The sequence below is a fragment of the Vulgatibacter sp. genome (genome assembly GCF_041687135.1).
Classification (GTDB): domain Bacteria; phylum Myxococcota; class Myxococcia; order Myxococcales; family Vulgatibacteraceae; genus JAWLCN01.
Genome location: NZ_JAWLCN010000001.1, coordinates 221,571 through 335,281 on the forward strand (window position 1 = coordinate 221,571; position 113,711 = coordinate 335,281).

Consider the following 113,711-nt stretch of genomic DNA (forward strand, 5'->3'; position numbering starts at 1 on the left):
TCGATCCTCTTCCACGAGGGCGAGCGCGACAACCTGCACATCTCGATCGTGGGGCAGCGGGTGATCCTCGTGGTCCTCTTCGACGCGCGCTCCTCGCTGGGCCTGGTGCGGCTGCGGGTGAAGAAGGCGAGCGAGGAGCTCGGCCGGATCTTCGAGGAGCTCCAGGCCCGGGCCGACGCGCCTGGCGCCAAGGCGCTCTTCGCCGAGATCACCGACGACGACATCGACAATCTTTTCAAAGAGTAGTTGCAGCCGGTCTCACCACTGGTCGGGGAAGACGAGACGTGTCCTTCATCAACTACCCGTTGCGCGAGATCACCTGCAAGATCGTCTATTACGGACCCGGCCTGTGCGGGAAGACGACCAACCTGCAGTACGTCTACGCCAAGACCAACCCCGCCGCCCGCGGCAACATGATCTCCCTCGCCACGGAGACCGAGCGTACGCTCTTCTTCGACTTCCTTCCGCTGGGCCTGGGCGAGATCCGCGGCTTCAAGACCCGCTTCCACCTCTACACGGTGCCGGGCCAGGTCTTCTACGACGCCTCCCGCAAACTCATTCTCAAGGGTGTGGACGGGGTGGTCTTCGTCGCCGACTCGCAGATGGATCGGATGGACGCCAACCTCGAGTCGGCGGAGAACCTCCGGACCAACCTGGCGGAGCAGGGCTACGACCTCGACAAGATCCCCTACGTGATCCAGTACAACAAGCGGGACCTGCCGGGGATCGTGCCGTCGGAGGAGCTTTCGCGGATGCTCAACCCGCGGCGGGTGCCGGAGTTCAACGCCATCGCCCCCACCGGCGTCGGCGTCTTCGACACCTTGAAGGCGGTGGCCAAGCAGGTGCTCGCGGAGATGAAGAAGGGCGGCTGACGGACCCGTCCCGCGCCTGCCAACGGAGAGCCGCTCCCCCTTGGACGGGGCGCGGCTCTTCGCCGTTTCGGGGCAGGGCTGTCGCGGCATTGGGTAGGCCGGTTCATGAATCCCCTGATCGCATTGGAACGGTGCTTCGTGATTTCGCCGAGTTGGCGCACGGCTCCGATGTCATGGCATGTGCGATGCAGAGAAAGCGGCGGCGCCAGCTTGCCTGCTGCCCGAATTGGGCGTAAACGAGAGAACGCTTGCGGCCTGGCGGGGGGCGTGAACCTTCACAAGGCCGCAACCCAGAAGATACTCGCTGTACCAGCTGTCCTGTGGTAGACGGAGTATCGGATAGGGCCGGGAAACCGTCTGGGGGGCGGGCGATACGGGGAATCCGTACATTCTGCGCCTTCCCTTCGACGTCCCGGTGGGTGTCGAGAGGGGCGGAGCCCATCGGGCTTCCGCTTCGGAACGAAGCTTTGGAGGAGCTGGCTGGTGCCTGACCCGCGTCTTCTGCGCGGATGGCCCAGCCAGGGGGCAAAGAGCCCAGAGGAAGATGCCGTGCTGAAGAAGCTGCTGACGACTGTTTCCGCTGGTGCGCTGCTCATGGCGCCCACCGTGGCCCTGGCTGCAGACGCACAGGAGGCCTACGGGGCCATCCAGACCGCGTCCGGTCGGGTCCAGACGATGCTGAACGCCGCCAAGTCGCAGAACGACGCGATCAAGTTCAGCTGCCTGAACGACAAGGCGACGATGCTCAAGCAGCTCCAGGGCGCAGCCGACGCCCAGCTGGCGCGGGGGACCTCCACCGCCGCCACCGAGCTGCAGCGCATGGCTTCCGAGGCGCAGCGGCTCCAGAACGAGGCCGGCAACTGCGTCGGCGCCGACGGCAAGAAGGCCGCCGAGGACGTCGAGGAGAGCGCGCAGGGCGACGAGAGCGGCAAGACCGGTGACGAGAAGCTCGCCGCCGAGCGTGGCGACGCGACCGATCCGGGGACGACCACCGGCGCCATCGGCAACGCAGTTCCCGGCCAGGGCAACGGCAACGGCAACGGTGATGGCCCGCCGACGGCGACGCCGCCCGGCAACCCGGACGTCGAGCTGCCGGCACCCGCCAGCCCCCGCGACTGAGCTTCCTCTCTTAGAATTTTCCGCCGGCGTCAGCGCCGGGGAGGCGGAAGACCGCCTCCAGGGAGTCGTAACGTGTTTTCCCCGATCAAGACTTTTCTGGCCGTGGCCGCCACGGTCGCCATCCCCGCGGGCGTCCTCGCCCAGGTACCGGGCGTCGTCGAGCAGCCCACCGGTTTCCGCATGGGCGCCGGCCGCCTCACCACCAGCTTCGAGCTCGAGAGCCGCTACGACTCGATGGCCGGCTACGTCGCCGACGACACCGTCGACGGCGGCCTCCGCGAGGCCGGCGACATGATCCTGCTGCTCAAGCCGGGCCTGCACTTCAAGGTGCCCTCGGACAGCCTCGAGATCGCCCTCAAGGCGAACTACGAGTACCAGGGCTACATGGGCGCCGAGGAGTCGACGCTCACCGAGCAGAGCAAGAGCGCGATGAACCTCGCCGGCGGCCTGCTCTTCAACCGCGACGGCAACGTCCGGGCCGAGCTCACCGACACCTTCGTTCGCAGCGATCGGACCAGCAACCTCGCGCTCGGCGCAGCGAGCATCTCGAACCGCAACGACGCGGCCCTCCGCGTCAGCGTGCTCGAGAAGGGCGCATGGAGCGTCACGCCGAGCTACACGCTGACCACCGAGAACTTCGAGTCGCTCTCGGGCCTCAGCGCTCACGACAGCGTGGTGGAGCAGTACGACTATCTCGCCCACAACGGCGGCCTCGACGTGCGCTACGGCGTTTTCGGCGAGAGCGCGCTCCTCCTCGACGTCGGCGTCGGTCACCGGACCTACACCGCCGACAAGCCCGTCGGTGAGGACGTCGGTCACGCCCGCGCCATGATCGGTCTGGGCGGCAAGGTGAGCCCCAAGCTCGGCTATACCCTCAAGGCCGGCTACGGCACCCAGTTCGGCCTGGAAGAAGCCGACGGCTTCGGCAGCGCGGTCGGCTCCGCCGAGCTCGCCTGGTTCGCGACCGAGCTCTCTGAAGTCCGCCTGGGCTACGCCCGGGGCTTCGAAGCCGATCCCACGTTCGCCTTCTACGGCAACAACCGCGTCTACGCGAACGCCGGCGCCCAGATGACCCAGGCGCTCAAGGTCCGCGGCGGCGTGTCGTACGACATGATCTCGTTCGGTGCAGACGGGAGCCGCGAGGACACCCTCGTCGGCTTCAACGTCAGCCCCGAGTACGCCTTCAACCGCTGGTTCAGCGCCGGCGTGCATTACGGCTTCACCACCCGCGATTCCGAGGGTAACGACGAAACCGTGGTGCCCGCCTACCTCGCCTTCGATCGCCACGAGTTCGGCGCCCGGGCGATGGTCGTCTACTAAGCCGCCCCTGGGATGAGCAGCAGCCGATCGTTGGTTGGCAGGTGCAAGATGTTGCGTTCTTCGATCGGTCTGTTGCTCGTCGCTTCCCTCGGCTTCTCCGCCGGCTGCGCCTCTCGCGAGGCACGCATGCAGGCGAACGCCGCCACCGCCGCTCCCGCGGCGGAGGTGGCTGCCCCCGCCGCCGCCCAGACCCTGGGCAGCGGCGACGTCTTCGAGGTTCGCGTGGTGGGCGAGGAGGATCTCTCCGGCGCCTACCGCGTGGCCAGCGACGGCTCGGTCTCCTTCCCCTTCTGCGGCAGGATCGAGGTCGGCGGCAAGACCGCCCCCGAGACCTCCGAGGCGCTCACCAGCTGCCTCGCCGCGGGCTACATCAAGAACCCGCAGGTCTCCGTCTTCATCAAGGAGCGCCACTCGAAGAAGGTCTTCGTCTTCGGCGAGGTCCAGAAGCCGGGAACGTTCCTCTTCGAGGACGGGATGAACGTGATCCAGGCGATCACCCTGGCCGAGGGCTTCGGCAAGCTCGCCGCGAGCAACTCGGTGGTGGTCACCCGGATCGTCGACGGGCAGGAGCAGCGCTACAAGGTCCGGGTCGACGACATCGGCACCGGCAAGTCGGCGAACTTCCTGCTGCAGCCCGGCGACATCGTCTACGTGCCGGAGAGCTTCTTCTAAGCCCGCTCCCAGCGCTGCTTCGCGAACAGGCCGGCCGCCCGCCGGCCTTTCGCGTTTCAGATGCCGGCGGTGCGGCAGATCACCAGGCGCCAGCCGTCCGGATCCTCGAAGGTGAGGCTCTTGTCCTTCCAGTAGGGATTCTCGGGCTCCACCGGCTCGTGGCCCCGGGAGCGCAGGCGCTCCACGAGACGATCGAAGCCGCCCTCGTCGGGCACGTAGAAGACGAGCAGGTTGTCGCGGCTCGGCGCCGGACCGGGGCTGCCGCCCTCGTGCTGCGTGAACTCGAGGTGGTAGGTGCGGCCCGGCAGGCCGAGCATCACCCCGTCGTAGCCTTCGTGCCCGGTGAAGCGGCCGATCTCCTGCAGGCCGAGCCCGTCGCGGTAGAAGGCGACCACCTCCTCGAGCCGATCGGTCGGACGCGCCACCCGGATCTGGGCGAGCGTGATCCCGGCGAGCTGCGGGGCTTCGATTCGTTCGTTCATCTCGTACTCCTGTGGGGCACGGCGCCTTCGAGCGGGCGGCGCTGCTGCCATGCTTGCAGCGTGGAGGCCCAGCAGGACGAGGGCGAGTGGCTCCGGGCCGTCGGGCTGCGATTCAGAGCGGCGAGAGGCCGAAGCCCTTCGTGCGGCGGACCAGTTCGTAGCCCACGATGCCCGCGGTCATCGCCACGTTGATCGAGTTGGCCATGCCGTAGACCGGCAGCTCCAGGGCGATGTCCGTCTCGGCGAGGATGGCGGGATCGACGCCGGTGCGCTCGTGACCGAGGACCAGGGTGACGGGCGCTGCGAGCGGCGCCTCGTGCAGCGGCAGGGCTCCCTCGGCCTGCTCGACCACGACGATGGTGTCGCCTGCAGCCTTGCGCTCGCGGACCACCTGCAGCGCGTCGGCGCGGTAGCTCCAGGGGACGTAGGGCACGGCCATCACCGCCGTGCGGCGGATTTCGCGATCGCAGCGGGCGGCGATCTCGGGATCGCGCGGATCGCCGGGATAGGGCGGGTGGCCGGTGATCCCGCAGAGCCAGAGGTGGCCCGCGCGCAGGTTGTCGCAGAGGCGGAAGACGAGCCCCACGTTGGCGAGGCCGCGCACGTCGGCGAGGACGAGGTGCAGCGGCGCGCGGGGCAGGGCGGCGAAATCTTCCGGCTCGGGCTTGCGGGCGACGAGCTCGTCGGTGCTCAGGGGGCGCGGCGTCTTCATCGCTCTCGTGTCTCGTCCACTCGGGCCCGCCGAGCGCTCTAGAAGTCGGTCCTGCCGTTCGCGAAGTCGGCGGCGAAGGTGCTCGCGATCCGCGCGACCGCCTCCTCGTCCGCGGTGACGAGGCCCACCTCGCGGTTCCGCGAGAGCGAGTGGTAGGTGAAGTTCACCGAGCCGATGTACGCGAAGCTGCCGTCGATGACCACGGCCTTCGCATGCAGATCCGGGTTCGGTAGCCAGCGCACGTCGACGCCTGCGGATGCGAGCTGGCTGGCTGTGGCGGCGTTGTCGTCGACGTCCGCGGGATCCTCGAGGAGCACGCGCACCGCGATTCCGTCCGCGGCGCGGGCCTTCACCAGCTCGATCATCTCCCGGTCGTTCATCACCTCCATCGCGATGTCGATGGTCTGGTCGGCGGCGCGCAGCAGCGCCTCGAGGCGGGCGCGGCTGTTGAGTGGCGAGACGACGAGGTCCGTATCCGCCGTGTAGGGCAGGTGCTGCCAGTCGGCGTCGAAGATGGAGGCGACGTCGCGGGCGGGCTGGCCGGTGATCACCGCGTCGTACTCGCGGTTCCGCTCGAAGCCCGACCAGCTCAGGTTCTGGTTGAGGACGAAGGCGAGCTCGTCGTCGACCACCACCGCCTTCTCGTGGGTGAGGGCGTAGCCCGGGTGGCCGTTGCGGACGCTGACGCCGCCGTTCTGGAGTTTGGTGCGCGCGTCGGCGTTGACCGACATGTCGCCCGGGACGATGGCGCGCACGGGGATGCCCCGGCCGGCGGTGGCGACGAGGGCGTCCTCGATCTGATCGTCGGTGAGGATGTAGGCCACGACGCGGACGGAGGTCTGGGCGCGCGCCAGCGCGTCGAGGAGGAAGGCCCTGCCGCCGCCGGGCTGGATCACCAGCTCCTCCAGCGCGACCGTGGGCAGCTCGGGGGCGGTGGTGGCGCCGCCGTTCCCTCCCGCGCCGCCGCCTCCTCCGGTGCCTGCCTGCCCGCCGCCTTGGATCGAGTGGGCGGGATCGCAGGCGAGCTGCAGGGCAAGGAGAGCGAGGAGTAGGAGCGGGAAGCGGCGCGGCATGGCGCGCACCTTACTCCGGTCCGGGCCGCCGTCACACGGGCAGCCGGGCAGGTCCCGACGCAGGCAGATCGGTCCACCGCTCGGGCCCCGGTCCGCCCCACATGCCGCCCCGGGCCACCGGCCCACCCGCCGCAAGCGCGTGGAATCAAAGGCGCGGCGCTTCCGCCGCGGTGCCGGCACCTCCGTTGCTCCGCAGGGAGCGCAACTCGGAGGCACGACCGTGAGCTCGACCATCGCCACCAGCCACACCGGCATCCTGCTCGGCGTCGAGGCCCTTCCCGTCGCGGTGGAGGCGGAGGTGGCCCTCGGCCTTCCCCACTTCCAGATCGTGGGCATGGGCGACCGCGCCGTCGCCGAATCGCGCCACCGGGTCCGCGCCGCGATCGCCGCAGCGGGCTTCGCCTTTCCGAACAAGAAGGTCACCGTCAACCTCGCGCCCGCGGGCCTGCGCAAGGACGGCAGCGCGTTCGACCTGCCGATCGCCGTGGGGATCCTCGCTGCCTCGGAGGCGATCCCCGCCGCGGGCCTTGCCGACTACCTCTTCGCCGGCGAGCTCGCCCTCGACGGCCAGATCCGCCCCATTCCCGGCGGGCTCTCCCTCGCGGCGAGCGCGCGGGATCTCGGCATCCCCAACGTCATCCTTCCCGCCGAGAGCGCGAGCGAGGCCTCGGTGATCGACGGCGTCACCGTCTACGCCTGCCGCTCGCTGCGCGACGTGGCCTTCCACCTCAAGGGCGAAGGGCCGCTGCCGGTGGCCGAGATGCCGTCGCCTGAGGCCTTCCAATCGGTCGATCCGCTCGATCTCGCCGAGGTGCGCGGCCAGGACGAGGCGCGCTACGCCCTCGAAGTTGCCGCAGCCGGCGGGCACAACCTGCTCCTCGTCGGCCCGCCCGGGACCGGCAAGACGATGCTCGCCAGGCGGCTGCCATCGATTCTCCCCGACCTCGGCTTCGACGAGGCGCTCGAATCCACGCGGGTCTGGAGCGCCGCCGGTCGGCTGCGGGGCAGGCCGATGATCACCCGGCCTCCCTTCTGCGCGCCGCACCACTCCGTCTCCGACGCCGGGCTCATCGGCGCCACCGCGCCGCCCACGCCGGGAGAAGCGACGCTCGCGCACCGGGGCGTGCTCTTCCTCGACGAGCTTCCCGAGTTCCGGCGCAACGCCCTCGAGTCCCTCCGCGAGCCCCTCGAGGAGGGCGAGATCCGGCTGCGCCGCGCCCATCTCTCCATCACCTACCCGGCCCGCTTCCAGCTCGTCGCCACCATGAATCCCTGCCCGTGCGGGCGCTACGCCACCGCGCGCCCGGGCTTGTGCACCTGCGAGGTGGAATCGGTCCGCAAATACCGCGCGCGGATCTCCGGGCCGCTCCTCGATCGGATCGACATGCACGTCGAAGTGCCGCCCCTCGAGCAGGCGGCGCTGGTGGGCCCCTCCGGCGAGTCGTCGGTCGACGTGCGCGAGCGGGTGGTGGCTGCACGGGAGCGGGCGGCGGCGCGGCTGCGCGGGGTGAAGGGCATCGGCCCGATGCTGGTCAACGCGGCGGTGCCGCCGGGCCTGGTGCGGGAGGTGTGCGGCGCGTCGAGCGAGGCGCAAGCCTACCTGGCCGAGCTGGTCTCCGGCTGGGAGCTCTCCGCCCGCGCCTTCGATCGGCTGCTGCGCGTGGCGCGCACCATCGCAGACCTCGCCGACCGCGCCACGTTGGAGGTCGAGGACGTGATCCGCGCGACCGGATTCCGGGTGCTCGACCAGGGACTCGAATGAGGGCGCGTGGGGCGTCCGGAGGAGGAGCGAGATGGGAAAGCTGGAACGGATGGTCGATCGGGTTGGTGACAAGGCCAAGGCGCTCGCGGCGGCGCTCTCGGGGATCAAGAAGCAATTCGGAGACGGAGCGATCATGGCCCTTGGCGAGGGGAAGCAGCAGCCGATCGAGGTGATCTCCACTGGCTCGATCGCGGTGGATCTGGCGCTCGGGATGGGCGGTCTGCCGCGGGGGCGGGTGGTCGAGATCTACGGCCCCGAGTCCTCCGGCAAGACGACCCTCACCCTCTCGGCGATCGCGCAATGCCAGGCGAAGGGCGGGGTGGCGGCGTTCATCGACGCGGAGCACGCGCTCGATCCTGCCTACGCGCGCAAGCTCGGCGTGAACCTCGAGGAGCTGCTGGTGTCGCAGCCCGACTCCGGCGAGCAGGCCCTCGAGATCGCCGACGCGCTGGTGCGCTCCAACTCGGTGGATCTCATCGTCATCGACTCGGTGGCAGCGCTCGTCCCCCGCGCGGAGATCGAGGGCGAGATGGGCGACTCCCACGTGGGACTGCAGGCCCGCCTGATGAGCCAGGCGCTGCGCAAGCTCACCGGCGTCGTCGCCAAGTCGAAGACCACCGTCGTCTTCATCAACCAGATTCGGATGAAGATCGGCGTGATGTTCGGCAACCCGGAGACGACCACCGGTGGGCATGCGCTGAAGTTCTACTCGTCGGTGCGCCTCGACATCCGCCGCTGCGGCCAGGTGAAGGACGGCGACAAGGTCATCGCCTCCAAGGCCCGGGTGAAGGTGGTGAAGAACAAGTGTGCGCCGCCCTTCGGCGAGGCCGAAATCGAGATCCGCTTCGGCGGCGGGGTGAACCGATCGGCGGAGGTGATCGAGCTCGCCTCGCGGGATGGCGTCGGGATCATCGAGCGCAACGGCGCCTGGTACCTCTACCGCGGCGAGCGGCTGGGGCAGGGGCGCGACCGTGCGGCGGCGGCGCTCGACGAGAAGGTGGAGCTGCGGGAGCAGATCGTCGCCGAGGTCATCGAGCACGCGAAGGGCGTGCGGGAGCCGGCGGCGCTGGCGAGCTGAAGGTCCTGGACGGTGAGGCAGCCGGCGGATGGCGAAGGCGTGGGCGGGCCGGCTGCCTGCGGGCGGCGTGGTTGGTTTGCGGCAGCGGTGCGGGAGCGGCGGAGGGGCAGGTCGAGGAAGCTCCCGCACCGCGTGTCCGCTTCTCGGATTCGGGGAGGCTGTGATGGCGACGACTGCAGAGCGGCAGGTGGTGGAGACGGCTTGCGAGAACGCGGCGGAGTTCGAGGCGCTGGAATTGTGGCTCGACGCACAGACGTGGCTCTCGCCGCTCACCGAGGCGGGCGAGCGGGAGGTGGCGGTCTTCGCCGGCGTGCTCGGCGATTCCTTGAGCGACGACGACGAAATCCTGGCGGCGCTGCTGGCGCTGGCGCACTCGTCCTGCGCCGCGGCACGGCGGGTACTCGAGGACTACGTGGCAACGCCGCATCCCGGCTTCGACTACGTGGCGAAGCTGGCGCTGGAGGAGTGGCTCTTCTGGGCGGAGCGCACGCCGGTGGAGCAGGTGGCGTAGCCAACCTGTCATAAGGATCCGATCGAGCCCGGTCGGCCCCGCGGGGACATCCGTGCTTGGTCGTAGGGGCGCTGGCTGGCTAACGGACCCAGCGCCAAGCCGTCGGGTCCCAGCGGGCTGCTCGCTCACCTCTGAGAATCGGATCGAGGAACGCCCTGGCCGCGTCCGTCACCTCGTCGAGCGTCGACCATGCGAGCCCGTCGGCCCTGGCCATGGCCACGTACGGCCTCTCCCACGCGGAGGGCGGGTCGGACAGCGACGCCGGCAGCGCATGGGTCTTGCGGAACGTGAAGGTCTGCTCGAGGGCCTCGCCGAGCCGGCTTGCCTCCAGCGCACCGATACTCGCCAACAGCGCGAGGTCCGGCAGGTCTTTGATTCGTGAGTTCGGCCGTAGCCGCGGCATGGTGTAGGCGTGCAGCTTCTCGGCGACGTGCGTCTCTACCGGATAGAGCCGGAGCGTGGGCGGCTGGATGCCGACGAAGTCGAGCACATCGTCGGCGGTGACGCTCTCGGGCTCCCCCACGATCGGATCGCCGAAGGCCACGTCCACCCCGAATCGCTGACCGTAGAGCTTGCCCGCAAGTCGGCACTCGGCACGGAAGCGCATGCCGTCGTACTGCATGCCGTCATGTTGGATCGCGGGGTGGTCGTCGTCGGGCGCGACCTCGAAGGTGAGGAAGTCGCCGAGGTCCGAGCGAGCTGCTACCGCCAGCCGCTCGAGCACGCGCTCGGGCGCTCCCGTGAACCGGAGATCGATGTCCTTCGTGGTGCGCGCCCGCGAGAGCCGCAGCTCCAGGACCAGGCCGCCCTTCAGCATGGCGGCGTCACCCAGCGTGTGAACGATGCGCGCCAGGAATCGATCGAAGACGAGAAGCTGCCGCCGCCGCGCCAGTTCTGGTCCCGACCCGGACGCCGCGCGCAGCCGCTGCTCGAGGGCCTGCTTGAACGCGGCCGGTGAGGTGTAGGTCCGCCTCGTCATGCGGCGAGTCCCCCGAAGGGCTCGAGGGCGTGCTCGACATCAGTGAGTTCGTCCCGCGTCGTCAGTCCGCGACGTAGCGCTTGCAGAGCCGCCTGCCGTAGCAGCTCGGGCGAGAGGCCGATCCGCGCGAGGTCGTTCAGGGTGCGGGACACCGAGGTGATCGGAACGGGGCCCGCCCAGGCCCGAGCCGTCGGCTCGACATCGGTGTGATGCAGCACCACGCCCTCCGGTACACGGAACCGCCGTCTCTTCCAGGCAGCGGGCAGCGTCAGATGAACCCGCGCCGGCAGCACATCCGACAATCCGTGGAGCCCGAGGGCCGTCTCGTGCGACAGCACGCCCGCTTGCTCGGACCAGAGCCAGACCATCACCAGCTCCTCGTGCTCGCCGGCGGGGAAGTGGACCAACCGGTAGATGCCCCGACGGACGCGCAGCATCCGTCCGCGCCGCACGTGATGGACCAGCAGCTGCGGCGAGTAACCCGCTTCTGCGGCCTGCTGGGTCGTGAAAAGCCCGTCCTGCGCCGCAGCGATCTCGTAGAGCCGGTCCCAGTTCGGGGGGGCGGAGGGGTCACCAAGCATCCACGAAAAGTAAGCCACGCTTTAGTTCTGTGCAAGGACGCGGGACCCGGGGCTTGGCGCGGCGCTCGACGAGGAGATTGGAAGTTGCCGGAGCAGTTCTTTGCCGATGTGCTCCGAGCACGCTGGCTGGCTTGCGCGAGCCGGCGAGCCGGAGGTGGCGGTCTTCGCCGGCGTGCTCGGCGACTCCTTGAGCGACGACGACGAGATCCTGGCGGCGCTGCTCGCGCTGGCCCACTCGTCCTGCGCTGCGGCGCGGCGGGTGCTCGAGGATACGTGGCAACGCCGCATCCCGGCTTCGACTACGCGGCGAAGCTGGCGCTGGAGGAGTGGCTCTTCTGGGCGGAGCGCACGCCGGTGGGGCAGGTGGCGTAGGCGAGCCGTCGACCAGCTCGAAGCAAACCAGGCCGGCGTCGCGCAACACGTCTTCGCAAATCCTTACGGTGCCACGCCGCTGGATCAGCCCTGGAGTCGGGCCTCGAGCTTCGCCTTCACGGTGGGCCACTCGCGGTCGAGGATCGAGTACATGACCGTGTCGCGGGAGTGGCCGTTCATGCGGACCTGGTAGCTGCGGAGGATGCCCTCGCGCACGGCGCCGAGCTTCTCGATTGCGCGCTGGCTCCGCAGGTTTTCGCTGCTCGTCTTGAGCTGCACGCGGCGCAGGCCCAGCGTCTCGAACGCGTGGCGGAGCAGGAGGTACTTCGCTTCCGGATTGACCGTCGTCCCCTGCGCGTCGCGGGCGTACCAGGTCGAGCCGATCTCCGCCCCGAGGTCCCCCGGGCGGATGTCGCAAAGGCTCGTCATGCCGACGAGCTCGCCGCTGGCGACGAGCTGTACGGCGAAGGGGAGCGAGGCGGGCCGGAACCAGCTCTCGAAGAAGCGCGCGAAGGCCTCCGCGCTGCCGTCGTCGGGCCAGTCGAGGTATTGCTCGAAGAGCGCGGGCTCCGCCTTGCGGTAGAGCGCAGGGGTGTGCTCCCGCCGCAGCGGAACGAGCTGTACGGTGCGACCGGTGAGCGTGACTTCCTCGAGCATCGGGTCCATTTCGCGCGACTCCATCGGGGGCCGGCGCGCGCGGTGTCTTCGCCGCACCGGGCGGCAACGAGGCCGCCCAGGGAGAGCGCCGCGCTCCGGCCGCGGTGGATCGGATATCACGAAACCCCGGCGTCGATTGGCTCGAGGAGCGGCGACGCTTCCGCCAAAGACGCGGGCGTCCGAACCCGGAGCCCGCCCCCTCCGCACCGACTCAGTGCACGCCGGGCTGCAGCTCCTGGGTGCTCGTGATCGCAGCGGCTGCGCGGCTGATGAGTCCGGCGACCTCACCTGGCTGGGAGACGGCGACGGCGTGCGAGGCGCCGTCGAGGGTCACGACCTCCCGCGCGCCAGCCCGCTCGGCCATGAAGCGCTGGGCGGCAGCGGGGATGTTCCGGTCGAGCTCCGGGATGAGGAACCAGGACGGGATCCGCCGCCAGGCAGGCTCTCCCGAGCGCTCGTTGAGGGCGACGTCGCGCAGGGGCCGCTGGGTGACTGCCATCACGGTCGCCTGCCACTCGGGAACGTCGGCGCAGAACTGGTCCCGGAAGCGGTCGTGGCGGATGTAGAGGTCGACCGAGCCATCGTCGAGCGGCACGGGCTCGACCGCGTCGCCGAGCGTGCTGCCGGGGAAGCGGCCCGCGAGCTCGGCGATGCTCTCGCCTGCGTCGGGTGCGAAGCCGGCGACGTAGACCAGGGCCTGCACGTTCTCCAGATCGCGGGCGGCGTTGGTGATCACGGCGCCGCCGTAGGAATGGCCGACGAGCACGACCGGTCCGCGCAGGGAACGGACGACGCTGGCCACGAGGGCCGCGTCGCCGCCCAGGCTGCGGATCGGATTGGGAACGGCGATGGCCTGGAAGCCCAAGGGTAGGAGCCGCTCGAGGACGCCGGCCCAGCTGGCCGATTCGGCGAAGGCGCCGTGGACGAGCACGAGCGTCGGCATCCCATTCGTCTGGCTGATCAGCATCTCTCCCCCCGGTCGCAGGCCGGTTTGCGACCTGCTGGTCGCGTGGCGCCGGGAACACCGGCGCTGCACGCGGCATCGATATGCACCCGGGAGGAGCGATGGCGGCTCGCCCATCGGGCGGCCAGCACGGGAAGTCAGCGCGTGAAGGTGAGCGCGACGTCGAGGGTGGCGTTGCTCGTATAGAAGGGGAAGCCGGTCAGCTGCACCTCGTCGTCGTCGATGGTTCCCTGGAAGGTGGGGCCGCCGAGGGCCTCGAAGGACGTGGACCCGCCCGTGCCGGGCTCGTAGTAGCCGCCGACCTGGACGACGTGTTCGAGCTCGTCGTGGTCGCGCTCCTCGATCCAAGTGTACTGGACCATCCAGGTGCCCTCGCCGTCGCCGTCGAAGTCGTCGAGGGTGAGCGCGCCATCGACCACGCGCTCGGGGTTCTCCCACTCTTCGCGCGGGAGGTCCTCGTACGGGAGGGACTGCCCCTCGAACTTCGCGAGCTCGTAGCGGCAGGGCTCGAGCGGATCGTTGCCGCCGCAGGGTGCCGGCTCGATGGTCACGTTGGCGACGAGGATCGCCTTCACGCCGTCCTCGAGGCCGGTGTATTCGGCGGAGACGGCGACCGGGTTCGAGGAGGGCACGGCGCCGGGTGCGGTGTAGCGAGCGGTGGAGTCGGCCTGCTTCGAAACGCTGCCGGCGGTGGCGTCGCCGCCGGGGACACCGTTCACGGACCAGTTGCCGACGAAGCGGGCGAGGATCTCGCTCTTCTGGCATTTGGCGACCAGCGAGGTGAGCAGGGTCTCGTCGTCGCTCACCCGCTCGCAGATCAGCACGGCGAGCTCGAGGTTCTGACCGACCTTCACCGTCGCCTGCTGCGGCGAGAGCACGGCACCTGCCACCAGCGACCAGTCGCTGAAGTGCTCGACGTCGACGGAGACGGTGCGGCTCGCCTCGTCGACCGCGCTCGCCTCGTAGGCGCGCCAGCTGCCCTCGGCCTCCTGGCTGGCGATCTGCAGGAGCGCCGGGGCGGTGCCCGCCACCTCATCGTCCTCCCAGGCGAGGGTGAAGCGCACCGGCTGGGCGAAGGTGACGCCTTCGGGCCGCAGCCGGAACGCGCCACCGATGGCGCCGGGCGCCTCGGCGGTGATCGGCTGGATCGAGACCTCTTCGTCGCTGCTGAGGGCGCCCGGCGGGATCTCGAGCCGGACGGCGCCGTCCGGCGTCTCGAGGGTGCCGCCTGCGGCGCCGATGGTGGCAGCCACCGCGTCGCCGGTCGGCGTGCCCACCGGCGTCCGCGCAGGCGTGTTCAGGGGGGCGGCGTCGGCCCCATCCCCGCCGTCGCTGCCGCAGGCTGCGAGGAGGAGTACGAGCGCCAGCAAGGGCGCGCGAAAAGCGAGACGACGGAAGTTGGATGCACGCATGAGGTCACCGGCAAGAACGCTCCCGGCACGGGAGGGGGCGGAACCTAGCAGCGACGGCGAGCGCCGGGAGGTGCGGGAATCCGCACTCCCATGCGCCACCGGCAACCGAGCCCCGGGGATGCGGCGTGTGGGCGGCTGCCTACGTGCTCTCACACTCCGTGCGAGCCTTCACGCACGGAAACTGGCTGACCGAAAACCGGGCGTGTTAGGGAACGCTCGCTGCGCCGTGCTGGAGAGCGCACGGCGAAGGGGGCTCACCGCACATGAAAACGCACGCGCTTCTGGGCGCGCTCCTGCTCGCGCTTCCCGCGACCGCAGGGGCGACCGACGTCATCGGCAACATCAACGTGGACACCACCTGGAGCCTGGCGAACTCGCCGTACCGGCTCACGGGTGACGTCACCGTCGCCTCGCACGCCACGCTCACCATCGAGCCCGGCGTCGTGGTGCAGGCCGCGTCTAGCGACGCGCTCGGTTCCGGCACCGACGCCGGCGAGGTGGAGCTGATCGTGCGCGGCACGCTCCTCGCCGACGGCACCGCTGCCTCGCCGATCGTGATCGAGGGCGTGAGCAGCAGCGCGGGCTCCTGGTACGGCATCGTCGTCGACATCGGCGCGGGCGCCTCGTCGATCACCCACGCGACGATCCGGCACGCGATCATCGGCCTCCAGTCGCGCAGCGTCGGTGGCCTCGCGCTGCAGGGCCTCGTGGTCGAAGACAACCTGGCCGGCATGGAGCTCCGCGACGACGGCAGCACCGGCGTGATTTACGCGGTGAGCGACTCGATCTTCCGCCGCAACCGCGGCACGGCGCTCACGCTGCACGACCGGGTGACGGGGACGATCTCGCGCTGCGAGCTCACCTCGAACCGCAGCAACGGGATCAAGCTGGAGAGCGGATCGACCGCCACGGTCGAGGCCACGCGGCTGATCTTCAACGGGGCCAACGGGATCGAGGCCTCGTCGGGCAGCGCGCTCACGCTGCAAAACAGCGTGCTCGCCGGCAATGCCAGCGCCGGCGCCGATCTCCACCAGGCGGCAGGCAGGAGCTTCAGCCTGCTCAACAACACCATCGATCGGAACCGCACGGATCCCTTCAACGTTCGCGGGACCGGGGCGGGCCTGCTCGTCCGCAACGTGGCGGACGCTCCCTCGTTCGTGGTGCGCAACAACCTGGTGACCAACAGCGCCACCGGCATCTCCGTGCTGGGCACGACCTGCCCGTCGATGGATCACAACAACGTGTGGGGCAACACGTCGAACTACGACAGCTGCTCCGCCGGGACCGGCTCGACCTCCGCCAATCCCCTCTACGTGCAGCCGCTGCAGCCGTCGGGCAGCTGGAGCGCGGTGAGCCACTCGATCTACTCCGGCTACAGTAGCGGAAGCTGGACCATCGATCAGCCCGGGGCCGCGGTGATCCGCGTCACCGGCGCCAACCTCTCGGCAACGAGCGGCTACAGCTACTCGCTGCGCCTCGTCGATCGCTACGGCGAGGCGGCCCGCTACACGTCCAACCGCACGGGCACCCTCGCCGAGGGCGTAGGCGATCGGCTCACCATCGACTTCACCCGCACCAGCAGCAGCTACAACTACTCCACGTATTCGTCGACCGGCTACGAGTGGCGCGGCCTCGCCTACAACTACCGGCTGCAGGCGAGCTCGCCTGCCCTCGACATGGGCAACGGGCTCTCGCTGCCGACGACCGATGCAGACGGCCAGCCCCGCCAGTACGACGGCAATCTCGACGGCACCGCCACGGTCGATCTGGGCGCCTACGAGTGGCACGAGAACCTCGCGCCCGTTGCCCGGGCGGGAAGCGATCGCGTCGTCCTGCCCAATACCACCGTGCAGCTGGACGGCTCGCTCTCCTACGACGCGGACGGTTCCATCGTCGCCTGGGATTGGGACTTCGGCGATGGTTCGGCTCACGCCACCACGGCCGCCACCAGCCACACCTTCACCACCGTGGGCACGTACACGGTGCAACTCACAGTCACCGACGATCAGGGCGTGACCGGTACCGACAGCCTCACCGTCACCGTCGCGAACAACCTGCCGCCGGTCGCGAGCGCCGGCACCGATCAGTACGTGGCGCCCGGCACGCAGATCACCCTCGACGCCAGCGGCTCGTCCGACGCGGACGGCAACATCGTCGGCTATCTCTGGAATTTCGGCGACGGCACGCCGAACGGGAGCGGCAGGGTGGTGACCCACACCTACGGCACGGCCGGTGTCTACCTCGCCACCGTCACCGTCACCGACGACCGCGGCGCCACCGACTCGGACCAGATCGCGGTGGTCGTGGGCGGATCGAGCGGCGGCAACCTGCCCCCGCAGGCGAACGCCGGTCCCGCGCGGACGGTGGGCGTGGGCACCGCAGCGACCCTCGACGGCAGCCTCTCCAGCGACCCCGACGGCAGCGTCGTCTCCTGGTCCTGGGACTTCGGCGACGGGCAGAGCAACACCAGCGGCAGCGCGACCGTGCAGCACACCTGGGCCGCCGCCGGGATCTACTCGGTGACGCTCACCGTCACCGACGACGATGGCGCCACGGGCAGCGCCAGCACCCTCGTCCTCGTGCAGGCCGCGGCGAACGAGGTGCCGGTGGCGGACGCAGGCGGTCCCTACACCGTCGCTGCCGGGACGGCGCTCTCCCTCGACGGCAGCGGCTCGACCGACCCGGACGGCACCATCACCAGCTGGAGCTGGCGCTTCGGCGACGGCACCACCGGCACCGGCGCGAGCCCCTCGCACACCTGGACCACAGCCGGCACCTATCTGCTCCAGCTCACCGTCACCGACGACGGCGGCGCCACCGACGAGGCGCAGGCCCTGGTCACCGTCACCGGCTCCACCTCGCCCGGCAACCTCCCGCCGGTGGCGGAGGCGGGCCTGCCCTCCACCGTGGGCCTCGGCCAGGCGGTGACCCTCGACGCCTCCGGCTCGAGCGACGCCGACGGCTCGATCGCCTCCTGGGCCTGGGATTTCGGTGACGGCCAGGCGGCGATGGGCAGCTCGGTGCAGCACACCTACGCCGCCGCGGGCTCCTACGTGGTGCGGCTGGTCGTCACCGACGACGACGGCGCCACCGACAGCGATCTCACCCTGGTGGTGGTGGAGCCGCCGCAGAACAACCGGCCGGTGGCACACGCGGGCGGTCCCTACGCGGCGCCGGTGGGCACGCAGATCCAGTTCGACGGCAGCGGCTCCACCGACGACGAGGGGCCGATCGCCAGCTGGCAGTGGGATCTCGGCGACGGCACCACCAGCGATCTGGAGCGCCCGCAGCACGTCTATGCAGCGACCGGTTCGTACCTGGTGCGGCTGCGCGTGACCGACGCGGACGGCGGCACCGACGAGGATGCGGTGCTGGTCACCATCTACGAGGAGGGCAACCTGCCGCCGGTGGCTCGTGCCGGCGGCGCCCGCTCGGCCTCGGTGGGCGAGGGCGTACTCTTCGACGCGGAGGCGTCGAGCGATCCGGACGGCAGCATCGTCTCCTTCGCCTGGGAGTTCGGCGACGGCTCCACCGGCACGGGCGCAAGCATCACCCACGCCTACTCGGCAGCCGGCACCTACCTGGTCAGGCTCACCGTCACCGACGACAAGGGCGCCATCGGCCAGGATGCGGCGGTGGTCACCGTGGGGGCCGTGGGCAACCAGGCCCCGGTGGCAGACGCGGGTGCGCACCGCCGCGCCTCGGTGGGCGAGGCCGTGCTCCTCGACGCCAGCGGTTCCTTCGACGTGGACGGCACCATCGCCGCGTACGAGTGGGACCTCGGCGACGGCACCACGGCGACCGGCGCCACCGTCGAGCACAGCTACGACGCTGCCGGCAGCTGGCTCGTCCGCCTCGTGGTCACCGACGACGCCGGGGCGATGGCGGAGGATTTCGTCCTGGTGCAGGTGGACGGCGAGGCGCTCTCCAACGAGGCCCCGGTCGCAGTGGTGGAGGGACCGGACGCGGGGATCACCGGCGTGGCGCTCGGCTTCGACGGTTCGGGCTCCACCGATGCCGACGGCGTGATCATCGCCTGGCAGTGGGATTTCGGTGATGGCGCGACGGCCAGCGGCCCCACCGCCAGCCATGCCTGGCAGCAGGGCGGCAGCCACCTCGTCACCCTCACCGTCATCGACGACCGCGGCGCGAGCACCACGGAGACGATCGCGGTGCGGATCAACGCCCGCCCGGTGGCGGATGCGGGCAAGCCGCGCCTCGCCGTCGTCGGCGAGAAGCTCACCTTCGACGCCGGTCGCTCGGTGGATCCCGACGGCGAGGTCGCCTCGTTCCGCTGGAGCTTCGGCGACGGCGAGGAGGCGGAGGGTGCCATCGTCACCCACGCCTTCGCCGCGCCGGGCTTCTACAACGTGCAGCTCGAGGCGACCGACGCCGGCGGGGCAACCGGCGAGGCGCTGGTGCAGGTGGTGGTCACCGCGAAGCAGGAGAAGCCGGCGCCGGCGGAGGAGGGCGGCTGCGCGAGCGGCGGGGCCTCGACCTCCGCGGCGGGCCTCGCCTTCGCTGCCCTGGCGCTGCTGCGCCGCCGCAGGTAGCGAGCGGCGTGCGGGGCGGGACCCAGGCGTCCCGCCCCGCGCCGCTGTGGACGAGAGCCGCGTCAGTCGTCGAGCACGTTCTTCGCCAGGAAGCGGTGGATCGCGGCGGCGATGACGTCGCCGTCCTCCTCGAGCGCGAAGTGGCCGGTGTCGAGGAGGTGGAAGTCGAGGTTGGTGAGGTCACGCTTGTAGGGATGCGCGCCCTCCGCCGGGAAGATGGTGTCGTTCTTGCCCCAGACGATCAGCGTGGGCGGCTGGTGGGTGCGGAAGTACGCCTGCCAGGCGGGGTAGAGGGGCACGTTGGTGCGGTAGTCGTAGAAGAGATCGAGCTGGATCTCCTGGTTGCCCGGCCGGTCGAGCCGCTGCTGGTCGATGGTCCAGGTGTCGGGGCTGATGCGCGTCGTGTCGCGCACGCCGTGGGTGTACTGCCAACGCGTGGCGTCGATGGTGAGCAGACCGCGCAGCGCGTCACGGTTCGCTGCGGTGGGCTCGTTCCAATAGGCCTTGATCGGATCCCAGAACGCGCGGAGCCCCTCCTCGTAGGCGTTGCCGTTCTGGATCACCAGCGCCTCCACGCGATCGGGGTGACGCGCGGCGATCCGGAAGCCGATCGGTGCGCCGTAGTCCATCAGGTAGAGGCTGAAGGAATCGAGCCCGAGCCGATCGGTGAACCGCTCGACCACGTGCGAGAGATTCTCGAAGGAGTAATCGAACGCATCACGCGCAGGCATGCTGCTCTGCCCGAAGCCCGGGTAGTCGGGGGCGACGACGTGGTAGCGCGTGGCGAGATCGGGGATCAGGTCGCGGAACATGTGCGAGGAGGTCGGGAAGCCGTGGAGCAGCAGCACGGTCGGCGCATCCACGGGGCCCGCCTCCCGGTAGAAGATCTCGAGACCGTCGACCTCCACGGTCTTGTACGCCACGGGCGGCGAAGCGAGGGGCGCCTGGCTGTGCTGCGGCGGCGTGGCACCAGCGGAAGCGCATGCGGATGTGAGGACGGAGACGGTGGCCAGTGCGAGGAGCTGCTTCTTCATTGCGATCCCTCTGTTCTCGGCCGCGGAAGGCGGCGGCGAGTGCGAGAGGCGAAGAGCAACCGTCGTGCCAGACGTGGATGTCTTTATTTTCGCTTGCCGGCGGGCTCGCTGCCTCGAGGGCGACGAAAGCTCGTGAAGATAGGCACGAGATCTCGTGTTCTCACGAGACCTCGTGCGCTCACGCCGCGATGCCGAGCGCCCGCAGGCGCGAGGCGAGGGTGGTGGGCTTGATCCCGAGCAGCGCCGCGGCGCCCTCCCTGCCGTAGACCTTGCCCCCTGCGGCCTCCAGCGCGGCGCGGAGGTTGGCCTTTTCCCTGCGTCGCCATTCGGCGTCGTCCACCCAGCTGGCTGGCGCTTCGGGCGGGACGGGCTCTGCCGCGCCCAGGTCGAGCTGCAGCTTCTCGCCTCGCGAGAGGATCACCGCGCGCTCGATCACGTTCTGCAGCTCGCGGATGTTGCCCGGCCAGTCGTAGCGCTCGAGAACCTCGGCCTGGCGCTGCGGCAGCGGTAGCGCCTGCATCCCCATCCGCGCGCAGGCGAGCTGGATGAAGTGCCGGGCGAGCGGCACGATGTCCTCCCGCCTTTCGCGGAGCGGCGGCACCACGATCGGGAAGACGCCCAGGCGGTAGTAGAGATCCGCGCGGAATCGACCGGCGGCGACCTCGGCCTTCAGATCGCGGTTGGTGGCTGCGACCACGCGCACGTCCACCCGCCGGGTCGCGTCGTCGCCCACCCGCTCGAACGTGCCCTCCTGCAGCACCCGCAGGAGTTTTCCCTGGAGCTCGAGCGGGATCTCGCCCACCTCGTCGAGGAAGAGCGTGCCGCCGTCGGCGAGCTGGAAGCGGCCCGCCCGATCGCGCAGGGCGCCGGTGAAGGCGCCCTTCACGTGCCCGAAGAACTCGCTCTCGAAGAGATCGCGCGGAATGGAGGCGCAGTTGACCCGAACCAGCGGCTTGTCGCGGCGCGGGCTGCTCTCGTGGATGGCCCTGGCGATGAGCTCCTTTCCGACGCCCGACTCGCCGAGCACGAGCACGGTCGCGGTGGTGGCGGCCACCGGCTCGATCTGCTCCAGCACCGCCCGCAAGGCACGGCCATCGCCGACGATCGAGCCGAACGAGCGTGCCTCCTCGACCTCCTGCCGCAGGTAGTCGCGCTCCTGCTCGAGCGCGTCGCGCAGCCGCGCCACCTCGTCGAAGGCGCGGGCGTTGGCGACGGCGACCGCCGCGTGGTCGGCGAAGGTGCGGAGCCAGCCGAACTCCTCGACGCCGATCGAGGCACGGCTGAAGACGGCGAGCACGCCCAGGGTCTCGCCGTGGAAGATCAGCGGCTGGCCGGCGAAGGCACGGATCCCTTCCGCTTCCGCCCAGCCGCGGTGGACGATCCAGTCGTCGCCTGCAGCCGCGTCGAGGAGCACCGACTCGCCCCGCCCGACCCTGCCGACCTTGCGGACGCCCAGGGGAAAGCGCCGGAAGCTGCCGTCGCTCGGGCGAACCGGCGCAGCCTGCGTGCCGGCGCTCGCGGCGAGGTGGAGGCAGCGCGTCTGGTCGGGGCACTCGGCGCGCATCGGGCACGTCGCGCATTCGTCGCCCGGGCCGACCATCCAGATGCGGGCCAGGGCGACGTCCGGCGCCGCCGCGAGGCCGCCGACGATCCGGTCGAGCACCGGTCCCGGCGCACGGTGCTCCGCGAGGCCGAGCGCGATCTGCTGCAGATCTTCGTACCGAATCATGCGTCACACGGCGGCCGGCTCCCGATCGCGGGCAGGGCGCGAGGCCCCGTTCGCGTGCGCGACGGCGCTGGAGGAGCCGGACACGCCCTGGGATGCGAGCGCGCTCCAGTCGTTGCGCACGATCCCGCCTACCCCGCGAGTGCGGCGCGGAGGAAATCATCCGCCGCGGCTGCCGAGCGGCTCGCGGCGTTGGCGTCGTATCGGATGCCGAGGTGAGGCAGGTTGGCGCCGGGGAAGCTGAAGGCGTGCATCGCGTGGCCGTGCACGTGGACCTGCCAGTCGGCACCGGCTGCGGTGAGCTCACGGGCCAGCGCGAGCACGTCCGCTGCCGGCGCGACGGGATCCTCGAAGCCGTGGAGCACGAGCACGCTCGCATCGATCGGCGGCTGGGCCCCGAGACGCGGCGGGGTGAGCACCGCGTGGAAGGTCACCACCGCCCGCAGGCCGGCGGGTGCCGCCCGGGCGAGGTCGAGGGCACAGAGCCCGCCGAAGCAATAGCCGAGGGCGGCGACGCGCCGCTCGTCCACCTGCTGGTGGCGCGCCGCGCAGTCCAGGCCCGCGAGCAGCGCGCGGCGCAGCGCCGCACGGTCGTCGAGCCAGGGCTGCATCAGACGCTCGTTGCCCTGCAGCGGATCGCCCCGGCGCCCCTTGCCGTAGACGTCGATCGCGAAGCCGACGTAGCCCAGGCGTGCCAGCTCCCGGGCCTTCTCGCGCTCGGTGTCGCCCTGTCCGCCCCAGGCGTGACAGACGATCACGCACGGGCGCTTCCCGGCCACGGGCTCCCAGGCGAAGAAGCCCTCGCAGATGCGATCGCCGTCCCGGTATTCGACCCATTCCTCGTGCATCGCTTCCTCCTCGTGGCGGGAGCGCTTGAACGTAGGTGAATGGTCGTTTACCAACAACGCCCATGGGCCGACCGAAAATGGCGAGCGATGCCGAGGTATTGGAGCGGGCCTTCCCCGTGATCGCGCGGGAGGGCTTCGACTCGTTCACCCTGGCGCAGGTCCGGCGGGCCACCGGGCTCTCCCCGGCGGCGCTGATCAAACGCTTCGGGACGAAGAAGCGCCTCGCGGTGCTGGCGCGCGACCAGGGATGGCGCAGGCTCCTCGCCGCCTTCGACACCGAGCGCACCGCGGCGCGTGGCCTCGCCGGCATCGACGCGCTGGTCCGCGCGATCGCACGGAGCGTCGATTCGCTGCGGCTCGACGAGCACCTGCGCCGGCTCTCCGAGGATGCGGCGCACCCGACGCTCCGTCGCTCCGCCGGGCGCTTCTTCGCGCGGACGCGGGAAGCGCTGCGGACCTTCGTTGCCGAGGCGGTGGAGAGCGGCGAGCTGGTGGGCGAGGTGGATGCGGCGGAGCTCGCCGGCCAGCTCGAGGCGATGATCCAGGGGGCGATCTTCCAATACGGCTTCGTGGAGACGGACGACGGCATCGAGACCTGGCTGCGGCGGCGGATCCACGGCCTGTTGGCGCCGCACCGAGGCCCCGTCGAGCGGTGGTGACGGCGGCGATGCGGTGGCTCCGGCCGAGTGGCCTCGAGCGCCGGGCCGCGGCGCGGTTGACCGCACGCGTCCCGGCTCCCTACGCTCCGCCCGTGGTTCCCCCGCTCGCATCCCTGGCGCGCTCCGAGAGCGAGCCGCGCATCGCCCTCGCTCGCCTCGTTCGCCTCCGCTGGGGCGCGGTCGCAGGACAGCTCGTCTCCCTCGGCGTCGCCGCAGGGCCCCTCGGCCTCCACCTGCCGTGGCTGCCGCTCCTGGCGCTGGTCGCCGCCACCGCCGGCACCAACTTCGGCGTGCTCGCCTGGCTGCGCACCCGCCGCTCCATCTCCACCCGGCAGGTGGGCGCGCTCCTCGCGCTCGACGTGCTCCTCCTCACCGGGCTCCTCTACTTCACCGGCGGATCGAGCAATCCCTTCGGCGTGCTCTACCTCGTGCACGTCACCCTCGCGGCGGTGGTGCTGCGACCGGCCTGGTCGATCTCGATCGCCGTCCTCTCCCTCGCCTGCTACGGCCTGCTCTTCTTCGCCCACGTGCCCATCCCCGAGCTCGAGCACGCCCACCACGGCGACGCCCGCGCCTTCTCGCTCCACCTCCAGGGCATGTGGGTGGCCAATGCGGTGGCGGCGGCGCTCATCGGCTGGTTCACCACCGAGCTGCGCAGGGCGCTGCGGGGCAGGGAGGCCGAGCTCGAGCAGAGCCGCGTGCGGAGCAGCCGCTACGAGCGCCTCGCCGCGGTGGGCACCCTCGCCGCCGGCGCCGCCCACGAGTTGGGCACGCCCCTCGGGACGATCGCGGTGGCGGCGCGGGAGATGGAGCGGGCCGCCGCGGACGAGGAGACCCGGGCCGACGCCCGGCTGATCCGCGAGCAGGTGGATCGCTGCCAGGCGATCCTGCGCCAGCTGCGCGAGCAGGCGGGGGCCCCCGGCGGTGAGGAGCTGCGTCCGGCGCCGCTGGCCACCATCGTCTCGGAGGTGGCGGCGGCGCTTCCGCCGGAGCGCCGGGCGCGGCTCCTCATCGACCTTCCGCCCGCGCTGGCGCCGGAGCCGCTGCCTGCAGGCGCGGTGGTCCGCACGGTGCGCGACCTCCTCGCCAACGCCTTCGACGCCTCGCCGCCGGCGGGCAGGGTGGAGCTGCAGGCCCGGCTCCTCGACGGCACGGTGGAGCTCGCGGTGATCGACACGGGAACGGGCATGGACGAGGCGACGCTGGGCCGGGCGGTGGAGCCCTTCTTCACCACCAAGGAGCCGGGGCGCGGCATGGGGCTCGGACTCCATCTCGCGCGCACCGCCGCGGAGCAGCTCGGGGGCGATCTCCTCCTCGAGTCGGAACCGGGTAGCGGCACCCGCGCCACCTTGCGCCTGCCGAGGAGAAGGCCATGAGCACCGACGATAGCAGCATCCTCGTGGTGGACGACGACGCGACCTTCCGCGAACGCCTGGTGCGCGCCTTCGCCGCGCGGGGCCTGCAGGCCCGGGGCGCCGGCGATGCCGAGGAGGCGGTCGCGCTCGCCCTGGCGGAGAGCCCGGAGCTGGCGGTGGTGGATCTGCGCATGCCCGGCCGCTCGGGGCTCGAGCTGGTGAAGGAGCTGCGGGCGATCGACGAGGCGACGCAGGTGCTGGTGCTCACCGGCTACGGCAGCATCGCCACCGCGGTGGAGGCGATGCGCCTCGGCGCCTGCAACTACCTGCCGAAGCCCGCCGACGCCGACGAGATCCTCGCGGCCTTCGCCAGGGAGCCCGGCACCGCGGCGCCCGCTGCGGAGGTGGCCTCCCTCGCCCGCGCGGAGTGGGAGCACATCAACCGCGTGCTCGCCGACTGCGGCGGGAACATCTCGCAGGCTGCCCGCCTCCTCGGCCTCCACCGCCGCTCGCTGCAGCGCAAGCTCGCCAAATACCCCGTGCCACGCTGATCCACACCGGTGGTGCTGCGACAACGTGCCGCACTCGCGAGCGAGCGCCGTGGGTCTATACGACCCGCATGAAGAAACTCCTCCTCTGCCTCCCCCTCCTCCTCGCCGCCTGCGGCGCGGACTCCGACGAAAAGACCGAGCCTCTCACCGGCGCGCTCCAGATCGAGACCCACGTCGATCCCGATCCGCCGGCGGTGGGCCAGAACACGCTGCACGTCCAGGTGAGTGACGCCGCCGGCGCGCCCGTCTCCGGCGCGGTGGTGCGGGTGGTGCCCTTCATGCCCGCCCACAACCACGGCTCCAGCGAGACGCCGGTGGTGACCGACAACGGCGACGGCAGCTACACCGCCACGCCGGTGACCCTCACCATGCCCGGGACCTGGGAGGTCACCATCACCGCCAAGGCCGGTGACGCGGACGGCCGGCTCGTCCTCACCTGGGACGCGCAGTGAGAGTTTGTGAAACAAACTCTCCAGCGAAGCCGAAGGCGAAGCGATCGCAAGAAGGAGCGTTTCTCGCGCGAAGCGCGAGCGAAGAAAGCGGGCCGGCGCTTGCCGGACCGATTTCTTCACACGCTCTGAGAGCCCTCGCGCCGGCCCTCCTGCTCCTCCTCGCCCCGGGCCTCGCCCATGCGGCGGCCTGCTGCCTCTCCACCAGCGCCTTCGGCGCGGGCAGGCTGGCGATCTGGGAGCAGGCTGCGGTCGGCGCGAACCTCTCCTACTCCAGCGCCGCCGGCCTCTTCGACGGCGACGGGGCCTACCGCGCCCACGACGGCTACAGCGAGCGGGAGGGGCGGGCCACGGCCTTCGCGCTCCTGCGCCTGGCCGAAACGCTGGAAGCAGGCGCCCGCTTTCCCTGGGTGGTGGGCAGCCGCGCCGCCGGCGGCCTCGAGGAGACGGGGCAGGGGCCCGGCGACCTCGCCCTCTCCCTGCGCTGGCAGGCGATCGATCTCGGCGCGTACGCCGAGCTCCCCGGCGTCGCCTTCACCCTGGCGGCGACGCTCCCCAGCGGCCGCGCCACCGCCGACAGCGACACGGTGCTCGGCGCCGACGTCACCGGCCGAGGCTTCGGCGTCTTGAGCGGCGGGATCAGTCTCGAGCGCGCCCACGATCCGATCTTCGTCCGCCTCGACGTGGCGGGGCTCGTGCCCCTGGCCCACGAGGTGGCGGGCGAGCCGTGGCGCAGCGGGCCCGGCGTCGAGATCCAGCTCGGCGGCGGTGCGGACGTGGGCAGGGGCGTGGTGCTGGTCCTCGCGCCCCGGCTGCGCTGGGAGGCGGAGACGATCCGCGACGGCGTGGCGCAGCCCGGCTCGTCGGGGCTCGAGGTGGCGGTGGGCCCTTCGGCCTCGTGGCAATTCGATCCGCACTGGACCCTGCAGGCCTCCTTCGACACCGGCCTGCCCATCGACGGCCTCGGGCGCAACCGCTCGCTCTTCACCTCCGCCAGCATCGGGATCCGCCATGGGATCTATTAGGCCGCTGCTCCTCGCACTCCTCCTCGGCGCCTGCGCCACCGTTCCGAAGGCGGACGCCGCCGACGTCGATCTGCGCGACCTCGACGGCGCGCCCGCCGCGCTGCACACCGAGGCCCACGAGGCCACGGTGCTCGTCTTCTGGTCCACGGGCTGCCCCTGCGTGGCGCGCTACCGGGAGCGGGTGGCGGCACTCGAAGCGGCGTGGCGGGAGCGCGGCGTGCAGGTGATCGCGATTTCGAGCAACGTGGACGACGACCCGGCGACCCTGCGGGAATTCCCCGCGCCGGTGCCCCTGCTCATCGACGAGGGCGGCAGGCTCGCCCAGGCGCTGGGCGCACACTCGACGCCGACCGCGGTGCTCCTCGATCGCGAGGGCGCGATCCGCTACCGCGGCTGGATCGACAACGAGCGCTTCCCCGGCGAACCCGGCCGCGAGCCCTGGCTCGAGGAGGCCCTCGACGATCTCGTCGCCGGACGCGAGGTGCGCCGCGCCGCTGCGCCGACCTGGGGCTGCGCGATCACCCGCTCCCTCGTCGAGGGCCTGCGCTGCCAGCCCCTCGACGAGCCCCGCTGAAACCGGCGCCTTCGATTCGCTTGCGGCTTCGTATGGTGACCGTAATGCAAAGGCGCATTTCGTGCCGATGGAGGCAGAAGATGCGGATCGAAGGGGCAGTCGCGCTGGTCACCGGCGCCAATCGTGGGTTGGGCAGGGCATTCGTCGAGGGGATGCTGGCAGCAGGCGCGCGCAAGGTCTACGCGGCGGTGCGGGAGCCGGATCGCATCGCGATCCCGGGCGTGGAGAAGGTGCGCCTCGACGTCACCAGGCCGGACGAGGTGGCGGCCGCAGCAGCCCGGTGCGGCGACGTGACCCTCCTCGTCAACAACGCGGGGATCCTCCAGCCGAGCGCGCTGCTCGCTGCAGGCGGCCTCGACGCAGCCCGCGCGCAGCTGGAGACCAACTTCTTCGGCACGCTGGCAATGTGCAGCGCCTTCGCGCCCGTGCTCGGCGCCAACGGCGGCGGCGCCGTGATCAACGTCCTCTCGGCGCTCACCTGGTTCTCGCTGCCGACCACGGGGACCTACGGCGCCTCGAAGGCGGCTGCGTGGGCGCTGACCAACGGCATCCGCAACGAGCTGCGCGGGCAGGGCACCCGCGTGCTCGCGCTCCACTCCGCCTTCATCGACACCGACATGGCGAAGTCGGTCGCGGCGCCAAAGTCGACGCCCGAGGACGTGGTCCGCCAGACGCTCGAGGCGCTCGCCGCCGGCAGCGACGAGGTCCTCACCGACGAGACCACGCGGCTGCTCAAGCGCGGCCTCAACGCCGAGCCGCCCGCCTACACGCGCGCGTCGCTCTCCTAGGCGCCGGCGCGGCTCGAGCGCAGCAGCACGACGGCGATCCAGGCGACAGCGCCGGCGCCGATCGCGAGGACGGCCCACAGGAGCGCGCTCTTCCAGTCGACCTCCCGCACCGGCGCTGCGAGCACGGCGTTGCCGCCGAGCTCCCGCCGCTCGCCGAGGGCGGCGAAGGGCGGCTCCCACTTCTCGCCGAGCTGATCGCGCAGGCCGGTGAGGGCGGCGCCGATCGGCGCGTCGGCGCGGCGGGCGGTGCTGCTCCCTGCTGCGAGGAGCCACGGGCCCTCGCCCTGGAGCAGCACCACGAAGCGATCGGGCTCATAGACGGCGGTGAGCCGCGGCGGCGCATCGAGCGCAGGCCGGGACTCGAGGAGCCAGCGCCGTGCCCGCGGTCCGGGGCCGACCGCCACCGCAGTGCGCGTGACCTGCGTGCCGTCCTGCTCGGCGCGCAGCAGGGTGAAGCTCGCGCGCTGCTGCGCATAACCGTCGGGCAGCAGCGCCTGTGCGTTCACCTGCGCGAGGGCGCGATCGGAGGCGGGCACCAGCTCGAGCCGCTCGACGTCGAAGGATCCGGGCAGCTCGTAGGTATAGCGCCCGGCGCCGTCCCGGATCTCCGCGGCGACGAGGCTGGCGTCGATCGAGCGGCGGATCGGGCGCTTCTCGGCGAGCGGCACCAGCGTCGCGCCGACGCGCAGCGCCGCGAGCGTCGCGGCGTCGAGGGTGCGCAGCCGCAGGTAGGGCGCCGCGGTGGGCGGCAGCGGGATGTGGCGGCGCTGCAGCTTCTCGTCGGCCTGCTCGAGCTGCAGCACCGTGGCCGACGCGACGACGACGCGCCAATGCTCCAAATCGTCGCTGGCCTCGACGGCGAAGCGCGCGCTGCCCGCGCCCGACCAGGCGAGGTCGAGCCGCTCGATCGGCCGCTCGAGGTGGCTCGCGTCGAGGAGGTAGTCGACGAAGCCGCCGTCCTGCGCCGTGCCCTGGGCGATCGCCACTTGCTGCAGGCTGCGGTCGGCGCCGCGCTGCACGAGCAGGCGCAGATCGATCTGCGGAGCGTCGACGGCGCGGTGCACGGGGAAGAGCGGCAGCTGCACCGCCTCGACCACCGCGGGCAGGAGCCCCGGCTCCCAGCGGGCGAGGGGCACGAGCTTGCCGGCTGCGTCGAAGGCGGCGATGTCGCCGAGCTCCGGATCGACCGACGCGGCGTAGACCTCCGGCGGCAGCTCGATCTGCCAGGCGCTGCCCTCCGCGGAGAGCACGAGGGGAAAACCCCAGGCGAAATCGTCCGGCGTCGAGGCCCTGGCGGGAAACGCTGCGAGGAGCACGGTGCAGAGGAGGGCGAGCTTCATGCGGATCCCCGTGGCGGCGCCACCGGCGCCGTGGCCTCCCGCCGCGGTGGCACCGGGGCGAGGTAGCCGACGACGGTGCAGAGCACGCCGTAGGCGAGGAAGGAGACGATGCCGGCGAGGTTGCCGAGGTGCTGCCGGTCGACGATGGCGAGCTTGGCCAGCACGAGCCCCATGAGCAGCGCGCCGGCGAGCCAGAGCGATCGGTTGCCCCGCCGCGAGCCGGCGACCCAGCCGATCACGCCGCCGATGCTCCACACCACCGAGAGGCTGGTCTGCGCGGAGGAATGCATCACCAGCGCCGTCTCCCACGGCACGTCGCCGAGGTGGTGGACGCCGCGCAGGGTGGCAGCGGTGACGAGGGCGAAGCCGAAGAGGGCGAGGAGCAGCAGGCGGTGGGCCCTCGTCTCCTCCCGATCGCCGAGCCAGACCGCGGTGAGGACGAGCCAGAGAATCGCGGCGAGATCGAGCGGGTTGAGGAGCGGCACGTACGGCAGCGGCGATGCGTCGCCCGCCTGCCAGAGGCCCAGCCAGAAGCCGAGGAAGAGCACGGCAGCCTGTCCCGCGAGGAGCGCGGTGCGGAACTCGCCCGCGCGGCTGCCCAGCCACGAGACGCGGAAGAGCGCCACCGCGTGCGCGGCGAGGAGCGGGAGCACGAAGAGCAGGTGATCCCAGCTCGCGCCGAGGCCGAAGCTGCCGGCGAGGGCGCGGAGCGAGAGGCTGGCGGCGATCGTGACCGACCAGAGGAAACCGAGGTGCGCGGCAGCCTGGGCGATCCGCCCCGCCTCCCGCACGCAGGCGAGGCTGCGCAGGCCGAAGGCCAGGAAGGCTGCGAGCGCCGGCGCACCCCAGCCGCGCAAGGGGCTGTGGTGGGCGAGTTCCATGACGAAGATCGCCGGCACGGCGAGCCAGAGCGCGAGGCCGGTGGTGAAGGCGAGGAGCGGCGCGCGCAGGCGGCGGTGCGCCTCTGCTGCGAGCCACGCGGTGAGGCCCGCGCAGAAGAGCCACGCGTCGGCGCGGTAGCGGCTCCCGACGAAGTCGTCGATCTCGAGGCCGAGGGTGATCGTCCAGAAGAAGAGCGCCCAGCAGAAGAGGAGCGAGGCGAGGAGCCGCCTTCCCGCTGCGTGGAGGAGCCGCGCGCTGGCGAGGCCGCCGGTGACGAGGAGCAGACCGCCGAGGAAGACGCCGTTGGCCACGGGGACGGTGGCCTGGGCGCCGTCGAGGAGGCCGATCACCCAGGCCACCGCGCCGGCGAGCTGCAGGGCCAGCCCGCCGAGCTTCGGCAGCAGCCGGTCCTGCCGCAGTCCCAGCCAGATGAGCGCCGCGCCCTCCACCGCGAAGACGCCGGCGGTGGCGGTGGCGTCGAGGGCCAGCGGCACGGTGATGGTGGCGAAGCAGACCGCCACCACCGCGAAGGAGTCGGCGAGGGTCTGCAATCCGTCGCGGCGCTTCAGCAGCACCGCGAGGGAGACGTAGGTGACGGCGAGGACGAGGGCGGAGAGCGCCAGGGCGAGCAGATCGTCGCCGAGGAGCAGCACCTGCAGCGCGAAGGCGGCGAGGGGGTTGCCGAAGACGAGGGTGCCGTCGACGAGGCCGTCGCCCCGCTCGATCCGCTTGCTGGCGAAGAGGATCGGGATGGCGAGGTAGAGCGCGAAAAAGAGGACGAGGAAGGGCTCGGTGCTGGCGAACTTCGCGCTCTCGTAGGAGAGCACGCCCCAGGCGCTGGCCACGGCGTAGGTGCAGAGGAAGCCGACGAGGTTGAGGAGGCGCCAGGCCTTCTTCCATGCCACGGCGAAGATCACCGCGTCGAGGATCGCGTACCAGCCGAAGAGCGCGACGTGGTTGCCGCTGCCGGTGGAGACGAGGATCGGCGCGAGGAAACCCGCGAGCACCGCGAGCACGCCCAGGGAGAGCGCGTCCTGCGCCACCGCGAGGATGCCGGCCCCTGCCACGAGGAGGACGAGGAGCGCGAAGGCGGGGCCCGCGGGGAGGAGATCGTAGAGGCGGAAGGCGGCGAAGACGGTGAGGGCGAGGATGCCGATGGCGCCGCCCTGCAGCGAGAGCGCGAAGGTGCGGCGCTCGTGGCGCTCCCGGAAGCCGAAGGCGAGGGCGGCGATGGCGGCGGCGGCGATGCCGGCGAGGCGGAGCTCGATCGGGAGGTGGAGCCAGCCTTCGTCGGAGGCGTATTTGAGCAGGGAGCCCACGCCGGCGAAGAGCACGAGCATGCCGACCTTCACCGGCACGTTCCCCTCGGTGAACCAGCGGCGGATCCGATCGGCGAGGTCGGGGCCTGTGGGGAGGGGGAGGGCGGCGGTGGCGCTCTCCGGCGCCGGTGGCTCCATCCCTTCCGCCGCGGCGATCGGCGCAGGCGGCGGGGCGAGGAGCACCGTTTCCACCGGGGCCTCCGGCTCCACCTCCGGCGCCGCCTCCGCTGGCGGCGGCGCCAGGGCAGCGGCCAGCTCGGCGGCGACGGACCGCGCCTCGAGGGCGGTGATGCGCGCCGCGAGCTGCCGCTGCCGCGCGATCGACCAGCCGGCGAAGAGGCCGAAGGCGAGGCCGATCCAGCCCGCGCCCTCGTCGAAGAGCGTCAGGCCCAGGAGCAGGCCGGCAATGGCGCAGAGGGCGGTGATCCAGAACATCGCGGTGCAACCCCTTGTTGGGCCGCACGCTACCCCGGCACGACGGCCGCCGGCGAGGGCGGAGGAGCGGACTTGACGAAGGAACGAAAACGGGGAGGAGCCTCGCAGCCCCTGCCCGTCGTTCATGCCTTGATCATTTCAACGTCAGTCGCGGTCGCCGCCACCGCCGAAGCGGGCGGCGCTCCAGCCCGCCCAGATCGCCGCGGAGGGAACCGCCTCGCCAGGCCGGCGCGGCTCCTCGGGCCGGTTGCTGCTCCGGCCGCGGTTGTTGTTGCGCCGGTTGCGATCCTCGCGGTTGCGATCGCGCTCGGGGGCCCGGCTGCGGGCCTCGCCGCCGCCGCGCTGGCCGCCGCGGTCGCGATCCCGATCCCGACCCCGGGCGTCCGGCTGCTGCCGGGCGGCCTGGGGCTGCGGGCGCTGCTGCTGCTGCTTCTCCCGCTGGCGGCCGTCCCGCTGCTGCTGCTCCCGGGGCTCGCGCTGCTCGCGCTGCGCCTCGGCGCGGGCGGCGACGGGGGCGGGCTGCTGCGGCACGGGCGCCGGTGCAGCCTGCACCACCTCGGGAGCCGCTTCGCCTTCGCCTTCGCCTTCGGCCTCTGTACCCGCTGCGGCGACGCCCTGCTTCCTTCTGCCCCTGCCGCCCCGGCGGCCGCGGCGACGCCTGCGGCTGCGGGCTGCATCACCCGAAGCCGTGCTCTCGTCGCCTTCTTCTCCGCCTGCTGCCTCGCTGCTACGCAGCCCGTTGTCCGTGGTCTCGTCGATGGACGGGTGGACGCCATGCTCGCCACCGAGGGTGGCGCTGGTAGTACGGTCCAAGGGAATCCTCAAAGAGCTGGGGGCTGGCTGCTCGCTGGCCGGCGCCTTCCCCGGTCGGGGGTGTACCTGCGCGCATTCCCTGCAGCGCTGGATCACCCGAAAATTCGTGTCCTCTCCCTGCTAACACGCTGACCCATGGGGGGCAATCCGCCAAAACGACGGCCTGGAACGGGAATGCGCTCATCGGCGAAGCCCCCGTGGCAGGTTGTCTTCTGGTACCGCGCCCTCTTCGGGACGCGGTGGCGGCCTTCCCGGGTCGTCGCCGATCGGCCAGCGATCGGCACCGCTCACGAGGACGAACCTTCCCGGCTGGTCCTCTTGCAGGAACTCCATCAGATCGGCCTGCGCCTGCCTCGAGAAGCGGGCGCGGTGATCGCTCTTTACCCGGCAATAGACGACGTCTTCCGCGGAGCGGGCGAGCGTGCGTGGGTCGAGCGTCTCCTCGCTCTCGTCGGAGAGGAGGAGGCGGAAGCCGTCTCTGCCTGCAGACAGCCGCTTCACGGTGTACGGGGCGTCGTCGACCGTGACGAAGGCCCAGTCCCGTCCGAAGCGGATCAGGTAACGGCCGTCTTCCGCCCGCTCGAGGCCCTTGTGCCACGAGCGAGCGATGGCCGGGTTCACGACGAGCTCCTCGTCGTGCCAGAACCGGCCGAAGGGGTCGAGGCGGATGCCGCTGTCGACCCGGGTATGAAGACGATCCGTCACCCCTCGATGCTACCGCGACGGCGGCCCGGTGGCATGTTTCCCGCTGTGATCCGGTCGGGCGCCGCACACTCGGGCGGGCCCCGGCCCGGGCCGACCATTCGCGAAGGCCTGCCCAAGCTGCCGGGATCGCTGGGCTATTCGCGCTCGAGCCCCAGGGCCCGGCGCCGGAGCAGCTCGAGGGCCATGTAGGCGGCGCCCCTACGCACCTGGTTGCGGTCGAACGGCATCCGCCGCTCCACCACCTTCGTCGGCAGGCCGCCGCCGGCGACGGCGGCGAAGACGGTCCCTGCGGGGCGGCCCTCCTCGCCGCCCTCCGGTCCCGCGTAGCCGGTGAGCGAGACGGCGACGTCCGCGCCGCTGGCGACGAGCGCCCCCTCCGCCATCGCCCTGGCGCAGGCCTCGCTCACCGCACCTTCCCGCTCGATCAGCTCGTGGGGTACCCCGAGCCAGCGCTCCTTGAGCCCGGTGGCGTAGGTGACCGAGGAGCCGAGGAGCACGTCGCTGGCGCCGGGGGCGTCGGCGAGGAGCGAGGCGGCGAGGCCTGCGGTGAGGGATTCGGCGAAGCAGACCCTCCAGCCCCTGCCCCGCAGCGCCTGGAGCGTGGCGCCGGCGAAGGTGTCCTCGGCGCCGCCGTAGACGGCGCGGCCCAGGGCCTTGCGGACCTCCACCTCCAGCGCCTCGCAGCGCGCCTGCGCCTCCTGCGGGGTGGCGCCCTCCGCCAGGAGCTTCACGTGGTTCTCGGGGAAGCTGGTGCGGGTGCCGTAGCGCACGTGGGGGTGGCGCTCGAGGAGCGGCCGCACCGCCTGGTCCATGTGCGACTCGGGGATGCCGTAGCATTTCACCGCCCGGTAGCAGCGGTGCACCCCGGCAGCAGCGGCCCGGGCCTTCAGCCGGGGGAAGAGGTGCTTCTCGCAGAGCCCTTTGAGCTCCCGCGGCACGCCGGGAAGGAAAAAGAGCTCGCACTGCCGCTCCCGCTCGTGGAGCACGAAGGCGGTGGCGGTGCCGAAGTCGTTGCCCAGCACCTCGGCCCCAGCGGGGACCCGGGCCTGCCGCTCGTTGTTGGGGGTGAGGGGGCGGTCGATCCGCGTGAAGATCGCGGCGATCCGTGCGAGCTGCGCCTCGTCGACCACGGGCTCGTGGCCGAAGGCCTTGCAGGCGGCGTCGACGGTCATGTCGTCGAGGGTGGGGCCGAGACCGCCGGAGACGATCACCAGATCCGCGCGGGAGGCCGCCTCCCGCAGGGCGGAGACGATGTCCTCGAACTCGTCGCCGATGGCGAGCTTGCGCCGGACCAGCTCGCCGGCGGCGAAGAGCCGGTCCATGAGCCAGGGGCTGTTGGTGTCGACGATCTGCCCGGAGACCAGCTCGTCGCCGGTGGTGATCAGCTCGATGTGCATCGGCGCCTCCCCTCGCGTAGCGAGACGCCGGAGACTACCGCCCGGTCAGAAGGTGAGCCACCCGATCCGGTAGAGCCCTTCCATCACGATGCGCGCGTAGACCGCCGCGGCCAGGTCGTCGACGGTGACGCCGAAGCCGTTCTTGACCTTCCGGTCGAAGAAGGAGGCGGGCCAGGGCTTGAGGATGTCGAAGAAGCGGAAGACGAAGAAGCCGGCCACCGCGGTCTGCCAGGTGAAGGGCAGGAAGGCGACGGTGAGGAAGAGCCCGGCGAACTCGTCGGAGACGATGTATTTGGCGTCGACGATCCCGTAGATCTGCCCGGCCCGGTGCGCGGTCTGCACGGTGATCGCGGTGAAGGCCACGAAGACCAGCGCCCACAGCCACCAGGGCTCGTAAAGGAAGGAGAGCGCGAAGGCGAAGGGGAGCGCCGCCAGCGTGCCGAAGGTGCCGGAGGCCACCGGGAAGTAGCCGGAGCCGAGCCCCGAGCTCCACACCAGGGAGAAGACGTCGAACCAGGAACGCGTCTGCCGCGGCATGCTCGTCGCAGACGCGGCAGGATCGGTTGCCTCGGCGGGCATCTGCTTATCGGTCGTCCTCGTCGTCGTCATCGTCGTCCGTGACCACCGCGGTTCGCCCGCCGATGGTGGCAGCTGCGCGGGCGGCGAGGCGCTCCTCGCGGCGGCGGCGGAAGAAGATGATCTCCTCTGCCAGACCGACGAAGACGTAGAGAGCGGCGAACGCGACCAGCGTGAAACTCGCCCGGTACTGTAGCGTGAGGGCGACACCGCTGGTGAGGAAGAATGCGAACATCGCCGCGGTGCGGCGGGAGAGCCGCATCCGCTTGAAGGTGCGGTAGCGCACCGACGAGACCATCAGGTAGCCGAGCAGGATCACCAGCACCGCCACCGGCAGCGCTGCGGGGACCTCGCCGGGGCCGTAGGTCTTGTAGTGGGCGACCACGAGCGAGACGATCACGCCGGCCGCCAGCGGGATGGGCAGGCCCACGAAGTGCGACGAGCTGCCCTTGGCGCCGCGCATCTCGAGCACGTTGAAGCGGGCGAGGCGCAGGGCGCCGCAGCCGGCGAACGCGAAAGCGATGAAGAGGCCCCAGAAGCCCAGCGGCGCCAGCGCCCACTTCCAGACGAGGAGGGCGGGAGCGGCGCCGAAGGTGATCACGTCGGCGAGCGAATCGAGCTGCATGCCGAAATCGCTCTGGGTCCTGGTCAGCCTGGCGACGCGGCCGTCGAGGCCGTCGCAGAGCATGCCGAAGAGGATCGCGAGGGCGGCGCCGTAGAGCTTCTCGGGCGTGGCATCGCCGGTGGCCAGGCTCATCGCGTAGAAGCCGCAGAAGATCGACGTCAGCGTGAAGAGGTTGGGCAGGATGTAGAGCCACTTCCGGGAACCGATCATCGACCTACCTCGCGGTGGACGCGCGCTGGGCTGTACGCGCCGCTGCGGAAGCGGAGATTCCACCGATCTCCGCCGGAGAAAGCAAGCCTCGTGCCCCTCACCCACATGGGCCTACGCCGCTGCGGGGAGAGGACGCTGGCCGCCATCGCAGGCGCAGCGTCGCCGTGCAAGTGGGAAAGCGTTTGCGCACCGTGCACCCGGCTTCGCCCCTTGCGTCGCCCGGAGAACCGAGGGGGAGAGCGGGCTATTCACCCCCAGTGGGGTGCGGGGCCGGGGCAGGCGGCAGGGGCCCGGTGGAGCGTCGATGAACCGGCGGCCCGCTCGCTGCGTGCTTGTGGTCGATCGCGACGGTGGGCATATCTGCCGACGATCGAGGAGGAGGAGCCGCCCTGGCCTGGTATCTCATCGCAGCACTGGTGGTGCTCGCCGTGCTGGCGCTCGGCTTCCTGACCTGGGCGCACGCGGCGTTCTGGCAGACCTTCTTCGCGCCGCAGGACGTGCCGGACGAGATCCACAACGTGAAGACGGCGGACGGCTGGCGGATCGGCCTGCGCCGCTACCGGCCCCGGGGCGACGGGCCCCGCTACGAGGAGCCGGTGATCCTCTGCCACGGCCTCGGGGCGAACCACTACAACCTCGACTGGGATCCGCCCTACGGCGTCGCGCAGGCCCTCGCGGAGCAGGGGCGCGACTGCTTCGTGATCAGCCTGCGCAGCCACCACGGCTCGAGCAGGCCGGGCCCCTTCAACCGGCTGCGCTGGGGTTTCTCCTTCGACGACTACCTCCACTACGACGTGCCCGCGGTGATCGAGCACGTGCTGGCGGTCACCGGCGCGCCGCGGGTGCAGTGGGTGGGCCACTCGATGGGCGGCATCCTCGCCTATGCGCTCGGAGGCACGCCCCTGGAGCAGAAGCTCGCCGGCGGCGTCGTCGCCGTGGGCTCGCCCTCCTCCTTCGCCCACCAGCGCTACCTCGTGCGACTCTCCAGGCTGGGCGCGCTCCTCGCCGGTAGGACGCGGGTCCGCAAGAGCTGGCTGCAGCGCCTCGTGGCCCCCTTCACCGGCTGGTTCGATCCGCCCTTCTCCGAGCTGGTGATCGCGCCGAAGAGCATGGAGGGTCGGGTGATCCGGCGCCTGCAGGCCTGGGCCTTCGACGACATCAGCGCCGGGGTGGCGCGGCAATTCGCCGACTGGGTCGCGAACGATCGCTTCCGCTCCCTCGACCATGCGGTGGACTACACCGCACGGGTCGGGGCGCTCACGGTGCCGGTGCTCCTCGTCGGCGGCTCGAAGGACATGATGGCGCCGCCCGCCTGCATGCGGGCGGCTGCGGAGCGGATCCGCAGCGAGGACAAGACGCTCCTCCTCTTCGGCAGGGAGCACGGATCGCGGGTCGACTACGGCCACGGCGATCTGCTGCTGGGCCGCGAGGCGCCGAACGAGGTCTATCCCGCCATCGCGGCATGGCTCGCCTCGCGGGCGACGCCGGTGGCGCGGGGCGCCGCTACGGCAACGCGCTGATCTGCAGCGAGCGCGCCTCGATCCAGTCGAGGGGATCCTCCGCCTCGCCGTCGCGCCAGAGCTCGAAGTGCAGGTGCGGTCCCGTGGAGCGGCCGGTGCTGCCGAGCAGGCCGATGGCGTCGCCGGCGAAGACCGCGTCGCCGCGGCGGACGAGGACTGCGGAGAGGTGGCTGTAGCCGGTGATCACGCCGTCGCCGTGATCGATCTCGACGCGCATGCCGTGGCCACCCGCCCAGCCCGCGGAGGCGATGGTGCCGCCCGCCGCTGCGACCACCGCGCAACCCGCGGGGCCGTCGAGATCGAGGCCGAAGTGGAAGCGCGATCTGCCGTCGAAGGGATCGCGGCGCAGGCCGAAGAAGCTGGTGACGATCAGCGGCTCGACCGGCGGCTGCAGCATGCGGAGCGGCGCGAGGGGGACGCCGGCGTCGACGGCGGGCGGCGGCTGGTCCTCGGCCTCGAGGAGCAGCGAGCGCAGGATCGCGGAGCGCTCGCCGAGCTGCTCGGCGAGGAGCGGGTCCTCGGTGCGGAGCGCGTCGAAGTGGACGTCGAACGCCGCCGCGGCCCGCACGATCTCGAGGCGCGGCTGGTCGTCGCGCAGGGCCTGGTCGAGGCCTGCGAGCCACGCCTCCCAGGCGGCCCGTGGCGCTTCGTCGCGCGTCGCCTCGAAGCGGCGCAGCAGCGCAGGCAGGGTGTCATTCTCGCCGGCGAAGACGATCCGCCCGTCGGCATGGACGCGCATCGGGGCGGGGCCGGCTCCCGCAGGCGCCGCTGGCGCGAGGGGGGCCTGCCGCTGCGCGAAGGCGTCGGCGGGAAAGGGGGCCCGGGCCTTCGGCGCGCAGGCTGCTGCGGCGAAGGCCAGGAGGAGAAGGTGGCGGTGCGGCGGCGACACGGCCGCAGAGGATAGCCGCCCCGGGGGCGGCGATCGAATCAGAGGCAGCCGGCGATGCGGCGGGCGGCCTCGTCACACGCCTCCGGCGCGACGTCGAAGTGGGTCACGAGGCGGATCTTGCGGGGGCCGTCGGAGCCTGCGAGGACGCCGGCCTCGCGGAGGCGGTGGAGGAGCGAGGCCGAGTCGAGGCCGTCGGCGAGCTCCACGTAGACGATGTTGGTCTCGACCGGGGCGACGGAGAGGCCGGGCACGTCGGCGAGGGCGGTGGCGATCCGGCGGGCCTTCTCGTGATCCTCGGCGAGGCGGGGCAGGTGGTGCTCCAGGGCGTAGAGTCCCGCTGCGGCGAGGTGGCCCACCTGGCGCAGGCCGCCGCCGAGGCGCTTGCGCAGACGGCGCAGCTTCGGGGCGAACTCGGCGCTGGTGGCGACCAGCGATCCCGCCGGGGCGCCGAGCCCCTTGGAGAGGCAGACGCTCACGGTGTCGGCGCAGGCGGCGTAGTCGGCCAGCGCGACCCCGGAGGCGGCGGAGGCGTTCCAGAGGCGGGCGCCGTCGAGGTGGACGGCGAGGCCGGCCCGGTGGGCGACGCCGCTCACCTCCTCGAGGAGGGCCAGCGGCCACACGGTGCCGCCGCCGCGGTTGGCGGTGTTCTCCACGCAGAGGAGGCGGGAGGCGGGGAAGTGGTCGTTGCCGGGGGGCTGGATCGCCGCCGCCACCTGCGCCGCGGAGAGGAGGCCCCGCTGGCCGGGGAGGGGGCGGGCCTGCGCGCCCCAGAGCGCGGAGAGGGCGCCGCCCTCGAAGGCGACCACGTGGGCGCCGGCCTCGCAGATCACCTCGTCGCCGGGCCCCGCCTGTGCGCCGATGGCGGCCTGGTTGGCCATGGTGCCGGTGGGGAAGAAGAGCGCCGCCTCCTTGCCGAGGAGCTCCGCCACCCGGCGCTCGAGCAGCGCGACGGTGGGGTCTTCGCCATAGACGTCGTCGCCGACTTCGGCGCGGGCCATCGCCTCGCGCATGGCGGCAGGGGCACGGGTCACGGTGTCGGAGCGGAGGTCGATGGGGAGGTGCATGGGTGGGAGCATAACGCAGATGCGGGCGAAGCGTTTCCTCGTGAACGAAACGCCCCCTGCAGCGGTTATGCTGCGAAGCCCATGGCCAGCTCCACCGTGACGAAGAAGACGACCGGACCTACACCGGCAGCGAAGGCGCCTGCAGCCCGGAAGGCGAAGGCAGCCCCGAAGCGCGCTGCCGCGAGCAAGAGCGCGGCGAAGAAGCCCGCCCCCAAGAAGGCGCCGGAAAAGAAGGCGCCGGCCAGGAAGGCCGCGGCGAAGGGCAGGGCGACGGCGAAGGCGAAGGGCCCCCGCATCCCCACCGAGGCCGAGCGCCTCCGCGCCGTGCAGGTGATCGATCACCTCGACGACGAGATGCCCGAAGCCCACATCGAGCTCGACTACACCACCGACCTCGAGCTCCTGGTGGCGGTGATGCTCTCGGCGCAGTGCACCGACGCGATGGTGAACCGCTGCACCCCGAGCCTCTTCGCCGCCTACCGCAGCGCCGCCGACTACGCGAAGGCGCAGCCCGAGGATCTCCACCCCCACATCTCGCGCTGCGGCCTCTACCGCAACAAGGCGAAGAACGTGGTGGCGGCGATGCAATCGATCGAGACGGAGTGGGGCGGCAAGCTCCCGCCCACCCGCGAGGCGCTCGAGAAGCTCCCCGGCGTGGGGCGCAAGACCGCCGGCGTCGTCGCCGTGCACGCCTTCGACGGCCAGGCCTTCCCCGTCGATACCCACGTCGGCCGCCTCGCCCGCCGCCTCGGCTTCACCGCCCACGAGGACCCCGACAAGGTGGAGCTCGATCTGCAGCAGCTCTTCCCGCCGCAGCGCTGGGGCAAGGGCCACCAGCTCCTCGTCTGGCACGGCCGCCGCACCTGCTACGCGCGCAAGCCGGCGTGCTCCCGCTGCGTGGTCGGCGATCTCTGCCCGCGGAAGGGCGTCACCGACGCGACGTGAGCCGCTCGCAGATCCCCGCCTCCGTGCAGGCGAGGCCCTCCGCACAGGCGATGCTGGTGCCCTCCACGCCCCAGGGACAGGCCTCGCCCTCCGCTGCCGGATCCACGCAGCGGCGCTGCACGCAGACCCGCCCGTCGGCGCACACCGCCGTGGTGCGGGTGCTGCAGCTGCCGCCCTCCACCACGCTGCCCGGCTCGGTGCAGAAGCGCCCCTCGCTCCTGCTGCCCGGGTTGCAGAGCGCCTCCTCGTCGGCGCAATCCCACGCCGAGTCGCAGGGCTGCCCGTAGCGGCCCGGCGGCATGCAGCGATCCGGCTTGTAGCCCAGGTTGCACCGCAGATCCGGGTGGCATTCGTCGACGCCGTCGTTGCAGCGGTCGCCCTCGCCCAGGTAGTCCCTGCACTCGGTGCCGCCGAAGAGGAAGGGATCGTGGCACCAGGCGTCCGGCCCGCAGTCGTCGTCGAAGGCGCACTCGTCTTCGTCGCCGCCGAAGTCGAGGCAGCCCGCGAGCAGCAGGCACGGCAAGAGCACGCGGATCGCAAAACGCATCGTTCCCCCGGGCGAAGAGCAGCCGACCCCAGGAACGAACGAAGGCGTGGCAACCGGCCACGCCTTCGCAAAGAGCGGCAGAAACGAACGCCCGATCAGGCCTCCGCGCCGCCGTGCTCCTTCTCGCTCTTCACCCGCTTCATCCGCTTGCGGATGAGCTCGCGCTTGAGCGCGGAGAGGTGGTCGACGAAGACCACGCCGTTCAGGTGATCGACCTCGTGCTGGATGCACACGGCGGTGAGGCCGGTCGCCTCCATCTCCACCGGGTTCCCGTCGCGATCGAGGAAGCGGACCTTCACGAAGGCGGCGCGCTTCACCTCCTCGGCCTCACCCGGCACCGAGAGGCAGCCCTCCTTGTACTTCATCGACCCCTCGGTCTCGAGGATCTCGGGGTTGATCATGGCGAAGGGCTTCACGTCCTCGTCGGCGCCGGAGGTGTCGACGGTGACCACCCGCTGCATCACGCCGATCTGCGTGGCCGCCAGGCCCACGCCGTCGGCGCGGTACATGGTCTCGAACATGTCGTCGATCAGGGCCCGGACGTTGGCGTCCACCGCTTCCACGGGGAGCGCCTTCTCCTTCAAGCGGGGATCGGGCCAGATGAGGATTTCGCGAACCATGATTTCGACCTTGCCTGGATGATGGGAGTCGCGCCGGCAACTCGCCGCAAAACTAACCGGACGCCCCCTCGTGGGCAACCGGCCCGCCCACTTCGGAGCACCTATTCAGAAACGTTGGGATGCATATGGCATTCCGCCGTTGCGGGCCCCTAGAGCATCGAAGCGGGGTCTACGTCCAGCGCCACCTTCACCCCGGGCGGCGCCTGGTCTGCCACCTCGGCGAGCCGCCGCGCTACGGTCTGGATCGAGCGCACGCCGTCTCCCAGCACGAGCACCTGGAAGCGCATCCGCCCACGCAACTTCGCGATCGGCGCCGGCGCAGGCCCCAGGACCTGCACCCCGCCGCCTTGCGTCCACTTGCGCGCCGCCTCCGCGAGCCTGCGGGCGAAGCGCTCGGTCGCCACCCCGTCCTCGCCCTCGAGGCGCAGCGCCAGCATGCGGCGGAAGGGCGGGTAGCCGAGCTCCCGCCTGCGCTCGAGTTCCGCCCCGGCGAAGGTCTCGAAGTCGTGGGTGCGGACGCAGGCGATCGCCTCGGCGCCCGGGTTGAAGGTCTGGACCACCACCCGCCCCGCGTCCCTGCCGCGCCCCGCGCGCCCCGCCACCTGGGCGAGGAGCTGGAAGGTCCGCTCCGAGGCCCGGAAGTCGGGCAGCCCGAGCCCCACGTCGGCGAGGATCACGCCGACCAGGGTGACGCCGGGGAAGTCGTGGCCCTTGGCCACCATCTGCGTGCCGACCAGCACGTCGGCCTCGCCGCGGGCGAAGGAGGCGAGGATCCGGGTGAGCTCCGCCGAGGTCCCCGCCGCGTCGCGATCGAGGCGCAAGGTGCGCGCGTCGGGGAAGCGCCGGGCCAGCTCCTGCTCGAGGCGCTCGGTGCCGATGCCCAGCACGAGCAGCTCGCCGTTGCACGACGGGCACGTATCCGGCTTGCGGACCCGGTAGTCGCAGTAGTGGCAGCGGAGCTCGTTGCGGTGGAGGTGGTGGGTGAGGGCGACGTCGCAGGCGTGGCAGCGTGCCCCCTCGCCGCAGGCGGCGCAGACCACCATCGACGCGTTCCCGCGCCGGTTGAGGAAGAGGATGGTCTGTTTGCCCGCTGCCAGCGTCTCCTCGATCGCCGCTGCCAACGTGGGCCCGACCAGCTCGGTCTCCGCCCGCTCCGCACCCGGTGGCGGCTCCGCGCGCCGGCCTTTTCGGGAGAGATCGACCAGCTCCACCTCGGGCAGGGGCCGCGAATCGACCCGCTGGCGCAGCTCCACCAGCCGGTACCTGCCGTCCCGTGCGTTCTTCAGCGTCTCGAGCGACGGCGTCGCCGAGCCGAGCACGCAGGGCACGCCGAGGAGCCGGGCCCGGTACACCGCCAGATCCCGGGCGTGGTAGCGGAGCTTCTCCTCCTGCTTGAAGGAGGGCTCGTGCTCCTCGTCGACGATGACGATCCCGAGGTCCCGGACCGGCGCGAAGACCGCCGAGCGCACCCCCACCGCGATCCTCGCCTCGCCGGAGAGGAGCCGCCGGAATTCCTGCGAGCGCTCCCGATCGGAGAGGCCGCTGTGGAGCACCGCCACGTCGGGGCCGAAGCGCGAGCGGAAGCGGCCGGCGAGCTGCGGCGTCAGCGCGATCTCCGGCACGAGCACCAGCGCGCCCTTTCCCTTCGCCCGGGCCTCCGCGATCACGCGCAGGTAGACCTCGGTCTTTCCCGAGCCGGTGACACCGTGGAGGAGGAAGGTCTCGAAGCGCCCCAGGGCCTCGCCGATCTCCTCGCACGCCCGGGCCTGCGCCGGCGTGGGGGGGTGGGCCTTCTCCTGGCGGAAGGCGGCGTCGTCGGCCTTGCGCTCCACGCGCACCAGCCGCACCAGCCCCCGCTCCTCGAGCTTCTTGAGCAGGGCAGGGGCCCCCTTCACCGCGAGCTTGAGCTCCTCTACCGGCGCGCTGCCGCCCCGGGCGGCGAGGTGCTCCACGATCGCCGCCTGGCTCCGGGAGCGCCCGAGTGCAGCCCGCGCCACCTCCGGCGACTCGATCAGCTCCACCGCCTCGATGGCGGGCGCCCGCTCCGAACGCTCCCTGCCCACCTCGCCGACCCGGCCCAGATCCGGCGGCAGCGCCCCGCGCAGCGCCTCGCCCAGCGGGTAGAGGTAGTAGTCGGCGGCGAAGCGGAGCAGGGCGAGCACGTCTTCGGGAAAGACCGGGCCGTCGTCGAGGACCTGCTCGACCGCCTTGACCTGCCCCTCCGGCGCAGCGGTGGCCGGGCCCAGGTAGAAGCCGATCGCCCGCCGCCTGCCGAAGGGCACGACGAGGCGCCGGCCCGGCTCCAGGGCGAGCGCATCGTCCGCTTCGTAGGTGAAGGTGCCGCGCACGGGGGCGCCGACTGCGACTTCGATCCGCACGGCGCGCACCCTACCACCAGCCACCGACATCCGTGCCCCGCCGAGCGTCCACGGACACGACAAACCCCATGGGCAAGCGGTTGTCGGGCCGCCCATCCGACGACTAAGGTGCCCCGAAAGCGGGGACGCGAGGGGGCACGTGGGCTCCGAACCCTGCACGAGGCAACGATGACCGACTCCCCGATGAAGGTTCGTAAGTGCGTGGTCCCTGCTGCTGGCCTGGGCACCCGCTTCCTCCCCGCCACCAAATCGGTGCCGAAGGAGCTGCTGCCGATCGTCGATACGCCGACCCTGCAGATCATCGTCGGCGAAGCGCAGGCCGCCGGGATCGAGGACGTGATCCTCATCACCTCCCGCGGCAAGACCTCGATGGTCGACCACTTCGACCTCTCGCCGGAGCTCGAGGAGACCCTGGGCAGCAGGGGCAAGACGAAGGAGCGCGACGCGATCCGGGCGATCAGCCGGATGGCCCGCCTCGTCTCGATCCGCCAGCACGAGCCCCTCGGCCTCGGCCACGCGGTGCTCCAGGCCGCAGGCGCCGTGGGTGACGAGCCCTTCGCCGTGATCCTCGGCGACGACATCATCGACTGCGACGCGCGCCCGGCGATCAAGCAGCTGGTCGAGTGCTACGAGCGCACCGGCAAGGGCGTGGTGGCGCTGATGGAGGTCCCGCCGGAGGAGACCTCGATGTACGGCATCGCCGCCGGCACGATGATCGACGAGCGCACCATGCAGATCGAGCGGATGGTCGAGAAGCCGAAGACCAACGCGCCCTCGAACCTGGCGGTGATCGGCCGCTACGTGCTGCCCGGCAAGATCTTCCGCTATCTGCGCGAGGTGAAGCCCGGCCACGGCGGCGAGATCCAGCTCACCGACGCCCTGGCGATGCTGGCGGCGGAGGGGCAGCTCGTCGGCTACAAATTCGAGGGCAAGCGCTACGACGCGGGCGATCGCCTCGGCTACGTGAAGGCGAACATCGCCTTCGCCCTGAAGCGCCCGGAGCTCCGCGAGGGGCTGGTCCCCTGGATCCGGACGATGCTCGCCGGGATCGAGTAGGAGACGGGCCAACCCCCCGCCCGGTCGGCCCTACCGCTGGCGGGGGGAGGCGCGAACGACCTTCCCACCCCGAAGCCTCCCTGGGCTAGGATGCGCGCGATGAAGCGCATCCCTTTCGCAGCGTTGGCCTGCGCCCTCCTCCTCGGTCTCGCCCTGCCCGCAGCGGCGCAGACCGCTCCCGCCAACGCCCCCGCCGCAGCAGCAGTGGAGACCGCCCCAGCGGTGCCCTCCGCGGCAGCAGCCGTAGAGGCCGCTCCGGCACCTGCGCCCGTGCGCAAGGTGGTGCGGCCCAACGGCCCGGTGCGGCGGCCGCCGCCGGCTCCCTCGATCTTCGATCTGAACGAGAAGGAGCAGGACTTCGTCCGCATCGCGGCGGCGCTCGCGGTGATCGGGCTGCTCCTCTGGAGCTGGCAGCTCGAGGAGAAGGGGCAGGGGAAGAAGTTCCGGGTGCCCCGCCGCGCCGCCATCGCCTTCCTCGGCCTGCTCGGCGTCTTCGGCTGGTTCAACTACGGCAAATTCCACAGCGGGACCTTCGTCCACGTCTGGGAGCACTACCACTACTACATCGGCGCGAAATACTTCCCCGAGCTCCGCTACGCGCGCCTCTACGAGTGCAGCGCGATCGCCGAGACGGAGATGGGCCGCACCGCGCAGGTCCGCGCCCGGATGATCCGCGACCTGGCGGATACCAACCTCATCGGCCCCACCACCGACGTGCTCGCCAACCCCGAGCGCTGCAAGCAGCACTTCACGGCGGCGCGCTGGGAGGAGTTCAAGACCGACATCCGCTTCTTCGTGAACCGCCTCGGCGGCCGCTGGGCGGAGTCGCAGAAGGATCACGGCTACAACGGCACGCCCTGGTGGAACATCTCCGGCCAGCTCCTCGCCAACGCCGTGGGCCCTGCCAGCGAGCGGAGCATGTTCCTCCTCGCGCTCCTCGATCCGCTCTTCATCTGCGTGGCCTTCGGCTTCATCTGGTGGGCCTTCGGCCTCGAGATCTTCGCGGTGGCCGCCACCTTCTTCGCGGTGAACTTCCCCTCCCGCTACTACTGGAACGGCGGCGCCTTCCTCCGCTACGACTACCTCGCCTACGCGATCATCGGCATCTGCCTGCTCAAGAAGCGCAAATCGGCGCTGGGCGGCGGCTTCCTCGCAGCCACCGCGGCCTTGCGGCTCTTCCCGCTCTTCTTCGCGGTGGGGCCCGCGGTGCAGGGCATCTGGCACCTGGTGAAGAAGAAGGCGATGCCCACCGAGCACAAGCGCATCCTCGTCGGCGCGCTGGTGGCGAGCGCCCTCCTCGTGCCCACCTCGCTGGTGGTGGCCAACGGCGGCACCGAGCTCTTCTCCGAGTTCAAGCACAACACCCAGAAGCACTCGGACACGCCGCTCACCAACCACATGGGCCTGCGCACCTTCGTCTCCTGGCGCCCCTGGGACAACGCCAAGAGCCTGAAGAACCCCAGGCTCGACGACCCCTTCCAGACCTGGAAGGAGGAGCGCCTGGCCAACTTCGATCAGCTCAAGCTGCTCTTCCTCGCGCTCAACCTCGCCTTCCTCTGGGCGGTGTGGCGCGCCTCTCGCGACGAGCCGGCCTGGTTCGCCGCCGCCCTCTCCGGCACGGTCCTCATCACCACCGCTGCGGAACTTACCTGCTACTACTATGCGTTCCTGATCCCCGGTGCGTTCCTCATGGAGAAACGCAAGGAGATCGGCCTCTGGCTGATCGTGCTGGGCATCGGCACCCACGCGATCACCCGGCTCGGGATCTGGGACGACGACAAATACGTGTGGATGAGCGTCGCTTCGGTGGCGTGGTGCGTGAGCACGCTCTATGTGCTGCTCTCGCCCGAGGCGAAGACCGAGGCCAGCGCCAGGGCCACCGTGGCGGTAGCGGGGAAATAGGACGGATGGAGAGCGATCGCGATCTGCTGGTGAAGGCCAAGGGCGGCGACCGCCGCGCCCTCGACACGCTGCTGCGCAAGCACGAGCCGAAGGTCTTCCGCTTCGGGCTGCGCATGTGCGGCGACGAGGAGGCGGCGCGGGAGGTGCTCCAGCGCACCCTGCTCACCGCCTTCGAGCAGCTCGGCACCTTCCGCGAGGACGCCCAGCTCTCCACCTGGCTCTATTCGATCGCCCGCTCCTTCTGCAGCCGCCACCACCGCCGCACCCGCTCCGCGCCGCTCCACGACGTGGCGCTGGACGCACCCGGCGGCGATCAGGCGCTTCCTCCCGCGGAGGATCTCGACCCCGAGAGCAAGGTCGCCCAGGCGGAGATCGCCGAGCTCCTCGGCGCAGCGATCGCCGCGCTGCCGGACGCCTACCGCGAGGTGGTGGTCCTCCGCGACGTGGAGGGGCTCTCCGCGGAGGAGGCCTCCGCGGTGATCGGCATCGGCGTGCCCGCCTTGAAGAGCCGCCTCCACCGGGGCCGGCAGATGCTCAAGGCCCACCTCGCCGCGCTCCTGCGCGAGGAGGGGCGGAGCGTGGGCGGCGTGCAGGCCTGCGGCGGGCTGGCGAAGGAGCTCGAGGGGCTGGCCGACCAGGAACTCGACCAGAACGCCTGCGCCGCCATCGAGGAGCACGTCCGAGGCTGCAGGCCCTGCGCCGCCACCCTGGGCAAGCTCCAGGAGACCGCCGCCCTCTGCAGCAGGCTGCCGAAGGGCGAGGTCCCCGAGCCGGTCCAGCGCGCGGTGCGCTCCGCCCTGCTGGACGCCCTCGGAGGGGGCTGAACCCTCTCGGCGTGCGGGCGGCTCGGACCCGGGATGGCGTTTCCAGACCCCCGGGAACTTAACGAGCGGCCCTGCGTGTCTCCATCGAACGAGCGGTCCGAAGGGGATCGCTCGTGACGATAGAGAGGACCTTGGACGCCCACCACTTCACCCGGCTGATCGAGCCGCACCTCGACGTGCTCCATCGCCTGGCCCGGCGCCTCGCTCCCACGCGGGCGGACGCCGAGGACCTGGCGCAGGAGGCGCTCGTCCGTGCCTTCGAGAAGCGGGACGCCTTGCGCGATCCCGGCAAGGTGCGGGGATGGGTCCTGGCCACGATGCGCAATCTCCACCTCAACCGGATCCGCGACGAGAAGCCGCACCTGCTCGTCCTCACCGGCGACAAGCCGGACGAGGCCGGGGCCGGCGAACCCCGCGGCGATCTCGAGCGGGAGCTGCTCGACCGGCACCTGCCGGACGAGCTCTTCCTCGCGATGCGGGCCCTGCCGGAAGAGCAGGCCTCGGCGATCTGGTTGCGCGAGGTGGAGGGGCTCTCCTACGAGGAGCTGGCCGAGGCGATGGGTACTCCGATCGGCACCGTTCGTTCCCGCCTCGCACGGGCCCGTGCCGCGCTGCTCGAAGAGATGCAGCCGGCGCGGTGTCGTGCCTCTGGAGCCTGAAGTCATGAGCTGCCTGAACGACGAGCTGCTGGGAGAGGTCATCGACGGCGTCGCCGCCGCGGCGACCCTCGCCCACCTCGAGAACTGCGACGCCTGCAGCGAGCGCGTCGAGGCGATGCAGGGGCTCGGGGCGCTGCTGCGCGCCGTCCCGCTGGCCCGCGAGCGGGCGCCTGCGGCGGTGGTGGGGACCCTGCGCGGCCTCGAGGCCGGCGCGAGCAGCGAGGGGCGGCGGCGGTGGCGCGCGTTCACCGGCTTCGTCGCAGCCGCTGCAGCCGCTGCGGTGCTCGTCGTCTCGCCCACCGGCGGCGGCGTCCCCGTGGCCCTCGCCGACGAGGCGGTCTCGCACCACCTGCGCTCCTTCGCCAACGGCACCGCGTGGGAGATGGAGAGCACCGATCCCGCGCAGGTCGCCTCGTGGCTGAGCACCGGCCTCGGGCAGGAGGTGCAGGTGCCGACGCGGCCCGGCCTCGAGCTGGTCGGCGCGCGGCGCTGCTCCCTCTTCGGCGAGCGGGCGGGCGCGGTGATCTACCGCGACGTCGCCGGCACCGCGGTGACGATGTTCGTGCCCGCCCCGGGCAGCGCCGCCGAGCGCGCCTGCGAGCGGGCGGTGGGCGAGTGCAGCCAGGCCCGCGACGGCCAGACGGTCTGCGTGGTCGAGGGCGAGGACGGCAGCCCCCGCGTCCTCGTCGGCGAACTTCCCGCCGCGCAGCTCTGCCAGGTGGCGCAGGGCTGAACGTGCGCGACCGGGAAAGAGAAGCCTCGTCGCTGCAGGCGGCGGGGCTTTTTTGCGCTCGCTCGCCGAGCGGCGGAACCACCTGGGAGCGAACCGTGTCCTCGTCTGCAAAGGAGATTCGCAGTCGATGACCTCCCTCACCTTGCCGGCAGCCTTCGCAGCGGGCGCCCTCTCGTTCCTCTCGCCGTGCGTCTTCCCGCTCGTGCCCGGCTACCTCTCCTTCCTCACCGGCAGCGCGGCGGGGGAGGGCGGGAGCCGGCGCCGCGCGGTGCTGCTCGCCTCCTTCTTCGCCCTCGGCTTCGGCCTCGTCTTCGTCGCCCTCGGCGCCACCGCCTCCGGCATCGGCCAGATCCTCGGCGAGCACCGCCGCTGGCTCGAGCTCGCAGGCGGCGCGGTGGTGCTCCTCTTCGGCCTCCACCTCCTCGGGCTCCTGCGCATCTCGCTCTTCTTCCGCGAAGCGCGCTTCCACAAGCTCCCGGCGCCGAAGGGGCCTGCGGGCGCGCTGCTGATCGGCGCCGCCTTCGGCTTCGGCTGGTCGCCCTGCGTGGGGCCGCTCCTCGGCGGCGTGCTCACCCTCGCCGCTGCGGAGTCGACCATCGGCCAGGGGATCTGGCTCCTCGTCGCCTACGCGCTGGGGCTCGCGCTCCCCTTCGTTGCGTCGGCAGCTGCCCTCGATCGCTTCCTGGTCGCCTCGAAGCGGATCCGGCCGATGCTCCCGTGGGTGGAGAGGACCGGCGGCGCGTTTCTCGCCGCTTTCGGCCTGCTGCTCCTCACCGGCAACGTCGGCGTCGTGGCCCAGTACCTCCCCGGCTTCGAGTCGCTGGCGTTGTAGGCGGTTCCGCTGCAGCCGCCCGGTAGCTCTGGCGCCGGCGCGCGGCGCTGCTAGGATGCGCCGCGATGACGCGCCCGAGCCTCCGCACCAGCCTCGCCTTCGCTGCCACGGCGCTCCTGCCCGCTGCTGCAGCGGCACAGGTCCCGCCCAACGCGCAGGACCTCTCCTCCACCCGCGCCCTCGCCATGGGCGACGCGTTCCGCGCGGTGGCCTCCTCCAACGAGGCGATCTACTTCAACCTGGCCGGCATGGCGCTGGCGCCGCGCTACGAGCTCGACCTCGCCTACGGCTTCAACAACGGCACCGACCTCGACCTCTACAACGGCTCGATCGTCGACGCGAAGTCGACCACGCTGGCCACCGGCCTCGCCTACAGCCGCCTCGTCGCCGACGGCCTCGACGGCCACGTCGCCAACCTCGGCTTCGCGCTGCCCATCGGCAATCGGGCAGCCGTCGGCTTCGGCCTCAAATACCTGAACTTCTCCTCCCCCGAGGACACCAACGCCATCACCGGCGACGTGGGCCTGCTCCTCAAGCCCATCGATCTGCTCTCGGTGGGCCTCGCGGCCTACAACCTCATCGACGTGAGCAGCGTCGAGGCGCCGCGACGGGCCGCCATCGGCGTGGCCCTGGGGAGCGACACCACCTTCCGCCTCGCCTCCGACGTCACCTTCGACTTCAGCGGCGACGAGACCGGCCTCACCTACCACGCTGGCGGCGAGTACCTGCTCGTCGGCGCCTTTCCGCTCCGGGCCGGCTTCAAGCGCCTCGCCGAGACCGATCGCAACTACGTCTCCGGCGGCATCGGCTTCATCGCCCCGGAGGCGGGGCTCGAAGTCGCCTACGTGCAGAACATCGGCGAGGGGCAGGGTGAGGATCGCACCTTCAGTTTCACGCTGAAGTTCTTCCTGTAGGCGGCGCCCCGGCGCGAAGGCCTACACTTCTCCCGGCAGCGGGCCGTGATAGGTTCGCGGCCGATGTCGTTGCTGCAGCCAATCCGGGGCACGATCCCCCTTCAACCGACCAGCGCCGCCGCGGTGGCCGAAGCGACCCGGCGCCTCTGCACCGAGCTGCTCGCCCACAACCGGCTGCGTCCTGGCGACGTGGTCGCTGCGCGCTTCGTCGGCGACGCCGGCATGGCCGTCCCGCCCCTCGACGCAGCGCGGGCGGTGGGCTGGACCGGCATCCCGATCTTCTTCACCCGCAGCCCCGCAGCCAGCGGCAGGCTCGAGGTGGAGGCGCACGTGCGGCTCGTGCGGCGCCGTCGCCTCAAAGTCCTGGAGCTCTCGTGAACGTCACCCCTCCCGAACCGCCCTATGGCGTGATCGGCCTCGGCCTCGTCGGTGGATCCCTCGCCAGGGCGCTGGCCCGCTCGCTTCCCGAGGCGCGCCTCGTGGTGGTGGAGCCGGACCCTTCCGCCCGGGCGGCGGCGCTCCGCGACCGGATCTCCAAGGACGCCCTCGAGGCGCCGGGGCCGCTCCTCTCCGAATGCAACCTGATCTTCCTCTGCGTGCCGACCACGGAGCTGCCCGGGCTGCTCCCGCAGCTTGCGCCCCATCTCCGTCCCGACGCGATCCTCGCCGACGTGCTGCCGGTGAAGGCCTCGGTGGAGCGGATGGTGGCAGAGGCGCTTCCCGACGCCCGCTTCGTCGGCTGCCATCCGCTGGTCGGCGGGCGCGATCCGACCGGCTGGTCCCGCTCCCGCCCCGATCTCTTCGTGGGAAGGCCGGTGGCGCTCTGCCCGCGGGACGGGCAGGAGTCGCTGGCTGCAGGCGTGGGCACGGTCTGGGCCGCGCTGGGCGCGAGGCCGGTCGTCCTTCCCGCCGAGGAGCACGATCGGATCGTGGCGGCGACCAACCACGCTCCCTACCTCACGGCCCTCGGCCTCGCCCGCGTCGCCGCCGCGACGCCGGGGGCGGAGCGGCTGGTGGGCCGCGGGCTCGAGGAGGCGCTGCGCCTGGCAGGCTCCGCTCCCGAGATCCTCGCCACCGCCGTGGCCGCCAATCCCTTCGCGCCTGCGGTGATCCGCGTGCTGGCCGACGAGCTCGTCCGCCTCGCCGATCTGGCGGAGAACGATCCGGCGGGCTTCGAGGCTGCCGCTGCCGAGGCCCGCGAGGCCCGCGCCCGCCTCGCGCCGGAATAGCCATGCCGCGGGTCTCCGTGCTGCTTCCTGCCCGCAACGCGGCAGGAACGCTGCTTCCTGCGCTCCGGTCGATCCTCCGGCAGACCTTGCGCGATCTGGAGCTGGTGGCGGTGGACGACGGCTCCACCGACGGCACCCCCGCGATCCTCGCCGAGGCCGCCGCAGCCGATGGGCGGGTCCGGGTGATCCGCGGGCCGGGGCAGGGGATCGTCGCCGCACTGGAGGCGGGTCGCGCCGTCTGCAGCGGCGCCTACGTCGCCCGCATGGACGCAGACGACGTCGCCCATCCCCTGCGCCTCGCCGAGCAGATCGCCCGTCTCGACGAGGACGCTTCCCTCGACGGCCTCGGCTGCAACGTCTCGATGTTTCCGGCGCAGCAGGTGGGCGAGGGGATGCGGCGCTACGTGGGCTGGATCAACTCGCTCCACGACGCCGACGACGTGGCCCGGGAGCGCTTCGTCGAGAGCCCGCTGGTCCATCCGGCGGTGGTGCTCCGCGCGCGCGCGCTCGAGGCGGTGGGCGGCTACGTGGAGCGGGGCTGGCCGGAGGACTACGACCTCTGGCTCACGCTGCTGGGCAGCGGCGCGCGGCTCGCGAACCTGCCGGCGGTGCGGCTCTTCTGGCGCGACCACGGCACGCGGCTCACCCGCACCGATCCCCGCTACGGCAAGGCGCAGCACCTCGCGTTGAAGGCCCGGCATCTCGCTGCGGGACCCCTTGCAGAGAGGCGCAGCTGCGCGATCTGGGGCGCCGGCAAGACCGGCCGCGCCCTGGCGCGGGCCCTCGAGGCCGAAGGGATCGCGGTCGAATATTGGGTGGACGTCGATCCTGCCAAGATCGGCAGGCTGCGCCGCGGCGTGCCGGTCCTCGGCGCCGGGGAACTGCCGCCGCCCGGTGGCCCGCTGCTGCTCTCGGCGGTCGCCGCCCGCGGCGCCCGGGCGGAGATCCGCGCCGATCTGCAGAAGAGCGGCTGGCGCGAGGGGCGCGACTACCTGCTCTGCTGGTGAGCCTGCCGCGTTCGCAGGAACGACGAAGCCCCCGCCGCATGGAACGGCGAGGGCTTCGCTTCTCGTGAGCCCGGGAGGCTTAGAGATCCTGCGGCTTGAGCGTCGCGCGCTTGTTGGCGCGGGCGCGCTCGATCGCCTTCTGCAGGGTCTCGTGCACGAACTCGTTCAGCGCGGTGAGGAACTCCTCGCTGGTACGCACTGCCTCGTCGCCAGCGCCGCCCTTGGCCTTGATCGCCTCGCGGACCTTGGACTGGACGAGAAGCATCTCGCGGTCATCGGCCATTTTTCATCCTCCTGGGTTTTCTCCGGCGGACGGAAGGGTCCGCCGCGGGACGCAAGGGATAGCTAGCCTGCAGGCGGGCTTTCAAGGGAAAAGATCCCCGCGGCTGCGGCGAAATCCGGGGGAAAGGGCGCTTCCAGACGGATCGTGCCCCCGGAGGGGTGGGGGAGCTCGAGAGCCCTGGCGTGGAGCAGGAAGCGCGGGGCCTCCACCGCGCCGGCCCGGGGCGGGCCGCCGTAGCGGCTGTCGCCGACGATCGGATGGCCGAGATGGGCGAGATGGACCCGGAGCTGGTGGGTGCGTCCCGTCTCGGGGAGGAGGCGCACCAGCGTGGCGTCGTCGCCGTGGTGGGCGAGCACCTCCCAGCGCGTGACGGCAGGGCTGCCGCTTGCCACCACCGCATGCGATCCCTTGCGCCCGGGCGCGGGACCGAGCGGCGCCTCGACGACGCCGCTGCCCTCGAGGCGGCCGACCACCACCGCCTGGTACTCCTTCTGCGCGGTGCCCTCGCGGAAGGCGGCGGCGAGGGCGCGGGTGGCGGTGGCGGTCTTGCCGAAGACCACCACGCCCGAGGTGTCGCGATCGAGCCGGTGCACCGTGGGCACCTCCGCCGCCTTGCGGCCGAGGTGTTTGCCGACGAGCCAGGGCAGGGTGCCCACGTCGCCGGTGAGGGTGGGCTGGGAGGCGACGCCTGCGGGCTTGGCCACCGCGAGGAGCTGCTCGTCCTCGTGGAGCACCACCAGCGGCGCTGCGGGGGCCTTCTCGACCCGGCCCGCCTCCTCGAGCACCGCCTCCACGCTCTGGCCGGCGCGCACCGCCTTCGAGGCCACCTTGCAGCGGCTGCCTTCGAGGTAGACGCCGCCGCGCTCCAGCGCCCGACGGGCTTCGCCACGGGAGATGCCGCCCCTGGCGGAGAGGTAGCGGTCGAGCCGCTCGCCCTCGTCCGCCGGGGCGACCGTCAGTTTGATGCGTCGGATCTCAGGCCTCTGCAGCGCCGCAGCCGCCGCCGGTGCCGCAGGCACCAGCGCCGCAGCCGCCCGCGTCGGATGACTTCTCGCTCGCAGCGGCGGAAGCGCCGTTCTTGCTTCCGTAACCGTCGGCGTACCAGCCGCCGCCCTTGAGCATGAAAGCCGTGTTGGAGATCAGCCGCCGCACCTCGCCGCCGCAGGTCTCGCAGGCGGTCCGCGCGGGCTCGGTGATCCGGTGGTTGACCTCGTAGACGCCGCAGCTCTTGCACTCGTACTCGTAGATGGGCATCAGTCGCCGTCCTGGGATCAGGTCCGGGCGCAACCTAAAGCACGGCCGGTCGCTGTCAAGAGTCCCTGCGTTCCCGGGGCTTTGGAGGAGATCGGACGTGGAAGAGCTGCAGCGCATCCGCCGGGAGCTGGCCGCCTTGCGGGCCGGCCGCACCGCGGCCCTCTGGCGCGCGCACCGCGGCCTCGATTTCGACCTGGTCGAGCCGTACCGCAGGCAGCCTGCAGCGACCCACGACGAGACGCCCCGGGTGATCGACGAGGCGCTCCGCAAGGCGGGCAGCGAGGCGGAGCGCGACGGCCTGCAGCGGCTGCGCGCCGCGGTGACGCTGGAGCGGGTCCGGGTCACCGCCCTGCGGCTCGAGCAGGGGCTCCGCGCCGGGGAGCTCGCCGCGGTGGTGGAGGGGCCGGAGGGGCGGCTTCCCCTCCGGGCAGCGCTGCGCTCGGTCGCCCTCGAGCCGCAGCGGGGCAGGCGGGAACGCCTCGCCGACGCCTGCGGGCGCGCGATCGCCGAGGACGGGAGCCGCCGCGCCGACTGGATCGCGCTGCAGCAGGAGGCCCTGGGGCGCGAGGGGACCAGCCCGGCGCTCCTCGCCGGCTTCGACCAGGGCCAGCTCCTCGAGGAGGCGCGGGCCGTCCTCGCCGCCACCGAGGACGCCTGGCGGGAGCTCCTGCCCTGGGCGCTGGGGCGCTGGGTGGCGGAGGGGCTGCAGCCCGTGCCCCGTGGCGACCTCGCCGCGCACGATCTCGCCTGGCTCCAGGCGGCCCCCTTCCTCGGTGCCGCCTTCCCCGCAGGCGCCCTGCGGCTCGCAGCCGCCGGCCTGGTGGAGGCGATGGGCTTCGACGGCCGCCGGGGCAACGTGCGGCTCGATCTCGATCGCAGGCCGCTCGCTGCTATCGGCGCCTTCGTCGCGCCCATCGAGATCCCGGGACGGATCGGCCTCTCCCTCGCGCCGCAGGGAACGCCTGCCGACTGGCGGGATCTCTTCGGCGGCATCGCCGCCGCGCTGCGCTTCGCCTCGCTGCCCTGCGGACCCGAGGAGACGTGGGCAGGCGAGGGCGCGGTGGAGGCCTGCTTCGTCGCGCTCTTCCGCTCCATCGTCCGGGAGCCGCTCTTCTACCGCCGGGTGGTGCAGGCGCCGCGGGCAGCCGCGGAGGAGGCGGTGCGGGCCTTCACCCTGCTCGAGCTCCTCGAGCTGCGCACGCTCTGCGGCAGGGCGATCTACGAGGCCGAGGTTTGGGTGCGGCCGCCCTCGCAGGCGGTGGCCCGGAGCTTCGGTGAGATCCTCGCGGCGGCGACTGGAGTCCGCTTCGACGAGCGGCTCTTCCTCGCCGCCGTCGATCCGGCGCTGCCGGCGTGCACCAGCTTGCGGGGCCACGCGATCCTCGGCGCGATCGCGCCCGCGCTCCTCGAGCGCCTCGACGAGGATTGGTGGCGGAACCCTCGGACGGGACCGCTGCTCCAGGGGATCTGGGCGCGGGGCGGGGCGCTGCGCGGCGCCGAGGTGCCGAAGCTGCTCGGCGCCGGCGCGCCGTCGCTGCAGGCCCGGGCGGAGCAACTCGTGGCTCACCTCTGAAAACGAAATCACCCCCTGTCGTACGACAGGGGGTGAAAGTCTCTGGCAATCGTTTCAGTCGTCGAGGCGGCGGAGGGCGCGGAGGATCCGCTCCTTCTCCGGCGAGGGGGCGGGCTGGGAGGCCCGCTGCTGCGCCGCGAGGTGGGCCTTGTACCGGCGGAGCAGCTCCATCTCCACCAGCACCAGCTCGTCGAGCACCTCGCCGGAGGCCTTCCGCTCCAGCGGGGCGTCGTCCCGCACCTGCGTCGTCCGCTGCTCCGTGACCCGGGTCCGATTCTTCCGCTCGCGCAAGGCCTGACCTCCACCGTGTGGACCGTTGCCCACAACCTATCGCGGGGGGGATCGCCGTCAATTTTTCACCCGGCGGCCGCCGTCACTCCTCGTCGGGCGCTGCCTTCTCGCCGCTCTTCTCGGCCTTCGCCTCCTCGGCGGCGGCCCGCTCGATGCCGTAGGCCTCGAGGGTCGCCACCACGCCGGGCGGGCGGGGCGCGTCCTCGATGTGCTCGGGGATCGCGATCTGCGGCGCCTTGCCGATCCCCTTCACGTCGAGCTTCATCGAGAGCTCGAGGCGCGACTCGCCCTGCTCGCCGGGGACGAGGAGCGCCGCCTTCAGATCCGCCTGCAGCGGCAGCGCGGTGGCCTCGTCGACCACGAGGGTCCCGGAGACGGCGGTGGGCTTGCCCTGCTCCAGCGCGGTGAGGCGCAGCTTCGTGTCCTCGTCGGGACCGCCCTTGGGGTAGGCGATCTCGGGCAGGTGCCCGCTGCCTGCCGGCGCGTGGGGCTCGCCGAGGGCCACGGTGTACTTCACCGCCTTGCGCCCATCGACGGTGGTGGAGCCTGCGGGGGTGAGCTTCATCGCCCCGTGGACCCAGTCGCGGAAGGTGACGAGCGAGGCGTAGGCGGAGGCGACCACGTGCTCGGAGGAGCCGCGGTCGCGGCGCCGCTCGCGGAACTTCGCGTAGCGGGCGCGGGCGTAGGAGATCCCGTCGACCTTGACCCACTCCATGCCCTGCTTCTGATCATTCGAGGTGCGGACGTGGAAATCGCTGCCCTTGCCGAGGGCGACCATCCGCTCCTCGGCGAGCCTCACCTCGCGATCCTTCGCCTTCCAGCGGAAGTCGACCTGCACCTCCTGCACGTGGGGGCCCACCCGGGCGGCGGCCTCCTGCGCGGAGATGGCGAGGACGCGGTCGAGGAGCACCGGGTCGCCTTCGAGCTCGCCGCTGTCGAGGGCCTCGGCTGCTGCCTGCAGGGACTTCGGCGGATCCTCGGGGGAGAAGATGCGGGCCTTGGCCGCCTGGTCCTCCTCGCTGGAGCAGGCGGTGCCTCCGAGGGCGACGGCGAGAACGAGGGCTGCGATCCGGATGGACAAGGCGACTCCTTGGGGGCTTTGGCCGGCGCCGAACCCTAACCACCCGGGATGTACGTGGGCAAGCACCTGTCGCCCGCTCGGTCGAACGCTACCGTCCCGGCGAAAAGGCGCTGTCGACGAGCAGGGCGAGGCCGGCCACGTCGCTGATGTCGCCCTCGAGCCGCGGGATCCCCACGAGCGGCGCCTTCCCCTCGGCGCGGAGGCGGTCGAGCATCTGCCGGTCCCGGTCGGCGCGGGCGCGCTCCCGCTCGTAGCTCGCCTCGAGGCGGCGGAGCAGCTTCGCCGCCTCGCCGGGCGGCAACTCCTCGGCGAGGGCCAGCCCCGCAGCCTGCACCTCGGCTGCGCTCGCCGCCGGTCGCTGGGGATGGAGCCGGTTGACCACGTAGCCGCCGAAGGGAAGGCCCAGCTCGTCGAGCCTGCTGCGGAAGTAGACGGCGTCGTCGAGGGAGGCGCTCTCCGGCGCCGTGACCAGGAGGAAGGTCGAGCCGGGAGAGGCGAGGAGCTGGCGGACCTCCTCGGCGTGCTGGCGCAGGGTGGTGGTCATCCCGCCCAGGGTGGCGAGGAAATCCTGCAGCTCCGAGGCGAAGCCCTCGCCGAAGATCCGCTCCAGCACCGAGCCCACGATCTTGCCGGTGCGCTGGAGGATGCCGAAGCCCCAGCGCTGCTGCTGCGGCAGGAACCACTTGAGCACGCGCTCGTCGAGGAAGCGGGTGAGCTTGCCCGGTGCCTCGAGGAAGTCGAGGGCGTTCCGCGTCGGGGGCGTGTCGATCACCACCACGTCGAAGCGGTCGTCCGCGGCGAGCTCGTGGAGCTTCTCCTCCGCCGTGTACTCCTGCATGCCGGCGAGGAGCTGCGAGATCTGCTGGTAGAGGCGGTTCTCGAGGATCCGCTTCGCCGCATCGGGCGGGTTGAGGCGCCGGACCAGCCCGTCGAAGGTCTGCTTCGGATCGAGCATCAGCGCGTGGAGCTCGCCTTCCGGCGGCACGCCGGCCCGATCGAGGAGCTCCCGCGGAACCGGCGCCGGCTCGCTGGGCAGCGAGGGCATGCCGAGGGCGTCGGCGAGGCGGCGGGCCGGATCGATGGTGAGGACCACCGCCCGGCGGCCCTGCCGCGCGGCAGCGAGGGCGATCGCCGCGGAGGTCGTGGTCTTGCCCACGCCACCTGCGCCGCTGCAGACCACCACGCGCTTGTTGTCGATCAGGGAGGAGAGCATGCGTCCGTCGTGCCGGGTCCTTGTCGCAGGCGAGAGCGGCAGCGTAGTCCTCCGACCGGAGGGCGGCAACGACGAAGGGCCCTGCCCGTCATCCGAACACGAGGCGGGTGACGGCGATGGCGGCAACGAAGCCCGCCAGGTCGGCGAGGAGCGCAGCGGGGATGGCGTGGCGGTATTTCGTCACCCCGGCGGCGCCGAAATAGACCGCCAGCACGTAGAAGGTGGTCTCGGTGGAGCCCGCCATCACCGCCGCCATCCGGGCGGCGAAGCTGTCGGGGCCCTCGCTGCGGATCAGATCGCCGAGCACGCCGTTGGCGCCGCTGCCGGAGAGCGGGCGCACCAGCATCATCGGCAGCACCGAGGCGGGGATCCCGAGGGGCTCGAGCACCGGCGCAAGCCACGTGGCGATGAGGTCCATCGCCCCGGCGCCGCGGAAGGCGCCCACCGCGGCGAGGATCGCCACGAGATAGGGGATGATCCGCACCGCCACCTCGAAGCCCTCCTTCGCCCCTTCGACGAAGGCCGTGTAGATCTTCACGCCCCGGGCGAGCCCGACGGCGGGGACACCGACGAGGAAGATCGGGATCGCCCACTTCGAGATCAGGTCGAGGACGCGGATCAGCGCTTCCATCAGATCGGCCCCTCCGGCTTGCCGGCGAGCCGGGTGCGGGCGAGGAGCTTGGCTACGGTGATGCCGATCACCGTGGAGATCAGCGTCGCGAGCAGCGTCGGCCCCACGATCGCGGTGGGATTCTCCGAGCCGCCGGCGGCGCGCATCGCCACCACCGTGGCGGGGATGAGCTGCACGGAGCTGGTGTTGATCACGAGGAAGAGAACCATCGCGTCGGTGGCCGTATCCCTGCGTGGATTGAGGGTTTGCAGCTCCTCCATCGCCTTGAGCCCCAGCGGCGTCGCCGCGTTCCCGAGGCCGAGCGCGTTGGCGGCGACGTTGAGCACCATCGCCGTCATCGCCGGGTGCTCGGGGGGCACGTCGGGGAAGAGCCGCTTCATCAACGGTCGCACCCCGCGGGCGAGCCACTCGGTGAGGCCTGCCTCCTCCGCCACCCGGAGCAGGCCGAGCCAGAGCGCCAGGGTGCCGACCAGGCCGATCGCCAGCGTCACCGCGCCGGTGGCGCCCTCGAGCGCACCGCGGGTGAAGCCGTCGAGGTTGTCGTTCACCACGGCGACGAGGGCGCCGGCGGCGAGGAGGAGGAACCAGAGGATGCCCACGGGGCGGAGGCTAGGGGGCCGATCGGCGCCCGTCGAATTCCCTGCCGGCGGTTGGGCGCGATGCCTGTGGACGGGCGGCGATCGCGGCTATGCTCGAAGGCGATGCGCCTGCACCTCCTCGTCCCGCTCCTCCTCGCCGCCTGTGCCACGGCGCCGGTGACCCCGCCACGCAGCCCGGCACCTCCGCCACGCCCCGAGGTGCTGCGGCTGCAGCGCCCCGCCGGCGGCGAGTGGCTCGGGCTCTTCCTCCTCGGGCAGAAGGCCGGCTGGCTCCACGCGGATACGGTCGAGGATTCCTTCGAGGGCCGCCCGGCGATCCGCGCCGAGATCTCCCTCGCCCTCGAGCTCCAGGTGGGCGGCAACGTCGCCCGCCGCACCTCCGTGGACCGCCGCTGGTACGAGCGGCGCGAAGGGGGCAGGCTCCTCGGCTTCGAGGCGATTCGCCGGGGCGACGGCGGCAACCGCCACGTCGCCGGCAGCTGCGACGAGGCCCGCTGCGCCATCGCCATCGCCGACGAGGGCGGCGTGGTCCACATCACCGTGCCGCTGCCCCCGGAGACCGCCGACGACGCCGACCCGGTGCGGCTCGCCGCAGCGCGCCGGGGCACGGTCGCCGCGGTCTGGCTCGATCTCGACGAGTTGGAGGAGAAGCGCGCCAGCCACCGCTTCGACGGCGAGGAGGGCGGCCTCGCCCGGGTGATCACCGAGGAAGGCGGGGAGACCTTCGTCACCCTCCTCGACGAGAAGGGCGCCACCCGCGAGGTCCAGCTCGGCCCCGGCCTGCTGGCGGTGGCGGCTTCAGAGGAAGAGGCCCGGGCGATCGGGACCCCAGCCGACGTCTTCGCCCTCACCAGCGTGCCGGTGCCCGATCCCCTCCCTGAGGCGCCGGCGGCGGTGGTCTTCGAGATCGAGGGGCTCCCCGAGCGCCTCTGGCGCGAGGATGGCAGGCAGCGCTTCGAAGCCCTCGGCGGCGGCGCGGTCCGGGTGCGCATCGTCGCCGAGCCAGCGGCGACGGCAGCGGCGGAGGACGACTTCGCCCTCTACAAGAGCTTCCTCCGCACCTCCCCCAGCGTCGATTGGGACACGCCGGCGGTCCGCGCCCTCGCCGATGCGATCCGGGCGGAGGCGGCGTCGCCCCGCGCGCTGGCGGAAGCGCTGGTCCTCCACGTCCACGAGCGGCTGGAGAAGGTCTACGGCGCCTCGTCCGACCGGGCGAGCCGCGTCCTCCGGGAGGGGAAGGGGGACTGCACCGAACACGCCCTCCTCTTCGTCGCCCTCGCCAGGGCCGCCGGGCTCCCGGCCCGGCAGGTCCACGGATTGGCGCTGGCGGACGGCGGGGCAGGGCGGGCGCTCTACTGGCACGAGTGGGCCGAGGTCCACCTCGAGGGCGGCTGGGTCGCGGTGGATCCGACCTTCGGCCAGTTCCCCGCCGACGCCACCCACCTCGCGCTGGGACAGGAGCGGGACGCGGGAGCGACCCGGGTCCTGGGGCAGCTGCGGATCCGCAAGGCGACGGCCCCGCCGGTCCCGGCCGCCTCCTTTCGTTGACGCCTCCGATCCGGGTTGATACGAACCGCCCTTCTTTTCGGCCTTTATCGGGTCCGGAGGGCTCATGATCCGTCCGCTCGCCGCATCCGGCGGGATCGCGCTCGCCTCACTTGTCGCCACCCCCGTCCTTGCGCAGCAGGCGCCGCCGCCCCGTGACCGGCAGCCCGCCGCCGAGCAGGCGGCGCCGTCGACGGGCGGCACCCAGCTCAGCGCAGCGGAGCGGGAGGCCCTGCGCGAGCAGCTGCGGGAGGAGCTCTCCGCCGAATTCGAGCAGCGCCTCGAGACGGCCCGCGAGGAGATGCGCGACGAGGTCCGCGCGGCGGTCACCTCCGCCGGCGCCGCCTCCGAGTGGGAGGAGGAGTGGGAGGACGTCCGTCCCCAGCTCGATTTCCTCGAGCTCGATGGCTACTTCCGCACCCGGATGGACGTCTTCAACGACTTCGATCTGGGCACCGGCCCCGACGCCGCCGGCTTCACCTTCTACCCGGTCGACCCCCGCGATCCCGACGCCAACACCATCGCCGGCGCCAACATGCGCCTGCGCATCGATCCCACGCTCAACGTGAGCGAGGAGATCCGGATCCGCGCGCAGATCGACATCTTCGACAACCTGGTCTTCGGCGCCACGCCGCGGGCCGGGTTCGCCGCCGGGATCGGGAACCAGCGCTACCCCTACGCCTTCCTCACCGACACCCAGGCGACGCCCGAGTTCGGCTTCAACTCGGTCACCGACTCGATCGTGGCCAAGCGCGCCTGGGCGGAGGTCCGCACGCCCATCGGCGAGCTCCGCTTCGGCCGCATGCCCAACCAATTCGGCCTGGGCATGAACATCAACGACGGCAATTGCATCGACTGCGACCACGGCGACACCGTCGATCGCTTCATGTTCGCCACGCGGATCGCCGACCACGTGATCGCCCCGGCGATCGACTTCGTTTCCGAGGGGCCGACCACCGCCGATCCCTGGGTCTGGTACCCGAACGCGCAGCCCGTCGACCGCACCCAGAGCGACGACGCCACCGACTACGTGTTGGTGCTCCTCCGCCGCGACGACGACGAGGAGATCCGCCGGATGCGCACGGCGGGCAAGGAAGTCTTCGTCAACTACGGCCTCTACTTCACCTACCGCGAGCAGTCGTGGGATGCCCCCACCGTGCAGGTCGGCGGCCCGACCCAGGGCAACGGCGGCGGCGGCGGGGTGCTCAACCCCAGCGACCTGCCCCTCGCCAACGCCTTCGTCGCCCGCGACGCCTGGGCGGTGATGCCGGACCTCTGGTTCCGGCTGCTCTACAAGAGCTTCCGTCTCGAGCTCGAATTCGTCACCGTGCAGGGCGAGATCGGCAACCGCTCCCTGGGCGGCGACGACGTCACCCAGACCCAGAGCCTCGACCTCCAGCAGTACGGCGCCGTGCTCCAGAACGAGATCGCCCTGGTGGACGACAAGCTCCGCCTCGGCCTCGAGATTGGCTTCGCCTCCGGCGACGACGCGCCGGGCTTCGGCAACTTCCCCGGCCGCACCGGCTCCGGCGAGGGTGGCTTCACCCGCGCCGGCGATTGGGAGGGGCCGCAGTTCGCCTGCGCCCAGGCGGCCTGCTCGGACGACAACATCAACAACTTCCGCTTCGACCGCGACTACCACGTCGATCTCATCCTCTTCCGCGAGATCCTGGGCGGCGTCACCGACGCCACCTACGTGAAGCCGAGCGTGAACTACGACGTGACCGAGGGGCTCGGCCTCAACCTCGGCATCGTCTACTCGCAGGCGAACTCGGCGGACAGCACCCCCACCGGCAACCGGCCGCTGGGCGTCGAGATCGACGCGGCGGTGAACTACCTCTCCGACGACGGCTTCGTCGCCTCGATCGCCTACGGCGTGCTCTTCCCGCTCTCGGGCCTCGACCAGATCGAGGTGCCCGGCAACCCGGCCTCCGAAGCCATCAGCGCGGAGACGGCGCAGGCGGTGCGCGGCTTCTTCGGGATCATCTACTGAGAGTTTGTGCAACAAGCTCTCCAGCGAAGCCGAAGGCGGAGCGATCGCAAGATGGAGCGTCTCTCGCGGCGCGTGAAGGACGGGGATCGAAGCGTGGCAACCAGGCAGAGCAAGAAGGCAGGCGCCGTCTCCAGGGCGGCGCTCGCGGGCAAGGCGGATCCCCGGCTCATCTCCTTCAACGCCTCGATCGACGTCGACCGCCACCTCTGGCGGGAGGACATCGCCGGCTCGGTGGCCCACGCGGAGATGCTGGGCGCCACCGGGATCATTCCGCAGGCAGACGCCGACAAGCTGGTGAAGGGGCTCGCCCGCGTCGCCCGCGAGATCGAGCGCGGCGAGATGCAGTGGTCCGAGGAGCTCGAGGACATCCACACCCACATTGAGCGGCGCCTCGGCGAGATCGTGGGGCCGAAGGTCGCGGGCCGCCTCCACACCGCGCGCTCCCGCAACGATCAGGTGGCCCTCGACGAGCGGCTCTTCCTGGTGCGCGCAGCCCACGAGGCGGACCTCGCCATCCGGGCGCTGCAGCAGGCGCTGGTGGCGCAAGCCGAGGTCCACGCCGGCACGATCATGCCCGGCTACACCCACCTGCAGCGGGCGCAGCCGATCACCCTCGGCCACCACCTCCTCGCCTATTGCGAGATGTTCGAGCGCGACCGGGGCCGCTTCGCCGACGCCCGCGAGCGCGCCGCCGTCTCGCCGCTGGGCAGCGGGGCGCTGGCGGCCACCTCGCTGCCCATCGACCGGCAGCGGGTCGCAGGGGCGCTGGGGCTCTCCGGGATCACCACCAACTCGCTGGACGGCGTCTCCTCTCGCGACGCGCTCCTCGAGTTCCTCTCCGCCTACGCCATCGCCCAGGTGCACCTCTCCCGCCTCGCGGAGGAGGTCTGCCTCTGGGCCACCGAGGAGTTCGGCTTCATCGATCTCGACGACGGCTTCTGCACCGGCTCCTCGCTGATGCCGCAGAAGAAGAACCCCGACGTGGCGGAGCTCGCCCGCGGCAAGGCGGGGCGGGTGATCGGCGATCTGGTGATGCTCCTCACCGTGGTGAAGGGGCTGCCGCTCGCCTACAACAAGGATCTCCAGGAGGACAAGGAGCCGGTGCTCGACGCGCATCGCACGCTGCTCGCCTCCTTCGACGCCACCGCCGGCATGATCGCAACCGCCCGCTTCCGCGAGGAGCGGATGGCGGCGGCGCTGGAGCGCGGCGAGCCCTGCGCCACCGACGCCGCCGAGTGGCTCGTCGCGCAGGGGGTGCCCTTCCGCGAGGCCCACGAGATCGTCGGGCGCATGGCCCGCGAGACCCGCGACGCGGGCCGCCGTCTCGCGGAACTCTCGGAGGCGGAGCTGGTCGCGTACCACCCGGCCTTCGGCGGGGCGCCGGCGATCTTCGACCCCCGCCGCTCCCTCGCAGCGCGGGATCTGCCCGGTGGCCCGGCGCCGAAGCGCGTCGCCGCCGAGGTGCGCCGCTGGAAGCGGGTGCTGGCGAAGTGAGGCGGCTGCTCACCCTCGCTCTTTTCTGCCTCGCCGCCTGCGGGGTAAAGGGGCCGCCGCGGCCGCCAGGCGCCGCCGCACCGGAGGCGCTGCGCGGCGAGACCTGCGACGAATGCCTGGTCACCGAGCCGCAGCCGGGGCTCGTGGGCGAGCCAGAGGCGGAGGCCGAGGTCGAGCCCGAGGTCGAGGTCGAAGCGGTCGAGCCTGCAGCGGAGCCGGCGCCCTAATCGGCCAGGGCGCGAAGCCGGAGGATCTCCCCGGTGACGTAGTCCGCGAAGTAGAGCTCGCCGGCAGCATCCCTTCCCAGCGTGGCCACCTGCCGGTCCGTGTTGCCGATCACCTCGGCCTCCACGGGCCTCCGCTCCGCCGGCAGCTCCAGCGCCCAGACCCTGCCGCTGACGAAGTCGGTGAAGAGGTACCGGCCCCGCAAGTCGGGGATTCCCTCGCCGAGGTAGACGTAGCCGCCGGTCACCGACTGCCCCTCGCCGCGGCCGTACGTGAAGATCGGATCGACGAAGCCGTCGGCGCAGCCCTCCGGCGGTTCGTAGCACTGGGTTCCCTCGCGCTCGTCCCAACCGAGGTTGTCGCCTGCCTGCACCAGGTTGATCTCCTCCCAGCTCTTCTGCCCCACGTCCGCCACCACGAGCCGGCCCCCCTCGTCGAAGGAGAAGCGCCAAGGATTGCGCAGGCCGAGTAGAGCATGCCGTCGGGACCGAATTGGAGTTGGCCGCCGTTGTGGATCGAGTCGGGCTGCTCGTAGCGCAGAAGGATCCGCTCGTTCCGCGCAGCCGCTAGTGGGGCGCCGGCGGGGAGCTCGAACTCCGAGATGCGGGTCTCGCGGCCGCCCTCCCGCTCCGCCGTGTCGTTCACGAAGATGCGGCGGTTGCGCTCGAAGTCCGGGTGGAAGGCGAGGCCGAGCAGGCCCATTTCGGCCTCGGTGGTCACCGGCAGCTCGAGGAGGGTGCCGCTCGCGCCATCCGAGAGCGAGACCCAGGCGGCCCGCCCTTCCTTCTGCAGGACCACGAGCAGCTCCGGCGCACCCGGCACGAATTGGAGATCGGTCGCGTGGGGAAAGCCCTCGGCGACCACCTCCCATTCCAGGCCCGCTGCGTCGGGACGGTCGTCGTCGGAGCAGGCGCAGAGGGCGACGAGGAAAAGGACGAGCAGCTGGCGCATGTTCGCTCCCGGTGACGCCCGGAGGATCGGCTGGCGCTGGGGGACGCGCAGCGATCGGCACCTCGCGCGGATGGCTCCGAAGCGTCTCCCGAACGGGCCGCGCGTGTTTTTTGCCCCGTGTCGATCTAGGCTGCGCGCCTTCCGGACCCAGAGGTGTCGCATGCGTACGTTCGAAGGAAATCTGGTCGCCCTCGCCACGCCCTTCCGTGGCGGCAAGCTGGACGAAGGCGCCTACCGCGCCCTCTGCGAGCGCCTGCTCGGCGACGGCGTGGACGGCCTCGTCCCCTGCGGCACCACCGGCGAGACGCCGACCCTCGAGGCGGGCGAGCAGCAGACCTGCGTGCGCATCGCCGTCGAGGTGGCGAAGGCGAAGGGCGCCTTCGTGGTTGCAGGGGCCGGTACCAACAACACCGCCTCCACCATCCGCAACGTGGCGGTGGTCCGCGAGGCAGGCGCCGACGGCGCCCTCGTGGTCACGCCCTACTACAGCCGCCCGACGCAGGCGGGCATCGTCGCCCACTACCGCGAGTTGGCGAAGGCGAACCCCGGCTTCCCGATCGTGGCCTACGTCGTCCCGGGGCGCACCGGCGTCGACCTGCTGCCCGATACCTACAGGGCGCTGGCCGACGTCGCCGAGGTGGTGGCGGTGAAGGAGGCGACCGCCTCGATGCAGCGGGTGATCGACATCCGCGAGCGCGTCGGCGACCGCTTCACGCTCCTCTCCGGCGACGACTTCACCGTGCTGCCCTTCGTCGCCTGCGGCGGGAGGGGCGTGATCAGCGTCACCTCCAACGTGGCGCCCCGGCACATGGGTGATCTCGTCCGCGCTGCGATGGCGGGCGACCTGGTGAAGGCCCGGGAGATCCAGGTGGCGATCAACGCCCTCAACACCACGCTCTTCGTCGAGCCCAACCCGGTGCCGGTGAAGGCGGCGCTCCACCTCCTCGGCCATTTCGCCGACGAGATGCGGCTGCCGCTCACGCCGGCGACCGAGGCGACCCGGGCGCGGCTCGGCGACGCGCTGCGCGGCCTCGGCCTGCTGGGCTGATCGCGCGCGCGGACGCTGGGTGAAGAGGCGTCGTGCCCAGCGGCAGGCGGCAGGTATTCGGCGCCTCCACACCCTTCACTCCCGCCGCCGATTGTGCGAAGAGGGGCGACCCCCCGCCGTACCGGCAGCGTGACGCATCCCGACCGGTTGGGGCTTGGAGCTCCATGGCACGCATCGTCGTCACCGGCATCGCCGGCCGCATGGGCCGCGAGATCACCCAGGCGGTCGAGGAGATGGCCGGCGCCCACTTCGTCGCCGGCACCGTACCCAGGGGCGGCAACGCAGCCGGCCTCTCCGACAAGTTGGCCCTGCCCGTGGACGACGGCCTCGAAGCGGCGCTGGACCGCGGCGCCGACGCGGTGATCGACTTCACCACGCCGGAGGCGAGCCTGGCCCACGCGCGGATCTGCGCCGAGCGCGGCGCCGCCCTCGTCGTCGGCACCACCGGCTTCACGCCGGACCAGAAGGCCGAGCTCACCGCCTTCGCGCAGCAGGCCCCGATCGTCTTCGCGCCCAACATGTCGGTGGGCGTGAACCTGCTCTTCCGCCTCGCAGCGCAGGCAGCCCGCACCCTGGGCGACGCCTACGACGTGGAGATCGTCGAGGCCCACCACAAGCACAAGCGCGACGCCCCCTCGGGCACCGCCCTGCGCCTCGCCGAGGTGGTGGCGGACGCCCTCGGCCGCGACCTCGGGGCCGTGGCCAACTACGGCCGCCACGGCCTGGTCGGCGCGCGGCCGCCTGCGGAGATCGGCATCCAGACCGTGCGCGGCGGCGACGTGGTCGGCGAGCACACGCTCTTCTTTTTCGGCGAGGGCGAGCGGATCGAGCTCACCCACAAGGCCTCGAGCCGCGGCGCCTTCGCCCGTGGCTCCGTCCGCGCTGCGATCTGGGCGGCGGGACGCAAGCCGGGCCTCTACGACATGCAGGACGTCCTCGGTTTCTCGGAGGGAGCATGAACCACGTCCGCGTCATCCGCTTCGACCACGCAGGCACGCCCCGCTACGGCATCGCTCGCGGCGACACCGTCGAGGTCCTCACCGATGCGCCCTGGCGCGGAGGCGCGCCCGCCGGCGAGGAGCTCCCTCTCGAAGGGCTGCGTCTCCTCGCGCCGGTGGAACCGACCAAGGTGGTCTGCGTCGGCCGCAACTACGCCGCCCACGCTGCGGAACTCGGCAACCAGGTTCCCGCCGAGCCGCTGATCTTCATCAAGCCCGCCTCGAGCGTGATCGGCCCGGACGAGCCCATCGTCCTGCCGCGGATCTCCGGGAACGTGCAGCACGAAGCCGAGCTCGCCGTGGTGATCGGCAAGCGGACCCGCAACGTCCCCGCGGCGCAGGCCGCGGACCACATCGCCGGCTTCACCTGCCTGAACGACGTCACCGCCCGGGACATCCAGCGGGCCGAGACGCAGTTCACCAGGGCCAAGAGCTTCGACAGCTTCTGCCCCATCGGGCCGTGGATCGTCCCGGGCATGCCCGAAGGCGATCGCATGGTGCGCTGCACCGTGAACGGCGCCGTGCGCCAGGAGAGCAGCACCGCCAGCATGATCCACGACGTCGCCAGCCTGCTCGCCTTCATGTCGCGGGTGATGACGCTGGAGCCCGGCGACGTGATCAGCACCGGAACGCCTGCCGGCGTGGAGAAGCTCCAGCCCGGCGACATCGTGAACATCGAGATCGAAGGGGTCGGCGTCCTGTCGAACCCCGTCGTCAACGAGGAGTAAAACGTGGAGATCCGCCTCGCCGAACGCATCACCAGCCTGCCGCCCTACCTCTTCGCCGAGATCGATCGCCTCAAGGCCGAGGCGCGGAAGAAGGGCGCCGACCTGATCTCCTTCGGCATCGGCGATCCCGACCTGCCCACGCCCGAGCACATCGTGCAAGCGGGCCAGGCGGCGATGGCAGACCCCCGCAACCACAAATACCCCGACTACGAGGGCATGCCCGAGTACCGCGCCGCGGTCTGCCGCTGGTACGAGCGCCGCTTCGGGGTGAAGGGGCTCGATCCCGACAAGGAATGCGTCTCGCTGATCGGCTCGAAGGAGGGCATCGCCCACATCGCCCTGGCGCTCCTCGAGCCCGGCGACGTCGCCCTCTGCCCGGACCCGGGCTACCCGGTCTATTCGATCGGCACCCGCTTCGCCGACGGCATCCCCTACTACCTGCCGCTCCGTGCCGAGAACGGCTTCCTCCCCGATCTCGAGAGCATCCCCGCCGACGTGCTGAAGAAGGCGAAGGTCCTCTGGCTCAACTACCCCAACAACCCCACGGGTGCGGTGGCCGACCTCGATTTCTGGAAGCGCGCCATCGAGTTCGCGAAGAAGAACGGCATCGTCATCCTCAGCGACAACGCCTACTCCGAGGTCGCCTTCGACGGTTACAGGCCGGTGAGCTTCCTCGAGGCGCCGGGGGCGATGGAGGTCGGCGCCGAGTTCCACTCGCTCTCCAAGACCTACAACATGACCGGCTGGCGCGCCGGCTCGCTGGTGGGCAACCGCACCCTGGTGCAGGCCCTCGGCAAGGTGAAGACCAACGTCGACTCCGGCATCTTCCAGGCGGTGCAGGTCGCCTCGATCGCCGCCCTCGACGGCGACCAGGCCTGCGTCGATCGGAACAACGAGATCTACACCCGCCGCCGCGACGTCCTCGTCGAGGGGCTGCGCTCGATGGGCTGGGACGTGGAGCCGATGAAGGCGACCTTCTACCTCTGGGTGAAGACGCCGAACGGCATGAAGAGCATGGACGTGGTCAAGCGCCTCATCGACGAGGCCGGCGTCGTCGCCACGCCGGGCGTGGGCTTCGGCCTCGGGGGCCACGGCGAAGGCTACGTGCGCTTCGCGATCACCACCTCCGAGGAGCGGACCCGCGAGGCGGTGGAGCGGATGAAGAAGATCGGCTGGTGAAGGGCGCCCTCGCCTACGTGGCGCTGGGCGCCAACCTCGGCGACCGCCTCGCGACCCTGCGTGAGGCGGTCCGCCGCATTGATGGCTCCCACGGGCTCACGGTGCTGCGCTGCTCGGCGGTCTGGGAGACCGCAGCGGTGGGGCCGCCGCAGCCCGATTATCTCAACGCGGTGATCGAGGTGGACGCGTGCAAGGCGCCCTGGGCGCACCTGCAGCGGCTCCACGAGATCGAGCGCTCCCTGGGCCGGGTGCGGAGGGCCGAGGAGCGCTGGGGGCCGCGCACGCTCGATCTCGACCTCCTCTGGCAGGGCGGGCTCATCCTGCAGCAGGGCGACCTCGAGCTGCCGCACCCGCGGATCACCGAGCGCTCCTTCGTGCTGGCGCCGCTGGCGGAGCTCGCGCCTTCGCTTCCGCTCGGGGAGCGCGCCGTCGCCGCCTGGCTCGAGGCCCGGCCCGCCGGAGAGCGCGCCTCGGTGCGCAGGGTGGGGCCTCTCGCCGTTTGAACGGCAGCGACAGGGACGAAACGTGGAGCAGATCCCCCTTCTCGATCAGCTGACGGTGATCGCGGGACTCGGCGCCCTGGTGGCGCTGGTGCTGGGACGGCTCCGGCTGCCCACCGTCGCTGGCCTCCTCTTCGCGGGCGCGGTGGTGGGGCCCTGGGGCTTCGGACTCGTGCGATCGGTGCACGCGATCGAGGTGCTGGCCGAGCTCGGCGTCGTGCTCCTGCTCTTCACCATCGGCCTCGAGTTCTCCCTCGAGCGGCTCCGGGTGATCTTCCGCCAGGTGGTGCTCGGCGGCTCGGTGCAGGTGGGGCTCACCGTGCTCGTGGTGGCAGGCGTCGCCCTGGCGCTCGGCGAGAACCTCGGCGCCTCGGTTTTCTACGGCTTCGTCTTCGCCCTCTCCAGCACCGCCATCGTCCTCCGCGCGCTGGCGGAGCGGCGCGAGCTCGACGCACCCCACGGCCGCTTCATCGTCGGCGCGCTGATCTTCCAGGATCTCCTCGTGGTGCCGATGGTGCTGATCGTGCCGCTCCTCGCCCCGGGGAAGAGCCTCGGCACCGCCTCGGCACAGATCGGACTGGCGCTCCTCAAGGCGGCGTTCCTCGTGGTGGCGGTGGTGCTGATCGCCCGGCTGGTGGTGCCCCGAATCTTCCGCTGGGTCGCAGCGAGCCGCAGCCGCGAGATCTTCCTCCTCGCCGTGCTCGCGGTCTGCATCGGCACCGCGTGGCTCACCTCCCTGGCGGGCCTCTCGCTGGCGCTCGGCGCCTTCCTCGGCGGCATGGTCGTCGCCGGCACCGAGTACGGCCACCGGGCCGCAGGCGACGTGGGCCCGCTGCGCGACGTCTTCGTCAGCCTCTTCTTCGTCTCGCTGGGGATGCTCTTCGACGTGCGGGTGGTGATCGCCGCCCCGCTGGTGGTGTTGCTCCTCCTCCTCGGCTTCCTCGTGCTCAAGGGCTTTCTCGCCACCATCGCCGCGCTGCTGATGCGTTTTCCCGCCAGGGCCGCGTGGCTCGCCGGTGTGGGCCTCGCGCAATTCGGCGAGTTCGGCTTCGTGCTCGCCCGCATCGCGCAGCAGCACGGGGTCATCGACGGGCCGGAGACGCAGCGGCTCCTCGCCGCCGGCATCCTCAGCATGTTCCTCACCCCGGTGCTCGCCCGGATCGCGCCCCACGTCGCCGCAGGCGAGAGCCTGCTCGCGCCGCTGGAGAAGCTCATCGGCGCCAGGGGAATCGATCAGACCACCGCCGAGCGGGGGCATTTCGCCGGCCACCTGATCGTCGCGGGCTACGGTGTCGCGGGGAAACTCCTCACCGGCGCGCTGGAGCGTTCGGGCTTCCGCTACCTCGTCCTCGAGCTCAACCCCGAGACGGTCACCGCCGCGCGCAAGGAGGGCAAGCCGGTCTACTACGGCGACGCCGCCTCGCCCGAGGCCCTCCAGCACGCGGGCATCGACGACGCGGTCGCGGTGGTCCTCCTCATGAACGATCCCCACGCCGCCAGGCTGGTGGCGGATACGGCCACCCGGATCGCGCCCGGGACACCGGTGCTGGTCCGAAGCCACTACCTGGCGGAGAGCGCCAGGCTGATCGAACTCGGTGCCGCCGACGTGGTGGTGGAGGAGGTCGAGGCGGGGGTGGAGATGCTGGCGCGGGTGCTGCGCCGGCTCGACGTGCCCTTCAACCTGATCGAGGAGCGGCTCGCCGAAGCACGGGAGCGGACCCAGCGCAGCGTGCGCCGGGTGAAGCTCCCCCGCAGGCGGCTCCCTGAAATGGGGGAGCTCGCCGACCTCAAGGTGGAGACGGTGCTCCTCCGCGAGGGCAGCGCCGCGGTGGGCCGGACGCTGCGCGACCTCGACCTCCGCCGGGAGACCGGCGCCCTCGTCCTCGCCACCCGCCGCGAGGGCATGCTCCAGGACCCGCCCGATCCGGATGCGGCCCTCGATGTGGGCGATCTCGTCTTCCTGGTCGGATCCGGCGAGTCGATCCGCCGCGCCACCGCGGTGCTGGACCGGCAGCAGCGCTGACGAGCAAGCAGGCGCGCCTCCCATCGAGTGGAGCTTCGTTGCCCACCCGTGGCGACACCTCGGCACGTTTTGCGCGTCCGACGGCTGCTGGTGTGCGTTTTCGGCACGGTACGGCGGTTGCTCTATCCCCAGGCCGGCGAGGCGCCGCGCTCCCCGTTTCCCTACGGCGCCAGGGGGTAGTGCATGAAGAAATTGTTCCTGCTCAGTGGTCTGGTGGCGTTCGCCGGCTCGGGCGCAGTGGCCTGCGGCGGCATGGAGGGCGACACCGCTTCGGTGGCGAGCGGCGTGCGCCCCGGTGAGACCCTCGTGATCACCGCGGACGACGCCAACGGCGACAGCGGCGGCTTCCTCTCCTGTGGCGATCCGGAGGCCTGCTTCGAGGTCGACAGCAGCTTCCACAACATCACCCACCTCTTCCTCGACTTCAACGAGGAGTGCGTGGAGGACTTCGGCGACATCACGATGACCGTGACCGATCTCGACGACTCGAGCGACGTCCGCATCTACACCTCCGAGGACTTCCACACGAGCGGTGGCCCCTGCGGCGACATCTCGCGGGTGATCTGGACGCCGCTGCAGGCGAACCAGCAGAACGTGGAGGTCTGCGTCTTCTTCGAAGGCGACTTCATCCCCGAGCGGGTGCGCCTCGGTGCCAAGGCGTCGAACCTCTGTGAGGAGACCGGCGGCGTGACCGAGGATTGCCTCGACTGCGGCGCTGGCGGCACCGGCGGCACCGGCGGCACCGGCGGTGTCGGCGGCTTCGCCGGCGGCGAGGGTGGCACCGGCGGCACCGGTGGCAAGCCCAAGAAGGACGACTGCGAGGACGACGTCCCGCTGCAGTAATCCGCAAGCACGACGGCGCTGCCCATCGCGCGCAGCGCCGCCGACGCTCCCCACAACGAAAGGGCAGGTGGTCCGCCACCTGCCCTTTCCTTTGGGGGCTTCGGGGGCTGGCCGACCGGGCGAGCGGGCGCCAACGTGTACGGCAGTGCATCGTTTGCTTGCCCGGAGGGGGTGGGATGCAGTTCCGAGCCGTTTTCTGTGCTGCCGCATTCGTCACGTTGCTCGCTGCATGCACGGAGGACGAGCCGGCGGTGCGCGCGCAGCCGCTGCCTTGTGCGGACTGTCCCCCCGACCTGGTGGTCGATGTCGAGCGCCTCGGCAGCCGCCTGCAGCTCGAATCGCGGACCTTCCCGGCCTTGAGCTGCGAGGTGGCGCAGGCCTGCGCCACCGGCACCGGCGAGCGAACCGTCCTGCCGCTCGCCGCAGCGGTGCGCAACGCCGGGGCTGGGCCGCTGGTCCTCGCCGCCGAGGATTTCGGCACCGCCCGCTGCGGCGGCGCGCCGGCGCTGCGCGATTTCCTCCGCTGGCGCGTGCTCGACGGAAGCGGCGCGGTGGCCAGGGAGGGCAGCGCGGATCTCGGCTGCCTCGCCGACGGGACCCGCGCCGCAGCGGACGCTTCCGGGCAGGCCCGCTTCACCTGCCCGGACGCACCGGGCCTGCAGGCTGGCTGGAGCGACGGAAGCGACGCTGCCGCAGGCTGCACCTTCGCCGATCTCACCGGCCTCGCCGCAGGTGACTACGAGCTCGAGCTCACCGTGAACGCCGCCGGCACCGTGGAGGAGGCGCGCCTCGACAACAACACCGCCCGGGTGCCGCTCCACATTCCGCAGGTCTCCTGCGAGGGCTCGATCTGCGGCGGGCGCTGCTGTCCGCAGGGCATCGGTTGCAACGGCGACAAATGCGCGATGCCGGATCTGACCATCGACGAGCTCTCGCTGGTCCAGTCGATCCGCGTGGACGAGGCCAACTTCGCCGGGGACGACTGCGCGGTCGAGGAGGGCTGCGTCGAGGCGACCGGTCTGCGCAGGCTGCTGCGCTTCACCCTCGCGACGCCGAACGTCGGCGGCGCCGACCTGGTGGTGGGCGATCCGACCCAGACCTCGCAGGCGGCGTGGTCCGCGTGCCACGAGCACTACCACATGACCGCCTTCGCCAATTACCGGCTGCTGCGCCCCGACGGCAGCGTCGCCGCCACCGGCCACAAGCAGGCCTTCTGCCTGATGGATACCGAGGCGGTGAACAACGAAGGGCCCACCGCGCCGCGCTACGACTGCGACTACCAGGGGATCAGCCAGGGCTGGAGCGACAGCTACGGCAGCGGCCTCGATTGCCAGTGGGTCGACGTCACCGGCGTTCCCGAGGGCGACTACGTCCTCGAGGTCGTGGTCAACGGCCAGCAGCGCTATCCCGAGAGCGACTACACCAACAACGCGGTGCAGGTGCCGGTCTTCCTCCCCGCCGACCCCTCCCAATGCGTGCCGCGGGAGGAGGTCTGCGGCGACGGCAGGGATCAGGATTGCGACGGCGAGCCGGACGACGGCTGCGCGCCGCTCGCCGCCAACGACAGCTGCGCCGAAGCGTGGCTCCTCGACGGCAGCGGAACCTGGACCGGCGCCATCGACGGTGAAACGGCGGGCGACGGCGGCGGCTCCTGTGGGGGCGGCGGCGGCACGCTCCACTTCACGCTCACCGTGCTCTCCGAGGAGATCGTCTACCTCTCCACCTACGGCTCGGCGATCGACACGGTGCTCCGGGTGGAGGAGGGGCGCTGCGGCGAGAAGACCGAGGCGTTCTGCGGCGACGACGGCTGCGGGCTGAACGGCAGCCATTTCGCCGGCGTTCTTCCCGCCGGCACCTACGACGTGATCGTGCAGGCCCGTGAGCCCGGCGCGACAGGCGAGGTGAAGCTCAACGTGCAGCGCTCCGGCTGCACCGGGGCCCGCTTCGTCGACGCGCCCGGCAGCTATTTCGGCGACACCACCGCGGCGGGCAGGGATACCATGACCGCCTGCGGCCTCGGCGGCGGCCCCGACGAGCTCTGGGTCTTCGCCACCTGCCCGGGCACCACCGAGGTCACCCTCTCCACCTGCGACGAGGCCTCCTTCGACACCGTGCTCGAGGTCCGGAAGGGCAGCTGCCGCGGCGTCACCGAGGGCTGCAACGACGACGGGATCGGGGCGATGTGCGGCGCGCCCAGCGGCTCGCACCTCGACGGCCCCCTCCGCGGCGAGGGGCTCTGGTTCGTGGTGGTCGACGGCTACCTCGCCACCGACGCCGGCGCCTACCGCTTCGACGTCTCCTGGTGAGGGCGGGCCTGGCTGAGCGGTAGCTCGACGCGGAAGGTCGAGCCCTTTCCCTGCTCGCTCTCCACCGAGATCCTGCCGCCGTGCCGATCGACGATGTCGCGGCTGATGTAGAGGCCGAGGCCGAGCCCGCCCGCCGAGCGGGACGAGGCATTGCGCGCCCGGAAGAAGCGCTCGAAGAGGAGCGCGCGCTGCTCCTCGGGGATGCCGATCCCGCGATCGTGGACCGAGACGACGGCATGGTCGCTGCCCACCTCCAGCGAGACCTCGATCGGCGCGTCGGGCGCGCTGTATTTGGCGGCGTTGTCCAGCAGGTTGTCGAAGACCTGCTCGAGCCGCGCCGGATCGCCATCGAGGTGAACCGGACCGCCGCTGGACCGGAGCGAGACCGGCCCGGGCCGCCCCTCGCGCTGCGCGGCCACCGATCGCTCGAGGAGCCCGCCGAGATCGACGCGCTGGACGTGCAGGGTGAGCCTGCCGGCGCGGATGCGGGCGACGTCGAGCAGATCGTTGATGAGCACGGTCAGCTTGCCGAGGCTGCCGCGGGCCTTGCGGACCAGATCGAGCGGCACGGGCTGGCCCTGCTCGAGCTTGCGCTCGATCGTCGCCAGGCGGATCGAGAGCGGCGTCAGCGGCGTCTTGAGCTCGTGGGAGGCGACGGAGAGGAAGTCGTCGCGGACCTGCACCGCGTCGCGGGACTCCTGGTAGAGCCGCTCCCGCTCGTGTTCGGCCTTCGCGTGCTCGGTGACCTCCTCCACCAGCGCGCCGACCCCGATGATCCGGTCGTTCTCGCGGACCGGATAGAAGCTCACGTCCCAGGAGCGCCAGGGCCCCTCGACCCCGAGGTCGCTGGTGCTCACGTGATGGCCGGTGATCGATTTGCCCGCTGCGAGGACGTGCTCGACCACGTGGCGGAGGATGGCCCCCGTGCTGCCGAGGATGTCCTCCGGGGTACGCCCGAGGTGCGCCGCTTCCGGTCGTCCGTTGATCTCGGCGAGCCGGTGGTTCACCCGGACGAAGCGGCAGGAGGTGTCGAGGAAGGCGATGCCGATCGGTGCGGTGTCGAGCAGCGTCTCCAGCCGCGCGAGATGCAGGTCGCGCTCGTGCTCGAGGCGCTTGCGCTCGCTCACGTCGACGACGATCGCCATGCCGCCGACCACCTCGCCTTCCGCGTCGAAGACCGGCGAGTAGAAGCTCTCCACCGGAAGCGTCTTGCCACCGGTCACCGAGGTGTAGGTCGTCTGGTAGGAAGCGCTCTTGCCCTGGAGGCTGTCGCGGACCGCAGCGACGAGGCGCTTGTCGGGGAGGGAGAGCAGGTGGAGGCCGAGGGTCTTTTCCCGGGTCGTGCCCAGCATCTCGAGGAGCCGGGGGTTGCAGGCCGTGACCACGCCGTCCGCGTCGAAATAGAAGACGCCGAGGGGCGCCTGCTCGAAGAGGAGGCGGTAGAGCTGGTCGGTGTGCCCGTACCCGATGCCCGGAATGGCCCGGGCGATACTGCGCGCGCCGGCGGAGGCGCCCACCGGCACCCGGACCGTGTCGGGGACTTCGGCCAGGGGCTCGAGGGCGAGGACGCGCACCCGGTGGCCGGGCATGCGTGCCGTTGTGGCGGCGAGGATGAAGTCCTTCTCCACCCCTTCGCGTCGCACCAGCGTCGCGCGCACGCGCTTCCCGTGCAGCTCGCCGGTGGACTCGAGGATGGTGGCGAGGAAGGTCGTGCCCTCCCAGCCGGAAGGGAGCAGGCAGTCGAGCGGCTGTCCGAGCAGCTCCTCGCGGGTCCAGCCGAGCAGATCGGCCGTTCCCTCCCGGACGAAGCGGATCACCCCTTCCTCGTCGACCGCGACGAGAGGGATCTCGTTCCGTTCCGCCAGGCTGCCCAGCTCGCCGAGCGACTCCAATCGGCGCCCCTCCTTCCTCCAATGGTGGTGGGGAAGGGGAGCCGCTGCCACCGCTGCCTTCAGAGAACCTTGACCGCGAGGAGATCCTGCACGTCGAGCAGGCCGAGCGGGCGGTTCTTGTCGTCGACGACGGGGACCTGGTCGATCCGCGACTCGCGCAGGACCTCCGCAGCGTCGAGGACGAGCATCTCCGGGTGGACGGTGCGCGGGTCCTTGCCCATCAGCTCGCCGATGGGGGTCGAGGGCGAGGTGGTGCCTGCCTCGAAGAGGCGGCGGAGATCACCGTCGGTGAAGATGCCTGCCAGCTTGCCGCGGCGATCGACCACCAGGGTGGCGCCGGGCCTGCCCGGGGTCTGGGTCATCACCGCCACCGCGCGGGAGAGGGGCTCGTCCATCCGGACCACCGGGTTGGCGTCACCCTGGCGCATCACCTCACGCACGCGCATCACCTTGGTGCCGAGCGAGCCGCCCGGGTGGATGAGGGCGTAGTCGTCGTTGCCGAAGGCGCGGTTGTCGAGGACCGTCATCGCCAGCGCGTCGCCGAGGACGAGGAGCACGGTGGAGGAGGCGGTGGGGGCGAGGCCCAGCGGGCAGGCCTCCTCCACGTTGCCGATGTCGAGGACCACGTCGGCCTGCTCCGCGAGCGGCGAGTGGACGTCGCCGGTCATGGCGATCACCTTCGCCCCGATCCGGCCCACCGGGCCGAGCAGGCGCACGATCTCCTCGGTGCGGCCCGAGTTGGAGAGGGCGAGGACGACGTCGTCGCGGGTGACGCGGCCGAGGTCGCCGTGGAGCGCCTCCGCGGGGTGGAGGTAGAGCGAGGGCGTGCCCGTCGAGGCGAAGGTCGCCGAGATCTTCTGGGCGACGAAGCCCGGCTTGCCGAGGCCCGTCACCACCAGCCGGCCCTTGCTGGAGAGGATGAGCTCCACCGCCTGGGCGAAGGAGCGGTCGATCTTCTGGTGGAGGCCGTTCACCGCGGCGAGCTCCGCCTCGACCACCTTGCGGCCGTGCCGCACCAGCTCGTCCTTCGACGGGCCCCCGAAGGCGATCCGCTTGTTCGGCCGCACCGAGAGCGGGCCGTGGGGATCGATCGGGCCCATGCTCGCCACCTTGCCGGCGGGCGCGCTCTTGCGGATGGTCACGGGCTTCTGGGCGGTTTTGCGAGGCGTACGGGTGGCCATGGCGGCTACCTACCACCGGGGGTGGCCTGTCGTCGAGTCGACGTTCCCCCCGCCTTCCACCCTGTGGTATGGCGAGCGCGCCAGAGCCACCCCGGGGGCCCTATCCGCCCCGCGGCAAGGAGATCCCGATGCAGTTCTTCATCGACACCGCCGACCTCAACGAGATCAAGAAGGCGCACGCCATGGGCGTGCTCGACGGCGTGACCACCAACCCGTCGCTGATCGCGAAGACCGGCAAGCCCTTCCACGACGTCATCCGCGACATCTGCGAGCTCGTCGACGGCCCCATCTCGGCAGAGGTGGTCTCCACCGACTACGAGGGCATCGTCCGCGAGGGCCGCGAGCTCGCGAAGATGCACCAGAACATCGTGGTCAAGGTGCCGCTGCTGGTCGACGGCCTGAAGGCGGTGAAGACCTTCAGCGACGAGGGGATCAAGACCAACGTCACCTTGTGCTTCTCGGCGACCCAGGCGCTGCTCGCCGCCAAGGCCGGCGCCACCTACATCTCGCCCTTCGTCGGCCGCCTCGACGACATCTCCTTCGACGGGATGGAGCTGATCCAGCAGATCGTCGAGATCTACGACAACTACGGCTTCGCCACCCAGGTGCTGGTCGCCTCGGTGCGCAGCCCGATGCACGTGCTCAACGCTGCGCGCCTCGGCGCCCACGTGGCTACCTGCCCGCTCTCGGTGATCGAGCAGCTCGCCAAGCACCCGCTCACCGACATCGGCCTCGCCAAGTTCCTGGCCGACTGGGAGAAGGTGCCGAAGGCGAAGTAATCTTCGCGTCTCGCGCCCGATCGACGAAGGCCGTGCTTCCCGGTGGGAGGCACGGCCTTCGTCAATTCCACCGCCGCAGTGCCGGGGTCAGTGGGCCCGGCGGCGGCGCGCGAGGAGCGCCGCTGCCGCTGCTGCGAGGACGAGGGGCTCGGGGTTGCTGCCGGAGGTGCTGCAGCCGCCGGCGTCGTCGGTGGTTTCGTCGAGGGTGGGCTCTTCGCTGCCGCTGCCGCCCGCGCCGCCGCTTCCGCCGGCTCCGCCCGTGCCGCCGGTACCTCCACCGCCGGTGCCTCCGGTGCCGCCGGTGCCGCCGGTGGGGGTGGGCGGGTCGATGGCGAAGAGCGCCCAATGGCTGGTCGTCCCGAGCCCGCTCTCCACGTAGGCCCTGGCGCCGTCGTCGGTGAAGCGCAGCCGCGAGGAGGGCTCCGGCGTCTGCCCGAGCAGCTGCGGCAGCTCCACGCGCCACCCCAGCGCGCCGTCGGCGATCTCCACCGCCATCACCGCAGCGCCTTCCTGGAACACGCCGGCGAGGGTGACGGCGCTTGCGCCCGGCTGCACGATCGGGCCCCGCTCCGCGCTGCCCCGGATCTCGCGCTTCCACTGGAGGCTGCCGCTCTCGTCGAGCCGCTCGAGGAAGCGGGTGTTGGTGATCACGAAGACGTTGCCCGCGTCGTCGGCCTCCACCTCGGTGATCACGTTCCGATCCGCCGGGAGGTGGGACCAGAGCTGCTCGCCGTCGCGAGCGAAGGCGTGGACGCCGAAGCCCTCGCCCACGCGGCTGGCCGAGAGGACGAGGCTGCCGTCGGCCCGCAGCGCGGGCTGGCCCGCCTGCTGGCCACCGAGGACGCGGTGCGAGCCGGCGTCGGCGATCCAGTCGAGGTCGGTGTCGAGCGCGTAGGCGAGCAGGCTCCCGTGGGAGGGCTCCGCGGGAGCAGGCATCGCGCTCGCGAGGTAGAGACGGTCGACCGGAGCGCCCTCCACCGACGAACCGAAGAGGATCTCGGCGCTGCCGATGCCTGCGTCGGTGTCGATGAACGCCCGATCGTCGTCCCGCCGGTGAAGCAGGCTTCCATCCGGCGCGATCACGCGGAGGCCGCCCGTCGGCCCGCGGAAGGAGACGTAGAGGTTACCGTCGGGCCCGATCGAGGGGCCGTGGAGGACGCTGCCCGTCTCCTCCCGGTAGATCCATCGCACCGTCCCGTCCGGCGCCCACGCCTGGATCTGGTTCTCGGGCCCGAGCAGGTTGACCGGGACGTAGATCGTTCCGTCGGCGCCCAGCGCGACGGGGCCCTCGCCGGCGTTGCCGGTCGAGTAGGCGGCGGTCGCGCCGGCGGCGAGGCCGTCCCGGATCCAGAGGAGCTCGCCCGTGGGCGAGAAGGCGTGGAGGAAGCCGTTGCCGTCGCAGGTGTAGACGGTGCCGTCCGGCGCGACCGCCGGGCGGTGCCGCCCGCCGCCGCCGTCGCCGACGAAGCTCCAGGCGACGCCATCCGCAGCAGCCGGAAGTGGCTCCACCTCGATGGTCACGTCGGCGCTCGTGCCGTCCGGCGTGACCACCCGGAGCACCGTGGGGCCGAGGGGGACGCCGGCGCTGGCGTAGGCGGTGATCCGGTCGTCCTGCCAGGTGGAGGTCGCGGCCTCGACGCCGCCGATCTCCACCCGGGCGCCTGCTGCCAGGGGCCTCGCTCCGAAGCCGCTGCCGAGGATCTCGATCCTGCCGCTCAGGGGGACGACGTCCGCGCCGATCGAGTCGATGACCGGTGCCGCAACGGCGGGTGTCGCGAGCGCCACGGCGGTGAGGAGGGATGCGAAGGTAAGGGTACGCATGTTCGTTCTCCGGGGTTTCTCGTGGCTCAGTTGGCGGTGGTGAGCACGCCGTCGATCCGCACCTGCACCGTGACCTCGTGGTACGAGGGATCCTCGGAGCTTCCGCCGGCGACATAGGCGTAGTGGCGCATCACGAAGCGGCCTGCCTCGGTGCGGGTGGTGAAGCGGACGGTGACGCGGCCGTTCTGGTTGAGCCCGGCGGTCATCCAATCCGGCCCCTCGAGGCCGCCGCCGAGGGCGCCGCCGAAGGTCTCCGCGTTGGCGCCCGCCATCACGAAGAACCAGCGGTTGCGCTCGTCGTACGGCCAGCTGGGCAGGTCGAAGGTGAGGGTGCCCACCACGCCCTCGACGTCGGTGAAGCCGGTGTCGAAGCGCACGTCCTCGTCGTTCACGTGGATGTCCGGCGCGAACGCGAGCGGGCGATCGAGGGGGCGGTAGACGAGACCGGGCGTGGCGGAGAAGTAGCCGACCACGTCGACCCAGGGCTCGATGCCGGTGTCGTAGGTCGCTGCGCTGGCGCGCATCTCGATCTCCTGCGCGGCGCTGGCGCCGGTGGCGAAGAAGCTCGAGTAGCGCCACGGGAAGTGGCCGTCGACCGGGACGCTGCTCCAGCGGGGCAGCACGTTGCCGGCGCTCGCGGGCTGCGCCGCGCCCATGTGGAAGCCGACGCGCTCGTCGCGCCAGACGCCGGGGCCGAGGTGGACCGCGCCGAACATGCCGGTGGCGCCCTCGTCGGCACCTGCCACCGGATAGCGGAGCACCGAATCGGTGGTGGGCCACACGTCGCGGAAGCCGTCGTCGTTCGGGTTGGCCGCGTACCAGCGCAGCGGCTGATCGAGGAGGTGGACGTAGTCGCCGCCTGCATCCTCGGGGACGAGGGCCGCGCTCATCTCCACCCGCACGTGGGCAGCGTCGCTGCCGCCGACGTCGACGACGAAGGCCCGGTCGCTGCCGACCTGGGTGAGGAAGCCGTGGGTCGCGGTCTGGAGCGGGCCGACCACGTTGCCGGCACCTGCCACCGCGGCGCCGCTCGCCTGCACTTGGACCTCGATGGTCTCGGTGGAGGTGGTGTCGACGGTCACGGAGCCGACCAGGCCCACCGCCTCGGCGGGGATGGCAGCGCCGCAGGCGTCGAGGTCGACGACGAGCTGGCGGCTGGTGCCGCTCACCTGGGCGAAGGTGCCGCAGAGGCTGGCCTGTGCGTCGGCGGTGTCGACGAGGACGAGCCGCTCGGTGCTGCGGAAGACGAGGGGGGCGCCCTGCACCGGCTGCTGCTGCGAGCCGCCGCTGCCACCGGCGCCGCCTGCTCCACCGGCGCCGCCTGATCCACCGCTGCCGCCGGCGCCACCTGCGCCGCCCTGGCCGCCGGCCCCACCGCCGCCGATCGGGCCTGCGTTCTCGGAAGTGGTGTCGCCATCCGCCGCGCCGCATCCGGCAGCAGCGCAGAGGAGCAGGGTGGCGGCGACGAGCCCCGCCGTATGCATACGCTTCCCGATCATTTCTGGTACTCCGTGGAGGTCCGTTGGAGCGGCTCTCCCTCGTCGGGATCCAGGTTGCCGTGAGCTGCAGGCAGGACCGACCGGGGACCGCTGTGGTGGTGCGACGCCCCCTCCCAACGGCGTCGCGAACGAGGCCGATACTAGCGATCGCCGCCTCGCCGAAAAGACGCCCGGAGCCCTTTCCGTATACCTCCAGAATACCGTCGCCCGTATACCGGCAGGATGCACGCTGCGCTCGAGAGCGCGCTGCGAGCTGCTTGCGGACGTGATCCGCACCGCCCGTGCGCCCCTGGCCCCTCGGACACAGATCGTGGGAAGGAGGTCGAGCCATGGAACTGCTGCTCGCGCTGCTGGCACAGGCGAACGAGCCCTTCTCGTTCCGCTTCGTCGTGCAGCCGATCATGGCCCTGCTGCTCGGGTTGCGGGATGCACGGCTCGACGCGAAGGCGGGGAGTCGGCCCTATCTCCTCAGCCTCTTCGAGCGGGGCCAGCCGGCCCGGACGCGGCTGAAGGAGGGCATGCGCGCCGTCGCGCTCCCCTTCGCCATCGCGGTGGTGCTCGACGGCGTGGTGCAGCTGCTGGCGGGCGATCGCGTCCGGCTCTGGCACGCGGTGGTGATCGGCATCCTCCTCATCGGCCTGCCCTACGTGCTCGCCCGCGGCCTCGGCAACCGTGCGCTTTCCGCCCGGCGCAAGCGGCGCGCCGCCGGATAGCGCTCCCCGACCATCGCACCTCCCCTGCGCGACGCGGCGCACGCACCTACGCTTCGGCGGCGTTCCGTGGGGCAGGGGTGGGGCTCTTGGTGGTCGGCGCTGGGGCAGTCCGCCTGCTTCACCGTGGACGAGCGCCCGGGCGTTCGAACACGCGAGACGACGAAGGCCGTGCGCTCCCCGGGGAGGCACGGCCTTTCGTTGTTCTGGGTGTATTCGGTTGCGAATACGATAAGTGCATGTCTCGGTTGCCTGCCCCGCCTGCTGGCGACAGAGTGGTCGGTGGGCTGGCGCGATGGTGCGCACGGAGGCTGCACATGATCCGGTCGACCTGGATGGCTTTTCCCATGGCGCTCGCGCTCGCTGGCTGCAGCGGCGGGGAAGCCGACGACGCTGCGGGCGGCGGCAGGATCGGGGGAATCCACGCGACCCGGGTTGCCGCCGTCGGCCTGTGGAACGTGACCCTCCCCTCGGTCCACCCGGCCTACCACAGGGCCACCTCCTCGCTGCAGCTCGCCTTCCGGGAAGACGGCACGCTGGTGCTCGCCTGGGATCGCCAGATGGCCGAGGCCCGCTACCGGAACGAGGGCGAGGTCCTCGTGCTCGAGCCGGCGCAGGACGAGCTGCCACTCGTCGTGGGCAGGCCCGACGCCGGTACGTGCCCCGCGCCCTACGGCTTCGAGCTGCGCATCGACGCGCTCGAGGTGGTGGGGCTCGACGACGACGGGGACGGCGCCGCAGACCGGATCGAGGGAACGCTCGACGCCGTGCTCTACGCCTGGGGCGAAGGGGTCGGGCCGCCGCTCGACACGGCCTACCCGTCGGGCTTCGAAGGCACGGCCGATGGCGAGGCGCCCGAGTGGTACGCCACCGGCACCTGCGTCGTTCCGCCGGTGGGAGCCGCGGGGGGATTCCATTTCGACGAGCCGGTGGAGGTGCAGGCGGCGGAGGCGCGCCTTGCCGACGGCACGCGGACCACGTTCGACGTGCAGCTGGACGGCGGCGTCGATCTCTCGCTCGCGCCGCGCACGCCGCTGCCCCTCGGCGCCGAGCTGGTGCTCGCCGTGCAGGTGGCAGATCTCGGCGGCAACGAGACCGAGCTGCTGCTGCCCTGCAGCGTCCCCGCTCCTGCACCGGGCGAGCCGACGGGGGACTTCGAGGGGGACGATCTCGCGGGTTGGGCCACGAGCGGCGCGGTCGAGAGCTTCGTCGGCACGCAGGGGGTGCCGGCGCCCGGAGGCGAGAAGGCGCTCGTCGGGCACGCGGTCTTCGCTGCCTACCGGGTGATCGAAGTGCCCGAGGTGGAGGCGCCCGCGCTGCAGCTGCGCCTGCAGCTCTTCGCAGAGAGCCCGCAGTTCTTCGGGCTGCCGTGGCCGGTGGAGATCGTGATCGCCGCCGGCGAGGTGGAGGTGGTGGAAGCCCTCGAACTCGACGGGGAGGCGGGCTGGGAGGTTCCCAGCGAGCGCGAGCTGCTGCCGCTGGCGCCGGTTCGTGAGGTCGCCATCGACGTGGGTGCGCTGCGCGGCACGCAGGCGGTGGTCGGCATCAGGAGCGGCACCGAACGCCGCTGCGCGCCAGCGGGCGTCGTGTACGGCCAGGAGAGTTGGCCGGCGGTGGTGGTGGACGACGTGCACATCGCGCCGTAAGGACGGCGCACGGGGCGTCTCCTCATCGGCCTGCCCTACGTGCTCGCCCGCGGCCACGGCAACCGTGCGCTTTTCGCACGGCGCAAGCGGCGCGCCGCCTGACAGGGCACCCCGGCCGTACCCACCCGAGATGCCCGGCGCCTGCCCCGCGCCTAGCCTTCGGCGATGGTGGCGTGTCGCTGGGCAGGGGTGGGGCTGGTGGTCGCCGTGGCGCTGGCGCAAGCGGCCTGCTTCACCGTGGGCAAGGGCCCCTCGGAGCTGCAGCAACAGATCGGCGGCTCCGAGATGAGCCCCGCAGAGCTGCGGACCCGGGTGCGGTCGCTGGCGGGCCGCTTCTCGGCGGAGCTCGAGATCCTCGCCGACGAGCTGGCATCCCGCACCGACGATCCGGCGCAGCGCCTCGCGCTCACCCGCTTCAAGCTCAACGCCATCCCCCAGATGCAGGCGGCCCTCTTCGTCCCCGATCCGGTGGCGGCGCTCGTCGATGCCTGGGCGCTGGTGGTGCAGCTGCGAAACGCGCTGGTCGGGCTGGCGGAGCGGCCCGCGAGCGATCCCGAGGCGCTCGCGCTCACGGACGAGCGCTTCGAGGCGATGGAGGACGAGCTGGCGGCGCTGTGGCGGCAGCTCACCGGCAGGGAGGAGATCCCGGTCATCGAGCAGATGATCCAGGAGTGGGCGGCCGAGCATCCCCTCGACTCGGTCGCGACCCGCCAGAGCACCGTCGGGCTCCTCTCGGCGCTCACCGAGCGAAGCGGCGTCAGCCCCCTGGGCGCGGCCTCCTTCCTCCTCGAGGATACCCAGGACCTCGCGCTGCGCATGGAGCTGCTCGGCAACTTCGTGCCGCGGCAGGCGCGCTGGCAGGCGGAGCTCTTCCTCCGCGAGCGCCTCGCCGATCGCTCGATGCTCGCATCGGGGGAGACGCCGCAGGAGCTCCTCGACGCCGTGGCCGGGATGCTCCAGGCCACCGGGGACCTGCCCGCGCTCCTCGATGCGGAGCGGGAAGCCGTCTTCTCGGGGATCCGGGGGGAACGCGTCGAGCTCCAGGGGTTCGCTTCGGAGGAGCGGGCGATCCTGCTCGAGGCGCTGCGCGAGGAGCGGGTCGCGGTCATGGCCCAGAGCGAGCGCATCGGCGAGGATCTCGTGGACCGCGCCTTCGAGCGTTCCACCGAGCTGGTCGACCGGATCCTGCTCCGCCTCCTGCTCCTCGCCGCGATCCTCGGCCTCGTCGCCGTCGCGGTGGCGTTGATCCTCGTGCGGGGGCGGCGGGAGCGCAGGCAGCTGGTGGTGCAGCGCACCAGCGAGACCCCGCCGTGAGTTCCCCGCTGCCCGGCGGGCGACCTCAGGTCCTGTCGCGGACGTCGCGGGGAAGCCGCAGCAGCTCGAAGAGCTTCTCGATGCCGCCCGGCAGCTCGAGCACGCCTGCCAGCCCGTAGCGCTCGAAACGTTCCTGCACGGCGGCGGTCGCTCGCACGGCGACGAGGCGCACGCCTCGCGACGTGAGGTCGCGCTGCAGCTGCGCGAGCAGATCGCAGCCGGTGATGTCGACGAAGGGGACCGTGCGCAGATCGAGGACGACGAGGCGCAAGCCCCTGCTCTCCGTCACGCGGCCATGGACGAGGTCGGTCACCGCGCTGGCGCTGGCGAAGAAGAGGCCGCCGAGGGGTTGGAAGACGAGCGCCCCGGGAAAGCCCTGCGCCGCCGGCACGCGGTCCCGGGCGACGAGCGCCGGAACGGGTTCGGAGACGAAGCCGACCTCGGTGATCCGGGGGTGGGAGGCGCGGGCGAGCAACACCAGCGCGGTCAGGGCCACCGCGAGCACCAGGCCCCGGATCAGGCCGATGCCCAGGACGCCGGCGAGGCAGATCAGCGCCACGAGGAATTCGGCGCGGTCGAAACGCCAGGTCAGGCGGAGTGCGGCGAGATGGGGCGGCCGCAGCACGCCGTAGACGACGATCGCGGCGAAGGCGACCAGCGGCACGTTCGCGAAGTCCGCGCCGACCAGGACGAGGGCGAGCACCAGCACCACGGTGATCAGCGCCGTCAGCGGGCTGCGGGCCCCTGCCTGCTCGAGGACGATGGTGTCCGCCAGGTTTCCCGAGACGGGAGCGGCGCCGGTCAGGCCGGCGGCGAGGTTCGCCGTGCCGAGGGCGCGAAGCTCCTGGTCGTAGTCGATGCGGTAGCCCCGCTCGTTGGCGAAGTGGCGTGCCACGGACGAGGAATCGAGGAAGACGAGCACCGCGATCGCTGCGGCGGGGAGCATGAGCCGGAGTGCTGCGCCGCCGCCGAGCTCCGGCAGGGTGATGGGGGGCAGGCCCGCCGGGATGTCGCCGATCACCGCGGTGGGGATCTCCAGCGCCGCCACGAGGACCGTGCCCACTACGACGACCACCGCAGGACCGATCGCTCGCTGTCCGATCGCGTGCAGCAGGTAGAGCAGGGCGAGCAGACTGAACCCGAGCGCCGCCGAGGGAAGCTCCGCCTCCTCCCACGACGCTGCGGCAGCACGGGCAATCGCCGGCAGGTTGAGCCCCTCCGCATGGACGCCGAAGAAGATCCCGAGCTGCGAGGCGGCGATGAGCAGGGCGGCGCCGGCGAAGTAGCCGGTGAGCACGGGGCGGGAGACGAAGTTGGCGACGTAGCCGAGGCGGAGGACCCCGGCTGCGAGGAGGAGCCCGCCGAGGAGGAAACCGACCAGGGTGGCCAGCGCCACGTAGCGGGCGGGGTCCCCGCCTGCCAGCGGGGCGAGGGTGACGGCGAGCACCGCGGCGAGGGTGGCTGTCGGAGCCAGCGAGAGCTCCCGCGAAGTCCCCATCACGAAGTAGACGAGCAGGGGCAGCAGCAGGGAGTAGAGTCCCATCTGCGCCGGCAGGCCTGCCAGCAGCGCGTAGGCCATCGCCTCGGGCGCCGTGCTCAAGGTGCCCATCAGGCCCGCGAAGAGATCGCGGGGCAGATCGCGCCACCGGTAGCCCGGCAGCCAGGCGAGCACGGGTGGCCGCGGGGACATCGACGGTGATCCCTCCCCAGGACAGGCAGCGCTTCGTCGTCGGGCGAAGCTCCTTTTTGCATGCCGGAAGATGCGCAGCACACCTCCCCTCCGCACGGCGGCGCAGGACCGGGCGCTGCTCGCAGGGAGAACCCTCCTGGGCCGCTGCGAACGAGCCGCCCCGCATGCCTGCCGGCGTGCTGCCGATCCCGCGAGGGCCCCGCACCGTCGCTGGCGACGCGGCAGCTCCGCCGCCGGGGAGAAGCCCATGATCGATCGTCGCTTGGCCTTCATCGTCGTCGCAGGGATCGCCGCCGTTGGGGGATGCGCGTACGACCCCTACGTTGCTCCCAGCGCCGGCGTGCAGATGGCCATCACGGCCGGTGGCCCGCAGGTCTATCCCTACGTCGGCATAGGCGTCGGCGTGTCGGCACGGCGCCCCTCCGCCGCGCCGCCGGTACAGGGAGAAGCGCCTGCGCCGGGTCCCCTCGTCGTGACCACCGAGAACGGGATGGAGGTGCGGGTCGACGCCGCCCGCGTCGCCGTCGCCGGCGCCGACCTGGCGAAATGCGGGGAGGCCGACGTGGCGGAGGTGCTGCGGAAGCTGCGCGCATCCGAGGCGGAGGCCCGGTGGATCGACCTCCTTGCCCCGAAGGAGAAGCAGGTGGCGGAGACGACCCTGGAGCCGGGGGAGTACTGCACCCTCGCCGTGCGGCTCGCACCGGCGGACGGGAAGAGCCTCGAGATGACGGGGGCGTTCCGGGAAGCGGGTGGGGCAGCGTGGATGCCCTTCACCCTCACCACCGCCGATACCGTGACCACCTCGATGCAGCTCGCGCAGCCCCTGCGCCTCTCCGCGAACGAAAAGGAGGCGTCGGCGCACGTACGCTTCGATCCCGCACGGTGGTTCGACGGCCTGGACCCCGCGGCGTCGCGGGAGGAGATCGCCACAGCGGTGCTGACCAACCTCGCCGCGCGGCCTGGCGAGGCGCTCACGCCCCACGACGGGAAGCAGGCGCGCCTCGATTAGCGGGGCCGCACGACGCAGCGGAATCCCACGTGGGAGGTGGAGGTGTCCACCGGCTCCGGGTAGCGCGCCGCCGGCCGGTAGCGCCTGCAGTAGTTCGGGGCGCAGAGGTGGGATCCACCTTTCAGCACCTTGCGCGGGATCCGGATCGCCGGCATCGCCGGATCGCAGCTCTCCTGCTCCGCGCCACCCCGAGGGTTGCGGGGAATGCAGCACGCCTTCTGCTTCTCGTCCGGATGCCGGGGGCGGTACCAGTCGCTCGTCCACTCCCACACGTTGCCGATCATGTCGACGAGGCCGTAGCCGTTGGGCGGAAAGGCGCCGACGGGTGACGTGCGCTCGTACCCGTCCTCCATCGTGTTCTGCCACGGGAAGAGGCCCTGCCAGTGGTTGGCCATCGGCCTGCCACCAGGCGCCAGCTCGTCGCCCCAGGCGTACGCCGCCCCCTCGAGACCGCCGCGCGCGGCATACTCCCACTCGGCTTCGGTCGGGAGATCCTTGCCGGCCCAGCGCGCATAGGCCTCGGCATCGGCGTAGGCGACGTGAACCACCGGGTGGTCCATCAGCCCTTCGATCGTGCTGCCTTCGCCCCATGGATGCTGCCAATCGGCGCCGCGCTCGAAGCGCCACCAATTGGTGATGTCGCGCAGGTCGACGGGACCGGGCGGCTTCACGAAGACGAGCGATCCGGCGAAGAGCATCTCCGGAAGCGCGCCGGGGTAGTCCCGGGGATCCGGCGGAAGCTGGGCGAAGGTGACGTGCCCGGTCGCCTGCACGAAACGCGCGAAGGCAGCGTTGGTCACCGGCGCGCGGTCGATCCAGAAGCCATCGACGGTGACCCGGTGGACCGGCGCTTCCTCGGGATAGTGGCGTTCGGAGCCCATGGCGAAGGTGCCGCCCGGGATCCACACCATGTCCGGCGACGGCGGCGGGCCCGGAGGCGAGAGATTCTCGTGCATGGCGTCTCCCGGCGATCAGAAATAGCCGCGGATTCGTGGCGCAAGGTAGATGCGGCCGGCGTCGCGGATCAGGTTGCCGGCAGAGCGCCGATCGTCCTCGACGAAGAGCTCGATGCCGACGTCGAGGTAGGGCCTGCCGGTGTAGAAGACGCCGCCACCTGCCTGCCTGCTGTGGTCGAAGGGGTTGTCGCCGCCGACCGGGATCAGCTCGCGCCAGAAGGCCGTGAGCCCAATCGGGATGCGCTGCCGCCAGAAATTCGCGCTGAGGGCGCCGGCCAGGTCGATGAAGTGGTTCGACTCCTCCTGGCCGCGGAAGATGCCGACCGCTTCGGGCCACTCCCCGAGCCACCCCGCTTCGGCCACCAGCCCCAGCCAGTCGGTGAAGGCGAACGCGAAGCTGCCCCCGGCGAGCGCGATGTGGACGTCCTGGGTGGTGAGGAGCCTGCCGACACGGAACTCGTCGACGGTCGCCTCGATGGCGCCAGCAGGGCTGACCACGCTGCGTCGCAGGTAGCGGTAGTCGCCTTTGATGGCGAGCAGCAAGCGATCGCTCTCGAGGAGCTGGGCGACCAGGCCTCCGCCTCCGCCGAAGGTGCCGTTGACCGCAATGCTGAGCGCGGACTGGCCGTTGTCGGGGATCACCCCCTCGCCCGCCGCATTCACCCGCAGGGCGAACCAGTCGAGCAAGGCGATCTGCGCCTCGAAGAGTTGGAGGAGCGCGATGTAGTCGAGGTCCTGCGTGCGGACACCGATGGGCGGCGGTAGCTCGAAATCGATGTCGAGCGTATAGGTGCCGAGGCCGGTGGTGCTGCTCGCGTAGCTGGTCACGTAGGGCCCCTGGACCACGGTGACCGGCACGTAGGCCCACCCGTCGAGGAAGCGCGACTCGACGAGCTCCGCCGCAGCGCGTGCCTCGCGCGCCTGCTCCTGCGCCGCGGCGGCACTGGGAAGCGCCGCTGCTACGAGCAGCAGCGCGCTTCCGATCGTCGACTGCAGATTCATGCGTTCCTCGTCATGGGTCGGGTCCGATGGACCTTCAGCATTGGGAAGGGTCGACCCGGCCGCTACTACCCGGCCGGAACGACCGCTTGCGGCGCGTCAGTGCGCGTTCGGCCCCTGCTCGAGCGTCTCCATCACCCGGTCGAGGTTGAAGGAGGCAGGCTCCTGCCGCGGGGGGAAGCGCTTGAAGGAGGCGACCATCGAGGCGACGTAGCTCTGGGCTGGAACCAGCAGGAAGGCGTGGTCGATCATCCAGTCGAAATAGGTGTTCGAGTTCTCGTCGGCCCGCTCGAAGGGATCGCGGCGCAAGTTGAAGATCTTGGGTGTGCGCAGGGGAACGAAGGGCTCGGCCCAGAGCTGCAGCGTCTTCGCCCGCTGCTCGAGGAAGACGAGCTTCCAGTCGTCGAAGCGCAACGCCACCAGCTCCCCGTCGTCGCTGACGTAGAAGAACTCCCGGCGCGGGCTCACCTCGCTCTTGCCGGTGAAGTAGGGGAGCATGTTGTAGCCGTCGATCTTCACCTCGAAGTGTTTGTCGCCTGCGTCGTGGCCGTGCTCGAGGCGCTCCTTCACGTCCGGTACCCCGGCTGCGGCGAGCAGCGTCGGCAACCAGTCCTGGTGGGAGACGATGCCGTTGAGCACCTTGCCCGCCGGGAATTGGCCGGGCCAGCGGACGACGCAGGGCACGCGGAAGGCGCCCTCCCAGTTGGTGTTCTTCTCGCTGCGGAAGGGGGTGATCCCCGCGTCGGGCCAGGTGTTGTAGTGCGGGCCGTTGTCGGTGGAGTAGACGACGATGGTGTCGTCGGTGATGCCGAGCTCGTCGAGCCTGGCGAGGATGCGGCCGACCTGCTCGTCGTGCTCCACCATCGCGTCGTTGTAGATGCCCTGGCCGCTCTTTCCCTCCGACGAATTCTTGATGTGCGTGCGGAAGTGCATGTGGGTCGAGTTCCACCAGACGAAGAAGGGCTTCCCCTCCTTGTGGCTGCGCTCGATGAAGTCGAGGGTGCGATCGGTCACGTCGTCGTCGATCGTCTCCATCCGCTTCTTCGTCAGCGGGCCGGTGTCGGTGATCCTGCCGTCGGCGAAGGAGTGGATCACGCCGCGGGGGCCGAAGCGCTTCCGGAAGGCCGGATCCTTCGGGTAGTCGGGGTGCTCCGGCTCCTCCTCCGCGTTCAAGTGGTAGAGGTTGCCGTAGAACTCGTCGAAGCCGTGGTTGGTCGGCAGGAACTCGTCCTTGTCGCCGAGGTGGTTCTTGCCAAACTGGCCGGTGGCGTATCCCAGCGGCTTGAGCAGCTCGGCGATGGTGGGATCCTCGGGCCGCAGGCCGACGTCGGCCCCCGGCATGCCGACCTTGGTGAGCCCGGTCCGGATCGGATTCTGGCCGGTGATGAAGGCGGCCCGTCCCGCGGTGCAGCTCTGCTGCCCGTAGTAGTCGGTGAACTGCAGGCCCTCCTCGCCGATCCGGTCGATGTTCGGGGTGCGGTAGCCCATCATCCCCTTGCTGTTGAGGCTGATGTTCCAGGTGCCGATGTCGTCGCCCCACAGGACGAGGATGTTCGGGCGCTTCTTCTCTGCCATCGCTGCTCTCCTTCAATCCAGACGGACGTGGTGCTCGATCAGCTCGGCGGTGGTCCGCTCCGCCGGCTGCAGGAACTCGAAGTGGACGTGTTCGATCGTGCCTGTGAAGGCGAAGGGGCTCCGGTCCCCGTAGGCGGGAGAGACCGGCGAGAGCGTGTCCATCCCCACGTCGAGGCTCTCCACCCCGAAGCGAGACGGGACCTGCTTTTCGATCCGTCCCTGTGCCACCTGGTCACCGCCGTGGAAGAGCCGCACCGTCGCCGGCGCGCCGGGCATGCCCGGCTGGTCGCAGCGGAACTCCACGCGTACTTCGACGCGGCCCGTCGGCAGCGTCCGGTCGGCGATCACGTCGTAGCGGTCGAGGTCGAACCAGTTGTAGTGGTAGCGGAGCCTGCCGCCCTCGACGAAGAGCGACCAGCCCGAGGTGTCGCCGCCGAGGCAGACGAGGACACCTTCGGCGCCGCGCCCGGGCACATCGGCGACCACGCTGATGTCGTGGTCCACGTTGCAGAGCTTCGGCGCGCTGCCCTCGGGAAGTCGGACCATGCCCGGCCGCAGCGTCACCTCCCTGCGGCCGGTGAAGAAGCTCGGCCGCAGCGTCACGTCGAAGCGCTCCGCCATCCGGTCGTCCAGCGGCAGCACGTCGTGGCGCGCCGCCTCCACGAGGAAGAGGTCCTGCATCTCGCGGAGTTTTTCGGGATGCTGCGCTGCGAGGTCCTCGGCCTGGCTGAAGTCGTGCTCGATGTCGTAGAGCTCCCAGCGATCGGTGGAGAAGTCGACCGTTCCCGCGTTCACCCAGGGCAGGCGGCCGTGGCGGCAGCTCGCCATCCAGCCGTCGCGGTAGATGGCCCGGTTGCCGACGATCTCGAAGTACTGCGTCTCCCGCTTGCTCGAGGCGTGGGCGCTCTCCCGGTCGAACGTGTAGGCCATGCTCACGCCTTCGATAGGCTTCTGCGGCACGCCGGCGATCCAGGCGGGCCAGCTGGCGACCATGCCGTTGCGGGTGCCGCCGAAGTGCGACGCCACCTGCTTGGTCCACTGGAAGGGCGTGTCGCCCGCCCACGCCCATCCGACGGCGTAGTGGGGCGAGGTGCCGGGTAGCCCCAGCTCGTCGATGCGGGGCAGCGTCTTCTCCAGCGGCGGCTGAATGCCATTGAGCACCGCCAGCTCGTTGATCGTGCCGCCGATGCTCCCCTCGGCGCTCGCGCCGTTGTCACCGAGGATGTAGAGGAAGAGCGTGTTCTCGAAGGCGCCCAGCTCCTCGAGGGCCTCCACGAGGCGTCCGACCTCGTAGTCGGTGTGCTCGAGGAAGTCGGCGAAGTTCTCCATCTGGCGGGCGAAGAGCCGCTGTTCCTCGGGGCCGAAGGAGTCCCAGGCGGGGATCTCCGCGGGCCGCGGGGTGAGTTTCGTGCCGGGCGCCACCACCCCCATCTCCAGCTGCCGCCGGTGGACCTCCTCGCGGTAGCGGTCCCAGCCCATGTCGAAGCGGCCCTTGTTCCGTCCGCGCCACGCGAGCGGCGGCTGGTGTGGCGCGTGGGTCGCTCCCGGCGCGAAGTGGACGAAGAAGGGGCGATCGGGCGCGATCGCCTTCTGCAGTCGCATCCACGCGATGCAGTCGTCCGCCAGATCGGTGGTGAGGTGGTAGCCCTCCTCCGGCTTCTTCTTCGCCTCCACCGGCGTGGTTCCGCGGACGAGCGCCGGGTAGAACTGATCGGTCTCACCACCGATGAAGCCGTAGAAGTGATCGAAACCCCGCTGGGTAGGCCAGTTCTCGAAGGGACCGGCAGGGCTGGTCTGGTTGTCGGGGACGTTGTGGTTCTTTCCCCACCAGCCGTTGGCGTAGCCGTTCTGCGATAGAATCTCGGCGATGGTGGCGCAGCTGCGCGGGATGATGCCGGTGTAGCCGGGAAAGCCCGTCGCCATCTCGCCGATCACGCCAGAGGAGACGGTGTGGTGGTTGCGTCCGGTGAGGAGCGCCGCGCGGGTCGGTGAGCAGAGCGCCGTGGTGTGGAATTGGCAGTACTGCAATCCCTGCCTGGCAATGCGCTCGGCGGTAGGGGTGCCCACCAGCCGGCCGTTCACGCTGGGCTGGCCGTAGCCCACGTCGTCCAGCAGCACCACCACGATGTTCGGCGCGTGCGCGGGCGCCTTCTGCATCGGTGGGAAGTCCGCCTTCGAATCCTTGTACGTGACACCAATCCTGGCTTTGGTGAAGCGATACTCCGGCTTCGGGTAGACGTTGCGCCGCACGATCTTCGGAAAGCCGTTCCCCTTCTTCGCCATGTCGCTCCCCCGCCCTACTGCCGCGCCAGGCTCTGGCGCATCTTTGCCTCGTCGTCCTCGGCCGGCTTTTCGCCGCCCACCTCCACCACCACCTCGTGCAGCGTGCCGGTGAAGGCGAATTCCCCCCGGTAGTCGTCGACGATGGGCGAGACCGATCCCCTGCCGCAGACGAGACCGCCGCCCAGGCCGATCATGATCGGGATGGTCACTTCGTAGTCGGCCTGTCCCACCCGCTGGCCGTCCACGAAGAGCCGCGCGATGCCCGGCGTCCCCTTGCCTTCGTGCATGGCGGCAGGTCCGGTCGGCTCGAAGGTGAAGCGCAGCTCTACCTCGCCCTGCGGAACGGGCCGATCCGAGCGGACACGGAGGATGCGATCGCCCACGTAGTTGTGGGCGTGGTGGAGGTGCCCGTCCTTGACGAAGAAGGTGTAGCCGCCGGTGTTGCCGCCGTGGCAGAGGAGAACGCCCTCCGCGCCGCCGGTAGGAATCGTCACCCGGGCCGTGATCGAGTGGGCGCAGTTGAGGACCTTGACCGCGACGTTCTCGGGCACGCTCTGCAGGTGGGGGAAGTAGACGTACCGGGATCGCTCGGGCGCGAGCTGCGGCCGCTCCTCGGCGAAGCGCTGCTGGCCTCTGCCGTCGATGGGGAGCACCTGGTATCTGCCCGCCTCGACGTACCAGTAGGTGATGAGCTCGATCAGCTTGTCGCGGTGCGTATCGGCGAGGTTGCGCGTCTCCGTCGGGTCCTCCGCCACGTGGTAGAGCTCCCACCCCTGCGTGTCGATCCGCGCGAGATCCTCGCGGCTCATCGGCGTGCCGAAGGGCAGCCCTTCCGCGAAGGAGGTGCCGGGCCACGGACACACGGCCCGCCAGCCGTCGTGGTAGAGCGCGCGGTGCCCGATCATCTCGAAGTACTGGGTCCGGTGGTGGCTGGGCGCAGCGCCGTCGTCCAGGGCATGGGCGAAGCTGACGCCCTCGATTGGCGACTGCGTCACGCCTCGGATCGCGTGGGGCGGTTCGAGCTCCAGGCAGTCGAGCACCGTCGGCACCATGTCGATGGCGTGGGCGTATTGGTGGCGGAGCTCCCCGCGAGCCGCGATCCCTTTCGGCCACGAGACGATGAAGGGATCGGCGACGCCGCCCCGGTACGTCTCCCGCTTCCAGCGTCGGAAGGGCGTGTCGCCCGCCCAGGTCCAGCCCCAGGGGTAATGGTTGAAATACTTCGGTCCGCCGAGCTCCGGCAGCGCCGCCAGGTTCTGCTCCAGGTCCTCGGGGACGAAGTTGAAGAATTTGTTCTCGTTGATCGACCCGGTCGGTCCACCCTCGGCGCTGGCCCCGTTGTCGCTGATCAGCATCACCAGCGTGTCGTCGAGCTCGCCGATCTGCTCCAGGTAGCCGAGCAGCCTGCCGATCTGGTGGTCGGTGTGCTCGAGGAAACCCGCGAAGACCTCCATCATCCGCGCGCAGAGCCGCTTCTCGTCGGCGCCCAGCGAATCCCATCGCGGCACGTCGGGATCGTGTGCCGGGAGCTGCGCATCCTGCGGCAGCAGTCCCATCTGCTTCTGCCGGGCGAAGATCTCCTCGCGGGCCTTCTCCCAGCCCATGTCGAAGCGCCCGGCGTATTTGTCGGCCCACTCCTTCGGCACCTGGTGGGGCGCGTGCATCGCGCCGGTGGCGAAGTAGAGGAAGAAGGGTTTGTCGGGCGCCACCACGTGGGCCGAGCCGATGAACTCGATCGCCCGATCGGTGAGATCGACGGTCAGGTGGTAGCCCTCCTCCGGCGTACCCGGCGGCTCGACCTGGTGGTTGTCGTAGACGAGCTCCGGGTAGTACTGGTGCGTGTCGCCGCCGAGGAAGCCGTAGAAGCGCTCGAAGCCGCGCCCGAGCGGCCAGCGATCGTAGGGCCCGGCGGCGCTGACCTGCTCGGCGGGCGTCAGGTGCCATTTGCCCACGGCGAAGGTGTTGTAGCCGTGGGGCAGCAACATCTCCGAGAGGAAGCCGTTCGCGAAGGGGATGAGGCCGTTGTAGCCGGGGTAGCCGGTCGAGACTTCGGTGATCCCCGCCATCCCGTTCGAGTGGGAATTGCGTCCGGTGAGGATGCAGGCGCGCGTCGGCGAGCAGAGCGCGGTGGTGTGCATGTTGTTGAAGCGCACCCCGCGCTCGGCCAGGCGATCCAAGTTCGGCGTTTCGCTCAGCCCGCCATAGCAGCCCAGCTGCCCGAAACCGACGTCGTCCAGCACGATGAAGAGAACGTTCGGCGCGCCGGGTTTGGCCCGCAGTGGCGCGGGCCACGCCGGGGAAGACTCGTCGATCGTACGACCGATCACCCCCGGAAACCGCTCTCCCGGGCGGTATTCGCGCAACGCCATGTGTCCCCCCCGCTCTCGCTACGGTGCGAAGGATCTAGGCGCCCCCTGCTGCGAGAGCCACGCCCTCGGCGGTCGCGTCTGCAAGGGGCGCTCGGCTGGGGCGAGGGCGCACCAGCGGCAAGTCGCTCCCCGCGTGCACAGGCTTGGCAGACACGGGGGCGGCCACATGGCGGCAATTCGCTACATCTTCCTCTCCGACCTCCACTTCGGCGAGCGCAACAGCATCCTCACCGATCCGCTCGGGCCGGGAATGCAGGCACCGGTCGAGCCGAGCGAGGGCATGGAGGCCCTCGTCGCCTGCCTGCAGGACGTGGTCCGCAGCTGCAGCGGCGGGGCGCCCCCGCGCCTCGTCCTCCTCGGCGACGCCTTCGAGCTCGCCCTGGCACCGCGGCACGTCGCCTTCGACATCTTCGCCCGCTTCGTGGGGATGCTCTTTCCGGATGGAGGCAGGCCGCTCTTCGATCCGCGGATCGTCTTCGTACCCGGCAACCACGACCACGACCTCTGGACCAGCACCCGGGACGATCTCCTCAACCTGCAGCTCGCCCGGAGCGAGGGGCGACTCGAGCCCACCGCGCCGGTGACCACCGCCTTCGATCTCCTCTGCCCGCGGGGCGACGGCGCCTCCGTCGAGCCGACCCGGTCGGAGATGCTCACGCGGCTGCTGCACCACCGCCTCCCACAGCGCAGCGATCTCGAGGTGCAGGTGGCCTACCCGAACCTCGGCGTCTTCGAGGGCGATCGGGCGGTGGTCGCCCACCACGGCCACTTCATGGACGACGTCTACGTGCTGATGTCCACGGTGTCGCGCGCCGTCTTCGGCGGCGAGCGGGTAACCGGACTCGACCAGCTCGAGGCGGACAACGGCGCGTGGATCGACTTCGTCTGGTCGAGCCTGGGGCGGGAGGGCTCCCTCGCATCCGGGCTGCGCCGCAGCTACGACCTGCTCCAGAGCGGCAGCGGCAAGGTGCTCCTCGCCAGCCGTCTCGCAGCGGCCTTCGCTTCCGTCGCGCCGGGCAATTTCGCCAAGCGCGTGGCGCAGCGCCTGCTGCTCGCCCCGCTGCTCCGGGCCCTCGATGGGCTCGAGAAGACCGACATCCGCCGTTCGTTGCCCGCTACCGAAGAGCTCCCGGGCGAGGTCCTCGGCTACATCGACGGGCCGCTCGCTGCGGCGCTTCGGCAGGAATACCGGGAGCGCGGCATCCGGCCCCAGCACCACACCTTCCTCTACGGCCACACCCACCGCCCCCTGGCGCAGTGGGCCTGGCTGCCGCGCGAGCAGGTCCGGGTCGCGGTCTACAACACCGGCGGCTGGGTGGTGGACACGCAGATGCCGCGCCCCGCGACGAGCGGCGGCATGGTCCTCGTGGACGAGACGCTGGAGACGGTGCTGGTGCGAATCGGCGCGCAGGTCCTCGAGCCGCACATCGCGCCGGTTCGGGTCGAGCAGTGCGACGGCGCAGGCGGCGCCTTTGCTCGCCAGGTCGAGGCCCTCGTGCATCGACCCGGTGGTCCCTGGCGCCACGCCGCAGGGGAGCTGGGCAGCGCCATCCTCCGCCGTCGCTCCGAACATGCGGCCCGCCTCATCCGCGAGATGGAGCAGCTCAACGGCTACGAGCGCCTCGCGCTGCGCTCGGACACCATCTGGAAGCTCCTCGCCCGACGCCGCGCAGAGGCGGAGCGGGAGTTCCGCAAGCTCATCTCCGGCGGCACCGGGGAGGTGAGCCGCAAGCCGCGCCTCCTGCGGCAGCGGAGTCCGATCGCGCTGCCTCCACACGACGCGCAGTCCGTGCCGACCGGCGGCTGAACCAGGCCGGACTACGGCACGGTGGCCTCGGCGGGCGCACGAGCGCGTGCCGTAGCCCTCCGGGATCCCAGCCGAATTCGCGCGGAATCCGGTGCGGTTTTCCGCACTATTTCGGCAATGGCCCCTGCGACGATTCTCCGGCCGATCGCGCCTCGGCGCAGACCCGGGCGGGCCGGGGGACAACGTGGGCGAGCGGGCCGGAGCCCGCCGCCAGAGGGCACGTGCCGCCGCGCGCCCTCGGGACAGATCGCAAATGGCCAACAAGATCCTCCTGGGGTTCGTGGCAGCAGCAGCTCTCTTCGCCGTGGCCTGTGGCGGCGCCGACGGCGACGACGACGACGCCGGCGCCGCCGGCGCAGGCGGCATGGGCGGGACCGCCGGCTCCGCGGGCACGGGCGGAACGGGTGGCACCGGCGGCACGGGTGGCACCACCACCGAGACGGGCCACGCCTGCATGGAGCTCTGGGCCTGCGCGATGGGCTGCGAGACCGACGCCTGTCTCGAGGCGTGCTACGACGCCTCCAGCGAGGAGGGGCTCCAGCTCTTCGGTGCGGTCCTCGCGTGCATCGACGAGAACCTCTGCCAGGACATGAGCTGCGTCGAGACCCATTGCGGCACGGAGCTGCAGGCCTGTGTCGACGACACGAGCGGCGGCGGCGGAACCGGCGGCACCGGCGGCTCGACCCAGACCACCGTTCCCGCCGAGCTCCAGGGCAGCTGGGCGATCAGCACCAGCGGCGACATCATCAGCGCCCGCTCCGAGCACAGCTTCGGCGCCGACGGCAGCTGGACCCGCGCCACGCTGATCGACAGCGAGATGTCCGGCTGCATTTTCGCCTACGCGGAAGGCACCGTCGCCGTCGCCGGCAGCCAGCTCACCCTCCACATGCAGTCCTTCGCCAGGAGCGAGAGCGCGAGCTGCGATCCCAACGCGCAGATGGTGCCCCAGGAGCTCGAGCCCGCGGAGACCTACACCTGGGCGATCGTCACCGACGAGTGGGACAATCTGGCGCTGCGGCTCACCGAGTCGGACGGCACCTTCGTCGACTGGTACCAGAGCGAATGAGTCCTGCCGGAGCCGCTTGACGTCCGCCATCCCCGTTGCTACCTGAATGAGCCTTCATTCAGGGCTGCATCTGCCGGGAGAGGGAGCGGTGTCGAACGGCGGCGGAACCAGAGCACGCGATCCGAAGGGGGACAAGCGCGAACGCATCCTCGAGGCGGCCGTGCGCGTCTTCGCCTCGAAGAGCTTCTACACCGCCACCGTCGCCGAGATCGCCCGGGAGGCGGGCGTCGCCGACGGAACCATCTACCTCTACTTCAAGAACAAGGACGATCTGCTCATCTGCCTCTTCGAGGAGCGAATGGGCGAGATCAACGAGGGGATGCACCAGGCCGTCTCGGCCTGCGAGCGTCCCCTCGATCGTTTGAAGGCCTTCATCCGCCGCCACCTCTCCGAGGTGGAGCGCCGCCCGGAGCTCGCCGAGGTGCTCACCGTCGAGCTCCGGCAGAGCGCGAAGCTGATGAAGGAGTACAAGGCAACCGCCTTCGGCGCCTACCTCGACATCCTCTCCACGATCCTCGACAGCGGTCTCGCCGACGGCAGCATCCGGCCGGACGTCGACGTCAAGGCCGTGCGCCGCGCCATCTTCGGAGCGCTGGACGAGGTGGCCCTGTCGTGGTTGCTTGGCGGCCGCCGCTTCGACCTGGGAAAGAACGCCGAGCAGCTCGCGGAGATCTTCGCCCGCGGCCTCGCTGCCTGAAAGGAATGGCCATGGATTTCCAGCTCTCGCCCGAGCAGATCGCCCTCCGGGACACCGCCCGCAAATTCGCCCGCGAGGTGATGGCGCCGGTGGCGAAGGAATACGACCGCACCGGCGACTTTCCCCGCGACGTGATCGCACAGGGCTTCGAGCTCGGTCTCCTCAACATGACGCTGCCGCCGGAGCTCGGGGGCCTGGGGCTCTCCCACCTCGACCAGGCGCTGGTCGCAGAGGAGCTCGCCGCAGGCTGCGCGGGCATCGCCACCTCGATGATCGCCAACGACCTGGCGCTCCTGCCGATCCTCATCGGCGGTTCGGAGGAGCAGAAGCAGCGCCTCGTCGCCCCCTTGGCCGAGAAGCTCCGCTTCACCTCCTTCGGCCTCACCGAGCCGGGCGCAGGCTCCGACGTGGCGGGGATGACCACCACCGCGGTCCGCGAGGGCGACGAGTACGTCCTGAACGGCGCGAAGATGTGGATCACCAACGGCGGCGTCGCCGACCAGTACACGATCTTCGCCACCCTCGACCGCAAGGCGGGGCGCAAGGGGATCACCTGCTTCGTCGTCGAGGGGCGCCCGGAGGGGCTGCACGTCGGCCACCACGAGGACAAGCTCGGCCAGCGTGCCTCCAATACCGTGGCGCTCACCCTCGAGAACGTCCGGGTGCCGGTGAAGAACCGGATCGGCGAGGAGGGGCAGGGCTGGGAGATCGCCATGGCCACCCTCGACAACTCGCGGCCGCTCACGGCGATGTTCGCGGTGGGGGTCGGCCGCGCGGCGATGGAGCACGCCATCGCCTATGCGAAGGAGCGCAAGCAGTTCGGCCAGGCGATCGCGAACTTCCAGGCGATCCAGTTCATGATCGCCGACATGGGCACCGAGCTTCACGCGGCGCGGCTCCTCTCCTACGAGGCGGCGGCGCAGCTCGACGCCGGCCAGCGCAACACCCTGGTCTCGAGCTTCGCCAAGCGCTTCGCCGCGGACACCGCGATGAAGGTCGCCACCGACGCGGTGCAGATCTTCGGCGGCTACGGCTACTCGAAGGAATACCCGGTCGAGAAGCTCTTCCGGGACGCCAAGCTCATCCAGATCTACGAGGGAACGTCGCAGATCCAGCGTCTCGTGATCGCCCGCGAGCTTTTGAAGGCTTGATCGGCAGCTGCGCAAGCCCTATCCATCCAGCAATTTTTCCCGGCAGCGGGACCCATAGGAGGCGAAGGTGAAGATTCTTTGCGCCGTGAAGCGGGTCGAGGACCCCGAGCAGAAGATCAAGGTCAAGCCCGACGGCAGCGGCATCGTCCTCGAAGGCATGAACTACAAGCCGAACCCCTACGACGAGATCGCCGTCGAGGAGGCGCTCCGCCTGAAGGAGAAGCAGGGCGGCGGCGAGGTGGTCGTCGTGTCGATCGGCGACGCCAGCTTCGTCACCGAGATGCGCCACGCGCTGGCGATGGGCGCCGACCGCGGCATCCTGGTGAAGCTCTCCGCCCCCACCGACTCCGACGGCGCCGCCCGGCTCCTGGCCAAGGTGGTGGAGAAGGAGCAGCCGGACCTCGTCATCTGCGGCCGCCAGGCGGTGGACGACGACCAGGGCCAGACCGGCGCCCTCCTCGCCGAGTACCTCGGCTGGGGCCAGGCCACCTTCGCCGCCAAGGTGGAGAGCCTCGAGTCCGCCGAGGAGAAGAACAAGGTCCCCGGCCTGCAGATCGATGGCAAGGACGTGAAGGTGATCCGCGAGGTCGACGGCGGCCTCGAGATCGTCTCCGTCGCGATGCCAGCGGTGGTCACCACCGAGCTCCGCCTCAACCTCCCCCGCTACGCTTCGCTCCCCGGCATCATGAAGGCGAAGAAGAAGCCGGTGGAGGAGCTCACCCCCGAGGCCCTCGGCGTCGATGCGTCCCCGAAGGTCAAGGTCCGCACCATGGCCAATCCGCCGGCGCGCAAGGGCGGCATGATCGTCCCCGACGTCGCCACGCTGATGGACAAGCTGAAGAACGAGGCCAAGGTCCTCTGATTTCCGTCCCGCCCCTGGCCGCGCGTCGCGCGCCGGGGCTCCCTGGGAGAACGACATGTCGAATGTTCTGGTCGTTGCCGAGCAGTTCGAAGGCACTCTGAAGAAGAGCTCGCTCCACACCCTGAAGGCAGGGCAGGAGCTCGCCGCCCGCACAGGCGGCAAGGTGATCGCGCTGGTGCTCGGCAAGGGCATCGCCGACGCGGCGAACGAGATGGCGGCCCACGGTGCAGCCGAGGTCTGGACCGCCGACGACGCGAAGCTCGAACACGCCCTCGCGGAGCACTACGCGAAGGTGATCGAGAAGGCGTGCAAGGAGGCCAACGCCGCCTGGGTGCTCGCCCCCTCCGCCTCGCAGGGCAAGGACGTGCTGCCCCGCGTCGCCGCCCGCATCGGCGCCGGCATGGCCTCGGACATCATGGGCTTCGGCGGCTCCGGTGCCGACGTCACCTGCAAGCGCCCGATGTGGGCAGGCTCGGTGATCGCCGAGGTGGAGATCGCCACGCCGGTGAAACTCGCCACCGTGCGCTCCACCGAGTTCCCCTCGGCGGAGAAGGCCGGCGCTGCAGGTGCGGTCAAGCCCTTCGCCCTGCCGGAGCTCGGTGAGGCGAAGACCCGCTTCGTCGAGTTCAAGCAGGTGAAGAGCGCCCGTCCCGAGCTCACCGAGGCCCGCGTGGTGGTCTCCGGTGGCCGCGGCACCAAGGGTGACTTCAAGCCCGTCGACGGCCTCGCCGACGAGCTCGGCGCTGCAGTCGGCGCCTCCCGCGCCGTGGTGGACGCGGGCTGGGTGCCGAACGACTACCAGGTCGGCCAGACGGGCAAGACCGTCGCCCCCGACCTCTACATCGCCCTCGGCATCTCCGGCGCCATCCAGCACATCGCCGGCATGAAGGGCTCGAAGGTGATCGTCGCCGTGAACAAGGACGCCGAGGCGCCGATCTTCCAGATCGCCGACTACGGCCTCGTCGGCGACCTCTTCAAGATCGCCCCCGAGCTCCAGGAAGCGATCAAGGCCGCGAAGTAGCACGGCCGATCGCCCCAGCCGCGGCGCCGCTCCCCGGTTCGTTCGACCGAGGGGGTGGCGCCGCGGTCGTTCCTGCACCCGAACCGGCGTGCCCGCCGTCAACCGGCGCGATCCGTGGCTACCTCCTCCCTCGGGAGGGTCCGGGTCGCCCTGGCGGCGAGCGGCGGCTGGGCGCGCCTCTCGGTGAGCGACGAAGGGATCGGCATCCCCGCCGCGGACCGGCCCCACGTCTTCGAGCGTTTCGATCGTTCCTCCAATGCGCCGGTCGATTCCTTCGGTGGTCTCGGCCTCTCGCTCTTCACCAGCCGCGGCGTGGTGGAGCTCGCGGCACGCTCACCGTCGAGAGCGAGGTGGGGCGGGGCTCCACCTTCGTCGCCTCGCTCCCCCGCGCGGAATCCCCTCCGCCGTCCCCACCTGGTTCGTAGGCGCGGCGTCGCCGTTCGCGGTGGTCCTGCCTGCCCGCCCGATCCGCCGGCGATGCGGCGGGCGTCGTCCACCGTGCCTCCTCCGGGCCGGGTGCGAAGAAATTCCTCCCGTGTGTGTGTTGCACCTCCGTTGGCGGGATCGCTCCCACGAGCGAGCACCGCCCTGGAACACGACCGAGAGGTGGACGCGGATGGGCGACGAGAAGCGACCGAAGAGTGGACAGCGCCGGGTTCGGCCCGCGTCGAGCTCGGGCAGGACGGCAACGCCACGTGGCGCCGCTCGCACGGCTGGCGGACGCGGAACCGCCCGGCAGCGTGCCTCGTCGCAGGTCAGGCGGCCGAGCCGGCGCAAGAGCGCCGACGAGACGGCGATCCTCGAGAACGTCCGCGACGCGCTCCTCGCCCTGGTGGACGGCGACTTCGACGTCCGCCTCGACGAGCAGGCCTGGGACGGCCTGCCCGCCGAGGTGGCGGAGGCCCTCAACCTCGTCGCCGAGCGGGCCGCAGCCCTCGAGGACGAGCTCGCCCACGTCGAGACCGCCGTCGGCCGCGAGGGGCACATGGACGAGCGCGCCTCGCTAGGGCGGGTCGAGGGCGGCTGGGCCCGCTGCATCGACTCGGTCAACGGCCTGGTCGGCGACCTCGTCGTTCCCGCCGCGGAGATCGCGCGGGTCCTCGACGCGGTGGCCCACGGCGACCTCTCCCGGAAGATGCCGCTCACCATCGACGGCCACCCGGTGAAGGGCGAGTACCTGCGCATCGGCACCACGGTCAACTCGATGGTCGAGCAGCTCTCCTCCTTCGCTGCGGAGGTGACCCGCGTCGCCCGCGAGGTGGGCAGCGACGGCAAGCTCGGCGGCCAGGCCTCGGTGCCCGGCGTCTCCGGTACCTGGAAGGACCTGACCGACAACGTGAACGGCCTCGCCGCCAACCTGACGGCGCAGGTGCGCAACATCGCCGAGGTGACCACCGCCGTTGCCCGCGGCGACCTCTCCCGCAAGATCACCGTCGACGCCCGCGGCGAGGTGGCCGAGCTCAAGGCCACCGTCAACACCATGGTCGATCAGCTCCGCGCCTTCGCGGCGGAGGTGACCCGCGTCGCCCGCGAGGTGGGCACCGACGGCAGGCTGGGTGGCCAGGCCGACGTGCAGGGCGTCTCGGGCGTGTGGAAGGACCTCACCGACAACGTGAACCTGCTGGCGGCCAACCTCACCGATCAGGTGCGCAACATCGCCAAGGTCACCACCGCCGTCGCCAACGGCGATCTCTCCGGCAAGATCACCGTCGAGGCGAAGGGCGAGATCCTCGCGCTCAAGGACACCATCAACACCATGGTCGGCCAGCTCCGCGCCTTTGCCAGCGAGGTGACCCGCGTGGCCCGCGAGGTGGGCACCGACGGCAAGCTGGGCGGACAGGCACAGGTGCCGGGGGTCTCCGGCACGTGGAAGGATCTGACCGACAACGTCAATTGGATGGCCTCGAACCTCACCGCCCAGGTTCGAAATATCGCCGCGGTGACCACCGCGGTGGCTCGCGGCGATCTCTCCCGGAAGATCACGGTGGACGTGAAGGGCGAGATGCTCGAGCTGAAGGACACCGTCAACACGATGGTGGATCAGCTCAACTCCTTCGCCTCGGAGGTCTCCCGCGTCGCCCGCGAGGTGGGCACCGAAGGAAAGCTGGGTGGACAGGCCTACGTGCCCGGCGTCTCCGGTGTCTGGAAGGACCTCACCTACAACGTGAACTCGATGGCCTCGAACCTGACCACGCAGGTGCGCGGGATCGTCAAGGTGGTGACCGCCGTCGCCAACGGCGACCTCTCCCAGAAGCTCACCGTTCCCGCGGAAGGCGAGGTGGCGGCGCTCGGCGACACCATCAACGCGATGACCGAGACCCTGGCGCTCTTCGCGGAACAGGTGAGCTCGGTGGCGCGCGAAGTGGGCGCCGAAGGAAAGCTGGGCGGACAGGCCCGGGTCCCCGGCGTGAGCGGCACCTGGCGCGAGCTCACCGAGAACGTGAACTTCATGGCCTCCAACCTCACCACCCAGGTGCGCGGCATCGTGCGGGTGGTGACCGCCGTCGCCAACGGCGACCTCACCCAGCGCCTCGTCCTCGACGCGCAGGGCGAGGTGGCGGCGCTCGCCGAGACGATCAACGCGATGACCGAGACCCTGGCGACCTTCGCCGAGCAGGTCAGCACCGTGGCGCGCGAAGTGGGGATCGAGGGGAAGCTGGGCGGCCAGGCGAAGGTGCCCGGTGCCTCCGGCACGTGGCGCGACCTCACCGACAACGTGAACCAGCTCGCCGCCAACCTCACCAGCCAGGTGCGCGCCATCGGCGACGTGGCCACCTCGGTGGCCAAGGGCGACCTGACCCGATCGATTGCGGTGGAGGCGCAGGGCGAGGTCGCCGCGCTCAAGGACAACGTCAACCAGATGATCGTCAACCTCATCGAGACGACGCGGAAGAACAACGAGCAGGATTGGCTGAAGACCAACCTCGCCCGCTTCTCGCGGATGATGCAGGGACAAAAGAACCTGGAGGCGGTGTCGCGGCTGATCATGAGCGAGCTGACCCCGCTCGTCTCGGCGCACCACGGCGCCTTCTTCCTCCTCGATGCGGAGGGGGAAGAGCCGCGCCTCACCCTGACCTCGAGCTACGCGTGGCGCGAGCGCAAGAACGTCGCCAACAGCTTCCGCCTCGGCGAGGGGATCGTGGGCCAGTGCGCCCTCGAGGGGCAGACGCTGCTGCTCACCGACGTCCCGCCGGACTACATCCAGATCAGCTCGGGGCTCGGCGAGGCCTCGCCCCTCAACATCATCGTCGTGCCGGTGATGTTCGAAGGCCGGGTGAAGGCGGTGATCGAACTCGCCTCCTTCCACCCCTTCAGCGCGATCCACCAGATTTTCCTCGACCAGCTCTCCGAGACGATCGGCGTCGTGCTCAACATGATCATCGCGAACATGCGGACGGAGCAGCTCCTCCTGCAGTCGCAGGGCCTCACCCTCGAGCTCCAGACCCAGTCCTTCGAGCTCACCGAGCAGAAGGAGGAGCTGAAGCGTTCCAACGCCGAGCTGGAGAAGCAGGCCCTGGAGCTCGAGGAGAAGGCGCGGCTCCTCGCCGAGCAGAACCAGCAGGTCGAGGAGAAGAACCACGAGGTGGAGCGCGCCCGGAACTCGCTGGAGGAGAAGGCCGAGCAGCTCGCGCTCATCTCCCGCTACAAGAGCGAGTTCCTCGCCAACATGTCCCACGAGCTGCGCACGCCGCTCAACAGCCTGCTCATCCTCGCGAGACTCCTCGGCGAGAACAAGGAGGCGAACCTCAGCTCCAAGCAGATCGAGTGGGCCCGGACGATCCACGCCGCCGGCGAGGACCTCCTCAGCCTCATCAACGAGATCCTCGATCTCGCCAAGGTCGAGTCGGGCAAGATGCGCGTCGATCCGCGGGACTACCCGCTCCAGGATCTGCGCGGCTTCGTCGAGCGCACCTTCCTGCCGGTGGCGGAGCAGAAGGGGATCGGGATCGAAGTGCGGATGGAGGAGGGCCTGCCCGAGGCGATCTTCACCGACGCGCAGCGGCTCCAGCAGGTGCTCAAGAACCTGCTCGCCAACGCGTTCAAATTCACCACCGAGGGCAAGGTGGAGCTGCACGTCGCCCTCGCCGATGGCGCGGCGCTGCAGGCGCAGACGCTGCTGCTGTCGGAGCGGGTGGTGGCGATCTCGGTGCGCGACACCGGGATCGGCATCCCGGCCTCGAAGCAGCAGCTGATCTTCGAGGCCTTCCAGCAGGCGGACGGGACGACCAGCCGCAAATATGGCGGCACCGGCCTCGGCCTCTCCATCAGCAGGGAGCTGGTGCGGCTGCTCGGCGGCGAGATCCACGTGGAGAGCACCGTTGGCGAGGGCAGCGTCTTCACGGTCTACCTGCCCGAGCGCTACCAGGGGGCTCTCGAGAACCTCGAGGAGGTCGTCGCTTCGACCAGGAACGAGAGCGCCGACCCGGTGAAGGAAGACTGCGTGCGGCTCGAGGGAGCGCGCATCCTCCTCATCGACGACGACGCCCGCAATGTCTACGCGATGGCGAGCGTTCTCGAGGGATGCGGCGCCGAGGTCCTCTACGCGGAAGACGGCAAGGGCGGCCTGGCACGGATCGAGGAAGATCCCACGATTGACCTGGTCATCACCGATGTGATGATGCCCGAAGTGGATGGATTCGAGACGATGCGACGCATCCGGAGCAATCCGCTCCACGCGTCGCTTCCCATCCTCGCGGTGACCGCCAAGGCGCTGGAGGAGGACCGGGAGCGCTGCCTCGAGGCAGGTGCCTCCGACTATCTGGCGAAGCCGGTCCAGATCCCCGAACTCCTGGAGACGATTCGACTGTGGCTGCGACGCTAGACAACCAGGCCAGCATCCTCGTCGTCGACGATCAGGGCGCGAATCTCACCGCGCTCGAGGCGATCCTCGAGCCGCTGGGCCAGAAGCTCCTCCTCGTCCGCTCGGGCGAGGAGGCGCTCAAGCAGCTGATGCTCCACGAGGACGTCGCCGTGATCCTCCTCGACGTGCGGATGCCGGGCATCGACGGCTTCGAGACCGCGCGGCTGATCAAGATGCGGGATCGCTCGCGCTTCATCCCCATCGTCTTCCTCACCGGCCTCGGCGAGGACGAGGGCGCGCTCTTCCGCGGCTACGAGCACGGGGCGGTGGACTACATCCGCAAGCCCTTCGACGCCGACGTGCTCCGGTCGAAGGTCCGGGTCTTCGTCGAGCTCCACCAGCGGGGCGTGGCGCTCCAGCGGCAGGCCCAGCTGCTGCGCGAGCACGAGCTCGCGGCGATCGAGCGCCGGCACGAGGAGCGCTATCGATCGCTCATCGATGCGATGCCGCAGTGCGTGTGGGCGCTCGGGCCCGACGGCGAGATCCAATACGCGAACGAGGGATGGCGGAGCTACGCGGCGCTGCGCCGGGGCGAGACGACCCTCGAGGTGCTGCGGCGCTTCATCCACCCCGAGGACGCGCCGGTGATGGAGGTGGCGCGGCGGCGCGCCCTCGACGGCATCTCGCCCTTCGAGGTGCAGTTCCGCCTTCGCCGTGCCCACGACGGCGCGTGGCGCTGGCACCTCGGCCGCGGCGTTCCCCACCGCGACGATCGGGGCACGGTGCTGGGCTGGGTGATCACCGCGACCGACATCCACGACCAGAAGCAGATCGAGTCGGCGCTGCAGCAGACCGAGCAGGCGCTCCGCAAGGCGAGCGAGGCGAAGGACGTCTTCCTCGCCGCTGCCTCGCACGAGCTGCGCACGCCGCTCACCGTGGTGAAGGCCCAGACCGCTCTCACCCTCAGGCGTCTGGCCAAGGCCGGCGGCGACGCCGAGCGCTCGCTGACGATGATCGATCGCCAGATCGGCCGCATGGTCCGCCTCGTCGAGGACCTGCTCGACGTGGGCCGCCTGCAGAGCGGCAGGCTCTCGCTGGAGTGGGAGTCCTTCGACCTCGTCGAGCTCCTTTCGGAGACCCGGGAGCGCATGCAGCTCCTCTCCGACGCCCATCCGATCGAGCTGCACGCGCCGGAGGCGCTGCCGATCGAGGCGGATCGCCACCGGCTCGAGCAGGTGTTCACCAACCTGGTGGCCAACGCGATCCGCTATTCGCCGGACGGTGGCAGCGTGCGCCTCGACGTTGCCGACGAGGGCGACCGGATCCGGATCTCCGTGCACGACGAGGGCGTCGGCATCCCCCTCGACCGGCAGACGGAGATCTTCGAGCAGTTCGGCCAGGCCCACGGCGTTCGCTACGGCGGCCTCGGCCTCGGCCTCACCATCGCCGCCGGGATCGTCGGCCAGCACGGCGGCAGGATCTGGGTGGAGTCGGACGGCAAGCCAGGCGCCGGGACCACCTTCCACGTGGAGATGCCCCGGGCGGCGGAGCTCGGCGCCTCGGGGCTCGCTTAACCTCTGCCGCGTTTCCGATTCTTGTCGACGATGGCGGCGATGATGAGCAGGAAGGCGGCGAGGCGCAGCACGTAGAGATAGGTGCGCGCCTCGTACTCGGGCCCGACGAAGGCGAGCAGCAGCCAGTTCAGGCAGAGGATCCAGAACGCCAGCGCGAAGGCGGCGAAGAGCCGGTCGTGGCTCTCCCGCCAGAAGCGCAGGAAGAAGAGGCCGGCGGCGAAGCTCGCCATGATGATGGCCCCGTTGAGCATGTCGAGGACCATGGGCGTCATGCGGTATCCCAGATGAGGCCGTAGAGCAGCACGCCCAGGGCGAAGACCGCGGCCAGGGTGCGGTAGGCCGAGAGGTCGACGGTCGTGGGTAGGATCACGCGGTCGACGAAGAGCAGCACGTTGTTGATCGCGAGCCCGACGAAGCAGAGCGAGCTCCAGAGCAGCAGCCGCTGGCGCCCACCGATCCAGGCACGCAGCAGCAATACCGCACAGGCGAGGCTCGTCGCAGCGCAGAGCAGGTAGACCGCTTCAGCCATCCGGGTCCTCCCGCCGGAGACGGAACGCATCCGAGAAGCTCCGGATGCGCTCGGATGGTTTGGAGAAGATCAGGGAGATCACCGAGACCCGGTGGGTGTGGTAGCTCTGCGCGAGCTCCTCGACCACGCGGGCGAGCGATTGCGAGCGGGGCGAAAAACAGACGCCGCCCCCTTCCGCCGGAGCGACGAGCCCCGCCTTGCGCAGGTCCTCGAGGCGCTGGCCAGCGGAGCGCGGATCGATCCGGAGCTCGCTCGCTACCCCCTCCGCCGTCCAGGTCCGCTTCGCGCTCGCCCGGATGAGAAGAAGAACCTCGAGCTGCTCGACCGAATCGATGTGCTCGACCACGAAGGTCCGCACTTCCTCGGAGATGCCGCCGTTCACCGCTCCTTCCGCACCCCCGGGGGAGAGTCCCGATGGGCGTTTCGCTCAAGATAGGTACGGTGGGCTGGCGCTCCAATCCCGAAGGAGCGGCGCGGCCCCGGGGCTGGAGACGGGTTGCAAGGGCCACCGGGCGGGGGGCGGGCCACTGCCCCGGGGAGCCGGGGGCCGCACCGTATCTCGTGAGAGGAGGTTCGAATGAACCGGCTGGGGACCGGCCTCGCCGCCGTGGTGATGGCGCTCGGAGCGGCGCTCGGATGCGGTGGCGACGATCCGGACGACATCGAGTTCGAGGTGGCCTGCGGCAACGGCATCGACGAGGACGGCGACGGCCTCCTCGACTGCGCCGACCCGGACTGCGCCGCAGACGCGCTCTGCACCGGGGGCGGGGGTCCGATCGAGATCTGCGACAACGGCTTCGACGACGACGGCGACGGCCGCATCGATTGCGGGGACGGCGACTGCTCCTCCGATCCCTCCTGCCTGCTGTAGGGAGTCGCGCGGCCCGGGCCGTCTTCTGGTACAAGGCGGCCCGTGTTCGAGCACACCATCAGCGAAGACGAGGCGGGACAGCGCCTCGACAAATTGGCCCGCCGGCTGCTGCCCGAGGTGCCGCTCAGCGGCGTCTTCAAGCTGATCCGCACCAAGCGGATCCGGGTGAACGGCAAGCGCTCCCAGGTCGAGTACCTGCTCCAGCCCGGCGACGTGGTGCATTTCCGCGTGGTGCAGCCGGGACCCGAGGCCCTGCGCAGGCCGCGCCCCGCGCCGGCGAAGCTCCCCGAGGTGCCGATCCTCTTCGAGGACGACGCCATCCTCGTGGTCGACAAGCCCGGCGGTCTCGCCGTCCATCCCGGCAGCGGGATCAAGGGCGGCACCCTGGTCGACTGGGCGCGGAACTACCTGCAGGTCGACCCCGAGCAGAAGGACTTCAAGCCCAGCCCGGCGCACCGTCTCGACCGCGAGACCTCCGGGGTCATCGTCGTCGCCAAGAAGCGCAAGGCGATGGTCGGGCTCACGGAGATCTTCACCGCCGGCACCGCGGACAAGACTTATCTCGGCCTGGTGAAGGGCCGGATGCCGCGGCCGGTGGGCACCATCGACCAGCCGCTGGCGGAGCACCAGCAGACGAGCCGTTCCCGGCAGGAACGCGGCGTGAACATGCAGCCGGCGGTGACCCACTACCGCGTCCTCGCCACGGGCGCCGGGGTGAGCCTGCTCGAGTGCACCATCGAGACCGGCCGCACCCACCAGATCCGCCGGCACCTCTCGGCGATCGGCCACCCGATCGTCGGTGACTCGCGCTACGGCGACTTTCCCTTCAACCGGGACGCAGCGAAGACGTGGGGGCTGAAGCGCCAGTTCCTCCACGCGCGGCGGCTCGAGCTCGAGCACCCGACCACCGGGCAGAAGATGGGCTTCGACGCGCCCCTGCCCGACGAGCTGGTGGCGGTGCTGAACGCCGCCGGCATCGCCTGGACCGGCTCGAAGAAGCGCCGCTGATCCGTGCGGAGGCTGGTGCGGTTTGCCGCACTATCTGGCCCCCGGGGCCGGGCGTAGCTTCCCCCTCGTCGGCGCGACCGGAGCGAATCTCCGGTCGAGTCTTCGAGAAGGGAAACAGCAGTGACAAGGCGTATCCGGATCCTCTCCGTCGCCGCTCTCCTCGTCGCAGCAGCCTGCGACACCGAGGAGCCGCGTGCCCGCCAGCAGCAGCCCGAACCAGAGCCCGAACCCACCGGCCGCACCGTGGTCGGCCTGCGCCAGCTCGAATGGCGCTACGCCACGGGCACCGACGTC

General features: G+C 71.2%; 100 protein-coding genes and 3 pseudogenes (2 of these 103 cut by a window edge). 58 read left to right on the top strand and 45 right to left on the bottom strand.

From position 1 onward, the window contains the following. The 5 genes from ACESMR_RS01065 to ACESMR_RS01085 all read left to right on the top strand — a co-directional run. Positions 1–246, top strand: partial view of a roadblock/LC7 domain-containing protein gene (locus ACESMR_RS01065; protein ID WP_373044304.1) — the 3' portion only. The gene continues 234 nt to the left of window position 1, outside the view; the window shows 246 of its 480 coding nt (coding positions 235–480); its start codon lies beyond the left edge, outside the window; the stop codon is at positions 244–246. Between the two features lie 38 nt (positions 247–284). After that, on the top strand, positions 285–872 hold the full coding sequence (locus ACESMR_RS01070) for a GTP-binding protein (protein WP_373044306.1): 588 nt from the start codon (positions 285–287) through the stop codon (positions 870–872). Positions 873–1,421: 549 nt separating this feature from the next. Then, the gene (locus ACESMR_RS01075; RefSeq protein WP_373044307.1) at positions 1,422–1,991 is read left to right on the top strand and encodes a hypothetical protein; all 570 of its coding nucleotides are present in this window, start codon (positions 1,422–1,424) and stop codon (positions 1,989–1,991) included. A 72-nt stretch (positions 1,992–2,063) separates the two neighbouring features. Then, on the top strand, positions 2,064–3,311 hold the full coding sequence (locus ACESMR_RS01080; protein ID WP_373044309.1) for a hypothetical protein: 1,248 nt from the start codon (positions 2,064–2,066) through the stop codon (positions 3,309–3,311). Between the two features lie 48 nt (positions 3,312–3,359). Then, positions 3,360–3,983: a polysaccharide biosynthesis/export family protein gene (locus ACESMR_RS01085; protein WP_373044311.1), complete on the top strand. Its 624-nt coding sequence runs from the start codon at positions 3,360–3,362 to the stop codon at positions 3,981–3,983. Between the two features lie 56 nt (positions 3,984–4,039). On the opposite strand, the gene ACESMR_RS01090 is transcribed toward ACESMR_RS01085, so the two are convergent. From ACESMR_RS01090 to ACESMR_RS01100, 3 genes are all read right to left on the bottom strand, one after another. Next, complete coding sequence (locus ACESMR_RS01090) at positions 4,040–4,465, bottom strand: VOC family protein (RefSeq protein WP_373044313.1); 426 nt, start codon at positions 4,463–4,465, stop codon at positions 4,040–4,042. Positions 4,466–4,577: 112 nt separating this feature from the next. Next, on the bottom strand, positions 4,578–5,177 hold the full coding sequence (locus tag ACESMR_RS01095) for a TrmH family RNA methyltransferase (RefSeq protein ID WP_373044315.1): 600 nt from the start codon (positions 5,175–5,177) through the stop codon (positions 4,578–4,580). Positions 5,178–5,215: 38 nt separating this feature from the next. Beyond that, complete coding sequence (locus ACESMR_RS01100; RefSeq protein WP_373044317.1) at positions 5,216–6,250, bottom strand: phospholipase D-like domain-containing protein; 1,035 nt, start codon at positions 6,248–6,250, stop codon at positions 5,216–5,218. Between the two features lie 220 nt (positions 6,251–6,470). On the opposite strand from ACESMR_RS01100, the gene ACESMR_RS01105 reads away from it, so the two are divergent. From ACESMR_RS01105 to ACESMR_RS01115, 3 genes are all read left to right on the top strand, one after another. After that, a complete protein-coding gene (locus ACESMR_RS01105; RefSeq protein ID WP_373044320.1) occupies positions 6,471–8,012 on the top strand; it encodes a YifB family Mg chelatase-like AAA ATPase in 1,542 nt (513 codons plus the stop codon). 31 nt (positions 8,013–8,043) lie between these two features. Then, positions 8,044–9,090, top strand: coding sequence for a recombinase RecA (gene recA / locus ACESMR_RS01110; RefSeq protein ID WP_373044322.1), 1,047 nt, complete (start codon positions 8,044–8,046; stop codon positions 9,088–9,090). A 163-nt stretch (positions 9,091–9,253) separates the two neighbouring features. After that, positions 9,254–9,601, top strand: coding sequence for a hypothetical protein (locus tag ACESMR_RS01115; protein ID WP_373044323.1), 348 nt, complete (start codon positions 9,254–9,256; stop codon positions 9,599–9,601). Positions 9,602–9,680: 79 nt separating this feature from the next. On the opposite strand, the gene ACESMR_RS01120 is transcribed toward ACESMR_RS01115, so the two are convergent. The 5 genes from ACESMR_RS01120 to ACESMR_RS01140 all read right to left on the bottom strand — a co-directional run bounded on the left by ACESMR_RS01120 (position 9,681) and on the right by ACESMR_RS01140 (position 14,566). After that, positions 9,681–10,580 carry a nucleotidyl transferase AbiEii/AbiGii toxin family protein gene (locus ACESMR_RS01120; RefSeq protein ID WP_373044325.1) on the bottom strand — a complete coding sequence of 300 codons (900 nt, stop codon included), beginning with the start codon at positions 10,578–10,580 and terminating at the stop codon, positions 9,681–9,683. Continuing rightward, positions 10,577–11,179 carry a type IV toxin-antitoxin system AbiEi family antitoxin domain-containing protein gene (locus ACESMR_RS01125; RefSeq protein ID WP_373044327.1) on the bottom strand — a complete coding sequence of 201 codons (603 nt, stop codon included), beginning with the start codon at positions 11,177–11,179 and terminating at the stop codon, positions 10,577–10,579. The genes ACESMR_RS01120 and ACESMR_RS01125 overlap by 4 nt, the downstream gene beginning before the upstream one ends. Positions 11,180–11,617: 438 nt before the next feature. Continuing rightward, entirely contained in the window at positions 11,618–12,199 is a 582-nt protein-coding gene (locus ACESMR_RS01130) for a GNAT family N-acetyltransferase (protein ID WP_373044329.1), read from the bottom strand. Positions 12,200–12,401: 202 nt separating this feature from the next. Continuing rightward, entirely contained in the window at positions 12,402–13,133 is a 732-nt protein-coding gene (locus tag ACESMR_RS01135; RefSeq protein ID WP_373044331.1) for an alpha/beta fold hydrolase, read from the bottom strand. Positions 13,134–13,291: 158 nt separating this feature from the next. Beyond that, on the bottom strand, positions 13,292–14,566 hold the full coding sequence (locus ACESMR_RS01140; protein WP_373044333.1) for a hypothetical protein: 1,275 nt from the start codon (positions 14,564–14,566) through the stop codon (positions 13,292–13,294). Positions 14,567–14,829: 263 nt separating this feature from the next. Between ACESMR_RS01140 and ACESMR_RS01145 the strand changes: the two genes are divergently transcribed. Continuing rightward, positions 14,830–19,119 carry a PKD domain-containing protein gene (locus ACESMR_RS01145; protein WP_373044335.1) on the top strand — a complete coding sequence of 1,430 codons (4,290 nt, stop codon included), beginning with the start codon at positions 14,830–14,832 and terminating at the stop codon, positions 19,117–19,119. A gap of 62 nt (positions 19,120–19,181) precedes the next feature. On the opposite strand, the gene ACESMR_RS01150 is transcribed toward ACESMR_RS01145, so the two are convergent. The 3 genes from ACESMR_RS01150 to ACESMR_RS01160 form a co-directional block, all read right to left on the bottom strand. Continuing rightward, positions 19,182–20,153 (bottom strand): alpha/beta fold hydrolase, encoded by a 972-nt coding sequence (locus ACESMR_RS01150; RefSeq protein ID WP_373044337.1) that lies wholly within the window; start codon positions 20,151–20,153, stop codon positions 19,182–19,184. Positions 20,154–20,331: 178 nt separating this feature from the next. Next, a complete protein-coding gene (locus tag ACESMR_RS01155) occupies positions 20,332–21,882 on the bottom strand; it encodes a sigma 54-interacting transcriptional regulator (protein ID WP_373044339.1) in 1,551 nt (516 codons plus the stop codon). 128 nt (positions 21,883–22,010) lie between these two features. Beyond that, complete coding sequence (locus tag ACESMR_RS01160) at positions 22,011–22,727, bottom strand: dienelactone hydrolase family protein (RefSeq protein WP_373044341.1); 717 nt, start codon at positions 22,725–22,727, stop codon at positions 22,011–22,013. A 62-nt stretch (positions 22,728–22,789) separates the two neighbouring features. Between ACESMR_RS01160 and ACESMR_RS01165 the strand changes: the two genes are divergently transcribed. From ACESMR_RS01165 to ACESMR_RS01195, 7 genes are all read left to right on the top strand, one after another. Beyond that, entirely contained in the window at positions 22,790–23,386 is a 597-nt protein-coding gene (locus ACESMR_RS01165) for a TetR/AcrR family transcriptional regulator (RefSeq protein ID WP_373044342.1), read from the top strand. A 92-nt stretch (positions 23,387–23,478) separates the two neighbouring features. Next, positions 23,479–24,762 (top strand): ATP-binding protein, encoded by a 1,284-nt coding sequence (locus ACESMR_RS01170; RefSeq protein WP_373044344.1) that lies wholly within the window; start codon positions 23,479–23,481, stop codon positions 24,760–24,762. Continuing rightward, positions 24,759–25,292 carry a response regulator transcription factor gene (locus tag ACESMR_RS01175; RefSeq protein WP_373044346.1) on the top strand — a complete coding sequence of 178 codons (534 nt, stop codon included), beginning with the start codon at positions 24,759–24,761 and terminating at the stop codon, positions 25,290–25,292. The genes ACESMR_RS01170 and ACESMR_RS01175 overlap by 4 nt, the downstream gene beginning before the upstream one ends. Before the next feature lie 68 nt (positions 25,293–25,360). Next, positions 25,361–25,744, top strand: a complete 384-nt coding sequence (locus tag ACESMR_RS01180) for a FixH family protein (RefSeq protein ID WP_373044348.1) — start codon at positions 25,361–25,363, stop codon at positions 25,742–25,744. Beyond that, complete coding sequence (locus ACESMR_RS01185) at positions 25,741–26,766, top strand: hypothetical protein (protein ID WP_373044350.1); 1,026 nt, start codon at positions 25,741–25,743, stop codon at positions 26,764–26,766. Before ACESMR_RS01180 ends, ACESMR_RS01185 begins: the two co-directional genes overlap by 4 nt. After that, positions 26,753–27,340: a redoxin domain-containing protein gene (locus ACESMR_RS01190; RefSeq protein WP_373044351.1), complete on the top strand. Its 588-nt coding sequence runs from the start codon at positions 26,753–26,755 to the stop codon at positions 27,338–27,340. The genes ACESMR_RS01185 and ACESMR_RS01190 overlap by 14 nt, the downstream gene beginning before the upstream one ends. 80 nt (positions 27,341–27,420) lie before the next feature. After that, a complete protein-coding gene (locus ACESMR_RS01195) occupies positions 27,421–28,128 on the top strand; it encodes an SDR family oxidoreductase (RefSeq protein WP_373044353.1) in 708 nt (235 codons plus the stop codon). Here the strand turns inward: ACESMR_RS01195 and ACESMR_RS01200 are convergent. The 7 genes from ACESMR_RS01200 to pssA all read right to left on the bottom strand — a co-directional run bounded on the left by ACESMR_RS01200 (position 28,125) and on the right by pssA (position 36,430). After that, positions 28,125–29,468 (bottom strand): DUF3999 family protein, encoded by a 1,344-nt coding sequence (locus tag ACESMR_RS01200; RefSeq protein ID WP_373044355.1) that lies wholly within the window; start codon positions 29,466–29,468, stop codon positions 28,125–28,127. The two genes, ACESMR_RS01195 and ACESMR_RS01200, sit on opposite strands and share 4 nt — an antisense overlap. Next, the gene (locus tag ACESMR_RS01205; protein WP_373044357.1) at positions 29,465–32,104 is read right to left on the bottom strand and encodes a DUF2339 domain-containing protein; all 2,640 of its coding nucleotides are present in this window, start codon (positions 32,102–32,104) and stop codon (positions 29,465–29,467) included. Before ACESMR_RS01205 ends, ACESMR_RS01200 begins: the two co-directional genes overlap by 4 nt. 144 nt (positions 32,105–32,248) lie before the next feature. Next, the gene (locus ACESMR_RS01210; RefSeq protein WP_373044359.1) at positions 32,249–32,917 is read right to left on the bottom strand and encodes a hypothetical protein; all 669 of its coding nucleotides are present in this window, start codon (positions 32,915–32,917) and stop codon (positions 32,249–32,251) included. Between the two features lie 180 nt (positions 32,918–33,097). After that, positions 33,098–33,622, bottom strand: coding sequence for a DUF1285 domain-containing protein (locus ACESMR_RS01215; protein WP_373044361.1), 525 nt, complete (start codon positions 33,620–33,622; stop codon positions 33,098–33,100). Between the two features lie 134 nt (positions 33,623–33,756). Beyond that, complete coding sequence (locus ACESMR_RS01220) at positions 33,757–35,019, bottom strand: CinA family nicotinamide mononucleotide deamidase-related protein (RefSeq protein WP_373044363.1); 1,263 nt, start codon at positions 35,017–35,019, stop codon at positions 33,757–33,759. Positions 35,020–35,064: 45 nt separating this feature from the next. After that, the gene (locus ACESMR_RS01225) at positions 35,065–35,598 is read right to left on the bottom strand and encodes a phosphatidylglycerophosphatase A (protein WP_373044365.1); all 534 of its coding nucleotides are present in this window, start codon (positions 35,596–35,598) and stop codon (positions 35,065–35,067) included. Positions 35,599–35,602: 4 nt separating this feature from the next. Then, positions 35,603–36,430, bottom strand: coding sequence for a CDP-diacylglycerol--serine O-phosphatidyltransferase (pssA, locus tag ACESMR_RS01230; protein ID WP_373044367.1), 828 nt, complete (start codon positions 36,428–36,430; stop codon positions 35,603–35,605). A 350-nt stretch (positions 36,431–36,780) separates the two neighbouring features. On the opposite strand from pssA, the gene ACESMR_RS01235 reads away from it, so the two are divergent. Then, positions 36,781–37,950: an alpha/beta fold hydrolase gene (locus ACESMR_RS01235; RefSeq protein ID WP_373044369.1), complete on the top strand. Its 1,170-nt coding sequence runs from the start codon at positions 36,781–36,783 to the stop codon at positions 37,948–37,950. On the opposite strand, the gene ACESMR_RS01240 is transcribed toward ACESMR_RS01235, so the two are convergent. Together ACESMR_RS01240 and ACESMR_RS01245 are read right to left on the bottom strand one after the other, a co-directional pair. Further along, positions 37,934–38,839: a M23 family metallopeptidase gene (locus tag ACESMR_RS01240; protein WP_373044371.1), complete on the bottom strand. Its 906-nt coding sequence runs from the start codon at positions 38,837–38,839 to the stop codon at positions 37,934–37,936. The genes ACESMR_RS01235 and ACESMR_RS01240 overlap by 17 nt on opposite strands. 38 nt (positions 38,840–38,877) lie before the next feature. Then, positions 38,878–39,903: a threonine aldolase family protein gene (locus ACESMR_RS01245; RefSeq protein ID WP_373044373.1), complete on the bottom strand. Its 1,026-nt coding sequence runs from the start codon at positions 39,901–39,903 to the stop codon at positions 38,878–38,880. A gap of 294 nt (positions 39,904–40,197) precedes the next feature. Here ACESMR_RS01245 and nth point away from each other — a divergent pair, with 294 nt between their 5' ends. After that, positions 40,198–40,848, top strand: coding sequence for an endonuclease III (gene nth / locus ACESMR_RS01250; protein WP_373045209.1), 651 nt, complete (start codon positions 40,198–40,200; stop codon positions 40,846–40,848). On the opposite strand, the gene ACESMR_RS01255 is transcribed toward nth, so the two are convergent. From ACESMR_RS01255 to priA, 3 genes are all read right to left on the bottom strand, one after another. Next, entirely contained in the window at positions 40,832–41,395 is a 564-nt protein-coding gene (locus ACESMR_RS01255) for a hypothetical protein (RefSeq protein WP_373044375.1), read from the bottom strand. The two genes, nth and ACESMR_RS01255, sit on opposite strands and share 17 nt — an antisense overlap. A gap of 95 nt (positions 41,396–41,490) precedes the next feature. Continuing rightward, positions 41,491–42,015, bottom strand: a complete 525-nt coding sequence (gene def, locus ACESMR_RS01260) for a peptide deformylase (RefSeq protein WP_373044377.1) — start codon at positions 42,013–42,015, stop codon at positions 41,491–41,493. 149 nt (positions 42,016–42,164) lie between these two features. Beyond that, positions 42,165–44,393, bottom strand: coding sequence for a primosomal protein N' (priA, locus tag ACESMR_RS01265; RefSeq protein WP_373044379.1), 2,229 nt, complete (start codon positions 44,391–44,393; stop codon positions 42,165–42,167). 168 nt (positions 44,394–44,561) lie between these two features. Here priA and galU point away from each other — a divergent pair, with 168 nt between their 5' ends. The 10 genes from galU (at position 44,562) to ACESMR_RS01315 (ending at position 53,549) form a co-directional block, all read left to right on the top strand. Continuing rightward, complete coding sequence (gene galU, locus ACESMR_RS01270) at positions 44,562–45,449, top strand: UTP--glucose-1-phosphate uridylyltransferase GalU (protein ID WP_373044381.1); 888 nt, start codon at positions 44,562–44,564, stop codon at positions 45,447–45,449. Between the two features lie 99 nt (positions 45,450–45,548). Beyond that, positions 45,549–47,351 carry a hypothetical protein gene (locus ACESMR_RS01275; RefSeq protein WP_373044383.1) on the top strand — a complete coding sequence of 601 codons (1,803 nt, stop codon included), beginning with the start codon at positions 45,549–45,551 and terminating at the stop codon, positions 47,349–47,351. Between the two features lie 5 nt (positions 47,352–47,356). Beyond that, on the top strand, positions 47,357–48,175 hold the full coding sequence (locus ACESMR_RS01280) for a sigma-70 family RNA polymerase sigma factor (protein WP_373044385.1): 819 nt from the start codon (positions 47,357–47,359) through the stop codon (positions 48,173–48,175). A 131-nt stretch (positions 48,176–48,306) separates the two neighbouring features. Then, a complete protein-coding gene (locus tag ACESMR_RS01285) occupies positions 48,307–48,834 on the top strand; it encodes a sigma-70 family RNA polymerase sigma factor (protein ID WP_373044386.1) in 528 nt (175 codons plus the stop codon). A gap of 4 nt (positions 48,835–48,838) precedes the next feature. Continuing rightward, entirely contained in the window at positions 48,839–49,567 is a 729-nt protein-coding gene (locus tag ACESMR_RS01290; RefSeq protein WP_373044388.1) for an anti-sigma factor family protein, read from the top strand. 127 nt (positions 49,568–49,694) lie between these two features. Then, positions 49,695–50,399, top strand: coding sequence for a cytochrome c biogenesis CcdA family protein (locus ACESMR_RS01295; RefSeq protein WP_373044390.1), 705 nt, complete (start codon positions 49,695–49,697; stop codon positions 50,397–50,399). A gap of 65 nt (positions 50,400–50,464) precedes the next feature. Continuing rightward, positions 50,465–51,313, top strand: coding sequence for a hypothetical protein (locus tag ACESMR_RS01300; RefSeq protein WP_373044392.1), 849 nt, complete (start codon positions 50,465–50,467; stop codon positions 51,311–51,313). Positions 51,314–51,376: 63 nt separating this feature from the next. After that, a complete protein-coding gene (locus ACESMR_RS01305) occupies positions 51,377–51,691 on the top strand; it encodes a chorismate mutase (protein WP_373044394.1) in 315 nt (104 codons plus the stop codon). Further along, positions 51,688–52,542: a prephenate dehydrogenase gene (locus tag ACESMR_RS01310; RefSeq protein ID WP_373044395.1), complete on the top strand. Its 855-nt coding sequence runs from the start codon at positions 51,688–51,690 to the stop codon at positions 52,540–52,542. Before ACESMR_RS01305 ends, ACESMR_RS01310 begins: the two co-directional genes overlap by 4 nt. 2 nt (positions 52,543–52,544) lie before the next feature. Continuing rightward, positions 52,545–53,549 (top strand): glycosyltransferase, encoded by a 1,005-nt coding sequence (locus tag ACESMR_RS01315; protein ID WP_373044397.1) that lies wholly within the window; start codon positions 52,545–52,547, stop codon positions 53,547–53,549. A gap of 79 nt (positions 53,550–53,628) precedes the next feature. On the opposite strand, the gene ACESMR_RS01320 is transcribed toward ACESMR_RS01315, so the two are convergent. The 3 genes from ACESMR_RS01320 to ACESMR_RS01330 all read right to left on the bottom strand — a co-directional run bounded on the left by ACESMR_RS01320 (position 53,629) and on the right by ACESMR_RS01330 (position 55,086). Continuing rightward, complete coding sequence (locus ACESMR_RS01320) at positions 53,629–53,832, bottom strand: hypothetical protein (RefSeq protein ID WP_373044399.1); 204 nt, start codon at positions 53,830–53,832, stop codon at positions 53,629–53,631. Positions 53,833–53,894: 62 nt separating this feature from the next. Next, positions 53,895–54,851, bottom strand: a complete 957-nt coding sequence (locus tag ACESMR_RS01325) for an RluA family pseudouridine synthase (protein WP_373044400.1) — start codon at positions 54,849–54,851, stop codon at positions 53,895–53,897. Beyond that, complete coding sequence (locus ACESMR_RS01330) at positions 54,808–55,086, bottom strand: FmdB family zinc ribbon protein (protein ID WP_373044401.1); 279 nt, start codon at positions 55,084–55,086, stop codon at positions 54,808–54,810. The genes ACESMR_RS01325 and ACESMR_RS01330 overlap by 44 nt, the downstream gene beginning before the upstream one ends. A gap of 97 nt (positions 55,087–55,183) precedes the next feature. On the opposite strand from ACESMR_RS01330, the gene ACESMR_RS01335 reads away from it, so the two are divergent. Next, a complete protein-coding gene (locus ACESMR_RS01335; RefSeq protein ID WP_373044403.1) occupies positions 55,184–56,659 on the top strand; it encodes a hypothetical protein in 1,476 nt (491 codons plus the stop codon). A 54-nt stretch (positions 56,660–56,713) separates the two neighbouring features. Here ACESMR_RS01335 and ACESMR_RS01340 read toward each other — a convergent pair whose 3' ends face one another. From ACESMR_RS01340 to ACESMR_RS01360, 5 genes are all read right to left on the bottom strand, one after another. Beyond that, positions 56,714–56,950, bottom strand: coding sequence for a hypothetical protein (locus ACESMR_RS01340; RefSeq protein WP_373044404.1), 237 nt, complete (start codon positions 56,948–56,950; stop codon positions 56,714–56,716). 82 nt (positions 56,951–57,032) lie between these two features. Next, entirely contained in the window at positions 57,033–58,031 is a 999-nt protein-coding gene (locus tag ACESMR_RS01345; protein WP_373044405.1) for a hypothetical protein, read from the bottom strand. Positions 58,032–58,119: 88 nt separating this feature from the next. Then, positions 58,120–59,244, bottom strand: a complete 1,125-nt coding sequence (locus ACESMR_RS01350) for an ArsA family ATPase (RefSeq protein ID WP_373044407.1) — start codon at positions 59,242–59,244, stop codon at positions 58,120–58,122. 88 nt (positions 59,245–59,332) lie between these two features. Beyond that, the gene (locus ACESMR_RS01355) at positions 59,333–59,875 is read right to left on the bottom strand and encodes a spore maturation protein (protein ID WP_373044408.1); all 543 of its coding nucleotides are present in this window, start codon (positions 59,873–59,875) and stop codon (positions 59,333–59,335) included. Then, the gene (locus tag ACESMR_RS01360) at positions 59,875–60,474 is read right to left on the bottom strand and encodes a nucleoside recognition domain-containing protein (protein WP_373044409.1); all 600 of its coding nucleotides are present in this window, start codon (positions 60,472–60,474) and stop codon (positions 59,875–59,877) included. Before ACESMR_RS01360 ends, ACESMR_RS01355 begins: the two co-directional genes overlap by 1 nt. Positions 60,475–60,576: 102 nt before the next feature. Between ACESMR_RS01360 and ACESMR_RS01365 the strand changes: the two genes are divergently transcribed. From ACESMR_RS01365 to ACESMR_RS01380, 4 genes are all read left to right on the top strand, one after another. Beyond that, positions 60,577–62,022: a transglutaminase-like domain-containing protein gene (locus tag ACESMR_RS01365; protein ID WP_373044410.1), complete on the top strand. Its 1,446-nt coding sequence runs from the start codon at positions 60,577–60,579 to the stop codon at positions 62,020–62,022. 64 nt (positions 62,023–62,086) lie between these two features. Next, entirely contained in the window at positions 62,087–64,012 is a 1,926-nt protein-coding gene (locus tag ACESMR_RS01370; RefSeq protein WP_373044411.1) for a TIGR04551 family protein, read from the top strand. A 93-nt stretch (positions 64,013–64,105) separates the two neighbouring features. Next, positions 64,106–65,506: an argininosuccinate lyase gene (gene argH, locus ACESMR_RS01375; protein WP_373044413.1), complete on the top strand. Its 1,401-nt coding sequence runs from the start codon at positions 64,106–64,108 to the stop codon at positions 65,504–65,506. Further along, positions 65,503–65,733, top strand: a complete 231-nt coding sequence (locus ACESMR_RS01380) for a hypothetical protein (protein ID WP_373044414.1) — start codon at positions 65,503–65,505, stop codon at positions 65,731–65,733. Before argH ends, ACESMR_RS01380 begins: the two co-directional genes overlap by 4 nt. Here ACESMR_RS01380 and ACESMR_RS01385 read toward each other — a convergent pair. Further along, a pseudogene (locus tag ACESMR_RS01385) lies at positions 65,730–66,844 on the bottom strand (PQQ-dependent sugar dehydrogenase). The gene ACESMR_RS01380 and the pseudogene ACESMR_RS01385 sit on opposite strands and share 4 nt — an antisense overlap. On the opposite strand from ACESMR_RS01385, the gene dapA reads away from it, so the two are divergent. The 8 genes from dapA (at position 66,843) to ACESMR_RS01425 (ending at position 76,307) form a co-directional block, all read left to right on the top strand. Further along, positions 66,843–67,730 (top strand): 4-hydroxy-tetrahydrodipicolinate synthase, encoded by an 888-nt coding sequence (gene dapA / locus ACESMR_RS01390; protein ID WP_373044415.1) that lies wholly within the window; start codon positions 66,843–66,845, stop codon positions 67,728–67,730. The pseudogene ACESMR_RS01385 and the gene dapA overlap by 2 nt on opposite strands. A gap of 164 nt (positions 67,731–67,894) precedes the next feature. Then, positions 67,895–68,689, top strand: coding sequence for a 4-hydroxy-tetrahydrodipicolinate reductase (gene dapB / locus ACESMR_RS01395; protein WP_373044417.1), 795 nt, complete (start codon positions 67,895–67,897; stop codon positions 68,687–68,689). Then, positions 68,686–69,456: a fumarylacetoacetate hydrolase family protein gene (locus ACESMR_RS01400; protein ID WP_373044418.1), complete on the top strand. Its 771-nt coding sequence runs from the start codon at positions 68,686–68,688 to the stop codon at positions 69,454–69,456. The genes dapB and ACESMR_RS01400 overlap by 4 nt, the downstream gene beginning before the upstream one ends. Positions 69,457–69,459: 3 nt before the next feature. Continuing rightward, positions 69,460–70,635 carry an LL-diaminopimelate aminotransferase gene (locus ACESMR_RS01405; protein WP_373044420.1) on the top strand — a complete coding sequence of 392 codons (1,176 nt, stop codon included), beginning with the start codon at positions 69,460–69,462 and terminating at the stop codon, positions 70,633–70,635. Further along, complete coding sequence (gene folK / locus ACESMR_RS01410; protein WP_373044421.1) at positions 70,632–71,138, top strand: 2-amino-4-hydroxy-6-hydroxymethyldihydropteridine diphosphokinase; 507 nt, start codon at positions 70,632–70,634, stop codon at positions 71,136–71,138. The genes ACESMR_RS01405 and folK overlap by 4 nt, the downstream gene beginning before the upstream one ends. A 22-nt stretch (positions 71,139–71,160) precedes the next feature. Beyond that, positions 71,161–73,158 carry a cation:proton antiporter gene (locus ACESMR_RS01415; protein ID WP_373044422.1) on the top strand — a complete coding sequence of 666 codons (1,998 nt, stop codon included), beginning with the start codon at positions 71,161–71,163 and terminating at the stop codon, positions 73,156–73,158. A gap of 183 nt (positions 73,159–73,341) precedes the next feature. Then, positions 73,342–74,001, top strand: coding sequence for a hypothetical protein (locus ACESMR_RS01420; protein WP_373044424.1), 660 nt, complete (start codon positions 73,342–73,344; stop codon positions 73,999–74,001). 176 nt (positions 74,002–74,177) lie between these two features. Further along, positions 74,178–76,307, top strand: a complete 2,130-nt coding sequence (locus tag ACESMR_RS01425) for a lysyl oxidase family protein (RefSeq protein ID WP_373044425.1) — start codon at positions 74,178–74,180, stop codon at positions 76,305–76,307. Here the strand turns inward: ACESMR_RS01425 and ACESMR_RS01430 are convergent. Beyond that, positions 76,283–78,199: a PAS domain-containing protein gene (locus ACESMR_RS01430; RefSeq protein ID WP_373044426.1), complete on the bottom strand. Its 1,917-nt coding sequence runs from the start codon at positions 78,197–78,199 to the stop codon at positions 76,283–76,285. The two genes, ACESMR_RS01425 and ACESMR_RS01430, sit on opposite strands and share 25 nt — an antisense overlap. Positions 78,200–78,258: 59 nt before the next feature. After that, positions 78,259–79,380, bottom strand: a complete 1,122-nt coding sequence (locus ACESMR_RS01435; protein ID WP_373044428.1) for an SIS domain-containing protein — start codon at positions 79,378–79,380, stop codon at positions 78,259–78,261. Between the two features lie 128 nt (positions 79,381–79,508). Here ACESMR_RS01435 and fsa point away from each other — a divergent pair, with 128 nt between their 5' ends. After that, complete coding sequence (fsa, locus tag ACESMR_RS01440) at positions 79,509–80,159, top strand: fructose-6-phosphate aldolase (RefSeq protein ID WP_373044429.1); 651 nt, start codon at positions 79,509–79,511, stop codon at positions 80,157–80,159. A gap of 87 nt (positions 80,160–80,246) precedes the next feature. Here the strand turns inward: fsa and ACESMR_RS01445 are convergent, their stop codons facing one another. After that, positions 80,247–81,980 (bottom strand): PQQ-binding-like beta-propeller repeat protein, encoded by a 1,734-nt coding sequence (locus ACESMR_RS01445; RefSeq protein WP_373044431.1) that lies wholly within the window; start codon positions 81,978–81,980, stop codon positions 80,247–80,249. 26 nt (positions 81,981–82,006) lie between these two features. Continuing rightward, on the bottom strand, positions 82,007–83,479 hold the full coding sequence (locus tag ACESMR_RS01450) for a hypothetical protein (protein ID WP_373044432.1): 1,473 nt from the start codon (positions 83,477–83,479) through the stop codon (positions 82,007–82,009). A 329-nt stretch (positions 83,480–83,808) separates the two neighbouring features. Between ACESMR_RS01450 and ACESMR_RS01455 the strand changes: the two genes are divergently transcribed. The 3 genes from ACESMR_RS01455 to ACESMR_RS01465 all read left to right on the top strand — a co-directional run bounded on the left by ACESMR_RS01455 (position 83,809) and on the right by ACESMR_RS01465 (position 87,149). Continuing rightward, positions 83,809–84,192, top strand: coding sequence for a hypothetical protein (locus ACESMR_RS01455; RefSeq protein ID WP_373044434.1), 384 nt, complete (start codon positions 83,809–83,811; stop codon positions 84,190–84,192). Between the two features lie 314 nt (positions 84,193–84,506). Next, positions 84,507–85,835, top strand: a complete 1,329-nt coding sequence (locus tag ACESMR_RS01460; protein WP_373044436.1) for a hypothetical protein — start codon at positions 84,507–84,509, stop codon at positions 85,833–85,835. 165 nt (positions 85,836–86,000) lie between these two features. Then, entirely contained in the window at positions 86,001–87,149 is a 1,149-nt protein-coding gene (locus ACESMR_RS01465) for a chemotaxis protein (RefSeq protein WP_373044437.1), read from the top strand. 25 nt (positions 87,150–87,174) lie between these two features. On the opposite strand, the gene ACESMR_RS01470 is transcribed toward ACESMR_RS01465, so the two are convergent. Then, positions 87,175–88,839 (bottom strand): SulP family inorganic anion transporter, encoded by a 1,665-nt coding sequence (locus tag ACESMR_RS01470; protein ID WP_373044439.1) that lies wholly within the window; start codon positions 88,837–88,839, stop codon positions 87,175–87,177. 247 nt (positions 88,840–89,086) lie between these two features. On the opposite strand from ACESMR_RS01470, the gene ACESMR_RS01475 reads away from it, so the two are divergent. Then, positions 89,087–89,848: a hypothetical protein gene (locus ACESMR_RS01475; protein ID WP_373044440.1), complete on the top strand. Its 762-nt coding sequence runs from the start codon at positions 89,087–89,089 to the stop codon at positions 89,846–89,848. Here the strand turns inward: ACESMR_RS01475 and ACESMR_RS01480 are convergent. The 5 genes from ACESMR_RS01480 to ACESMR_RS01500 form a co-directional block, all read right to left on the bottom strand. Continuing rightward, positions 89,845–90,804, bottom strand: a complete 960-nt coding sequence (locus ACESMR_RS01480) for a formylglycine-generating enzyme family protein (RefSeq protein WP_373044442.1) — start codon at positions 90,802–90,804, stop codon at positions 89,845–89,847. The two genes, ACESMR_RS01475 and ACESMR_RS01480, sit on opposite strands and share 4 nt — an antisense overlap. A 15-nt stretch (positions 90,805–90,819) precedes the next feature. Beyond that, positions 90,820–91,806, bottom strand: a complete 987-nt coding sequence (locus ACESMR_RS01485; RefSeq protein WP_373044444.1) for a hypothetical protein — start codon at positions 91,804–91,806, stop codon at positions 90,820–90,822. Positions 91,807–91,902: 96 nt separating this feature from the next. After that, positions 91,903–93,378, bottom strand: coding sequence for an arylsulfatase (locus ACESMR_RS01490; RefSeq protein WP_373044446.1), 1,476 nt, complete (start codon positions 93,376–93,378; stop codon positions 91,903–91,905). A gap of 12 nt (positions 93,379–93,390) precedes the next feature. Further along, a complete protein-coding gene (locus tag ACESMR_RS01495; RefSeq protein WP_373044448.1) occupies positions 93,391–95,661 on the bottom strand; it encodes an arylsulfatase in 2,271 nt (756 codons plus the stop codon). A 14-nt stretch (positions 95,662–95,675) separates the two neighbouring features. After that, positions 95,676–98,030, bottom strand: a complete 2,355-nt coding sequence (locus tag ACESMR_RS01500; protein ID WP_373044450.1) for a sulfatase-like hydrolase/transferase — start codon at positions 98,028–98,030, stop codon at positions 95,676–95,678. Between the two features lie 166 nt (positions 98,031–98,196). Here ACESMR_RS01500 and ACESMR_RS01505 point away from each other — a divergent pair, with 166 nt between their 5' ends. From ACESMR_RS01505 to ACESMR_RS01545, 9 genes and pseudogenes are all read left to right on the top strand, one after another. Beyond that, positions 98,197–99,837, top strand: a complete 1,641-nt coding sequence (locus tag ACESMR_RS01505) for a hypothetical protein (protein WP_373044452.1) — start codon at positions 98,197–98,199, stop codon at positions 99,835–99,837. Between the two features lie 253 nt (positions 99,838–100,090). Beyond that, positions 100,091–100,903, top strand: a complete 813-nt coding sequence (locus ACESMR_RS01510) for a hypothetical protein (protein ID WP_373044454.1) — start codon at positions 100,091–100,093, stop codon at positions 100,901–100,903. Positions 100,904–100,991: 88 nt separating this feature from the next. After that, positions 100,992–101,600, top strand: coding sequence for a TetR/AcrR family transcriptional regulator (locus tag ACESMR_RS01515; protein ID WP_373044456.1), 609 nt, complete (start codon positions 100,992–100,994; stop codon positions 101,598–101,600). An 11-nt stretch (positions 101,601–101,611) separates the two neighbouring features. After that, positions 101,612–102,751 carry an acyl-CoA dehydrogenase family protein gene (locus ACESMR_RS01520; RefSeq protein ID WP_373044457.1) on the top strand — a complete coding sequence of 380 codons (1,140 nt, stop codon included), beginning with the start codon at positions 101,612–101,614 and terminating at the stop codon, positions 102,749–102,751. A gap of 67 nt (positions 102,752–102,818) precedes the next feature. Beyond that, positions 102,819–103,613, top strand: a complete 795-nt coding sequence (locus ACESMR_RS01525; RefSeq protein ID WP_373044459.1) for an electron transfer flavoprotein subunit beta/FixA family protein — start codon at positions 102,819–102,821, stop codon at positions 103,611–103,613. A 55-nt stretch (positions 103,614–103,668) separates the two neighbouring features. Continuing rightward, entirely contained in the window at positions 103,669–104,634 is a 966-nt protein-coding gene (locus tag ACESMR_RS01530; RefSeq protein ID WP_373044461.1) for an electron transfer flavoprotein subunit alpha/FixB family protein, read from the top strand. A 114-nt stretch (positions 104,635–104,748) separates the two neighbouring features. Then, positions 104,749–104,946: pseudogene (locus tag ACESMR_RS01535) on the top strand (sensor histidine kinase); the annotation flags it as partial. Between the two features lie 478 nt (positions 104,947–105,424). Beyond that, a pseudogene (locus ACESMR_RS01540) lies at positions 105,425–109,456 on the top strand (HAMP domain-containing protein); the annotation flags it as partial. Further along, positions 109,441–111,009, top strand: a complete 1,569-nt coding sequence (locus tag ACESMR_RS01545; protein ID WP_373044465.1) for a sensor histidine kinase — start codon at positions 109,441–109,443, stop codon at positions 111,007–111,009. The pseudogene ACESMR_RS01540 and the gene ACESMR_RS01545, both read left to right, overlap by 16 nt. Here ACESMR_RS01545 and ACESMR_RS01550 read toward each other — a convergent pair. Genes ACESMR_RS01550 through ACESMR_RS01560 form a run of 3 tightly spaced genes read right to left on the bottom strand, consistent with a single transcriptional unit; the run spans position 111,006 to position 111,920 of the window. Next, on the bottom strand, positions 111,006–111,281 hold the full coding sequence (locus tag ACESMR_RS01550) for a DUF5985 family protein (RefSeq protein WP_373044467.1): 276 nt from the start codon (positions 111,279–111,281) through the stop codon (positions 111,006–111,008). The genes ACESMR_RS01545 and ACESMR_RS01550 overlap by 4 nt on opposite strands. Further along, entirely contained in the window at positions 111,278–111,538 is a 261-nt protein-coding gene (locus tag ACESMR_RS01555; RefSeq protein ID WP_373044468.1) for a DUF5985 family protein, read from the bottom strand. Before ACESMR_RS01555 ends, ACESMR_RS01550 begins: the two co-directional genes overlap by 4 nt. After that, complete coding sequence (locus ACESMR_RS01560; protein WP_373044470.1) at positions 111,531–111,920, bottom strand: hypothetical protein; 390 nt, start codon at positions 111,918–111,920, stop codon at positions 111,531–111,533. The genes ACESMR_RS01555 and ACESMR_RS01560 overlap by 8 nt, the downstream gene beginning before the upstream one ends. 195 nt (positions 111,921–112,115) lie before the next feature. On the opposite strand from ACESMR_RS01560, the gene ACESMR_RS01565 reads away from it, so the two are divergent. From ACESMR_RS01565 to ACESMR_RS01575, 3 genes are all read left to right on the top strand, one after another. Next, positions 112,116–112,409 (top strand): hypothetical protein, encoded by a 294-nt coding sequence (locus ACESMR_RS01565; protein WP_373044472.1) that lies wholly within the window; start codon positions 112,116–112,118, stop codon positions 112,407–112,409. 42 nt (positions 112,410–112,451) lie between these two features. Beyond that, on the top strand, positions 112,452–113,417 hold the full coding sequence (locus tag ACESMR_RS01570; protein WP_373044474.1) for an RluA family pseudouridine synthase: 966 nt from the start codon (positions 112,452–112,454) through the stop codon (positions 113,415–113,417). A 120-nt stretch (positions 113,418–113,537) separates the two neighbouring features. Continuing rightward, positions 113,538–113,711, top strand: partial view of a fibronectin type III domain-containing protein gene (locus tag ACESMR_RS01575; protein WP_373044476.1) — the beginning only. The gene runs 1,380 nt beyond the window's last position; only the first 174 of its 1,554 coding nucleotides appear in the window; its start codon is at positions 113,538–113,540; the stop codon falls past the right edge of the window.

Bases quoted from the DNA above. Each gene is read 5' to 3' on its own strand.
- ACESMR_RS01085 (WP_373044311.1), top strand. From the start codon at position 3,360: ATGTTGCGTTCTTCGATCGGTCTGTTGCTCGTCGCTTCCCTCGGCTTC.
- ACESMR_RS01090 (WP_373044313.1), bottom strand. From the start codon at position 4,465: ATGAACGAACGAATCGAAGCCCCGCAGCTCGCCGGGATCACGCTCGCC.
- ACESMR_RS01095 (WP_373044315.1), bottom strand. From the start codon at position 5,177: ATGAAGACGCCGCGCCCCCTGAGCACCGACGAGCTCGTCGCCCGCAAG.
- ACESMR_RS01100 (WP_373044317.1), bottom strand. From the start codon at position 6,250: ATGCCGCGCCGCTTCCCGCTCCTACTCCTCGCTCTCCTTGCCCTGCAG.
- recA (WP_373044322.1), top strand. From the start codon at position 8,044: ATGGGAAAGCTGGAACGGATGGTCGATCGGGTTGGTGACAAGGCCAAG.
- ACESMR_RS01115 (WP_373044323.1), top strand. From the start codon at position 9,254: ATGGCGACGACTGCAGAGCGGCAGGTGGTGGAGACGGCTTGCGAGAAC.
- ACESMR_RS01120 (WP_373044325.1), bottom strand. From the start codon at position 10,580: ATGACGAGGCGGACCTACACCTCACCGGCCGCGTTCAAGCAGGCCCTC.
- ACESMR_RS01130 (WP_373044329.1), bottom strand. From the start codon at position 12,199: ATGGACCCGATGCTCGAGGAAGTCACGCTCACCGGTCGCACCGTACAG.
- ACESMR_RS01135 (WP_373044331.1), bottom strand. From the start codon at position 13,133: ATGCCGACGCTCGTGCTCGTCCACGGCGCCTTCGCCGAATCGGCCAGC.
- ACESMR_RS01140 (WP_373044333.1), bottom strand. From the start codon at position 14,566: ATGCGTGCATCCAACTTCCGTCGTCTCGCTTTTCGCGCGCCCTTGCTG.
- ACESMR_RS01145 (WP_373044335.1), top strand. From the start codon at position 14,830: ATGAAAACGCACGCGCTTCTGGGCGCGCTCCTGCTCGCGCTTCCCGCG.
- ACESMR_RS01150 (WP_373044337.1), bottom strand. From the start codon at position 20,153: ATGAAGAAGCAGCTCCTCGCACTGGCCACCGTCTCCGTCCTCACATCC.
- ACESMR_RS01155 (WP_373044339.1), bottom strand. From the start codon at position 21,882: ATGATTCGGTACGAAGATCTGCAGCAGATCGCGCTCGGCCTCGCGGAG.
- ACESMR_RS01160 (WP_373044341.1), bottom strand. From the start codon at position 22,727: ATGCACGAGGAATGGGTCGAATACCGGGACGGCGATCGCATCTGCGAG.
- ACESMR_RS01165 (WP_373044342.1), top strand. From the start codon at position 22,790: ATGGGCCGACCGAAAATGGCGAGCGATGCCGAGGTATTGGAGCGGGCC.
- ACESMR_RS01175 (WP_373044346.1), top strand. From the start codon at position 24,759: ATGAGCACCGACGATAGCAGCATCCTCGTGGTGGACGACGACGCGACC.
- ACESMR_RS01180 (WP_373044348.1), top strand. From the start codon at position 25,361: ATGAAGAAACTCCTCCTCTGCCTCCCCCTCCTCCTCGCCGCCTGCGGC.
- ACESMR_RS01190 (WP_373044351.1), top strand. From the start codon at position 26,753: ATGGGATCTATTAGGCCGCTGCTCCTCGCACTCCTCCTCGGCGCCTGC.
- ACESMR_RS01195 (WP_373044353.1), top strand. From the start codon at position 27,421: ATGCGGATCGAAGGGGCAGTCGCGCTGGTCACCGGCGCCAATCGTGGG.
- ACESMR_RS01200 (WP_373044355.1), bottom strand. From the start codon at position 29,468: ATGAAGCTCGCCCTCCTCTGCACCGTGCTCCTCGCAGCGTTTCCCGCC.
- ACESMR_RS01205 (WP_373044357.1), bottom strand. From the start codon at position 32,104: ATGTTCTGGATCACCGCCCTCTGCGCCATTGCCGGCCTGCTCCTGGGC.
- ACESMR_RS01220 (WP_373044363.1), bottom strand. From the start codon at position 35,019: ATGCACATCGAGCTGATCACCACCGGCGACGAGCTGGTCTCCGGGCAG.
- ACESMR_RS01225 (WP_373044365.1), bottom strand. From the start codon at position 35,598: ATGCCCGCCGAGGCAACCGATCCTGCCGCGTCTGCGACGAGCATGCCG.
- pssA (WP_373044367.1), bottom strand. From the start codon at position 36,430: ATGATCGGTTCCCGGAAGTGGCTCTACATCCTGCCCAACCTCTTCACG.
- ACESMR_RS01245 (WP_373044373.1), bottom strand. From the start codon at position 39,903: ATGCACCTCCCCATCGACCTCCGCTCCGACACCGTGACCCGTGCCCCT.
- ACESMR_RS01255 (WP_373044375.1), bottom strand. From the start codon at position 41,395: ATGCGTTTTGCGATCCGCGTGCTCTTGCCGTGCCTGCTGCTCGCGGGC.
- def (WP_373044377.1), bottom strand. From the start codon at position 42,015: ATGGTTCGCGAAATCCTCATCTGGCCCGATCCCCGCTTGAAGGAGAAG.
- galU (WP_373044381.1), top strand. From the start codon at position 44,562: ATGACCGACTCCCCGATGAAGGTTCGTAAGTGCGTGGTCCCTGCTGCT.
- ACESMR_RS01275 (WP_373044383.1), top strand. From the start codon at position 45,549: ATGAAGCGCATCCCTTTCGCAGCGTTGGCCTGCGCCCTCCTCCTCGGT.
- ACESMR_RS01280 (WP_373044385.1), top strand. From the start codon at position 47,357: ATGGAGAGCGATCGCGATCTGCTGGTGAAGGCCAAGGGCGGCGACCGC.
- ACESMR_RS01290 (WP_373044388.1), top strand. From the start codon at position 48,839: ATGAGCTGCCTGAACGACGAGCTGCTGGGAGAGGTCATCGACGGCGTC.
- ACESMR_RS01295 (WP_373044390.1), top strand. From the start codon at position 49,695: ATGACCTCCCTCACCTTGCCGGCAGCCTTCGCAGCGGGCGCCCTCTCG.
- ACESMR_RS01300 (WP_373044392.1), top strand. From the start codon at position 50,465: ATGACGCGCCCGAGCCTCCGCACCAGCCTCGCCTTCGCTGCCACGGCG.
- ACESMR_RS01305 (WP_373044394.1), top strand. From the start codon at position 51,377: ATGTCGTTGCTGCAGCCAATCCGGGGCACGATCCCCCTTCAACCGACC.
- ACESMR_RS01315 (WP_373044397.1), top strand. From the start codon at position 52,545: ATGCCGCGGGTCTCCGTGCTGCTTCCTGCCCGCAACGCGGCAGGAACG.
- ACESMR_RS01320 (WP_373044399.1), bottom strand. From the start codon at position 53,832: ATGGCCGATGACCGCGAGATGCTTCTCGTCCAGTCCAAGGTCCGCGAG.
- ACESMR_RS01330 (WP_373044401.1), bottom strand. From the start codon at position 55,086: ATGCCCATCTACGAGTACGAGTGCAAGAGCTGCGGCGTCTACGAGGTC.
- ACESMR_RS01350 (WP_373044407.1), bottom strand. From the start codon at position 59,244: ATGCTCTCCTCCCTGATCGACAACAAGCGCGTGGTGGTCTGCAGCGGC.
- ACESMR_RS01355 (WP_373044408.1), bottom strand. From the start codon at position 59,875: ATGGAAGCGCTGATCCGCGTCCTCGACCTGATCTCGAAGTGGGCGATC.
- ACESMR_RS01365 (WP_373044410.1), top strand. From the start codon at position 60,577: ATGCGCCTGCACCTCCTCGTCCCGCTCCTCCTCGCCGCCTGTGCCACG.
- ACESMR_RS01370 (WP_373044411.1), top strand. From the start codon at position 62,087: ATGATCCGTCCGCTCGCCGCATCCGGCGGGATCGCGCTCGCCTCACTT.
- dapA (WP_373044415.1), top strand. From the start codon at position 66,843: ATGCGTACGTTCGAAGGAAATCTGGTCGCCCTCGCCACGCCCTTCCGT.
- dapB (WP_373044417.1), top strand. From the start codon at position 67,895: ATGGCACGCATCGTCGTCACCGGCATCGCCGGCCGCATGGGCCGCGAG.
- ACESMR_RS01400 (WP_373044418.1), top strand. From the start codon at position 68,686: ATGAACCACGTCCGCGTCATCCGCTTCGACCACGCAGGCACGCCCCGC.
- ACESMR_RS01420 (WP_373044424.1), top strand. From the start codon at position 73,342: ATGAAGAAATTGTTCCTGCTCAGTGGTCTGGTGGCGTTCGCCGGCTCG.
- ACESMR_RS01425 (WP_373044425.1), top strand. From the start codon at position 74,178: ATGCAGTTCCGAGCCGTTTTCTGTGCTGCCGCATTCGTCACGTTGCTC.
- ACESMR_RS01435 (WP_373044428.1), bottom strand. From the start codon at position 79,380: ATGGCCACCCGTACGCCTCGCAAAACCGCCCAGAAGCCCGTGACCATC.
- fsa (WP_373044429.1), top strand. From the start codon at position 79,509: ATGCAGTTCTTCATCGACACCGCCGACCTCAACGAGATCAAGAAGGCG.
- ACESMR_RS01445 (WP_373044431.1), bottom strand. From the start codon at position 81,980: ATGCGTACCCTTACCTTCGCATCCCTCCTCACCGCCGTGGCGCTCGCG.
- ACESMR_RS01450 (WP_373044432.1), bottom strand. From the start codon at position 83,479: ATGATCGGGAAGCGTATGCATACGGCGGGGCTCGTCGCCGCCACCCTG.
- ACESMR_RS01455 (WP_373044434.1), top strand. From the start codon at position 83,809: ATGGAACTGCTGCTCGCGCTGCTGGCACAGGCGAACGAGCCCTTCTCG.
- ACESMR_RS01460 (WP_373044436.1), top strand. From the start codon at position 84,507: ATGATCCGGTCGACCTGGATGGCTTTTCCCATGGCGCTCGCGCTCGCT.
- ACESMR_RS01465 (WP_373044437.1), top strand. From the start codon at position 86,001: ATGGTGGCGTGTCGCTGGGCAGGGGTGGGGCTGGTGGTCGCCGTGGCG.
- ACESMR_RS01470 (WP_373044439.1), bottom strand. From the start codon at position 88,839: ATGTCCCCGCGGCCACCCGTGCTCGCCTGGCTGCCGGGCTACCGGTGG.
- ACESMR_RS01475 (WP_373044440.1), top strand. From the start codon at position 89,087: ATGATCGATCGTCGCTTGGCCTTCATCGTCGTCGCAGGGATCGCCGCC.
- ACESMR_RS01480 (WP_373044442.1), bottom strand. From the start codon at position 90,804: ATGCACGAGAATCTCTCGCCTCCGGGCCCGCCGCCGTCGCCGGACATG.
- ACESMR_RS01485 (WP_373044444.1), bottom strand. From the start codon at position 91,806: ATGAATCTGCAGTCGACGATCGGAAGCGCGCTGCTGCTCGTAGCAGCG.
- ACESMR_RS01490 (WP_373044446.1), bottom strand. From the start codon at position 93,378: ATGGCAGAGAAGAAGCGCCCGAACATCCTCGTCCTGTGGGGCGACGAC.
- ACESMR_RS01495 (WP_373044448.1), bottom strand. From the start codon at position 95,661: ATGGCGAAGAAGGGGAACGGCTTTCCGAAGATCGTGCGGCGCAACGTC.
- ACESMR_RS01500 (WP_373044450.1), bottom strand. From the start codon at position 98,030: ATGGCGTTGCGCGAATACCGCCCGGGAGAGCGGTTTCCGGGGGTGATC.
- ACESMR_RS01505 (WP_373044452.1), top strand. From the start codon at position 98,197: ATGGCGGCAATTCGCTACATCTTCCTCTCCGACCTCCACTTCGGCGAG.
- ACESMR_RS01510 (WP_373044454.1), top strand. From the start codon at position 100,091: ATGGCCAACAAGATCCTCCTGGGGTTCGTGGCAGCAGCAGCTCTCTTC.
- ACESMR_RS01520 (WP_373044457.1), top strand. From the start codon at position 101,612: ATGGATTTCCAGCTCTCGCCCGAGCAGATCGCCCTCCGGGACACCGCC.
- ACESMR_RS01530 (WP_373044461.1), top strand. From the start codon at position 103,669: ATGTCGAATGTTCTGGTCGTTGCCGAGCAGTTCGAAGGCACTCTGAAG.
- ACESMR_RS01550 (WP_373044467.1), bottom strand. From the start codon at position 111,281: ATGACGCCCATGGTCCTCGACATGCTCAACGGGGCCATCATCATGGCG.
- ACESMR_RS01555 (WP_373044468.1), bottom strand. From the start codon at position 111,538: ATGGCTGAAGCGGTCTACCTGCTCTGCGCTGCGACGAGCCTCGCCTGT.
- ACESMR_RS01565 (WP_373044472.1), top strand. From the start codon at position 112,116: ATGAACCGGCTGGGGACCGGCCTCGCCGCCGTGGTGATGGCGCTCGGA.